Source organism: Enterobacter cloacae complex sp. 394F7, assembly GCF_057320385.1.
On record NZ_JBXWCS010000003.1, the window covers coordinates 227103 to 341685 of the forward strand.

The following is a 114583-nucleotide window of genomic DNA, read 5'->3' on the forward strand; positions in this document are numbered from 1 at the left end:
TCGGCGTCGAAGAACCGGCGCAGGGTCTGGATGTTGTTATCCGCTATAATCGACTCACGCGCCTGCGCGAGTTTCTCTTCATAAATGGCCTGGCGCCACTCCAGTGGCGTTCGCACCGCCGGATTATCATCTTCAATGATAGTCAATTCAACCGGTACACCCTGCAATGTGGCCAGCGCCTCCGCCAGTGCTTTTTGTGCGCCGGGGGAGTTCAGGTGCCGTTGACCGGGACGCAGATGCAGACGCACCTGATTACCGTCCTGCTCTTTCCAGGCATTCAGCGCGACCTGCTCGACCAGCTTAGGCAGCTGCAGTTTACTGACCTCAGCGGCCCAGGCGTCACGCGCGATAGACTCTTCCGCGAGCTTCGCGGAAAGCTCCGGTGTTTTTTCATGCTCCAGCGCTTTCTTCAGCGCTTTTGGCGTGGCGACCTCTTTCTTCACCTCTTCGACGATGGTCGTCGACTTCCAGCGGTAAGCCTCTTCTTTCACCGGGGCTTTTTGCTCGAGCGCGGACGGTGCCGGGCGCGCCTGTACGCGCTCCGTTACCGAGGCCAGTCGTTCAAGCGCGGCGTTGTTAACCGGCCGCGCTCTTCCTGGCGCTGCCGGTTCACTCTTTTTTGGTTTGGTTGCTCCCTGCGCTCGCTGCAACTGGCTGCGGGCGGCAAGCACCGAACTGGTGGCATCCGACAGCGGTACATTTTGCGGCGGCGCTGCCGGCTGTGCTGGCACCTGCTGCGGGGACATCACTGCCGTTGGAGCGGTCGGGGCGAATGACTGCCGGGGCACTTCAGGCTCTGGCAGCGGCATACGCGGGTGGAACGCCAGCGCACGCAGCAGCGTCATTTCAACGCCCATTCTAGGATCCGGCGCAAACGGCAGCTCTTTACGGCCAATCAGCAAGGTCTGGTAATAAAGCTGTACGTCAGCAGGCGGCACGGTTCGCGCAAGTTCACGCATCCGCTGTTCAATGGCCGCCATATCCGCCCCCATTGCTGACGGAGAGAGCTGAAGCATCGCTACACGGTGCAGCAGGCTAAGCATCTCGACCAGCAGGGCTTCCCATTCGACGCCGCGGGCGGCGGCGGCGTTGACGAGCGACATCACCCGCTCACCGTTGGCGGCAATCATCGCTTCGATAAGCGAGAGCGCCTGATCGTCGTCCAGCGTGCCGAGCATGGTGCTGACCGCCTCCGTCGACAGTTTACCGTCACCGCTGGCAATAGCTTGATCCGTCAGGCTGAGCGCATCGCGCAGGCTGCCGTCCGCTGCACGGGCCAGCAGTTGCAGGGCGCGCGGCTCGTGGACAATGTTCTCTTCGTCGAGAATGTGTTCCAGCTGAGTACGGATCTGTTCAACGTCCAGCGCCTTCAGATGGAACTGCAAACAGCGCGACAGAATCGTCACCGGCAGCTTTTGCGGATCGGTGGTCGCCAGCAGGAATTTCACATGCGCAGGCGGCTCTTCCAGCGTTTTCAGCAGGGCGTTGAAGCTGTGACGTGACAGCATGTGCACTTCATCGATCAGATAGACCTTGAAGCGGCCACGCGCCGGGGCGTACTGCACGTTATCCAGCAGGTCACGGGTATCTTCAACTTTGGTGCGCGAGGCGGCGTCGATCTCGATCAGATCGACAAAGCGCCCCTGCTCGATCTCACGGCAGTTGTCACACACGCCACACGGCGTGGCGGTGATCCCGGTTTCGCAGTTCAGACCTTTTGCCAGCAAACGGGCAATAGAGGTTTTACCGACGCCGCGGGTACCGGAGAAGAGATAGGCGTGATGGATACGACCTAGCGACAAGCCGTTCGCCAGGGCCGTCAGCACATGTTCCTGACCGACAACGTCGGCAAAGGTTTGTGGTCGCCATTTACGGGCTAACACCTGATAACTCATGGGCAGGCTCTGCAACGCTGGAAGGTGAATTAATGGAGGGGAATGCTATCACAACCTCACCCATTGAGCGAGGTTGTGAGAAACGGGATTAATGACCCGGGAAAGGCACCAGGCTGTAGCTGGTAATACCCTGTTTTTCCAGGCGCTGTTCGCCGCCCAGATCGAACAGATTGATGATGAAGGCCGCGTCGGTCACTTCACCACCCAGGCGACGAATCAGCTTCACGGTCGCTTCGATAGTGCCACCGGTTGCCAGCAGATCGTCCACCACCAGCACTTTGTCGCCAGGCTTAATGGCATCGACGTGGATTTCCAGCTGATCGGTGCCGTATTCCAGCTCATAGCTCTCCGCGATGGTTTCACGCGGCAGTTTGCGCGGCTTACGCACTGGCACAAAACCTACGCCCATTGCCAGCGCCACCGGTGCGCCAAACAGGAAGCCACGGGCTTCGGTACCTACTACTTTGGTGATCCCGGCGTTTTTATAACGCTCTACCAGCAGTTCAATGCTGAGCGCGTACGCTTTCGGGTCTTCCAGCAAGCTGGTGACATCACGGAAAAGAATGCCAGGTTTTGGATAGTCCTGGATGCTTTTGATGCTGTTTTTCAGATATTCAAGCTGCTGTGCAGTTGCGGTCATCGGTTTGTGCCTAAATGAAACAGTGTTACTCACAGCGCGCAAAGAGGCGGTAAAGGTAACAATTGTTTAACCTTTAACCAGGCGCGCCTGTGCTCGAAAACGGTCGAATTTACTGGCTGCGCGCAATAATTGCAACAGCCATTATAAGGCTTCAGTGCTTTTGTTGCTTTTCATCAACCACGGGGATCCGCCACATGAAGATAAGCAGGCAGGTCAGGATAACCAGCAGCAGGATCCGCACCCACATCATTTTCACCAGCCATAATGAAATGGCGAAGGTGATGAGGATGACTGCAATCGCACGCGGCTTTGCGCCAGGCGGCATGGCCCGGTGTTTCTGCCAGTGGCGCAGATAGCCGCCAAACCACGAGCGATACAGCAGCCAGTGATGAAAACGCGGGGATGAGCGGGCAAAACACCAGGCTGCCAGCAGAATAAACGGCGTCGTGGGCAAAAGTGGCAAAACCACGCCCAGGGTGCCTAACACTACCGCCAGCCAGCCAATGATGATTAAAATAGTACGCTGCATAATGCGAATCGTTATCAAACTGAACGGCTACTTTACCACTGGAGCGCGCCTTGAAAATAGCCCTGCTTTTAGAGACGCTGCAAAATCAGCTCGTTGCCCTGCGCACGCAGGCGTCACCGCTGATGCAGCATGCGACGCTCAAACCGCGCTTTGACCGGCAGTTATTTCATACCCGAAGTACACTGATGAAAGACTATCTTGACGAAGCGCAGACCAACCTCGATGAACTGCGTCAGGCCGTGAATGACGGTAAACATGAGCAGGTGGCCTGGCTTGCGGAGCACCTCACCAGCCAGATCACCGCCCTGCACCGGGAGATCGCAGCCTGGCCCCTGCGCAGCTGGGACAGCGCGTCACCGGGCCTCGGAAAATGGCAGCGCAAACGGCTGGAGCACCAGGAGTTTGAACGCCGTCTGTTTGAGATGAAGCGCGAGCGGGAAGCGCGTCTGAACAACAGTGAAACGCTGGAAGAACAGCAGATACTAATGCGCGAGATTGACGCGCTGGAAGGACGTCTTGTCCGTTGCCGTCAGGCGCTGGAGGAGATAGAACGCGTGATTGAACGCCTGACCCGTTAAAAGGAGCCACACATGTCGCTGGAAAATGCCCCGGATGAGGTCAAACTGGCCGTCGATTTGATTATGCTGCTGGAGAATCATGAGATCCCGGCTGAGACGGTGCTGAAGGCGCTGGAGATTGTGCGGCGGGATTTTGAGGGAAAGGTGAAGGCCGGTTGCCCTCACCCTAACCCTCTCCCACCGGGCTGAGGAATCCCCAGAAAATTAGATATGGATAAATGGTTGTTTATTGTTCAAAAATGGAGCTAAAAACAACCGATAACTCGACAGAAGATGCACATTTATGAGCGTTTTCTGTCTGTCTACGAGCTGAGTGAATCTAACTGCTCGCAAAATATTCATTCTAATCCTCTGAAACCACTAATAAAAAATTAGTGGGGATTCCTCAGCCCACCGGGAGAGGGAAAATAGTTCAGGCGGGAGTCGGATCGTCACCCTTAATCTCACGCTTCACTTCCGTATGCTCGTCACCTTTCTCGTTATGCAGGTGAACCTCAAGCTGGTTGAAAGCAATATTGATATTGTTTTCACGGCACAGACGGTCGATGGAGCGGTTCAGTTCATCCACGGTGTAGCTGCGATCGCGAAGCTCACGCACGTATAAACGCAGCTCGTGATCCAGCGTGCTCGCCCCGAAGGTGGTGAAGAAGACGTCTGGCGCCGGCTCGTGCATAACCTTTGGATGCTCTTTTGCGGCCTTCAGCAATACCTCTTTCACCTTATCCAGATCCGAACCGTAGGCTACGCCGAGGCGGATCACCACACGCGTAGTCGTATCCGAGAGCGACCAGTTGATCAAACGCTCGGTCACGAACGCTTTGTTCGGGATGATCACCTCTTTGCGATCGAAGTCGGTAATAGTGGTCGCACGAATGCGGATCTTGCTGACGGTACCGGAGAAGGTCCCGATGGTCACCGTATCGCCAATTCGCACCGGACGTTCGAACAGGATGATCAGGCCGGAAACGAAGTTACCGAAAATCTCCTGCAGGCCAAAACCGAGACCCACAGAGAGCGCTGCCGCCAGCCACTGCAGTTTGTCCCATGACACGCCCAGCGAGCCGAAGACCGTCATCGCCCCGACAATAATGATGACGTAGTTAAGGATGGTGGTAATGGCATAGGACGCCCCCTGACGCAGGTTCAGGCGCGACAGCACCAGCACCTCCAGCAGACCCGGCAGGTTTCGAATCAGCGCCCAGGCCACCATCGACGACACCACCGCAAACAGCAGGCTGCCCATGGTGACGCTCTTCATCACCGCAGCGCCTGCTTCGGTCCCGCTGTACTGCCAGAGAGTGATACTGTCGAGATAGGCAAAGACGGTAATCAAATCAGACCAGATGGCCCAGAACATCACCGCGAACAGGGCGATCATCACCAGCATGGTGATACGCAGCGTCTGCTGGTTAACCTGCTCCAGCGCGATGGTCGGCTCTTCCTGCGGCTCTGCGCCTTCAGCGCCCTCTTTCACCTGATGCTGACGACGCGCAATGGCGCGGCGATAAGCGATACGGCGAGCCGCCACGCTCAGGCCGCGCAGCACGGTCTGGTAGAGCAGGTTCCAGACAATCACCAGATAGACGGTTTCTATCCAGCGGCCGGACAGGCGCAGCGTGGTGTAGAAGTAGCCCGTCGCCGTGAGCACCATCAGCGCCAGCGGAATGATTGCCAGCACCGTGACGGTGGCGAGGCGCAGGTTGTGGGACTCTTTATCACGCCAGCTATCGCGGCACATCGGCCACATCAGGATGGCAATCAACAGCAGGTTCAGCAGAATGACCAGCTGACCCAGAACGTCATCCATCAGATGCAGCGGAGAAAGCTCGGAAACCACCGACCAGAAGTGCAGCGGCAGGAGCGCCAGGCTGATGCGGACAATCTGACGACGCCAGTGGCTGGTCAGTTGCTGTGGCATATTGAAGTGACGCACCGCCACGCCGTCTTTTTCCAGCACCTTCCAGCACAGACCAAACACCAGCCAGAACAGGGCCAGCTTTTTACTGAAAGCCCACAGCAAATCGCTGACGTTGAGCTGCATGGTGAGCAGGATCAGGCCAACAGCCAGGATGATCAGGCACACCGGCAGCGCGCGAATGAGATCGATCAGAATCGCTTTTGGCGTATGCAGCTGGCTGTCATTTCGCAGTTGCCCCACTTCTGAGGCCAGCTTCGCCTGATAGTTCTTCAGCCATCCCAGACGCCAGCGGATCACGCCCGCAATCAGCAGCAGCGGTAATCCCGCCAGGAAGGCAATCATCACCGCGGGCCAGGCTTTCTCCCAGTTCCCGGTGATTTTCATGCTTTTAATCTGCGTTTTCAGCGTTTCGGGGAAGGATTTAACCCAGTCCCAGTCCATCGGTTTGTTGCTGTTAACCCAGAAAATCTGCTGGGTTAAAATCTCCTGCAGACTTTTAGAAACGCTCACCAGCTGCTGCTGGTTGATCTGCAGGTTAATCGCCATCATCAGCTGGTTACCCAGCTGTTTATTGAGCTGGTCAAGCAGCTCGCGGCGCATATCCACCACCTGCAACAGTGCGTCGTGCACTTCCGGGTTCACTTCACTGGAGTGGCCCTCTTCTATTTTAGCGACAAAGGTATCGCTCTGGAAAAGGGCATCACGCTGCTGGTTGACGTCAAACTGTTCCAGACGTAAATCCGCAATGCGGTTGGTCATGTCCTCCAGCTCGTCGGCAGAGGGCAGCGTCTGCTGTTGCTGATAAAGAATGCGTGACAGCAGAAGGCTGCCTTTCAGCACCGCAATTTGCTCTTTGATGTTACGTTCCGCCTGGAGCGCGCGGTCCAGCCAGTTTTTAACTTTAATGTTCTGTTGAACCAGCGAGTTACCGTTTTCGGTCGCCTGAATCAGGCGCTCGCTCAGCTGATGGTTCGCGTCGAGCTCCTGCTTCACCAGCGGATTGGCCTGGATGCGGGCGGTTTCGTCCGGCGATACCGCCTCCTGGGCGGTTTTTTCCGTCAGCGTCAGGCGCTTGCTGTTCACCGCCTCCTGCAACAGCTGAAGCTGATGTTCCAGACGGTTAATGTTGGCGGTCACGTAATCACGCTGTTTTTGTAGCGTGTCCTGCAGCACCGTATTCCCTTCCAGGCTTTTACGCTGCTGTTCAATTTGCGCATTCAGTAACGACTGCTGAACCAGCAGCAGCGTTTGCTGCGTCGGGCGCAGCGTGCCTTCACCCACCGTGGTGCCGTTCAGGCGATTGCGGATTTGCTGCAGCTGCTGAGACGCGGCGTACATCGCGTTTTGCACGCGCTCGGGCTGAGTCTGCAAAGAGACAAGCTGACTGTTGTAGGTGGCGAGATCCGACTGTGCGGTTTGCAGGTCGTCGAGCAGTTGTGCGACGCGCGACTCCAGCTGACGCAGCGACAGCGTTGCCAGCGTTTTGCGCGTTTCGTCGTCGTTATCCACGTCGCTCAGGGCATTTAGCGAATCCGTTGCCTTACGCATGTTTTCCGGCGCCTGCGCCACCTTCTGACGAAGCTGGGTGGTTTCCGCTTTGACGCGCTCAATTTTATCCAGTGATTCCAGCGTTTCCGTCAGATCCTGCTGAACGAGTTTGTCCTGAGGCGTAAGATCTTTTTGTTTATTCAGGGCGTCGAGCTGCGACTGGACATCAGCACGGGATGGAATGTCATTGCCGTTATCGGCGCGGGCCCAGGAAAGCGGTGCCGTTGCGAAGAAAAACAGCGTCGCGAAGAGTAGTGCAAGAACAGGATGTTGCGAGCGATTGGTGTGCAGCATAGTCGTGAGTGATGTCAGAAGATGACCGAAAATAGTCCGGCGTGCAGAATATCACGCTCGCCTGAAGCAGAATAGCGCGAACGTGAGCCTCTGAGATAAATCCTGGAAATGGCTCAGGCAGTGAGCGAAGGCGCGTCGCTGCGCAGCGTCGGGCAGAGCTGTAGCATTTCCAGTAAAATCGCCACGTAGCTGCGGGCCTCCGCTTTTAAGTCAAAGGATTGCGGGGCAAAAAGCCAGTTTTCCATCAGGCCCGAAATGTAGCTGCGCATCAGAATAGCCGCCCGGCGGGTCAGGAGATTGGCCGGTAGCAGTTTAGCCTGCATGCACTGGTTCAGGTTCTGTTCAATGCGGTCATAGCTTTCCAGGCTAAGGCTGCGTTGCGCCTGCTGCACAACAGCCATCTCTCCCACAAACTCACATTTATGGAAAATAATTTCCATCATTAACCGACGGCGCTCTTCAACTACCGTCGCTTCAAGGATATATACTAATATTTCTCTTAATACTGAGAGTGGATCGTCAGGGAATTTTGCCCGATACTCACTCTCGAGATCGCTAATGCTGGACTCTGAAAGCTCCCAGATTTCACTGAACAGATCTGACTTGTCTTTAAAATGCCAGTAAATCGCTCCCCGCGTAACGCCAGCGGCCTGAGCAATCTGTGCCAGCGAGGTTGACGAAACACCCTGCTGAGAAAACAAACGGATTGCCACATCCAGAATGTGTTGTCGGGTTTCAAGTGCTTGTTGTTTGGTTTTTCGTGCCATAAGTGGGTGAATTTACAGGCGTCAGATTTACATACATTTGTGAATGTATGTACCATAGCATGACGATAATATAAACGCAGCAATGGGTTTTTGGACTCAGGACCATTGATCAATTTGAAATCGGACACTCGAGGTTTACATATGAACAAAAACAGAGGGTTAACGCCTCTGGCGGTCGTTCTGATGCTCTCAGGCAGCTTAGCGCTTACAGGATGTGACGACAAACAGGCTCAACAAGGAGCGCAGCAGATGCCAGAAGTTGGCGTTGTGACGCTCAAATCCGAACCTCTTCAGATCACCACCGAATTGCCTGGCCGCACAAGTGCTTATCGCATTGCAGAAGTTCGTCCTCAGGTGAGCGGCATTATCCTGAAACGTAACTTTACCGAAGGCGGCGATGTGCAAGCCGGTGAGTCTCTTTATCAGATTGATCCCGCAACGTATCAGGCGTCGTATGAAAGCGCGAAAGGCGACCTGGCGAAAGCGGAAGCGGCGGCCAAAATCTCTCAGCTGACGTTGAATCGTTACAAAAAACTGCTCGGTACGCAGTACATCAGCCAACAGGACTACGACACAGCCCTGGCGGATGCACAGCAGGCTAACGCGGCCGTTGTGGCAGCAAAAGCAGCTGTCGAAACCGCGCGCATCAACCTGGCCTATACCAAAGTGACCTCCCCTATCAGCGGTCGTATTGGTAAGTCCTCCGTGACCGAAGGGGCACTGGTGCAAAACGGTCAGGCCACAGCGATGGCAACCGTGCAGCAGCTTGATCCGATCTACGTTGACGTGACGCAGTCCAGCAACGATTTCCTGCGACTGAAACAAGAGCTGGCAAACGGCACCCTGAAGCAGGAGAACGGTAAAGCCAAAGTGGAGCTGGTCACTAACGACGGCATCAAATATCCACAGGCGGGTACGCTGGAATTCTCCGATGTGACGGTCGACCAGACCACCGGTTCCATCACCTTACGTGCGATCTTCCCGAACCCTGACCACACCCTGTTGCCAGGTATGTTCGTTCGCGCACGTCTGGAAGAAGGCACTAACCCAACCGCACTTCTGGTTCCACAGCAGGGTGTGACCCGTACGCCACGCGGCGATGCGAGCGCACTGGTTGTTGGTGCTGGTGACAAAGTCGAAATGCGCAATATCACTGCTACGCAGGCGATTGGCGATAAATGGCTGGTGACGGAAGGTCTGAAAGATGGCGATCGCGTGATTGTTACTGGTTTGCAAAAAGTTCGTCCTGGCGCTCAGGTAAAAGCACAGGAAGTGAAGTCTGACGATAAACAACAAGCTTCGGCCGCTGGCCAGTCAGAACAAACCAAGTCTTAACTTAAACAGGAGCCGTTAAGACATGCCTAATTTCTTTATCGATCGCCCCATATTCGCATGGGTGATCGCCATTATTATCATGCTGGCCGGGGGACTTGCGATCCTGAAGCTGCCTGTTGCGCAATATCCGACCATTGCGCCACCGGCGGTGACGATCTCCGCAACCTACCCGGGGGCTGATGCGAAAACGGTGCAGGATACCGTTACGCAGGTTATCGAACAGAACATGAACGGTATCGATAACCTGATGTACATGTCCTCAAACAGTGACTCCACCGGTACGGTCCAGATCACCCTGACCTTCGAGTCAGGTACCGATGCGGACATCGCGCAGGTGCAGGTGCAGAACAAACTGCAGCTGGCGATGCCACTGCTGCCGCAGGAAGTACAACAGCAGGGTGTGAGCGTCGAGAAATCGTCCAGTAGCTTCCTGATGGTTGTTGGCGTTATCAATACCAACGGCACCATGACGCAGGAGGATATTTCCGACTACGTGGGCGCCAACATGAAGGACGCCATCAGCCGTACTTCCGGTGTGGGTGACGTTCAGCTGTTCGGTTCCCAGTACGCGATGCGTATCTGGATGGATCCGAACAAACTGAACAACTTCCAGCTGACGCCGGTTGACGTCATCAACGCCATTAAAGCGCAGAACGCCCAGGTGGCAGCCGGTCAGTTAGGCGGTACACCGCCGGTGAAAGGCCAGCAGCTTAACGCGTCTATCATCGCGCAGACCCGTCTGACCTCCGCCGATGAGTTCAGCAAAATTCTGTTGAAAGTGAATCAGGACGGTTCGCAGGTTCGCCTGCGTGACGTGGCTAAAGTGGAACTGGGTGGCGAAAACTACGACATCATTGCGAAGTTTAACGGCAAACCGGCTTCCGGTCTGGGTATCAAACTGGCGACCGGTGCTAACGCCCTGGACACCGCAACGGCTATCCGTGCAGAGCTGAAGAAGATGGAACCGTTCTTCCCGTCAGGTCTGAAGATCGTTTATCCCTATGACACCACGCCGTTCGTTAAAATTTCGATTCACGAAGTGGTTAAAACCCTGGTAGAAGCGATCATCCTCGTCTTCCTGGTGATGTATCTGTTCCTGCAGAACTTCCGCGCGACGTTGATCCCAACCATCGCCGTACCGGTCGTCCTGCTCGGAACCTTCGCCATACTGGCGATATTTGGCTACTCGATAAACACCCTGACGATGTTCGGGATGGTGCTCGCCATCGGCTTGCTCGTGGATGACGCCATCGTGGTCGTAGAAAACGTCGAGCGTGTTATGGCGGAAGAAGGTCTGCCGCCGAAGGAAGCAACCCGTAAATCCATGGGTCAGATCCAGGGCGCGCTGGTCGGTATCGCGATGGTGCTGTCCGCGGTATTTATTCCGATGGCCTTCTTCGGGGGCTCTACCGGTGCGATTTACCGTCAGTTCTCCATCACCATTGTTTCTGCGATGGCGCTGTCGGTACTGGTGGCGTTGATCCTGACGCCAGCGCTGTGTGCCACCATGCTGAAACCGGTTCAGAAAGGCGGTCACGGCGAGCATAAAGGGTTCTTCGGCTGGTTTAACCGCATGTTTGATAAGAGCACGCACCACTACACCGACAGCGTAGGCAACATTCTGCGCAGCACCGGTCGTTATCTGCTGCTCTATATCATCATCGTGGTCGGCATGGCCTATCTGTTCGTGCGTCTGCCAAGTTCGTTCCTGCCTGATGAAGACCAGGGCGTGTTCCTGACAATGGCGCAGCTTCCGGCGGGTGCATCGCAAGAGCGTACCCAGAAAGTGCTGGATGAAGTGACGGACTACTACCTCACCAAAGAAAAAGCGAACGTTGAATCGGTGTTTGCGGTTAACGGCTTTGGCTTTGCGGGTCGCGGTCAGAACACCGGTATTGCCTTCGTCTCTCTGAAAGACTGGTCTGAACGTCCGGGCGAAGAGAATAAGGTGGAGGCTATCACCGGCCGTGCAATGGGCACCTTCTCGCAGATAAAAGATGCGATGGTCTTCGCCTTTAACCTGCCAGCGATTGTTGAACTGGGTACCGCGACCGGTTTCGACTTCCAGCTGATTGACCAGGGCGGTCTGGGCCACGAGAAACTGACTCAGGCGCGTAACCAGCTGTTTGGCGAAGTGGCTAAACACCCTGACCTGCTGGTCGGCGTGCGTCCTAACGGCCTGGAAGATACGCCGCAGTACAAGATCGACATCGACCAGGAGAAAGCGCAGGCGCTGGGTGTATCCATCAGCGACATCAATACCACACTGGGCGCAGCCTGGGGCGGTAGCTACGTTAACGACTTCATCGACCGCGGTCGTGTGAAGAAAGTGTACGTGATGTCTGAAGCGCAATACCGTATGTTGCCGAACGATATCAACAACTGGTACGTTCGCGGCAGCGATGGCCAGATGGTGCCGTTCTCAGCCTTCTCGACGTCGCGTTGGGAATACGGTTCACCGCGTCTGGAACGTTATAACGGGCTACCATCCATGGAAATTCTGGGTCAGGCCGCGCCGGGTCGAAGCACCGGTGAAGCCATGAACCTGATGGAAGAGTTAGCCAGCAAGCTGCCTGCGGGTATTGGCTATGACTGGACCGGTATGTCCTATCAGGAACGTCTGTCCGGTAACCAGGCCCCTGCCCTGTACGCCATTTCACTGATTGTGGTGTTCCTGTGTCTGGCGGCACTGTATGAGAGCTGGTCAATTCCGTTCTCCGTTATGCTGGTGGTGCCATTGGGGGTTATCGGTGCGCTGCTGGCTGCAACGTTCCGTGGGCTGACCAACGACGTGTACTTCCAGGTAGGCCTGCTGACAACCATTGGCTTGTCGGCGAAGAACGCGATACTTATCGTTGAATTCGCCAAAGATCTGATGGAGAAAGAAGGTAAAGGCCTGATCGAAGCCACGCTTGAAGCTGTTCGTATGCGTCTGCGCCCTATTCTGATGACCTCACTGGCATTTATCCTCGGGGTACTGCCGCTGGTTATCAGCTCTGGTGCGGGTTCCGGCGCACAGAACGCGGTAGGTACCGGGGTAATGGGCGGTATGATCACCGCGACCGTACTGGCTATCTTCTTCGTACCGGTGTTCTTCGTGGTGGTTCGCCGCCGCTTCAGCCGGAAGAATGAAGATATTGAACACAGTCATTCGGTAGAACCTCACTGATACCGGTTTCACATGATAAAAAGGCCGCATTAGCGGCCTTTTTCATTTCTGAAAAAAATCATAAAATACGCTTATTGTCGTTTTATTTATTTTATGCCATGTTTAAAAGGCATATCATAATTAGCAGAAAACTTAATGGGCGAACTCAGGATTGTTTTAATTCCATTTCGCCGCTTAACTTATTAGGAATATTCCTAATAACAAGTCCATACAAAGAAAATTCTGAATCCGGACTTTTTCCGCGTGTTTACGCTAAATCAATGAAACGTAAGGAAGCGAAAAAAAACCAGCGTTAATTTGGATAAAAGTGTTCACCTTAGGATGTACTATTGCGTAAACGCTCGCAGACTCTGATTTTAATTGTAATTTTTCGTAATAGCGCGGTGAAATCCTGATCAGAGTGGCTTATAGTTAGAGTGAACAGGAGCACAGCACCCGTAGAGCTAAGTAGGTTGTATCCATCCCGACAATGATGTTCGGTGAGTAAGAAATCACTCAGAAGGGGATGCGCTATGGACGAGTACTCGCCAAAAAGGCATGATATCGCGCAGTTGAAATTTCTCTGCGAATCCTTGTACCATGACTGCCTTGCCAATCTTGATGAAAGTAATCATGGCTGGGTGAACGATCCAACATCGGCCATCAATTTGCAATTGAATGAGTTGATAGAGCATATCGCGACCTTCGCACTTAATTATAAAATTAAGTACAATGAAGATAATAAACTGATTGAGCAAATTGACGAATACCTGGATGACACCTTTATGTTGTTCAGCAGCTACGGCATTAACGCGCAGGATTTGCAGAAATGGCGTAAATCTGGAAACCGGCTATTCCGCTGTTTCGTCAACGTGAGCAGAGCTAACCCTGTTAGCCTTTCCTGTTAAAATTATTACAATGACTAAGGTGAATTTATGTCTGATAAACCACTCACAAAAACCGATTATTTGATGCGCTTACGACGTTGTCAGTCAATTGACACTCTCGAACGCGTGATTGAAAAAAATAAATACGAGCTTTCTGATAATGAACTGACCGTATTTTATTCAGCCGCTGACCATCGTCTTGCCGAGCTGACCATGAATAAACTGTATGACAAAATCCCTCCTTCCGTGTGGAAATTTGTCCGTTAGTTGTTGCAGTGTGTCTGTAGAGGTTCTACGCCACTCTCTTAGTTGTTTATACCTTTCGAATTACGATCCCGGTGTTAAAGCCAGGTCTCCGTGTAAAACGTGATCATTAGCAACAATGTTGTGACTTTAGTCACACGCGCTTTTCGGGAACGTTCCCTTCCTGGCTTATCCCGATTACCCTGCGGTAATCGAACCCAGAGAGGCATCCTATGAGCGTAGAAAAACAGAAAATGATTGCGGGTGAACATTACCGTCCTGGTGATGAAACATTACGGGCCGACCGACTGCGCGCCCGCCATCTGGTTCACCGCTATAACCACTCCGCCCCCGATGAGAAAACAGAACGCCAGAAGATTCTGGCGGAACTGCTGGGGCAAAGTGAAGGGGCTTATATTGAGCCAGCTTTCCGTTGTGACTATGGCTATAACATTTTCCTGGGCAAAGAATTTTACGCTAACTTCGACTGCGTGATGCTCGATGTCTGCCCTATTCATATTGGTGATAACTGTATGCTCGCGCCAGGCGTGCATATTTATACGGCCACCCACCCGCTGGATGCCGAAGAACGCAACAGCGGAGTGGAATACGGTAAACCCGTGCGCATTGGCAATAATGTCTGGATCGGCGGACGAGCGGTGATTAACCCGGGCGTCACGGTGGGGGATAATGTGGTGATTGCCTCCGGCGCTGTGGTGACAAAAGATGTCCCGGCCAATGCCGTCGTCGGGGGTAATCCGGCGAAAATTATCAAAATGCTGTGAGGGTATGGGGAGTCAACTGTTATGGTCTTTCAGCGCGTAACTGTTACTTTTTTCAGTCAAATGGCTCCCCTAAAATAGGCAGATCCCCTGTATTCAACAATCATGAAGGCAAAAAATGACCGAAATACAGCGCCTGCTTACCGCCACCATCGACGATCTCAACATCCGCGAAAAGCGCGATAATCGCCCGCGCTTTAGCATTAGCTTTATTCGCAAACATCCAGGCCTGTTTGTCGCAATGTATGCCGCCTGGCTGGCAACGCTGATTGTCATGCTGAAATCCGAAACGCTGGTGGACTCCGTCTGGCTGCTTGTGGTGCTGTTTGTGGTATTTAACGCGTTTTTCTTTTTTGACGTGCATCCGCGCTATCGTTATGAAGATATCGACGTGCTCGATTTCCGGGTCTGCTACAACGGCGAGTGGTACAACACCCGTTTTGTCCCGCCGGAGCTGATCGACAGCATTCTGCACTCCCCTGCGGTAGAAACCGAACAAAAAGAGAAACTGCAAAAAATGGTCTCAACCAAAGGCCAGCTCTCTTTCTATGATGTCTTTACCCTTTCCCGCCCTGCTGTTGCGTGATCAGTATCTGTATGCGTCGGATAGCCGACGCATACAGTGAAGCCGATGTGTTCCCGTAGCCTAATACCAGACCGCTCTGCCCCTGTTTTGTATCAAGGTAATACCCGCTCAATGCCGCTGGAGCCAGCTGATACGCCCTGGCCTGTTCCACCAGTTGCCTGTCGTCGATTCCGTCAATCGCCACCGTCAGATGCATGCCCCCTTCCCCCGCCAGAACCCGGTGTGGTACATGAAGCTCCGCATTCAGAGCCTCACGCAGCTGTCGGTAGCGTTTACGATAGAGACGACGCATGGCTGCCAAATGGCGCGCATAGTGGCCCTCTTCAATGAACAGCGCCAGGGTACGCTGCTCGGCGCGATGCCCGCCGCGCAATAACGAACCGATGGCCGGGCGTGCCGCTTTCGCCAGCGCCGGGGGGAAAACCATAAACCCCATTCTGAGCGACGGGAATAACGTTTTGCTGAATGTTCCCAGATAAACAACGGGCGCATGGTTAATCATTCCCAGCATCGCCGGTACCGGCTCACCGCTATAACGAAACTCGCTGTCGTAATCATCCTCGATAATCCAGGCGTTATGTTGTCGCGCCACATCCAGTAACGCCAGACGCCGCCGCGCGCTGAGGACACTTCCGTACGGAAACTGATGTGAAGGTGAAGTAAAAATAAGCGAAGGGGACGGCGCATCTGTTCCTTCCCAGCACATGCCCTCTCCATCAACCGGTATTCCCGTTATGGCTAAACCCGCTTTCACAAAGGCGCTTTTTGCGCCGGCATAGCCGGGATCTTCCACCCAGGCAACATCGCCCGGCTCACTCAACAGCAGGGTGCAGAGGTTCACACCTTCCAGTGCGCCTTCGGTGATCACAATCTGGCTGGCGTCGCAGTCAATCCCGCGGGAAAGCGCAAGGTGGCGGGCAATGGCCGCCCGCAAAGCAGGTTCCCCGGCGGGATCGCCGTAGCCCAACAGGGCACTTCCCTCCTCCCGCAACACGCGATCGTACAGGCGCCGCCAGAGCGGCAAGGGAAAATAGTTGATGGCCGGTGTCCCCGGCGTAAAGGCCAGAACCGGCGTGCTACGCGGTACAGGGGCAGGCAGTGCGCTAACCCGTCCGGCAAGCGCAACCGCAGGTGCCGGTAAATCCTGCGCGAGCTGACGGGCCGCCAGCGGTGCCACCCGCGTTCCCTGGCGGCTACGCAACAGATACCCTTCGAGGGTGAGCTGTTCCAGTGCCCCATTAACGGTGTTTCGGGAAAGGGAGAGGTGCCCGGCCAGCGTCCTGGAACCAGACAGGCGACTACCGGACTGTAACCTGCCGGACAATATGTACTCCCGCAATGAAAGATAAAGCGTGCGCTGCAGCGTCTCTTGTCCGCGGTTTTTCAGCGCCGTATTCAGCAAGGTATACAGTTCATCGCCTGGAATATTCATCGCCCCTCCTCGTGGTACCACCAAAACATAGCCTGTTGGTCCTTTTTAAGGAACCACTTCTTCACTAGTCTGGAACTCTTTACAACGTCACGGAGATGAAGATGAATACTTTCAATCAGTTTGGGCAGCCGGTGGGCGAAGCGCTAATCGACTGGCAGCCCCGTCAGCACCCTTCCCGGGTGGTCCTTCAGGGCCGCTACTGCTGGCTTGAGCCGCTGCAGGTGGAGCATGCCGGTGCGCTGTTTGCCGCTTATTCGCTCGCCGGGGATACCCGAAGCTGGACATGGCTTCTGCGTGAACCCGATGCCACCGCCGGTGAATTTGCCGCATGGGTGGCAAGCGTGAGTGAATTATCAGACCCGATACACTTTACCGTCTTCGATAATCAGACCCGCTCCCCGGTGGGAACCCTGGCCCTGATGCGTATCGACCCTAAAAATGGCGTTGTGGAGGTGGGACATGTTCATTTTTCCCCGCTGTTGAGCCGCACGCCGATGTCTACCGAAGCGCAGTTTCTGCTGATGCAATACGTGTTCGATACCCTGGGCTACCGGCGTTATGAGTGGAAGTGCAACAGCCTGAATGAGCCTTCCCGCAAGGCTGCGCTGCGTCTGGGCTTTTTGTTTGAGGGGCGTTTTCGCCAGGCGCTGGTCACCAAAGGCCATAACCGGGATACGGACTGGTTTTCGATTATCGACAAAGAGTGGCCAGCGCTGGCGAGCGCCTTTGAAAGCTGGCTTGCCACCGACAATTTTACTGCCGATGGCAAACAGAAAAGATCCCTGGAAAGCTGGCGTGAAACGGGCGTCTAGCGTCTTTTTTTACGTCCCTGCACCGCTTTAAAGCGCGGGTTTGATTTGCAAATCACATACAGGCGTCCCTTACGTTTGACTATCTGGCAATCCGGGTGACGCTGTTTCGCACTCCGCAACGAGTTAAGTACTTGCATGATCACCCCCGCTTCGCATTAAGAAAGCCGCCAAAACGTTTACGGAAGCGCGCCGCGCTGCCATCCGTCGAGAAGGTTTTCTGTTTGCCGGTATAAAACGGATGCGATTTTGAAGAGACCTCGATGGTGATGTAAGGATAGGTTTCACCGTCGAGTTCAATTTCGCGGTCAGTCTTGATGGTTGAACCAACTTTAAAGTATTCATTGGCGCTGGTGTCGTGAAACACCACGGTGCGATAGGCTGGATGGATATTGGGTTTCATCGTGAATTACTCATGTTTTGTTATAACATAACAAAATAATATCCGGGCTCTGCGGTAAAAACAACCCCCGAGAGTGCATCACATTTCCGACGATATTTTTTGATTTCGCTGCTGCGGAACGAAAACCATGACGCTCACGTGCTATAACTATATCATTTCGCGGTAAAAACTTTCTCCTCTGGCAAGCGTCTCAGTGCCCTGGAGTGGGCATATGAGGAAGGACACGGCAGCATGAAAACCCGACATCTGGTCAGCCTGGTGACTGGCATACTGATCTTTTCTGTGCTGATACCGATTTGCCTCAGTATCTGGCTGGCGCATCGCCAGGCGGAAGAAAAATTTGTCGATGCGCTGGACAGCTATGCCTCACGCGTGCTGTTGCGTACGGACAGGGTTGTTGGGCAGGCCAAGGAAGCGCTCACGCAACTGCAGACCTTTAAAGGCCCTCCCTGTAGCCATCTGCATTTACGGGAAATGCGCCGGATCGCCTTCTCGTGGCTCTATGTTCAGGAAGTGATCTACACCGATAACCTTAAACCGCTGTGCTCGTCGCTGGAACAGGTCAGCAAAGCGACTGCGTTCCCGCCGCCCATGCGCATTACGGAAGATGGCTATAGCGCGTGGCTTACGAGGCCAAATGAACTCGGTTTCAACCGCAACATGGCCGTGCTGGGGCAAGGACATTATCTGGTACTGGTCGATCCCGCCTCGCTGGTGGATGTGATCCCCTTCGCCGATATTTCTATCGATGCCGCCCTGGTAGCGAACGCAACGCATCTCGTGTTCTCCAGCAGCAGCAAACTGGATCCGCACATCCGTGACATGATTAAAGATCAGGAGATGGTCAGTGTTGAGTACAACGGTGCAATGTACGTCATGAAGCCCGTACCGGAGCTGGGAATAAACGTTGTTGCATGGGCTGCGCTGAAACCGCTGGCGGAAACCTGGCACCGGCAGCTCCTTTTCTGGCTGCCGTTTGGCATGCTGATAAGCCTGCTTGCCGCCCTGTTTGTTCTGCGGATATTGCGTCGCATCCAGTCGCCGCGTAACCGCCTGCTTGATGCCATCAATAACCGCGAATTCGAGGTTTACTACCAGCCTATTGTGGCGCTCTGTAGCGGGAAAATAGTGGGCGCAGAGGCGCTAACGCGTTGGCCTCAGCCTGACGGGAGTAGCCTGTCGCCTGACAGTTTCGTCCCGCTGGCGGAACAAACGGGGCTTATCTCGCGCCTCACGCATCTGGTGATCGAAAAAGTGTTCGAGGATATGGGCAGCTGGCTGCATCTCCATGCAGATCAGCATATCTCCGTCAACCTCGCGCCTGCAGATTTAACCTCCGGCAAACTGCCGCCGCTTCTGAGCCAGCTACTCAATAAATGGCAAGTCCGCCCGGAACAGATAGCGCTTGAATTAACCGAACGCGGCTTTGCCGATCCCAAAATCAGCGCACCGGCCATCGCCGCTTTTCGCCGTTCGGGCCACGCCATTTACATCGATGATTTTGGCACGGGCTATTCCAGCCTGAGCTATCTGCAGGATCTGGACGTCGACACGCTGAAAATTGATAAGTCGTTCGTGGATGCGCTGGAGTACAAAAACGTAACGCCACACATTATAGAAATGGCGAAATCACTGAAGCTGGCGATGGTTGCTGAGGGAGTGGAAACCGCAGGGCAGCTCGCCTGGCTGCACCGTCACGGCGTGCAATACGGGCAAGGCTGGTACTACAGTAAGGCGCTGCCAAAAGCGGAATTTATGGCATGGGCAGAAAATAACCTTAACGCCCCTTCTACTTCAGATAAGATTTGATCACCTGTAAAACCACGCCAAGATCGGCCTCACGCTGATCTTCCTCAGGCTCTTTGACGACGTGATCGGTTAAATGGCCTTCGATCACCTGCAGCATCATGCCATTCACCGCACCGCGGATCGCGGCCAGCTGCTGTAATACCTCGGCACACTCATGCTCGTCGTTACTGAGCATTTTTTCCAGCGCGGTGCTCTGCCCCTGAATTTTCTTCAGGCGAGTCAATAACATCTTCTTGTGACGAACCGTATGTGACATCTCTGCATCCTTCTTCTTCTGGCGGGTAAAGCATAACACGCCCTACTCCCCCTGAGTATTTTTCTACTGGGGGGTAGTATTCAACTACTGGGGGGGAGTACTATCTGCGCACCTTTTCCAGTGCGGATTTTGTAATGAACGATTTTGCTTCTCTTCTGCAACAGGGCAACGCATGGCTATTCATTCCCAGCGCGATCCTGCTCGGTGCCCTGCATGGTCTTGAGCCGGGCCACTCTAAAACAATGATGGCGGCCTTTATTGTGGCGATCCGCGGCACGCTGAAACAGGCGGTATTGTTGGGGCTGGCGGCCACGCTTTCCCATACCGCGGTGGTCTGGATCATTGCCATGGCGGGATTATGGTTTGGTCGCGGCTGGGATGCGCAAACCTCTGAACCCTGGTTCCAGCTTATCTCTGGGGTATTGATCGTTTTGATCGCGCTGTGGATGGCGTGGCGTACCTGGAAGGAGAATCAGCCGCACGATCATCATCACCACCATGACCATGACCATGACCATGACCATGACCATGACCATGACCATGACCATGACCACCATCATGATCATCACCACCATGAACATCAACTGGTTGCAGAGGAGTGGCAAGACGCCCACCAGCGCGCCCATGCGCAGGATATCAATCGTCGTTTTAACGGACAAAACGTCACCACCGGGCAAATTGCGATGTTTGGGCTGACCGGCGGGTTGATCCCCTGCCCGGCGTCAATCACCGTCCTGCTGATCTGTCTGCAGCTCAAGCACTTTGCCCTGGGCGCCACGCTGGTATTTAGCTTCAGTATTGGTCTGGCGTTAACGCTGGTGGCATCGGGCGCGATTGCCGCGTTAAGCCTTAAACATGCCACAAAACGCTGGCCGGGGTTCAGCGAGTTTTCTCGCAAAGCACCGTGGTTCTCTGCGGCACTGATTATCCTGGTGGGGGGTTACATGATCCTGCACGGGTTAGGCGGTATCCTGGCCTGAACCAGGCGGCCAACGCGTGGCCGCCACCGAAGGTCAGTTGAGGTTCTGACGCCAGCTAAAGCGATAGCGAAGCTGACGATTTTGCAGGATGAATTCCGGCGAGACGCTGGGGCTCCAGGAGTCATCTCCACCCACGCCCATATGGAACGCATCAAGATTGAGCCAATACCCCGGCTCGTCACGCAGCAGATGGTGATGGGTTGTCTCACGCAGCTGTTGCTGGCTGTAGCGGCTCACAGAGAAATGGAACTGCCCGTTCAACTGATGCGTCCCCAGCACCAGTTCACGGGTATCGCACCGCAAGCCGTTTTCCGTCGGGAAGATGTACGGCGTATGCATTGCCTGCAGCGGCAACGTCCAGCGTCCCTGCTGTGCTGCCAGCTTTCTGTCCGGGTAGTTTTCATGCGGCCCCAGCCCCAGCCAGTGAACGGCTTCCGGCGGCCGGGCAAGATGCATGCTCAGGCCAATACGCGCAGGCTCCGGAATATCAGACGCAACCTCTACTTCAACCTCACCGTGCAGCACACCCTGATCGTCCACCCGCCAGACTTTACGGCTCAGGAACAGCGCTTTGCCGAGATGTTCCCAGGCATGCAGCGTCGTGACTACCGCCTCGCGGGCATGCTGCTCTCCTTCACAACGCAGCAACCGCGGGGTGATGTCGTACATCCCCGCTGCCTTCCAGCGCTCCACCCATGCATTTGGATCGATACGCGTGGCCTCGCTGACCCCGATATCATTGTCCAGCGGCGCGCGGGTAAAGTTATCCGTCAGCGGCGAGAGCAGCGTTTCAACGCCATTGTTCAGCCACTGCGTCAGGTGTCCTGAGGTACGGTCAACTATCCATCGCTGCTGCTGGTGCGTCAGGGTCAGCATCTCATCGGTTTGCGTCAGTACCGGGGGCACACCCACCGGTGCGGGCGGGGCGATAAACAACGGTGCCGGGAGTGGCCATTGATCCCACGCGCAGCGATGGTTTTCCGGTGACCACGGCGTTGCCTTCAGCTGGTACACCTCTACATTCAGCCAGACCTCGCCCGGCTCTGCCGTCAGCGCGGGCAGCGAGATGTCCAGACGCTGAGTCTTCTGAGGCGCGATGGAGAGCGTAACCTCCCCCTTAGCCAGCACCGTTCCGTCACGGGTCACCGACCATCTGAGCACCTCGTTATCCGTATGACGGAACAGGTAATCGCTTTGCACGTCCACCACCAGCGGAGAAGTGCTTACCCGCGTAAAGGTAAAGAACTGCTGGGCGCGCTGAGCCTCATACAGTGCCGGGTGCGGCGTGCGATCGGGGAATACCAGCCCGTTAAGGCAGAACTGTCGGTCATTGGGTGTATCACCAAAATCGCCGCCGTAGGCCCAGAACGGGGTGCCATTTTCATCTTTCTTCGTCAGCGCCTGGTCGACCCAGTCCCAGACAAATCCTCCCTGCAGACGCGGATGGCTACGAAACGCCTGCCAGTATCTGGCGAAGCCGCCAAAGCTGTTGCCCATTGCGTGGGCGTATTCGCAGAGGATCAGCGGTCGGGTTTCATCCGGCAACCCGATCCATTTTTTAATGGACCATTTCGGCACCGCCGGGAACGGCTGATCCTGATCAACACGGGCATACATCGGACAAATGATATCGGTCGCCGCCGTATTCGCCCCACCGCCTTCATATTGAACCGGGCGCGTCGGATCGGTGGTTTTTAGCCAGCGATACAGCGCGTCGTGGTTTGCACCGTGGCCAGACTCATTGCCCAGCGACCAGATGATAATGGACGGATGATTACGATCGCGTTGCACCATGCGGGTCACGCGCTCACTCATGGCGGGCAGCCAGCGGGGATCGTCAGCGAGACGACTCATCGGCACCATGCCGTGGGTTTCGATATTGGCCTCGTCAACCACATACAGGCCGTAGCGATCGCAAAGCCGGTACCACAGAGGATGGTTTGGGTAGTGCGAGCAGCGCACGGCGTTGAAGTTGTGTTGCTTCATGATTTCGATATCGCGACGCATCGTCGCTTCGTCCATCACCTGGCCGTTTTCCGGGTGATGTTCATGCCGGTTGACCCCGCGGATGAGCAGTGGCTTGCCGTTGAGCTTCAGCAGGCCATTGCTGATTTCAACGCGGCGGAAACCCACGTCACAGGCTTCAATCTCCAGCACCTCACCCTGCGGGTCCAGCAGCGCGATCGTCAGCCGATAAATCGCTGGGGTCTCAGCACTCCATAAAGCGGGTGACGCAACCGGGATCGCCACCGTCAACCGCTCGGCCCAGTTGCCGCGTTCATCCACAATGGCCGAGCCTGGCCGCCGCGTGGCGCTGGCACAGCGTTCACCGTTGCGCCAGAGCGTTATTGCCACCTCGCACTCCGCAAAGTGAGCGCCCGCCAGGGCGACATCCACCTTCAGCACGGCGCGATCCAGCTCCGCATTGAGGTCGGTGACAACCTGATAATCCGCGATGTACGTCTCCGGCTTATGCAGCAGCGACACATCGCGGAAAATCCCGCTCATGCGCCACATGTCCTGATCTTCCAGATAGCTTCCGTCGCACCAGCGCAAAACCATCACGGCCAGGCGGTTCTGGCCAGCACGCAATACGCCCGAGAGATCGAATTCGGCCGGCAGACGGCTGTCCTGGGAATACCCCACCCACTGACCGTTGCACCAGAGATGAAACGCCGAGTTCACGCCATCAAAGATAATGCGGGTTTGCCCGCCCTCGAGCCACGCGTCCTCCACTTCAAATGTGAGCGAGTAACAACCGACCGGATTCTCTGCCGGAACAAAGGGCGGATTGACGGGAATGGGATAGGTGACGTTGGTGTAAACAGGTGTATCAAACCCCTGCATCTGCCAGTTTGACGGCACCGGCATCGCAACGGCATCCGGGCAATCTTCGCCTGTCCATGCCTGCGGAACCTGCTCAGGTGCAGAAAAGAAGCTAAATCGCCACTCCCCATTCAGGGAACGTCGGCTGATGGATGCCGCGTCCTCTCTGGCGGCGTGTTCATTACGCCAGCTGTGAAATGGCGCATGCGCCGCCAGCCGGTTCCACTGGGTGACGCCGGGATTTTCCCAGTCCCGACGGGCCAGAAGTGCGCTGAGAGTCAGCGAGACAGTATTGGACATGTTTTCCTCTTTGCGAAGCGCTCACAACTCGACTCAACATGCCCTGGCAAACTGCCGCGGTAAAGCGCGGGATCGCCGTGTAGCGAGTCAGATCACAAAAGGGTTACTGGCGGGCAAGTTGCTCTGCCAGCAGGGCCAGGCTTTTGAGCTGCTGCGCAAGATTCTCACGATCGGCCTGCTGAGGGGTGCGACGGGCACTGGATTGTCGGCTAATCAACGTGACGGGCAACTGAACCTGCCAGCAGGCTTCATGGCGGGCGGGAGTCAGCAGCCACTCCACACTTTGTTCACCTGCCTCGCGAAATGCCTGACGGATGGTGGTAAGCGGAGGTGAAAACCAGGCGCTGTCGGCGGTATCGTCAAACCCCACTATCGATATCTGGCCCGGGATCGTCACCCCTTTTTCCGCGCAGGCCCGCATCACCCCCAGCGCCATTTGATCGTTAGCCACCAGAATGGCGTCCGGTAACGTTGCAGCAGACAACAGCGCATGCCCCTTCTCATAACCGCAGGCTGCGCTCCAGTCGCCGTAGGCCACCGCCGCCGCCTCAAGGCCAGCTTCCGCCAGCGCGGCTTTCCATGCCGCCAGACGGGCACGAGCGGAAACAGAGCTTTCCGGCCCGCTCAGCAATGCAATACGCTGATGCCCGAGCGACAGCAAATGTTCAACGCCCAGACGAGCGCCCTGTTCAGCATTGAACACCAGGCTGTTGACCGCTGCCGACGGAGAGACATCCAGAAACAGCACCGGCACGGGCGACGCCAGTGCCTTGAGTTGTTCGGCATGGGGATCGTCAAGCGGCACGTTCACCAGCAGGGCTTCCACGCGCTGCGCCAGCAGCTCCTGAAGCGCGGCCTGGCACTGTTGCGGATGTTCCACCATTGAGATCAGTACGCTCGCCCCCTTTTCTACCGCCCGGGATTTGACCGCAGAGACAATTTGCGAAGGCGCGTGCAGCGCCAGATCGGTAGTGATCAGTCCCAGCGTACGGGTGCGCTTGCCCGCCAGCTGCTGCGCGCCACGGTTAGGAACATAGTGCAGCTCCGCCATGGCCTGCTGCACCTTTTCCCGTGTCCGGGCAGAAACATGCTCCGCGTCGTTAATCACACGGGAAACGGTTTGATAAGACACCCCCGCAAGGAGGGCAACATCATAGAGGGTAATGGCTTTCATGCGTTCCGGCCTGGTGTTAACAGAGCCGTCTATTGTGGCACAGCGCGGCCATTAATACCTGTGAGCGCTTCGCAAAATTAAACAACCCGCTCTGGCTGAGGAACGTTATCCGTACGCGGCTTCTGACGGAACCACGGCAAACAGAGCTGGATAAGCGGGCCGATGGTCAGGGCATACAGTACCGTCCCGACGCCAAACGTTCCGCCAAGGACGCAGCCAATCAGCAGAACACTCACTTCAATTGAGGTTCGAACGCTGCGGATTGACCACCCCAGCCGGGCGTGAATGCCGGTCATCAGTCCATCGCGTGGGCCCGCCCCGAACCCGGCACCGATATACATACCGGTTGCTATCGCGTTCAGCACAATGCCCCCAACCAGCAGAGCAATCCGAATGGGGAGAAGATCCAGCTCGGGGATAAGGGCCATCGAGGCATCCGCCGCCAGGCCAATACAGACTACGTTACTGAGCGTTCCCAGCCCAGGCATCTGACGCAGCGGGATCCACAGCAGCAGCACCGCGGCACCGGTCAAAATAATCACCGTACCGATGGTCATCCCCAGCTGTAATCCCACCCCAAGGTGAAACACATCCCACGGGTCAACCCCCAGATCCGAACGAATAAACATCGCGGTTGAAAGCCCGTACAGGCCTAAACCAACGTACAGTTGCAGCAGACGACGTACCATTTTAGCTTCTCCAGTGAACCAGGCTTTCATCTTGTTCGAAAATGGCACTATGATTAATGTCCAGTTTTCAAATAGTGGACTGCATATGTCATCACGCCGTTTCGGAAGTCAGTCGCTGGTTCGCCTTTTGGGCCACTGGCAACAAACCCCGTCCCGAACCCCACTCTGGCGACAGCTGGCCGACGCGTTGCGCCTGCTGATCCTCGACGGCAGGCTGGCGTTGAGCACGCGCCTGCCCGGTGAACGTGAACTGGCCACGGCGTTAGATGTAAGCCGGACGACCATCAGCAGCGCGCTGGCCCATCTGCGAGAAGAAGGGTATCTGGAGAGCCGCCACGGCAGCGGTTCACGCGTGATCCTGCCCGATACCCGTGCCATACCGACGCTTTCAGCGGCAAGCGCAGCGCTGGATCTCTCCACTGCCGCCCTGAATGCCGGGCCAGAGATCCACCAGGCTTACACCTGGGCGCTCACCGCGATCACCCAGCATCTTACGCTGACCGGTTACGATCAGCTCGGCCTGGCGGCTCTGCGCGACGCCATTGCCGCTCGCTATACCGCACGCGGGCTGCCGACCCGCGCAGACGAAGTGATGGTGGTCAATGGTGCCGTCAGCGGGTTTGCGCTGGTACTGCGGATGATGGCCGGCCCGGGCGATCGCGTCGTGGTCGATCATCCCACCTATCCGCTGGCGATTGCAGCCATCCAGGGGGCATCGTGTCGGCCGGTGGGCGTGTCGCTGCCGGAAAGCGGTTGGGATACGGATGGCTTTGCAGCCACGCTGGCACAGACGGCACCGCGCCTGGCGTACCTGATGCCGGATTTTCACAACCCAACAGGGCGATGCATGGATATCGCCACCCGTCAGGCAATAACCGACATTGCCACTCGCACCCGTACCACGCTGGTGGTCGATGAAACGATGGTCGATCTCTGGTTTGAAGCACCGCCCCCGCCGCCGCTGGCGTCGTTTAATTCGCAGGCTACGGTGATCACCCTGGGTTCGGCGGGAAAAAGTTTCTGGGGTGGGCTGCGCCTCGGCTGGATCCGCGCCTCGTCGCGCACCATTGCCACACTTGCCCAGACGCGGGATACGCTGGATTTAGGCTCGCCGCTGCTGGAACAGCTGGCCACGCTGTGGCTTATCAACAATAGCGAGACATTTCTGCCTGCGCGCCGGAAAATACTGAAGGAGCGACGCGACCGCTGCGGTGAACTGCTGCGCGAACATTTTCCCCAGTGGCGGTTTCAGGAGGCGGAAGGCGGGCTATCCTACTGGATCGAGTTACCGGGCATGCTGGCGACACAGCTCGCCGCACGTGCAGAGATGTTGGGGATTAATCTGGGAACCGGCACACGCTTTGGGTTATCGGGTGCGTTTGACCGCTACTTACGCGTGCCCTTCTCGCTCGAGTCGGCAGAGCTTGAGCAGGCGTTGCTACGAATCAAACCGGTTTGGCTCGCATTAAATAAAACCGCGCCGTCGGTAAAACGCAGTCTTGTTTAATATAAAAGTTTGAAGTAGATCATAAAATAAAAACTGCTGACTGTCATACGGCAGTCAGCAGTTTTCACCAGTCAGGAATCAGTGCTGAGGAGGAATAGGAAAACCTTTCAGTGAAATAACAAAACTTTCACCGTCTTTCTTTATTTTTGCGCCGGTATCACACCAGTCAGACGCAATACGAAAGAACTCATCACTTCCTACATTCCAGCCAAGACGGACATGCTTTACGTAGCCTGAACGCAACAGATCGCAGGCTTCTTTGTAGTCACTGGCGGTCGATAGTTGTTGTTTCATTTTCTCTTCTTCAGAAGTTTACGTAGAGCTTTGATTTCTTTAGGAGTAAAAGGCGTTACACTCTCTTCTTCCGTATGCTGATTATCAATATCCTCTTCCGATACTCCCACCTCGTCTGCGGCTTCAAATGCCAGCAGCAGCAACTTCTCTGTGGTCACGCTTAAGTTTTCGTTATTCACTTCCGCATAGTGGCGAAGTCTTTCTTTTAGCGCTTCGTCAATCTTAACGTTTAATACCGCAGTAGCCATGATTGTCACTTCCCTTCGGAATAAGTGCTTTATTTAATACACGATGTTAACAATGTAATCCAGATATATATTTTTAACTTATGACAGAAAAAAGACGCCCAGAAATAAAATGACAGTCTATTATTACAAGTTTATGACAGTAATATTTCAGCGCGATGAAATATATATTACACCACGAATTAAACCCTGTTAATTCTGTGGAATAGCCATGCCGGAAGGAAGTAAAAAACGGGGAGATGTTGCCAGAAGCACAAATGGGTGGGGGCCCTGCCAGCTACATCCCGGCACACACGTCGTCTGCCCTGGCTGCTTCCTTCCGGACCTGACCTGGTGAACAGAGTAGCGTTGCGGGAGAACCAACAGAGCCCCCATTGTGAGCGTTGTTACCCAACGCGCTGGCGCATTATCCCTGTGCTAACGGTCAATTGCAAGCTGCCAGCAACCGGATGGTGGTTTCTTGCGCAAACAGGCACAGCAATCGGCGCAATCTTCGTTTAACATGGCACTTCACTCATCCCCACAGGTGTACTGATGGACGAACACGACTCCTTTCCACAGCGAGTGTGGCAAATTGTGGCCTCCATTCCGGAGGGCTACGTGACAACCTATGGTGACGTCGCACGTCTTGCTGGCTCCCCCCGCGCGGCGCGTCAGGTGGGTGGCGTGCTAAAACGGCTTCCTGAAGGCAGTACATTGCCCTGGCATCGGGTTGTGAATCGTCATGGTGCCATCTCGCTCACCGGGCCGGATTTGCAGCGCCAGAGGCAGGCATTACTTTCAGAAGGGATACAGGTGTCCGGGTCAGGGCAGATTGATTTGCAGAAGTATCGCTGGGTGTATTGACCCCCTCCCCCGAAGGAGAGGGGAACACATTACAGCTGAGTCGGTGGAGTAGGTACAGACGGTTGGTTCGTCTGTGGCGCAATTGGCACTTCGGTTTGCTGCACCGGCACCAGGTTCAGGTCGATTTTCGTCCCACCGTTGTTGATGGCTTCCTGAACCGTATCGGTAATAAACACCAGCTTACCGTTGATGGTTACCGCAGCGCTCAGAAGGATACGGGCGTTCGGCTGTACGTCTGCCGGGTTATACGGCAGCACGAAGCTAAACGGTGCCTGCTTACCTTCGGTACGAACAGCACGCTGGGCCACCACTTTCGACGGCGCGTCGGCCAGAGAAGCATCAGACAGCGTGACCGTTAATACCGCATCCGGTGGTAAAGCGACTCGCTGTTTGATCCAGATAGTACCGGAAACATTAGGTTGCTGAATGGATTGCTGTGAGAGTGTATTAATCCCATTTGGATCTGCTGCTGGCACCGGCACCTGGGCGCTCTTACCTGCACAGGCGGACAACGCCACCGCAATAGCTACACCACTTAGCATGGGCACGAGTTTCATTGAAGTCTCCTTATCATCAATGCACCAGCGGGATCGATCCCATCCGATGTCGTTTCAAACACATATCGTATTCAAGTGTGGCACAGATCACTGATTAATGCCTAAATTCTCCCTGATATTCAGATAATTCTACCCGTCGGACCACTTTCATTTCTGCGTTATACTCTGCCTATCTTTCGCCACGGCGTTTATTGAGGACAACTATGAGTCAGGCACTGAGCAATCTGCTGACATTACTGAATCTGGAAAAAATTGAGGAAGGACTCTTTCGCGGACAGAGCGAAGATTTGGGCTTGCGTCAGGTCTTCGGCGGGCAGGTCGTCGGACAGGCACTGTACGCTGCCAAGGAGACCGTCCCGGCAGACCGTCTGGTGCACTCCTTTCACAGCTATTTTCTGCGTCCTGGCGATAGCGCAAAACCCATTGTGTACGACGTGGAAGTGCTGCGTGACGGCAACAGCTTTAGCGCGCGCCGCGTGGCAGCCATTCAGAATGGCAAGCCCATCTTTTACATGACCGCCTCTTTCCAGGCACCGGAACCGGGTTATGAGCACCAGAAAACGATGCCAGCGGCACCGTCGCCGGACGATCTTAAATCGGAGACCGATATCGCCCGCGCGCTGGCCCACTTGCTGCCACCGCAGGTCAAAGAGAAATTCCTTTGTGATAAACCTCTGGAGATCCGTCCGGTCGAATTCCATAACCCGATGAAAGGCCATACGGCCGAGCCGAAACGCCAGGTCTGGATCCGCGCCAACGGCACCGTACCAGAGGATTTCCGCGTGCATCAGTATCTGCTGGGCTATGCGTCAGATTTTAACTTCCTGCCGGTTGCACTGCAGCCGCACGGCGTGGGGTTCCTTGAAAAAGGGATGCAGGTTGCGACGATCGATCACTCGATGTGGTTCCATCGTCCATTTAACATGAATGACTGGCTGCTCTACAGCGTGGAAAGCACCTCGGCGTCCAGCGCTCGCGGGTTTGTACGTGGAGAGTTTTATACGCAGGACGGCGTGCTGGTCGCCTCGACGGTGCAGGAAGGGGTGATGCGTAATCGCGGGTGATGATGCCCTCACCCTGGCCCTCTCCCACTGGGAGAGGGAATAAACACTAAAAACGGCAATCGGAGATTGCCGTTTTGCTGTTTATTATGCGTTATACGCATTCTCGCCGTGGCTGTTGACGTCGAGACCTTCGCGCTCCTGCTCTTCCGGTACGCGCAGACCCACAGTCATGTCCGCCAGTTTGTAGCCAATGAAGGCCACCACAGCAGACCACACAACGGTAATGGCGATACTTTCCAGCTGCACCAGCACCTGGTGAACCATGTCAACGCCCTCAGCGTAACCCACTCCGCCCAGCGATTTCGCGGCGAAGATACCGGTCATGATACAACCGACGATACCGCACACGCCGTGCACGCCAAAGACATCGCAAGGGTCATCCACGCGCAGAAGACGTTTCAGCGCCGTCACACCCCACAGACCCGCCAGACCTGACACCAGGCCGACAAGCAGCGCACCACCGACACCGACGTAACCACATGCTGGGGTGATACCCACCAGACCGGCAATGGCACCCGAGCACGCGCCCAGCAGAGAAGGTTTACCGCGAACCGCCCACTCACCAAACACCCAGGAGAGGATTGCACCCGCCGTGGCCACCACGGTATTCACGAAGGCCAGCGCAGCGATTTCGTTAGCAGCGCTCGCAGAGCCGGCGTTGAAGCCGAACCAGCCAAAATAGAGGATTGCTGTACCGGTAAAGACCATCGGCAGATTGTGTGGTTTGAACGCTTCTTTGCCAAAGCCCACGCGTTTGCCAATCAGGTATGCACCCACCAGACCCGCTACCGCGGCGTTGATGTGAACAACGGTACCGCCTGCGAAATCCAGCGCGCCGTGCGACGCCAGCAGACCGCCACCCCAGACCATGTGTGCAATCGGCACATAGGAGAGTGTCAGCCAGACCACCACAAAGATCAGAACGGCGGAGAAGCGAATACGCTCAGCCAGCGCCCCCACAATCAGTCCCACGGTGATACAGGCGAACGATCCCTGGAACGCAACGTGGATGTACTGATAGAAACTGCCCATTACCGCGGTCAGTTCAATATTTTTTAACATGGCCCAGTTGAAGTTGCCGAAGAAAGCGTTACCTTCACCGAAGGCCAGAGAGTAGCCGTAGACCACCCACAGCACGCAAACCAGCGCGAACGTCACGGCAACCTGCGTCAGCATGGAGAGAACGTTTTTGCCACGGATCAGGCCGCCGTAAAACAGCGCGATGCCCGGAATAGACATGAACAGCACCAGCGCGGTGCTGATCATCATAAAGGCGTTATCGGCTTTGTCTGCCACCGCAGGAGCAGCCATTGCCAGGCCCGGCAGCAGTGCCAGCGAACCCAGACCCGTTTTGATTGTTGCTATCTTCATTTTCTCGATCCCTATCACTGTGTGCCAGGAGTTACTTACAGTGCCGCTTCGTCAGATTCGCCGGTACGGATGCGAATGACGCGCTGCAGTTCGGCAACGAAAATTTTGCCGTCGCCAATTTTGCCGGTATAGGCCGCTTTGCTGATCACATCGATGACTTCATCAAGCTGGTCATCAGCAATCGCGACATCAATTTTTACTTTTGGCAGGAAGTTAACGCTGTATTCCGCCCCGCGATAAAGCTCGGCATGACCCTTCTGACGACCGAAGCCTTTCACTTCGGTGACAGTCAGTCCCTGAATACCCATTGAAGACAACGCTTCACGCACGTCTTCGAGTTTGAATGGTTTGATTACCACCGTAACCAGCTTCATAGATCCCCTCCAGTCAGAATTCGGTAATGGCCGCAGCTAACACGCAGGAGACATTGCAAGGGGTGTGCCAGAAATGAAAACGGAAGGGAAAAGCGGCGCAATGCGCGTTAAAAGACCATTCATGGTCAACAGGTGAAAAAAAACGCACCATGGCAGTGCATGGCGCGTTTCGGTTTTGCACCAACAGCGGTGACTGTTAGCACGTTGCCTGTTTTTGGTGCATCAGGCGCTAAGCGACTCTTCCTCACGGACGCTGGCCGCCAGCTCTTCACCCGCCAGTTGCAGCTGATACATCTGCCAGTAGCGGCCTTTCGCCTCCAGGAGCGCCCGGTGCGTACCGCGTTCAACGGCCTGTCCGCGATGCAGCACCAGAATGGTATCTGCGTCGACAATCGTTGAAAGACGGTGCGCGATAACCACCAGCGTCGTGTGGTCGCGCACGGCGGCCAGTGCCTGCTGGATAGCCTGTTCAGTACCGGAGTCGATGCTGGCCGTCGCTTCATCCAGAATCAGCACCTGTGGCGTTTCAATCAGCACACGCGCCAGCGCCAGAAGCTGTTTTTGCCCGACAGAAAGATTATTCCCCTGCTCGCCCAGCCGGGTGTTGATTCCGTCGCTGAATCCGCGTGCCAGCTCCGCGAGCTGCACTTTTTCCAGCACGGCCCAGACCTGCTCCTCGGTATAATCACGCCCCAGGGTCACGTTGGCGTAAAAGGTATCGGCCAGCACAACCGGATCTTGCTGCACCATCGCTACACCTTTACGCAATACGCTGTGGCTGAGCGACGCCAGCGGACGTCCATCCAGACGAATTTCGCCTTTCGTTAACGGGTAGTAGCCCATCAACAGGCTTGCAAGCGTACTCTTGCCGCTGCCGGTATGCCCCACCAGCGCCACAAAGCCGCGCGACGGCACATCAAGATTGATGTCCTGCAACACCAGCCTGTCTTCACGGTAGGCAAACGAGACATGGTCAAACGTAATCGCCCCGCTTTGCAGCGGTGCTGTATCCTCACCATAGGTCTGACGCGGTCTGTCCATCAGTTCAAAGACGCGCTCGCCGGCAACCACCGCCTGCTGCAACATGGATTGTTGGGTTGTGAGTTCAATCAGCGGCTCGTTCAGGCGTCCCAGATAGCTGATAAAAGCATACAGAACCCCCACTTCAATCGTTCCGCCCGGACTCAGGCCAAAGAGCATCAGCAGGCCGCAAAGCACCAGTGCCGAGAAGAGGCTCAGCAGCGGACGCAGCAGGAAACCATCAAGGCGCAGCGTCTGCATACGCGCCATATAGTGCGAACGGCTGGCTTCGCCCATGCGCTCGCCAAAGCGAGCCTGCTGGCGGAACTGCTGGATGACGCTCATGCCGTTGATCACTTCGTTGAAGCCATCGTTAATATCGGCCAGGTAGGTCCGCACCCGACGTACAATAGGTGTGCTGTAGCGCTGATAGATCACCATCACAATCAGCACCGCCGGGAAAATCGCGATCGCCACCAGCGCCATGCGCCAGTCAAGGCTGAACATCGCTACCAGCATGGCGCCAATCAGCGCGGCACTGCGCAGCACGGTCGCCACGACCGTCACGTACAGATCGCGGATCACCTCGGTATCGTTGGTCACCCGCGAAATCACCTGCCCGACCGGCTGGATATCAAACTCGCTCAGCGGCTGGCGCAGCGCAGCATCCATAACGTCGGTACGCAGCTTCTGAACCACACCCACCGCCGCCCGGTTAAAGAGCAGCGACTGCGCATAGTGCAGGCCAGCCGCTGCCAGCTGTAGCCCCACATAGGCCACGCCTAACCCCGCCACCAGCCCCAGCGGCAAATAGCTTTTCGCAACCATATTGTCGATGAAATAACTGATGAGCAGCGGACCGCTCACTTCTGCAATCGCCGCAATCCACAGCAGCACGACAGCAAGAGCAAGGGGTTTTCGCCATGGTGAACCGTAGGCCAGCAGGCGTTTTAGCGTCGGCCACTGCGTTTTTGATTTACGCATTAGCGTCCTCCTCTTCCTGTTCCGGGGCATCGTCGAGTGCCGCTTCAAGCTGCTGATAGCGATACATATCGCGATACCAGCCCGGTTGCTCCGCAAGCTGGTCATGCTGCCCGCGCTGGGCAATGTGCCCGTGCTGCAACACCAGAATTTCACTGGCTTCCGTCAGCGCTGACAAACGGTGGGCACTGATGATCACCGTCCGTCCGTCGCTCCACTGGCGAAGGTTATGCAGGATCTGGTGCTCGGTTCGACCATCCACAGCAGAAAGCGCATCATCCAGGATCAGGATTTCAGCATTGAGCAGCAGCGCACGGGCAATGGAAATTCGCTGTTTTTGCCCGCCAGAGAGCATAACGCCACGTTCACCCACCTCCGTTTCATACCCCTGCGGCAGACGCAAAATATCGTCATGTACGCTGGCTAAGCGCGCCACATGCTCAATCTCTTCCTGCGTGGCCGACGGACAGCCAAGGGCTATGTTGTTCGCCACAGTGTCAGAAAAGAGAAACGGCGTCTGGCTGACCACGGCCAAACGGCGACGCCAGTCGTCTAGTTGCAGTGTCGTGAGAGGAAGATTGTGGAAACGAATGTCCCCCAGCGTGACATCAAAGTGACGCTGGAGCAGCGAAAGAACGGTACTTTTACCGGATCCCGTCGGGCCACAGATCCCGAGCATTTGCCCCGGTTGCAGCGTAAAGCTGACGTTTTCCAGCACCGGATGTTCCGTCTGCGGATAAACAAACGTACGGATGTCGACGTTCATCACCCCACGCCCTTCCGGTACCGGTTCGGTACCGTCGTTGACCACTGGCGCTTCAGACAGCATGGCGCGAATGCGGCTATAGGCGGCACTGCCGCGCTCCACGATGTTAAACATCCAGGCCAGCGCCAGCATCGGCCAAATCATCAGCCCCAGGTACATGGCAAAACTGGTTAACTGCCCCAGGGTCAAGGTGCCCTGCACCACCATCCAGCTCCCGCCACCGACGGCCAACAGGTTGGCCATGCCAATAGCGATATAGATGGTCGGATCAAAGCGCGCATCAATACGCGCAACGCGCATGTTTTTTGCGCCGGTGTCTGCGGCATCGGCCGCAAACAGGGCAGATTGCCGATCCTCCAGACCAAAGGCTTTGATCATGCGGATACTGGTCATACTCTCCTGCGTGCGATCGTTTAGCGACGAAAACGCCGCCTGCGCCAGCTTGAAACGCTCGTGCAGTTGTTCGCCATAACGGTTGATCGCCAGCGCCATCAGCGGCATCGGCAGCAATGCCAGCAGGGTAAGTTGCCAGCTAATCTGAGTGGACATCACAATCAGAACCGCGCAGCCCATCACCAGCGAATCCACCAGCGTTAACACCCCTTCCCCGGCGGCGAACACCACGCGATCGACGTCGTTGGTGGCGCGGGCGATGAGATCCCCGGTACGATGGCGCAGGTAAAACTCGGGGTGCTGGCGGCTCAGCTGACGGTAAAAATCCTCGCGCAGCTCAACGGCCAGCTGATAGGACGCGCCAAATAGCAGCACGCGCCAGACGTAACGCAGCAAATAGACGATGACGGCCGTCAGCACCAGCGTGCCAACCCACATCAACACCCGTGCGGTGGTGTAATGCTGTTCCGTAACGCCATCCACGACGTAGCCCACCACCTTCGGCGGGATCAGCTGCAAAATGGCAATGATGATAAGCAGGAGAACTGCGCCGAGGTAGCGCTGCCACTCCCGACGAAAGTACCAGCTTAGTTGGGCAAATAATCGCACGCGGTTTGTTCCTGAAGGTATTTTATGGAGTTATTCAATGGGTAACGCTGTGGTGTATTTAATCTGTTCCATGGCGAAGCTTGAGGTGACGTCCGACAAGCCCGGTACGCTATTCACCAGCCGCTTGTAGAAATCATCATAGCGCTTCATGTCTGCCACCTGGACACGCATCAGATAATCGTACTCCCCGGCCATACGCCAGAAGCCGAGGACCTCCGGCATGTCAGAGACCTGGTTTACGAAGCGGCAATACCATTCGCTGCTGTGGTGCTGCGTTTTTATCAGGACAAAGGCCGTCAGGCCCAGCCCCAGTTTTTCGGGATCTAATAACGCGACACGCCCCAGCAGAATGCCGTCATCTTCCAGCTTCTTGAGGCGCTTCCAGCACGGTGTGGTGGTCAGATTAACGGCATCTGCCAGCGCCTGCAAAGAGAGGGTGCAGTCACTTTGCAGCAATGAAAGCAGCTTGCGGTCAATTTTATCTAGCATACCCACCTCACAGAGAAAATTTTTCTCCCTTCATTCTATTTTAAAGGCCAGATAGCAACAATTTTTTCTGTGCTTTTCGCTATGCTGGGCACAAAATGACAAACGGATAATTACGATGAATAGCAACTGGGTTAAACATGCCATCAGCGAAATCAATGCCGACTACCAGCGCTCGGCCGACACCCATTTAATCCGCCTCGCCCTGCCGGGGTTTGCGGGGATTCAGCTGTATCTGAAAGATGAAAGCACCCATCCTACGGGCAGCCTGAAGCATCGTCTGGCGCGTTCGCTGTTCCTGTATGGCTTGTGTAACGGCTGGATTAAAGAAGGCACGACAATTATTGAATCGTCATCCGGTTCAACCGCCGTCTCCGAAGCCTATTTCGCCCGTCTGCTGGGCCTGCCGTTTATCGCTGTCATGCCCTCCTGCACCGCGAAACGCAAAATCGAACAGATCGAATTTTATGGCGGACGCTGCCACTTTGTAGAAAGCGCCTGCGAAATTTACGCCGCCTCGGAAATGCTGGCCCGTGAGCTGAACGGCCACTATATGGACCAGTTCACCTTCGCCGAGCGTGCAACCGACTGGCGTGGCAATAACAATATAGCGGACAGTATTTTCCGCCAGATGACTCATGAGCCTCATCCGGTTCCGTCATATATCGTCATGAGCGCCGGTACGGGCGGAACCTCGGCCACCATTGGCCGCTATATCCGCTGTCAGGGCTACGATACGCAACTGATGGTGGTTGATCCGCAAAACTCGGTATTCCTCGACTACTGGCAAAGCCGCAATGCCGAGCTGCGCAGCCCGGTGGGCAGTAAAATTGAAGGGATTGGCCGCCCGCGCGTTGAGCCGTCGTTCATTCCTGATGTGGTGGATGAAATGCTCCGCGTACCGGATGCCGCCAGCGTCGCGACGGCCCACTGGCTGGAGACGCAGTTGGGCCGCAAGGTGGGTGCCTCTACCGGTACCAATATGTGGGGTGCGCTGCAGCTGGCAGCACGCATGCGTGAAGAGGGCCGCACGGGCTCTATCGTCACGCTGTTGTGCGACAGCGGAGAGCGCTACCTGGAAACCTATTACAACGCGGAGTGGGTGCAGGCAAACATCGGCGATATTGCGCCGTGGCAAGCGCAAATTGCACAACTGGTGAAATAAAAAAAAGCCAGACCGAAGTCTGGCTTGCTGGAAGGGTCTCACTATTCGGGGGAATATGGGAGGGTGTTGTTGTCCAGCCAATGTGTTAAAAAATGGGACACCGCTTCATTACGGCAGTGTCCGATAACTGGCAGATGAGGAAGCGCAGAGATCAGCTGCGGCATAGCATTCCCCATAATCAAACCGCGCCCGACGCTGCCCAGCATCTCGCGGTCGTTCATGGCGTCACCAAACGCCATACACTCCTGCAACGTCAAGCCCAGGTGGTCGCTCAAAACCGCCAGGGCAGAACCTTTATTACACCCCACCGGCAACACTTCCAGACAATCCACCGCCGAAAAGGTCAGATGGGCCCGGTCGCCTAACGCCTCATTCAACTGAATACGTAAGCGGCAGAGATCGTCGTGATCGCCACAAAAACAGATCTTGGTCACCGCGTGGGCAGGGATGCGGCGCAGATCCATCAGCTGATAGCGAAAACCGCTGTAGACATGCGCATGGAGAAGTTGAGGGATTTCACGACCGGTAAACCAGCCGTTATCGTTAAAGACATGAACGCTGGCCTGGGTATCCCAGGTACTGTGCAGCACAATATCCGCCACTTCCGGGTTGAGATCCTGACGGTGCAGCACCTCCCCTTCGACCGAATGAATTCGTGTTCCGTTGCCGGTAATCAGAAATGCATCCAGGGAAAATGCGCCCAGCAGATGGCGCATCTCCAGCACATGACGGCCAGTGGCAAACGTCAGGGTTACATCACGCTCACGCAGGCGCTTAAGGGTGTTCAGGGTTTTCTCCCCTAAACGGTGATCCGGCATTAACAACGTGCCGTCCATATCAAATGCAGCGAGCCGAGCCATCATAACTCCCGAAATGTGATGCGATTAACTTGTGCATCAGTATTGCGTGAGATATACGGAAGTAATAGTGAATAGATGAGAATTATTGTTCCGGGTTTATTATGCGCCAGCTCAACCGCCTCAAACAGTATCAGCGCCTGTGGCAGCCTTCCGAAGGGGCACCGCAGCAGGTCACCATTGCGGAGCTCGCCAGCCGCTGTTTTTGCAGCGAGCGGCATGTTCGCACCCTGCTGCGTCAGGCGCAGGAGGCTGGCTGGCTGAACTGGCATGCACAGTCTGGTCGTGGCAAGCGCGGCGAGCTCAGGTTTTATGTCAGCCCGGAATCACTGCGCAATACGATGATGGAAGAAGCGCTGAAGCATGGCCAGCAGCATAACGCCCTGGAGCTGGCCCAGCTTGCGCCAGAAGAGTTGCGGGAGTTGCTGCATCCCTTTTTGGGCGGACAGTGGCAAAACGATACGCCGACGCTGCGCATTCCCTATTACCGCTCACTGGATGCGCTGCTGCCTGGCTTTTTACCCGGCCGGGCGGAGCAGCACCTGGCAGGCCAGGTTTTCTCCGGGCTGACGCGCTTTAACGGCAACAGCAGCGAACCGACGGGCGATCTTGCCCATCACTGGGAAGTCACGGATGGCGGCCTGCGCTGGCATTTTTATATCCGCTCGACCCTGCACTGGCATAATGGCGACAAAATCGAGACAGCGCAGTTACAGCGGAGCCTGAAGGCCCTGCTTATGCTGCCAGCCCTGCGCAAACTGTTCCAGAGCGTATTAGATATCGAGGTCACTCACCCGCAGTGCCTGACGTTTACCCTGCATCAACCGGACTACTGGTTGCCCCATCGTCTGGCGACCTACTGTAGCCGTCTGGCCCACCCTGACCAGCCCATGACGGGCAGCGGCCCTTTCAGGCTGAGCGTGTTTGATTCCGAGCTGGTGCGTCTGGAAAGCCACGAGCAGTACCATCTTAGCCACCCGCTGATCAAGGCGATTGAATACTGGATCACGCCGACGCTATTTGATTACGGACTGGGGACCAGCTGTCGTCATCCGGTGCAGATTGCCATTGGCGAGCCTGATGAACTGGAGAGCCTGCGGCTGGTAAGTAACAGCACCAGCCTGGGCTTCTGTTATCTCACCCTGAAACAGAGCGACCGGATGAATGCACTGCAGGCACGACGGCTTATCAATATCATCCATCTCTCAACGCTGCTGCATACGCTCCCGCTGAACGAAGGGTTGATTACACCAACAGAAGAGCTGCTTCCAGGCCTGCCTATTCCCCAGTGGCCGGATTTAACGCACGTTCCTTTACCGGCAGCGTTAACCCTCGTCTACCATTTGCCCGTTGAGTTACACACCATGGCAAACCAGCTAAAACAGTATCTTGCGCAGCAGGGCTGCGAACTGACCGTTATCTTTCACGATGCGAAGACGTGGGACGGATGTCCGCAGCTTGCCGATGCGGACATGATGATGGGAGACAGGCTGATTGGCGAAGCGCCGGAGTATACACTTGAACAGTGGCTTCGGTGCGATACCCTCTGGCCGCATCTGCTAAGCGCGCCGCAAGTTGCGCATCTGCAAGCCACGCTGGATGCCGTTCAGACTCAGGCCGATGAGCAGGCAAGACACGCTGGCCTGAGAGCCATCTTTACCCGGCTGATGGATAATGCGGTGCTGACGCCCCTGTTTAACTACCAGTATCAAATTAGCGCGCCACCGGGAGTAAACGGAATACGACTGAATACCCGTGGCTGGTTTGATTTCACTGAAGCCTGGCTTCCAGCCCCCCGGTCGTGAAGAAGCTGGTCGTCGCCGAAGTCAGACGGTAACATAATGTTTTTACCGTAACTGTCGAGATGATTTATGAAACGTGCCGTCGTCGTGTTCAGCGGAGGACAAGATTCCACTACCTGCCTGGTTCAGGCGCTTCACCAGTACGATGAAGTGCATTGTGTCACTTTCGATTATGGCCAGCGCCATCGCGCTGAAATCGACGTTGCCCGCGAACTGGCACTGAAACTGGGCGCACGCGCGCATAAGGTGCTGGACGTCACGCTGTTAAACGAACTGGCCGTCAGCAGCCTCACTCGCGACAGTATTCCTGTTCCTGATTACACACCTGACGCCAGCGGTATTCCCAATACCTTTGTGCCGGGCCGTAATATTCTTTTTCTGACCCTGACGGCCATCTACGCCTACCAGGTGCAAGCCGAAGCGGTGATCACCGGCGTTTGCGAAACCGACTTCTCCGGTTACCCGGACTGCCGCGACGAGTTTGTGAAAGCGCTCAATCACGCGGTAAATCTGGGGATGGCCAAGGAGACGCGCTTTGAAACGCCGCTCATGTGGCTTGATAAAACGGAAACCTGGGCACTGGCGGACTACTGGGGCAAGTTGGATTTGGTTCGCAGCGAAACCCTGACCTGCTACAACGGCATTAAGGGCGACGGATGCGGCCAATGCGCCGCCTGTAACCTGCGTGCCAATGGCTTGAATCACTACCTGGCAGATAAAGCCAGTGTGATGGCCGCAATGCAGAAAAAAACCGGGCTGAAATAGGGTTATTTGACCGTGCTGTCGAACAGTTTTACACCGGCAGCACGCGTGACTTTCATTAGCGTCGTCAGTGTTGGGTTGCCATTATCAGACAAGGTTCGGTATAGCTGCTGACGGGAAAGACCTGCTTTGGCAGCAATTTCACCTATGCCGCCGCGGGATTCGATGACCTGGCGGAGTGCAATGAGATAGGCAGGGATCCCCTGATCCTCATAAATTTCTTCCAGTGCTATTTGCAGGTAAAGTTGAGCGTAGGAAGGGTTTTCACGAAGCATTTTTACAACCGCATCGTGATGGTTAACAGAACTTGAATAGTGTCGTTTAGAAGTGCTCATCTGTTTTTCCTTTAGATAGATGATCTTTCAAGAAATCTACCGCCTGTTTAACATCTTGTTTTTGACTCTTCTTGTCACCACCGATGAGTAACAACAAGACCCTCTGATGCTCTACGGCAAAATAGATCCTGTAACCGGGACCACTATCAATTCGCATCTCCCAAACACCTTCTCTAAGGTATTTGTAATCACCAAAATTATGCTTTATTGCACGGTTAATACGCATAAGGATCCGTAAAACGGTCTCCGGATCCTTTCTACGCATCCTGGTTATCCACTCCTCAAGCGGCACTTTGCCGTCACGGGTCCGATAACGCTCAACAACATAGTCCCTGTCCATTATTCTATCCCTGGAAAAACACTTTGTCTTTTATAAAAGACAAAAAATCACACGATCATCAACTCCAGCTTTTCCCGCAACTCCCCTTCCAGCGGCAGTGCTTTCTGCGTTTTCAGATCGATACAAACGAAGGTGATCTGCGCATCGGCTACCACCTGCCCTTCCGGATCCAGCGTCACGACCTGACTGAGCACGCCGCTCTTCCCGTTTAGCTGTTGCACCTGGCTGGTCACTGTAAGCACATCCCCCAGCACGGCCGGGCGACGGTAGTTGATATTGATGTTGACGACCACGAACGCAATGTTGTGCGCGGTCAGCCATTGGAAGCTTTCGCTGTTTTCCAGCCCGTCCCAGCGCGCCTCTTCCAGAAATTCGAGATAGCGGGCATTATTCACGTGCTGGTAAACATCAAGATGAAAACCGCGTACTTTGATTTTTGTCTGCATAGCGCAATAGCCTTTACTGTTGTTATAGGATAAGAGGTCAAGACTGGTATGACCTCTTTATCCTGGCAAACTTTTGCTGCTGTGCAAGTAAAACTGAAATTACAACGTCAGGTGTGAGAGGTTGCGCTCAACCAGTGAACTGCCCATCCCCGGAACCTGCCTGAGGTCGTCAACCGTTTTAAACGGGCCGTACTCTTCACGGTAGCTGACGATAGCCTGCGCTTTTTTGAGCCCTACGCCGTTCATCACGCGGGCGAGATCTTCAGCCGAGGCCGTATTGATGCTGACGCGTGTACCGTCGTCCTCTGTGCTTTTGCCAGGTTCAGCGGCTTTAGTTTGGGCAGATGCCTGTGCAGCGGGGTCAGTTTTGCTCTGTACAGACTGCGTTTTGGCTGCGGGGGACGCCGCCAGTGCGCCTGCGCTCATTCCGGTAGTGGCAATAGCCAGTGTGATTAGCAGTGCTTTGATTCCACATTTCATGCTGTTATCTCCTTGTTTGTTGACAGCCATGTCACCATAGCCGTCAGCCAAAGGAGGCTCAAATATGCATTTACAGAAATGGAAAAGGCCGCGAAAGCGGCCTTCAGGGTTTGCAGAGCGTTACGAAAATCTGCGAGCAGATACGTAATTATTGCTGCTGAGTGATGGCATCGCCCAGCTTGATTTTGGCTTCTTTACGCAGGTTGCTCATCATCGCTTCGAAAGCAATCTGGGCATTGTTCTGGGTGATACCCTGAACCATTGCTTTCTTTTGCGCTTCTGGCATGGTGCCGGCTTTCACTTCATCCAGCGCCAGCAGAACAACGTTCCCCTGCATGTCGGTTGTTGTCCCGAAGCTCGGTTTGTCTTTCGCTGGCAGGCTCAGACCAAACACAGCCTGGCTGATTGGGTCCTGACCGGTACGGCTCAGCGTTTTCGCGTCACCGAAGCTCAGACCCGCCGCTTTCAGGGCGTCTTCTTTACCGGCTTTCAGGTCAGCCAGGATCTTCTCAGCATCCAGTTTTGCCTGCTGTTCCGCTTTGCTATGTTTAACCTGCGCCACAACCTGATCTTTCACTTCCGCCAGCGGTTTTACCGCTTCAGGCTTGTGCTCGCTCACGCGCAGAACAAACGCACGGTCACCGTCAACGGTAATGATATCGGAGTTGCTGCCCGGCGTACCGTTCTCGCCCACCAGACCACCGTTGAAGATGGCATCCGAAACCGGTTTGAAGTTCAGCTCTTCCGGCAGGTTGTCTCGGCCAAACCAGCCGGTCTCAACCGCTTTCACGCCAGCAGCCTGCTCTGCACCGGCCAGAGATTCGTTGTCGTTGCTCGCCGCATCGCTCACTTTCTGCTGCAGAGCATAGTACGCATCAAGCGCTTTTTCCTGCTTCACTTTGGCGGCGATATCATCACGCACCTCAGCCAGAGGTTTGGTTTTAGCGGCTTCGATATCATCCAGACGCGCAACCAGGAAACCAACGGACGATTTAATCACACCCGACAGCTGACCCTTGTCTTTCAGACCGGCATTTTTCAGCTCATCCGGCGTAGTCGCCGCTTCCAGCCAGCCCATATCGCCGCCATTTTTGGCAGAGATGATGTCGGTGGATTTTGCTTTCGCAACGGTGGCGAAATCTGCGCCTTTGTTCAGCTCATCCAGCACCGCTTTGGCATCGGCTTCGGTTTTGGTCTGAATCACGCTGTAGCGGTTACGCTGCGGCTGAGTGAACTGATCCTGATGCTGATCGTAGTAAGACTGGATTTCTGCATCAGTCGCGGTTTCCTGCAACGCAGCAGCATCCAGTTTGATATAGCTCACGCGGAACTGCTCAGGTGCAACAAAGCTGTTTTTATTCTGCTCGTACCAGGCGTTAACCTCTGCGTCGCTCACCTGCTGCTTCGCCGCGAGCGCATTCACATCGATGGTCGCCTGACGCACAACACGCTGCTGTGCCACCAGGGCTGCCAGTTCGTCAGTTTCACCTTTAAGCATGAAATCAGTACCAACCACCGCGTTGATGAGCTGTTGCGTCGTCAGCTGGTTACGCAGCGCCTGCGCGTATTGATCGGCCGTCATGCCCATCTGATTCACAATGCTGTTATAGCGAGCGTTGTCGAACTTGCCGTTAGACTGGAAAGCCTGAGTCGAGAAGATGGCTTTTTTAACCTGCTCGTCGCTGATACCCAGACCCAGTTTTTTGGCATATTGATCGAGGAGCGCTTCGTCAATCAGGCGGTTCAGCGTCTGCTGGCGCAGGGTTTTCATGTATCCTTCGTTCGCAGCCAGCTCAGAGAATTGGTCGCCCAGCTGTTGCTGCATACGGTTACGTTCACCGGCAAACGCGTTCTCGAACTGACCGCGGCTGATTTCCTGGCCGTTCACTTTTGCGGCATAGTTTGCGCCACCGCCGATAAGGTAACTGCTCACGCCGGTCAATATGAACGACACGATAATGATACCGAAAATAATCTTGAGCACGAGACTGTTAGCAGCCGTGCGTAAGCTGTCCATCATGGTGTAACAACACTCCGCTGTAGGTGACTGGTTACCTGACGCTAACGGAAAATCCTGACCGTCGCGCGTAAAGGCGTATTGTGACAAGAAAACGGGGCGATTGTCAGCCCACAACTCGCATAAACTCGCACAAATCAGGTCTGGACAAATAAAAAAGGCACATCAAATGATGCGCCCTTGTACTTTTCAGCTTCCCTGAAACGGGAAAGCAATCAGTTTACTGCGTCTTTCAGCGCTTTACCTGCACGGAAACCCGGCACTTTAGCGGCAGCAATGGTGATCTCTTTACCGGTCTGAGGGTTGCGGCCAGTACGGGCAGCACGCTCTTTAACAGCAAAAGTACCGAAGCCTACCAGTGCAACGTCGTCCCCAGCCTGCAGAGATTCAGTAACAGAAGCAATTAATGCATCTAACGCACGTCCAGCTGCAGCTTTAGAAATATCAGCACCAGCAGCAATTTTGTCAATCAGTTGAGATTTATTCACTGTTCTCTTCCTCTCTTTATAATTTATATCGCGCCTGAATCCTTCACAACGCGACCGCGCAGCAGTTATATCAGGCCTGCCATGACCTTACAACACCCGTTGTTGATGGCTGACCTAATCAGCAATCTAAATTAGCTATACAAAAAAAGGCTGGCAAGTGCGAAATGACTTACCAGCCTTGTTTTTATTGACGCTCTTTGCGCGAGGTCACTATTTTGCGGTCACAACCTGCATTCCGGAGGGTTCATTCTGCAATGCGAGAGTAAGAACCTCCTCAATTCGCTTAACAGGATGGATCTGCAGATCGGCAATCACGTTGTCCGGAATCTCTTCCAGATCGCGTTTATTTTCGTAAGGAATCAATACGGTTTTGATCCCACCACGATGTGCCGCCAGCAGTTTTTCTTTTAACCCACCAATTGGCAGAACCTGACCACGCAGGGTAATTTCACCGGTCATTGCGACATCAGCACGCACCGGGTTCCCTGTGAGACAGGAGACCAGCGCGGTACACATCGCGATACCGGCGCTTGGGCCATCTTTCGGCGTTGCCCCTTCCGGGACGTGAACGTGAATGTCGCGTTTTTCGTAGAAATCCGGGTTGATCCCCAGTTTCTCCGCACGTGCGCGAACCACGGTCAAGGCCGCCTGGATGGACTCCTGCATGACTTCACCCAAAGAACCGGTGTAGGTCAGCTTACCTTTACCTGGCACACAGGCGGTTTCGATGGTCAGCAGATCGCCGCCCACTTCCGTCCATGCCAGACCGGTGACCTGACCCACGCGGTTTTCGTTGTCCGCACGACCATAGTCGAAACGCTGAACGCCCAGATAGGCATGCAGATTGTCGCCGTTAATGGTGATGTGCTTCAGGCTCTTATCCAGCAGCAGCTGTTTCACCGCCTTACGGCACAGTTTCGAGATTTCACGCTCAAGGCTACGCACGCCCGCTTCGCGAGTGTAGTAGCGAATGATGCCGATAATCGCGCTGTCTTCTACGGTCAGTTCGTTGGCTTTCAGTGCATTACGCTCAATCTGTTTTGGCAGCAGATGCTGCTTCGCAATATTTAGCTTCTCGTCTTCGGTATAACCAGACAGACGGATCACTTCCATACGATCCAGCAGCGGAGCCGGAATGTTCATGGAGTTGGAGGTTGCCACGAACATCACATCGCTCAGATCGTAGTCCACTTCCAGGTAGTGATCGCTGAACGCCACGTTCTGTTCTGGATCAAGCACTTCCAGCAGAGCCGAGGCCGGATCGCCACGCATATCCGACGACATTTTGTCGATCTCATCGAGCAGGAACAGTGGGTTTTTAACCCCAACTTTCGCCATCTTCTGGATCAATTTACCCGGCATAGAACCGATGTAGGTACGACGGTGGCCGCGGATTTCCGCTTCGTCGCGTACGCCACCCAGCGCCATACGGATATATTTACGTCCGGTCGCTTTCGCAATGGACTGACCCAGAGAGGTTTTACCTACCCCTGGCGGTCCAACCAGACAGAGGATTGGGCCTTTCAGTTTGTTTACACGGCTTTGTACCGCGAGGTACTCAAGGATGCGGTCTTTAACACGCTCCAGGCCGTAGTGGTCGGTATCCAGGATCTCCTGCGCCTGACGCAGGTCTTTTTTGACCTTGCTGCGGGCGTTCCACGGCACCTGAACCATCCACTCGATGTAGCCACGCACCACCGTCGCTTCAGCCGACATCGGAGACATCATTTTCAGCTTCTGCAGTTCAGCTTCCGCTTTCTCTTTGGCCTCTTTCGGCATTTTTGCCGCGTCGATCTTACGCTTCAGCGCTTCGTTTTCGTCCGGCGCGTCGTCCATCTCGCCGAGTTCTTTCTGAATGGCTTTCATTTGCTCATTCAGATAGTACTCACGCTGCGATTTTTCCATCTGCTTTTTCACGCGGTTGCGAATACGCTTCTCAACCTGCAGCAGATCGATTTCAGACTCCATCATCGCCATCAGATATTCCAGACGTTCATTAACGTCGGACATCTCCAGCACGGACTGTTTGTCCGCCAGCTTCAGCGGCATATGCGCTGCGATGGTGTCCGCCAGACGTGCGGGATCGTCGATGCTGTTCAGCGACGTCAGCACTTCTGGTGGGATTTTCTTGTTCAGCTTGATATAGCCTTCAAACTGGCTAATCGCGGTGCGCACCAGCACTTCCTGCTCACGCTCATCAAGCTGAGGCGAATCAAGGTACTCTGCCTTGGCAGAGAAATGTTCGCCATTGTCAGACAGGGTGGTAATACGCGCACGCTGCAGGCCTTCTACCAGCACCTTAACGGTGCCGTCAGGCAGCTTCAGCATCTGCAAAATAGAGGCCACGGTCCCGACGGTGAAAAGATCGTTTACACCCGGCTCATCCGTCGAAGCTTCCTTCTGCGCAACCAACATGATTTTTTTATCATGATCCATGGCGGCTTCGAGGCAACGGATAGATTTTTCCCGCCCTACAAATAAGGGTATGACCATGTGCGGATAAACCACCACATCGCGCAACGGCAATACGGGGATTTCAATGCGTTCAGAACGCTCAGGATTCATAGAGCTCTCTCTTAGTTTAGTGTCCGCCAGGTAAACTGGTCATGTAACTGTGCTTCACACAACCATTAACATGTAATCCAGTATATGGGGATGTTTCCCACACATTCAACGCCATGAATACGGAAAAAGTAAAGGGGAGATAAAATCCCCCCTTTTTGATTAACTGCTTGTATGATTTGGTGAATTATTCGCCAGATGCCTGCTGCGCTTCCGGTTTCCCGTAAATCAGCAGCGGCTTGCTTTGACCACCGATAACGGACTCGTCGATAACCACTTTTTCGACATCTTCCATGGAAGGCAGGTCGTACATGGTATCAAGCAGCGCCGCTTCAACGATGGAACGCAGACCACGGGCACCGGTTTTACGGATCATCGCTTTCTTCGCAATCGCATCCAGCGCTTCATCACGGAATTCCAGCTCAACACCTTCCAGGTTAAACAGCGCCTGATACTGCTTGGTCAGCGCGTTTTTCGGCTCTTTCAGGATCTGGATCAGGGCTTCTTCACTCAGTTCATTCAGCGTAGCCACAACCGGCAGACGCCCGATGAATTCTGGGATCAGACCAAACTTGATCAGATCTTCTGGTTCAACCTGAGACAGCAGTTCGCCTTCGTTCGCTTTCTCGGATTTGGCCTTCACCGTTGCGCCAAAACCAATGCCGGAGCCGGTTTCAACACGGTGGGAGATAACTTTATCCAGACCGGCGAAAGCACCGCCACAGATGAACAGGATCTTGGAGGTATCAACCTGCAGGAACTCCTGCTGCGGATGTTTACGGCCACCCTGCGGGGGCACTGCGGCAACGGTCCCTTCGATCAGCTTCAGTAATGCCTGCTGTACACCTTCCCCTGATACGTCACGGGTGATAGACGGGTTGTCTGATTTACGGGAGATCTTGTCGATCTCATCGATATAGACGATCCCGCGCTGGGCTTTCTGTACGTCGTAATCGCACTTCTGCAGCAGTTTCTGGATGATGTTTTCCACATCTTCACCCACGTAACCGGCTTCGGTCAGGGTGGTGGCATCCGCCATGGTGAACGGCACATCCAGCAGGCGTGCGAGCGTTTCAGCCAGCAGCGTTTTACCGGAACCGGTTGGGCCGATCAGCAGAATGTTACTTTTACCCAGCTCTACGCCATTGCTGGTATCACCGTTACGCAGGCGTTTGTAGTGGTTATATACCGCTACCGCCAGCACTTTCTTAGCCTGCTCCTGACCGATGACATAGTCGTCCAGATGATGACGAATTTCATGCGGTGTCGGCAGCGCGCTACGCTCGCGGTGAGGCGCTACTTCTTTAATCTCTTCGCGAATGATGTCATTACATAAATCAACACATTCGTCGCAGATATACACGGACGGCCCGGCAATCAGTTTACGCACTTCATGCTGGCTTTTGCCGCAAAAAGAGCAGTACAGCAGTTTGCCCGAACCATCTTTGCGTTTATCTGTCATGAGTCCAAACCTCTTTTTAAGTTCTTTGTGCCGCACATGACGACGCAAATGCCATTTTCAGACGCAAGCTGCTCTCAAGCAGAGTGCCGCTTTACCTTAGTATAGCGGCACACTCGCGTCGCGGGCATCAATTACGATGGGTCAAAATGGAGTCGACTAAGCCGTACTCAACTGCCTCTGAAGCAGAGAGGAAGCGATCGCGCTCGGTATCGCGCTCGATCTGCTCAAGAGATTGACCCGTATGCTGCGCCATAAGTTCATTCATGCGCGCTTTTACTTTCAGAATTTCGCGGGCGTGGATTTCGATATCCGTCGCCTGCCCCTGGTAACCACCCAGCGGCTGGTGAATCATCACACGGGAATTCGGCAGGCAGAAACGTTTGCCTTTTGCCCCTGCGGTTAACAGGAAGGCACCCATAGATGCTGCCTGACCCATACAGATAGTGCTCACATCAGGCTTGATGAATTGCATGGTGTCATAAATGGACATACCTGCCGTAATCACGCCGCCTGGGGAGTTAATGTACAGGTAAATGTCTTTTTCCGGGTTTTCCGCTTCCAGAAACAGCATCTGCGCCACGATCAGGTTCGCCATGTGGTCTTCCACCTGGCCGGTCAGAAAGATAACGCGTTCCTTGAGCAGACGGGAATAGATATCAAAAGAACGCTCACCACGTGAGGTCTGTTCAATAACCATTGGCACCAGAGCCATATGGGGTGCAAAGTTATCTCGTTCGCCACTGTATGACATTTCCGTCTCCTGGATCAAAATTGAAAACACCTGCTGTACTGATTGTAACCTTACGGACGGATTATCAGCCAGTCTCATTCATCTGATTACACACTTATGGGGTTTACATTGCCCTATTTCAAGCATAACAACCTTTTGTTGTTACGCTAACACCGAAAGGGCGTTTTAGCACCCTTCCTGGGCTATTGGTGCGATAAAAAAAACCCGTTGCCGGAAGGCAACGGGTTTTTGTTCAAACTTTAAACCTTCGGGGCGAAATTACGCCTGCTGGTTCATCAGTTCGTTGAAAGAGGTCGCTTTTTCGGTCACTTTCGCTTTCGCCAGTACCGCTTCAACAGCCTGCTCTTCCAGGGCAACATTGCGCATGTTGTCCATCAGCTCTTTGTTCTTACCGTAGAACTCGATAACTTCTGATGGATCTTCGTATGCAGAAGCCATCTCTTCGATCAGACCTTTCACACGCTCTTCGTCAGCTTTCAGCTCGTGGGTACGAATCACTTCGCCCAGCAGCAGACCAACAACAACGCGGCGTTTTGCCTGCTCTTCGAACAGCTCGCGTGGCAGTTCCATCGCTTGCTGCTGGTTGCCACCGAAACGCTGTGCAGCCTGACGACGCAGTACGTCGATTTCGCTGTCGATCAGCGCAGCTGGAACGTCAATTTCGTTCGCCTTCACCAGGCCTTCGATAGCCTGAGATTTCACACGGTTACGCACAGCGCCGTTCAGCTCGCGTTCCATGTTTTTACGTACTTCAGTACGCAGACCGGCAACAGAACCATCTTCCACGCCGAAACGCTTGATGAATTCTTCAGTCAGTTCTGGCAGTTCGCGCTCTTCCACTTTCTTCAGGTTGATGACGAACTTCGCTGCTTTACCTTTCAGGTTTTCAGCGTGGTACTCTTCAGGGAAGGTCACATCGATGGTGAACTCTTCGCCCGCTTTGTGGCCTTTGATACCGTCTTCGAAGCCCGGGATCATACGACCCTGACCCATTGCCAGTACGAAGTCAGTCGCTTTGCCGCCCTCGAACTCTTCGCCGTCTACAGAACCGGTGAAGTCGATGGTGACGCGGTCTTCAGCGTCAACAGCGCCTTCTTTCTCTTTCCAGTTAGCCTGCTGCTTACGCAGGGTATCCAGCATGCCGTCAACATCTTCGTCGGTCACGGAAACAATCGGTTTTTCAACTTCGATAGATTCCAGACCTTTCAGTTCTACTTCCGGATACACTTCGAACTCTACAGAGTAGGTGAAGTCTTCGCCCAGTTTGTATTCGCCTGGAACGTAGTTCGGCGCACCGGCCGGATTGATCTTTTCTTTGATGATCGCATCGATAAAGTTGCGGCTCATCAGTTCACCCAGCACATCCTGACGCACGGAAGCGCCATAACGCTGAGCAACAACATTCATTGGTACTTTGCCCTTACGGAAGCCGTCAATACGTACTTTTTTTGCTACGTTGACCAGCTCGCTTTTCACAGCAGTTTCGATGCTGTCAGCAGCGATAGTAATCGTTACACGGCGGCCAAGGCCTTGAGTGGTTTCAACTGAAACTTGCATCTTGTTACCTCAAAAAAATCACAGTGCTCGGTCAACTCTGAATCTGTCTGTTTTACCGGGATGCTCTCTTAGTGCAGATTCACATTCCCTGTCGCCAGAATCATCCCGAAGACATTCAATAAGACGCGGCATTATAGCGGCATCACTTAGGTGAGTCGAGAACGGTTGGGGCATGTTGCTGCGGCTTTTTTCACACTTTAAGGCTATTTTTAGCCTTAAAATCGCACCATCCGCTCAAAACTCAGACAAAACAAAACGGCCCGAAGGCCGTTTTGAGGAAATCTGTAAGCAACATACTGGAAAAACTCCAGCGGTTGCAAATCCGATTTATCAGGCGATGGTGCCTGCACCGCGACAAGGCGGGGATGCAAAAACCGTATCCTGCAAGCCTTCCCACTCCTTAATGGTGTAGGTATGCAATGCCAGCGCATGTACGGTTGTGGAGAGTTCTTCCGTCAAGGTGCTGTAGATCAAGCGGTGTCGGTTCAGGAAACGTTCTCCCGTGAAGCGATCGCTAACCAGAACCACTTTGAAGTGGCTTTCAGAACCTGCCGGCACGTTATGACGATAGCTTTCGTCGACGACTTCGAGGAACACAGGGTTGAACGCTGCCCTTAATTTATCTTCTATCTGCTCACGTATCATCATGAAATTACTCCTCCGACAACGCCAGGATGTCACCCATCCCTTTAAATGTTAGCCGCTTTTACCGGTTCCATTACAACAAGACAACAAATATTTAGCTTTCGTCTTATTTTCTCATTCAAACGAATGAAGTTCACTGTGAGGCTCATACGTTTTGTCACACACAGGTTGAGAAAAAGGGCGAACTGGTCAGTTTTCAGACAAGGCGATGAATTTACATGCGTTGACCACTTCCCCTGGCCGTTAGCGATGTTATGATGGCGGCAATTTTTCTCTCTATATGCTTACGATTCGTTGAGAACCCGAAAATGTTAAAAAAACTCTTCTTTCCGTTGGTAGCCCTCTTTATGCTGGCAGGCTGCGCTACCCCGCCAACAACCATTGATGTCTCACCAAAAATCACGCTGCCTCAGCAAGATCCAAGCCTGATGGGCGTGACCGTGAGCATTAACGGTGCCGATCAGCGTCAGGATCAGGCCCTGGCGAAAGTGACCCGCGACAACCAGCTGGTGACGTTGACCGCTTCCCGTGACCTGCGTTTCCTGCTGCAGGAAGTGCTGGAGAAACAGATGACCTCTCGAGGTTACATGATTGGCCCAAGCGGCGCGGTTGATCTGCAGATCATCGTTAACAACCTGTACGCTGACGTTTCCCAGGGTAACGTGCGCTACAACATCTCCACCAAAGCGGACATCGCCATCATCGCTACCGCGAAGAACGGCAACAAGATGACCAAAAACTATCGTGCCAGCTACTCCGTAGAAGGTGCTTTCCAGGCCTCTAACCAAAACATTGCGAACGCCGTAAACAGCGTGCTGACCGATACCATCGCCGATATGGCGCAGGACACCAGCATTCACGACTTTATCAAGCAAAACGCGCGTTAATCCTGCTGACTGACCCGGTGTTTTACCGGGTCAGTTTTTAAGAACATGTCCAGTCATTACTTACGCATTTTCCAGCAACCCAAATCAGCCATTCTGCTGATCCTTGGCTTTGCCTCCGGTTTACCCCTCGCGCTCACTTCCGGCACGTTGCAGGCCTGGATGACGGTTGAGAATATCGATCTCAAAACCATTGGCTTCTTCTCCCTCGTCGGCCAGGCGTATGTCTTTAAGTTCCTGTGGTCACCGGTGATGGATCGCTACACCCCGCCGTTCCTGGGCCGTCGTCGTGGCTGGCTGGTGATGACGCAGGTCCTGCTGTTGCTGGCCATTGCCGCCATGGGATTCCTTGAGCCGTCGACACAGCTTCGCTGGATGGCGGCGCTTGCGGTGGTGATCGCCTTCTGTTCCGCGTCACAGGATATCGTGTTTGATGCCTGGAAAACGGACGTGTTACCCGCAGAAGAGCGTGGAGCCGGTGCGGCCATCAGCGTGCTGGGCTATCGCCTCGGCATGCTGGTATCTGGTGGGCTGGCGCTGTGGCTGGCTGACCGCTATCTGGGCTGGCAGGGCATGTACTGGCTGATGGCCGCCCTGCTGATCCCGTGCATTATTGCCACCCTCCTCGCCCCTGAACCGAGCGACGTGATCCCGGTCCCCCGTTCTCTGGAGCAGGCCGTTGCCGAACCGCTGCGTGATTTCTTTGGCCGCAACAATGCCTGGCTGATCCTGCTGCTCATCGTCCTTTATAAGCTGGGTGATGCCTTCGCGATGAGCCTGACCACCACGTTCCTGATCCGCGGCGTCGGGTTTGATGCCGGTGAAGTGGGAGTGGTTAACAAAACCCTCGGGCTCTTTGCCACTATCGTCGGCGCACTTTACGGCGGGGTGTTGATGCAGCGCCTGACCTTGTTCCGGGCGTTGCTGATCTTCGGCATTCTGCAGGGGGCGTCTAACGCGGGTTACTGGCTGCTGTCGATTACCGATAAACATATGATTAGCATGGCGGCAGCAGTGTTCTTTGAGAACCTGTGTGGCGGAATGGGTACCGCGGCGTTTGTCGCCCTGCTGATGACGCTCTGCAACAAGTCGTTTTCTGCAACGCAGTTCGCCCTGCTCTCGGCGCTTTCTGCCGTGGGCCGCGTATATGTGGGGCCGATTGCCGGTTGGTTTGTTGAAGCGCATGGTTGGCCAACGTTTTATCTCTTCTCCGTGGTTGCAGCCGTGCCAGGCATTTTATTGTTGCTGGTCTGCCGCCAGACGCTGGAATATACCCAGCGAACAGAACACTTTATGCCGCGAACGGAATATCAGCGCGCCTACCAGTTTGCGCTACGCCTGTTAATGGTGGGATGTCTGGCGCTGGGGTTATGGCTCGTGGTGCTCATCATCAATGCCACTACCCCCCTGGCGCTTCCTCTTGAAGCCCTTCTCCTTGATGTCGGCGCCCTGCTGGCGGTCGTCGGGATCCTGCTCGGTGGGTTGCTCGATTTTATGGCTCTGCGTAAAACGCAGACAACCTGAAGATAAAAGCGAAAGGTTATTTCCCGTTGTAATCACCGGCCGAAATTATAACGGTGAAATAACCGACAAACGCTAAAAAAAATATTTGTTGTTTTGTGCGGGATAGGATTCGGAAATTATTGGAGCCATTTCTTTCAGGCTATTTTTCATTAAACGATTCAGCTTGGGAAAGATTGAATTTTCGTTTTTTAATTGTCTTTTTATTGATAATTAATTGTTAATTTTTTGTTTATTTTTAACAATGGTTATACCAATTGCCCCTTTTAGGGTATGCTTGGGGGTCCTTTCGTTATAAAGCCCATGCCATGCGGCTTCGGTCATAAAAACCGACATAATTTGCAACACTTGTGACATGTGCGGCAGAACCCGGTAACACCTTCCTGACACAGGCCTAATGATGTTTACAGTAATGTAACCTTCCCGTAAAATGCCCCCACACTTTAAACGCCACCAGACTCCCGTGGAATTGAGGTCGTTAAATGAGACTCAGGAAATACAATAAAAGTTTGGGATGGTTGTCATTATTCGCAGGCACTGTATTACTCAGTGGCTGCGATTCTGCACTACTTGACCCCAAAGGACAGATTGGACTGGAACAACGTTCACTGATACTGACGGCATTTGGCCTGATGTTGATTGTGGTTATTCCAGCCATTTTGATGGCTGTTGGTTTCGCCTGGAAGTATCGTGCGAGCAATAAAGATGCGAAGTATAGCCCTAACTGGTCACACTCCAATAAAGTGGAAGCTGTGGTCTGGACGGTTCCTATTCTGATCATCCTGTTCCTCGCTGTGCTGACCTGGAAAACCACTCACGCACTTGAGCCAAGCAAACCGCTGGTTCACGATGAAAAACCAATTACCATCGAAGTGGTCTCCATGGACTGGAAATGGTTCTTCATCTATCCAGAGCAGGGCATTGCTACCGTGAATGAAATCGCCTTCCCGGCGAACACTCCGGTTCAGTTCAAAGTGACCTCCAACTCCGTAATGAACTCCTTCTTCATCCCACGTCTGGGTAGCCAGATTTACGCGATGGCCGGTATGCAGACCAACCTGCACCTGATTGCGAATGAAGCAGGCACCTATGATGGTATCTCCGCCAGCTATAGCGGCCCGGGCTTCTCAGGTATGAAGTTCAAAGCTACTGCGACGCCGGACCGTGCCGCTTTCGACCAGTGGGTTGCAAAAGCGAAGCAGTCTCCAAACACCATGTCTGACATGGCGGCGTTCGAAAAAGTGGCTGCACCTAGCGAATACAACAAGGTGGAGTACTTCTCTAACGTGAAACCTGATTTGTTCAAAGACGTTATTGGCAAATTTATGGATCACGGCAAGAGCATGGACATGACCCAGCCTGAAGGCGAGCATAGCGCGCACGAAGGTATGGAAGGCATGGACATGAGCCACGCGGAAACCGCTCACTAAGGGGCCGAGGAAGAAAATGTTCGGAAAATTGACACTGGATGCAGTGCCCTACCATGAACCGATTATCATGGTTACGGTGGCTGCCATTATCATCGGTGGCGCGGCCTTACTGGCCTTGATCACTTACTTCGGTAAGTGGAGCTACCTGTGGAACGAGTGGCTGACTTCGGTTGACCACAAAAAACTCGGTATCATGTACTGCATCGTCGGTATCGTCATGTTAATTCGTGGCTTTGCGGATGCGATCATGATGCGTAGCCAGCAGGCACTCGCGTCTGCGGGTGAAGCCGGCTTCCTGCCACCGCACCACTACGACCAGATCTTTACCGCTCACGGCGTTATCATGATCTTCTTCGTGGCGATGCCGCTGGTTATCGGTCTGATGAACGTTGTCGTTCCGCTGCAAATTGGCGCGCGCGACGTTGCGTTCCCGTTCCTGAACAACCTGAGCTTCTGGTTTACGGTTGTCGGCGTTATCCTGGTTAACCTGTCACTGGGCGTGGGCGAATTTGCTCAGACCGGCTGGCTGGCTTACCCACCGCTGTCAGGAATTGAGTACAGTCCGGGCGTTGGCGTTGACTACTGGATTTGGGCGCTTCAGCTCTCCGGTGTCGGTACCACCCTGACCGGTATCAACTTCTTCGTGACCATCCTGAAGATGCGTGCGCCTGGTATGACCATGTTCAAGATGCCGGTATTTACCTGGGCATCTCTGTGCGCCAACGTACTGATTATCGCATCCTTCCCAATTCTGACCGTCACCATCGCGCTGCTGACCCTGGACCGCTACCTGGGCACCCATTTCTTCACGAATGACATGGGTGGCAACATGATGATGTACATCAACCTGATTTGGGCCTGGGGTCACCCGGAAGTGTACATTCTGGTTCTGCCTGTCTTCGGTGTGTTCTCCGAAATCGCAGCAACCTTCTCGCGTAAACGTCTGTTTGGTTACACCTCTCTGGTGTGGGCAACCGTCTGTATTACCGTTCTGTCGTTCATCGTTTGGCTGCACCACTTCTTTACTATGGGTGCGGGCGCGAACGTAAACGCCTTCTTCGGTATTACCACCATGATTATCGCCATCCCTACCGGGGTGAAGATCTTCAACTGGCTGTTCACCATGTACCAGGGCCGTATCGTGTTCCACTCAGCGATGCTGTGGACCATCGGCTTCATCGTCACCTTCTCCGTAGGTGGGATGACCGGCGTACTGCTGGCGGTACCGGGTGCTGACTTCGTACTGCACAACAGTCTGTTCCTGATTGCGCACTTCCATAACGTTATCATCGGTGGCGTGGTCTTCGGCTGCTTCGCTGGCGTAACCTACTGGTGGCCAAAAGCGTTCGGCTTCACGCTGAACGAGAAATGGGGTAAACGCGCGTTCTGGTTCTGGATCATTGGCTTCTTCGTGGCATTTATGCCGCTGTACGTGCTGGGCTTCATGGGTATGACCCGTCGTCTGAGCCAGCAGATCGATCCGCAGTTCCACCCAATGCTGATGGTTGCAGCGGGCGGTGCCGCGCTGATTGCCTGCGGTATCCTGTGCCAGCTGATTCAGTACTACGTGTCCATCCGTGACCGTAACCTGAACCGCGACCTGACCGGTGACCCATGGGGTGGCCGTACGCTGGAGTGGGCGACCTCTTCTCCACCTCCGTTCTATAACTTTGCCGTAGTGCCGCACATTCACGAACGTGATGCATTCTGGGAAATGAAAGAAAAAGGTGAAGCGTACAAGCAACCTGACCATTACGAAGAGATCCATATGCCGAAAAACAGCGCAGCGGGCATCGTGATTGCCGCTTTCGCAACGGTATTTGGTTTCGCAATGATCTGGCACATCTGGTGGATGGCGATTGTTGGCTTCGCTGGCATCGTAATCAGCTGGATTGTGAAGAGCTTTGACGAGGACGTGGACTACTACGTACCAGTCCGTGAAGTTGAAAAGCTGGAAAATCAGCATTTCGACGAGATTTCTAAAGCGGGGCTGAAAAATGGCAACTGATACTCTGGCGCACTCGACTGCCCACGCGCATGAACATGCGCACCACGATACAGGACCGACGAAAGTCTTCGGTTTCTGGATCTACCTGATGAGCGACTGCATTCTGTTCTGCTGTCTGTTCGCAACCTATGCCGTTCTGGTGAACGGCACAGCGGGCGGCCCGACCGGCAAGGACATTTTTGAACTGCCGTTCGTTCTGGTTGAAACCGCACTGCTGTTATTCAGCTCCATCACCTACGGCATGGCGGCTATCGCCATGTACAAAAACAACAAGAGCCAGGTTGTCTCCTGGCTGGCGTTGACCTGGTTGTTTGGTGCTGGATTCATCGGGATGGAAATCTATGAATTCCATCACCTGATTATGGAAGGCTTCGGGCCGGATCGCAGTGGCTTCCTGTCTGCGTTCTTCGCACTGGTCGGTACCCACGGTCTGCACGTGACCTCCGGTCTGATCTGGATGGCGGTTCTGATGTTCCAGATCTCCCGTCGCGGCCTGACCAGCACTAACCGTACCCGTATCATGTGCCTGAGCCTGTTCTGGCACTTCCTGGACGTGGTGTGGATCTGTGTGTTCTCTGTTGTCTATCTGATGGGGGCGATGTAATGAGTCATTCAAACGATCATGGCGCTTCCCACGGTAGCGTAAAAACCTACATGACAGGTTTTATCCTGTCGATCATCCTGACGGTGATCCCGTTCTGGATGGTGATGAGCGGTTCTGCGTCTAAGCCGGTTATTCTGGGTGCAATCCTGGTGACCGCAGTGATTCAGATTCTGGTGCATCTGGTTTGCTTCCTGCACATGAACACCAAGTCCGATGAAGGCTGGAACATGACGGCTTTCATCTTTACCGTGATTATCATCGCTATCCTGGTAGTCGGTTCCATCTGGATTATGTGGAACCTTAACTACAACATGATGGTTCACTAAGAGCGGCGAGTATGTTTAAGCAATACCTGCAAGTAACGAAACCAGGCATCATCTTTGGCAACCTGATCTCCGTGATCGGAGGGTTCCTGCTGGCCTCCAAAGGCAGCATTGATTACACCCTCTTTATCTACACGCTGGTCGGTGTGTCACTGGTTGTTGCGTCCGGTTGTGTATTTAACAACTACATCGACATGGATATCGACAAGAAGATGGAAAGGACCAAAAATCGGGTGCTGGTGAAAGGCCTGATCGCCCCTTCCGTCTCGCTGGTGTACGCCACCTTGCTGGGTATTGCTGGCTTTATGCTGCTGTGGTTTGGTGCTAACCCGCTGGCCTGCTGGCTGGGGGTGATGGGGTTCGTGGTGTATGTAGGCGTCTACAGCCTGTATATGAAGCGTCACTCCGTCTACGGCACGCTGATTGGTTCTCTCTCCGGCGCTGCGCCGCCGGTGATTGGCTACTGTGCCGTCACGAACGAGTTCGACAGCGGTGCGCTGATCCTGCTGGCTATCTTTAGCCTGTGGCAGATGCCGCACTCCTATGCCATCGCGATTTTCCGCTTTAAGGATTATCAGGCAGCGAACATTCCGGTTCTGCCGGTCGTGAAAGGTATTTCCGTTGCCAAGAACCACATCACGCTGTACATCATCGCCTTTGCCGTGGCAACGCTGATGCTCTCGCTGGGGGGTTACGCCGGGTATAAATATCTGGCGGTGGCCGCAGCGGTAAGCGTCTGGTGGCTCGGTATGGCCCTGCGCGGTTACAAAGTGGAAGATGACAAAGTCTGGGCGCGCAAACTGTTTGTGTTCTCGATTGTTGCCATCACCTCGCTGTCCGTGATGATGTCCGTGGACTTTATGGTGCCGGATTCGCATAACCTGCTGACTTACGTCTGGTAAGCCACAACAGGTGAATAAAGGGGTGCTTCGGCACCCTTTTTTATTCACTGAATCTATCAATAACGCATGTAATATTTGTTAAATAACCCTTTATTTACCCCGCCCCTTCCCCGCACTACACTATGGCCTGCTTTTGAATTGAGGTGGCAATGAACGATTATAAAATGACACCGGGCGAGCTGCGTGCGACCTGGGGTTTAGGGACTGTTTTCTCGCTACGGATGCTTGGCATGTTTATGGTCCTGCCTGTTCTGACCACGTACGGCATGGCATTGCAGGGCGCCAGCGAAGCGCTGATTGGCCTGGCGATTGGTATTTATGGTCTGGCTCAGGCGGTATTCCAGATCCCGTTTGGTCTGCTCTCTGACCGCGTCGGCCGCAAGCCGCTCATTGTCGGTGGTTTGCTGGTTTTTGTGCTCGGTAGCATCATTGCCGCCCTCTCCCACTCCATCTGGGGAATTATTCTTGGCCGCGCCCTGCAGGGCTCCGGCGCGATTGCCGCCGCCGTGATGGCGCTGCTGTCGGATTTAACCCGTGAACAGAACCGTACCAAAGCGATGGCATTTATTGGCGTGAGCTTTGGCGTCACGTTTGCGATTGCGATGGTGCTCGGCCCCATTATTACCCACACGCTTGGCCTGCACGCCCTGTTCTGGATGATTGCCGTGCTGGCGACCATCGGTATTGCCTTAACGCTGTGGGTGGTACCGGACAGCAAAAACCACGTCCTCAACCGTGAATCTGGGATGGTCAAAGGCTGCTTTAGCAAGGTACTGGTTGAGCCGCGCCTGTTGAAGCTTAACTTCGGCATTATGTGTCTACACATTCTGCTGATGTCGACCTTTGTCGCCCTGCCCGGTCAACTGGCTGCCGCAGGTTTCCCGGCGGCAGAACACTGGAAAATCTATCTGGTGACGATGGTGATTTCGTTCGTCTCGGTAGTACCGTTTATTATCTATGCCGAAGTGAAGCGCAAAATGAAGCGCGTTTTCATTGGCTGTGTGGCGGTATTGCTGATTGCCGAGATCGTGCTCTGGGGCGCTGGCCCCCACTTCTGGGAACTGGTTGCCGGTGTGCAGCTCTTCTTCCTGGCGTTTAACCTGATGGAAGCCCTGCTGCCGTCACTGATCAGCAAAGAATCCCCTGCCGGTTATAAAGGCACGGCGATGGGGATTTACTCCACCAGCCAGTTCATCGGCGTGGCCATTGGCGGTGCCCTCGGCGGCTGGGTCGACGGCCTGTTTGATTCCCAAACCGTCTTCCTCGCAGGCGCACTGCTGGCGACGGTCTGGCTGCTGGTTGCCGGTACCATGAAAGAGCCGCGCTACGTCAGTAGCCTGCGGGTAGAAATTCCTGACGACGTTGAGATTAACGATGCGCTGAAACAGCGTCTTGCATCGACAGAGGGCGTGAGTGAAGTGCTTCTCGCGGCAGAAGAGCGCAGCGCGTATGTCAAAATAGACAGTAAGGTGACAAACCGCTTTGAAGTTGAACAGGCGCTGAAAGCCTGAAAAAAAGCCCGGTTAAACCGGGCTTTTTCGTTTTAATCGCGGAAGTTTTTAAACTGGAACGGTTGTCCCAGATCGCCGCCGCGCACCAGCGCCATGACGGACTGCAGATCATCACGGGATTTTCCGGTAACACGAATTTCTTCGCCCTGGATCTGCGCCTGAACCTTCAGCTTGCTGTCTTTGATGAGCTTAACGATTTTCTTCTGAACCGCGCTCTCAATGCCCTGCTTCAGTTTGGCTTCAACAAACCAGGTTTTACCGCTGTGCACGAACTCTTCCGGTACATCCAGCGAGGTCCCTTCAATGCCGCGTTTTAACAGCTTGGCACGCAGAATATCGAGCAGCTGGTTGACCTGGAAATCAGATTCGCTCAGCACCTTAATGGTCTTATTGGCATCGTTCAGCTCAAACGAGGCTTCAACGCCACGAAAATCGAAACGTGACTCAACTTCGCGGGTTGCGTTTTCTACGCCGTTGCGAACTTCCTGGATATCAACTTCGGAAACAATATCGAAAGATGGCATCTTTTCTTCTCCCTTCATTTTTGTTGCGTTGCATAATACCCGCTACGAGGCATAACTCAACAGAAGCTTAGCTGACGGCGCTATACTTAGGCCGTAACACCTGGCGCAGTTGCAGGTGAGGAGGAACAATGAAAATTACAGTGCTCGGATGCGGAGCCCTTGGTCAACTCTGGCTGACCGCACTATGCAAGCACGGACACGAAGTTCAGGGCTGGCTGCGCGTACCTCAGCCCTATTGCAGTGTAAACCTGATTGGTGAAGACGGAAGTATCTTTAACGAATCCCTCACCGCGAACGATCCTGATTTCCTGGCGCATAGCGACCTGCTGCTGGTGACGCTCAAAGCGTGGCAAGTTTCAGATGCAGTAAAAGCGCTGGCCGCCCAGCTTCCCCCCACGTCGCCCGTTTTATTACTGCATAACGGCATGGGGACGATTGATGAACTGAAAAGCATTGTGCAGCCGCTGCTGATGGCCACCACCACGCATGCCGCGCGCCGCGACGGCAATATCATTGTGCACGTGGCCAGCGGCGTCACGCATATTGGACCTGCCCGGGATCAGGACGGCGACTACAGTTATCTGGCAGACACCCTGCAAACGGTGCTTCCGGACGTGGCCTGGCACAACAACATCCGCCCTCAGCTGTGGCGTAAGCTGGCCGTTAACTGTGTGATCAATCCGCTGACGGCGCTGTGGGACTGCCCGAACGGGGAACTGAAGCACCATCCGCAGGAGGTTGCCACCCTCTGTGCTGAAGTCGCCTCGGTGATCGAGCGTGAAGGCTTACACACATCGGCGGATGATTTACGCTATTATGTTGAGCAGGTTATTGATAGTACGGCAGAAAATATCTCATCCATGTTGCAGGATGTTCGGGCGCTACGCCACACGGAAATCGACTACATCACTGGCTATCTGCTAAAACGCGCCCGCGCACACGGTATCATTGTGCCGGAAAACGCCCGCCTGTATGACCTGGTAAAACGTAAGGAGAGTGAATATGAGCGCGTCGGCACTGGTTTGCCTCGCCCCTGGTAGCGAAGAGACAGAAGCGGTCACCACCATCGATATCATGGTGCGTGGCGGCATTCAGGTCACCACCGCCAGCGTCGCCAGCGATGGCAACCTGGCTATTACCTGTTCCCGAGGAGTGAAACTCCTCGCGGATGCGCCACTGGTACAGGTGGCCGACGGGGACTATGACATCATCGTGCTGCCCGGCGGCCTGAAAGGGGCGGAGTATTTTCGCGACAGCACTCTGTTAGTCGAAACCGTCAGACAGTTTCATCTGTCGGGACGTATCGTTGCTGCCATTTGTGCCGCCGCCGGTACCGTGCTGGTTCCGCATAATATCTTTCCCATCGGTAACATGACCGGTTTCCCGGGGCTGAAAGAGACCATCCCGGAAGAGCAGTGGGTGGATAAACGCGTCGTCTGGGATCCGCGCGTCAACCTGCTCACCAGCCAGGGGCCAGGTACCGCGATAGACTTTGGCTTAAAGATTGTTGACCTGCTGGTCGGGCGAGAGAAAGCCTACGAAGTCGCCTCAACGCTGGTGATGGCGGCGGGGATTTATAACTACTATGAAGAGTAGTGCAAAGAAAAGCCGGGTGGCGGTAGGTAAAAGCAAAACGGCAACCTCAGGTTGCCGTTTTTAATGTTTGCGCCCTCTCCCCTTGGGAGAGGGTCGGGGTGAGGGCATCAAGCCACACACCCCCGCAAAAAACTACGGACGATACACCTTCACATTCGCAAAGCCCTGCTCACGCAGGTACAGCGCCTGCAGGCGACTCATCACCCCACGCTCACACCACAGCAGGTATGTTTTGCTCTGGTCGAGGTCGCCAAATTTGGTGCTCAGCTTATAGAACGGCAGAGAAACCACTTCCACCCCTTCCACCTGTAGCGGCTTGTCGTCCTGCTCATCAACGGAGCGGATATCCAGAATCGCGTCGTTGGCACCGAAACCGCTCACGGTTTCAACTTCAACCACTTCCTGCTCGGTCTGCTGGGCAATCTCACGGATGTCGATGTTGGAGGCTTCTTCCACCACTTTATCAAGAATGCTGAAATCGAAGTGCTCTTCTTCCGCTTCGATCTTCGCTTTTACCGCTTTGACCGTCGGGCTCTTCGAAATCACGCCGCAGTACTCTGGCATGGTACGGGCAAAATCTTCAGTGCCGATTTCGCGCGCCAGATCGATGATGTGCTCTTTGTCGTGAGAGATCAGCGGACGCAGGATCAGGGTGTCAGAGACATTGTCGATGAGACGCAGGTTGGTCAGCGTCTGGCTGGAAACCTGACCCAGCGCTTCACCGGTGACCAGCGCCTGCACACCATAGCGTTCCGCTACTTTAGAGGCCGCACGCACCATCATACGCTTGAGGACCACGCCCATCTGGCCGTCATCCACTTTCTCCAGGATTTCGCCAACCACTGGCTCGAAGTTGATCGCCACAAAGCGCACGCGGTGCGAGCTGCCAAAGCGATTCCACAGATAGTGTGCCACCTGACGCACGCCGATTTCATGCGCCGCGCCGCCCAGATTAAAGAAGCAGTAATGCACACGGCAGCCGCGACGCATCAGCATGTAGCTGGAGACGCCAGAGTCGAAACCACCGGAGATCAGGGACAGGACATCTTCCTGGGTACCGATTGGGAAGCCGCCGATACCTTCGTAACGCCCTTTCACCAGCAGCAGGCGATCGTTTTCGATCTCCAGGTTCACGGTGACATCCGGGTTGGTCAGACGCACGCGCGCCGTTTCAACATGCTGGTTCAGACCGCCGCCAACGTAACGTTCCACCTCGATAGAGCTGAATTCGTGCTTGCCGCGACGCTTCACGCGCACGCAGAAGGTTTTGCCTTCGATCTGGTCGCGATACTGCACCAGCGCTTTTTCGAAGATGTCATGCAGGGAAGTGAACGGAACATCTTCCACTTCCAGAATATGGTGAATACCCGGAATACGGGTCAGCGCGTCGCGAATGTCCTGACGTTTGTTTTCATCTTTCGCGCGAACTTCAACGTGATCCCAGTGGCGCACCACGGCGAGGGTTTCGTCGTAGTGTTTTAAAACGTTACGAATGTTCCCGGTGAGAATTTTAATAAAGCGCAAACGCACAGATTGGCTTTTGATGGTGATTTCAGGGAACAATTTAATGATAAACTTCATGGCGGCAATGTTTCTTAGGCAAGCGTATTAAGGCTTGTAATGGAAAATAATATTACAGCCCACACCCGTGGCTGCATCCAGGCGCGCAAGTATACCACCATCGCGCCGTTCCTGTGCACATTGCGCGTTATTTGATAATTGCCCCGAGTCCGTTACCATGTCGGGGCTGAGAATATAAGAGTCAATTCACTATGCCGAAGAAGAACGACGCACCGGCCAGTTTTGAAACTGCGCTGAGTGAACTGGAGCAGATCGTCACCCGCCTTGAGAGCGGTGATTTACCGTTGGAAGAGGCGCTCAATGAATTCGAGCGTGGCGTGCAGCTGGCGCGCCAGGGGCAGGTTAAACTGCAGCAGGCCGAGCAGCGTGTGCAGATCCTGCTTTCCGATAGCGAAGACGCTAAGACAACGCCTTTCACACCGGACGCCGAGTAAATGGATTTTGCTAACGAGCTTCAGGCGCGAGTCATACGCGCCAACGACGCCCTGCGCCGTTTTATTGCGCCACAACCTTTTCAGAACACTCCACTGGTTGAGGCCATGCACTATGGCGCACTCTTGGGTGGAAAGCGCCTGCGCCCGTTCCTCGTCTACGCCACAGGCAATATGTTTGGTATCAGCGATACTACGCTGGACGCCCCGGCTGCCGCCGTTGAGTGCATCCATGCCTACTCGCTGATCCACGATGATTTACCGGCGATGGATGATGACGATCTGCGTCGCGGTCAGCCAACCTGCCATATTAAGTTTGGCGAAGCGAATGCCATCCTGGCGGGGGATGCTCTGCAAACGCTGGCATTCTCTATTCTGAGCGATGCGCCGATGGCAGAAGTCAGCGATCGCGACCGTCTGGCAATGGTTTCCGAGCTGGCGATGGCCAGCGGCGTTGCCGGCATGTGCGGCGGGCAAGCGCTGGATCTGGAGGCAGAAGGACGTCAGGTTAATCTGGAACAGCTGGAGCGTATTCACCGGCATAAAACGGGCGCACTCATCCGTGCCGCCGTACGCCTGGGCGCACTGAGCGCGGGTGAACAGGGGCGCAAAGCCCTGCCGATTCTGGACAGATACTCAGAAAGTATCGGTCTGGCGTTCCAGGTTCAGGATGACATTCTGGATGTGGTGGGCGATACTGCAACATTGGGTAAACGTCAGGGTGCGGATCAGCAGCTTGGCAAAAGTACCTACCCCGCCCTGCTGGGTCTTGAGCAAGCCCAGCGTAAAGCCCGGGATCTGATAGAGGAAGCCCGCCAGTCGCTGAATGAACTGGCCGCGCAGTCTCTCGATACCTCGGCACTGGAAGCGCTAGCGGACTATATAATCCAGCGTGATAAATAAACACACTATCTCGATGAGCCTTTGATGAGTTTTGATATTGCCAAATACCCGACACTGGCGTTAGTTGACTCCACCCAGGAGTTGCGTCTGTTGCCGAAAGAGAACCTGCCGAAGCTGTGCGACGAGCTACGTCGCTATCTGCTCGACAGCGTAAGCCGCTCCAGCGGACATTTCGCCTCCGGGCTTGGCACGGTCGAGCTGACCGTTGCGCTGCACTACGTCTACAACACCCCGTTCGATCAGCTCATCTGGGACGTGGGCCATCAGGCCTATCCACATAAAATTCTGACGGGTCGTCGCGATCAAATTGGCACGATCCGCCAGAAAGGCGGCCTGCATCCGTTCCCGTGGCGCGGTGAGAGTGAGTACGATGTTTTAAGCGTCGGCCACTCCTCCACCTCCATCTCTGCGGGTATCGGTATTGCCGTGGCCGCCGAAAAAGAGAACAAGCAGCGCCGCACCGTCTGCGTGATCGGCGACGGCGCCATCACCGCCGGGATGGCCTTTGAGGCCATGAACCACGCGGGCGATATCAAGCCGGACATGCTGGTTATCCTGAACGATAACGAAATGTCGATTTCCGAGAACGTCGGCGCGCTGAACAACCATCTGGCACAGCTGCTCTCCGGCAAGCTTTACTCCACGCTGCGCGAAGGCGGCAAGAAAGTCTTCTCTGGCGTACCGCCAATCAAAGAGCTGCTCAAGCGCACCGAAGAACACATCAAAGGCATGGTCGTGCCGGGCACACTCTTTGAAGAGCTGGGCTTTAACTATATTGGCCCGGTTGATGGGCACGACGTGCTGGGGCTGGTCACCACGCTCAAGAACATGCGCGACCTGAAAGGCCCGCAGTTCCTGCATATCATGACGAAGAAAGGCCGTGGTTACGAACCGGCGGAAAAAGATCCGATCACTTTCCACGCGGTACCTAAATTCGATCCGACCAGCGGTTGTTTGCCAAAAAGCAGCGGCGGTATGCCGAGCTATTCCAAAATCTTCGGTGACTGGTTATGTGAAACCGCGGCGAAAGACAACAAGCTGATGGCGATCACCCCGGCCATGCGTGAAGGTTCCGGCATGGTCGAGTTCTCCAAAAAATACCCTGACCAGTATTTTGACGTGGCGATTGCCGAGCAGCACGCAGTCACCTTCGCGGCGGGTCTGGCGATTGGTGGATACAAACCGGTGGTGGCGATCTACTCCACCTTCCTGCAACGTGCCTACGATCAAGTGATCCATGACGTTGCCATCCAGAAGCTGCCGGTGCTGTTTGCTATCGACCGCGCAGGCATCGTGGGTGCTGACGGCCAGACGCACCAGGGTGCATTCGATCTTTCGTTCCTGCGCTGCATCCCGGACATGGTGATCATGACGCCAAGTGACGAAAACGAATGTCGTCAGATGCTGTATACCGGCTATCACTATCAGGATGGTCCAAGCGCGGTTCGCTATCCACGCGGTAACGCGGTAGGCGTTGAGCTGCAGCCGCTGGAAAAACTGGCGATAGGTAAAGGTCTGGTGAAACGTCGCGGTGAGAAAGTGGCAATTCTGAACTTTGGTACCCTGATGCCAGAGGCCGCTAAGGTCGCTGAAGCGCTGAATGCCACTCTGGTGGATATGCGCTTCGTGAAACCGCTCGATGAATCCCTGATCCTGGAAATGGCAGAAACCCATGAGGTGCTGGTGACGCTGGAAGAAAACGCCATCATGGGCGGCGCAGGTAGCGGCGTAAACGAGGTGCTGATGGCGAACCGTAAAGCCGTTCCGGTACTGAACCTTGGTCTGCCGGATCACTTCATTCCGCAAGGTACTCAGGACGAAGCCCGCGCGGCAATTGGCCTGGACGCCGCGGGTATTGAAGCCAAAATTCGTAGCTGGCTTGCCTGATCCTTCCCCTTTTCCGCTCCTGCTATGCTTAAACGTATTGTTTAAAAAAGCAGGAGTGGAACCATGCAATACACGACATTAGGAAAAACGGATCTTAACGTTTCCCGACTTTGCCTGGGCTGTATGACCTTTGGCGAGCCTGACCGGGGTAATCACGCCTGGACGCTGCCGGAAGAGAGCAGCCGCCCTATCATCAAACGCGCCATTGAAGGTGGCATTAACTTCTTTGACACCGCCAACAGCTACTCCGACGGCAGCAGTGAAGAGATCGTTGGCCGTGCCCTGCGCGATTTTGCGCGTCGTGATGAAATCGTCGTCGCCACCAAGGTCTATTACCCGGTGGGCGATCTGGCTGAGGGGCTCTCTCGCGCCCAGATCCTGCGTTCCATTGATGACAGCCTTCGACGCCTGAACATGGACTATGTCGACCTGCTGCAAATTCACCGCTGGGATTACAACACGCCCATTGAAGAGACGCTTGAAGCGCTCAACGATGTGGTGAAAGCCGGTAAAGCGCGCTACATCGGCGCATCGTCTATGCACGCGTCGCAGTTTGCTCAGGCGCTGGCTCTGCAGGCGCAACATGGCTGGGCGCGCTTCGTCACCATGCAGGATCACTACAACCTGATCTATCGCGAAGAAGAACGCGAGATGCTACCGCTCTGCTATCAGGAAGGCGTGGCGGTGATCCCGTGGAGCCCGCTGGCACGTGGTCGCCTGACCCGTCCGTGGGGGGAAACCACGGCCCGCCTGGTATCGGATGAAGTAGGAAAAAATCTTTATTCCAGTACAGAAGCCAGCGATGCGTTAATTGCCGAACGGTTAGCCGGGATCGCCGACGATACCGGAGCAACCCGCGCCCAGGTCGCGCTGGCATGGCTGCTGGGTAAACGCGGCGTCGCGGCACCGATTATTGGCACTTCGCGGGAAGAGCAGCTTGATGAACTGCTGAATGCGGTGGATATCACGCTGACGCCGGAGCAGATTGCCGAGCTGGAGACACCGTATCAGCAGCATCCGGTGGTAGGGTTTAAGTAATCCCTCTCCCTAACCCTCAAATACGTAAGCCGGGTAAGGCGAAGCCGCCACCCGGCAGTACAGATCGCACAACATCACCCGAAGTGATCGTACCCTTTCCAGTCCAGCGTAACGGGCGCACCATCTTTCACAAACTTCAGCCCTTCACTCTCCGGCATGATCTGGCCGATACAGGTAAACTTCGCGCCGAGATGCGCTAACGCCACGTCCAGCGTCCCACGGTTGAGCTCAGGCACGGTAAAGCACAGCTCATAATCTTCTCCACCGGAGAGCGCCCAGCGCAGCGCCTGCTCAGGCTCGACGTGTCGAAGCAGCTGCTCTGATAGCGGGAACAGATCCAGGTCAACGCGCGCGCCGACACCGCTGGCCTTCAGAATATGACCGAGGTCTGAGATTAACCCATCCGAGAGATCGATAGCCGAGCTTGCCCGTTCGCGTAGCGCCTGGCCGTGAAGAATACGCGGCGTTGGCCGCAGATGGCGTTTGACCAGATACGCCGCGTCGTCAGTATCGTTCACGGTTAAGCGATCCTGAAGGATTGCCAGTCCCGCTGCGCTGTCGCCCGGCGTACCGGTGACGTAGATCCAGTCGCCAGGTTTCGCCCCGGAGCGTTTCAGCGCGCGTCCAGCCGGCACATAACCGTGGATCGCGAGCGTCATCGATAGCGGCCCCGCCGTGGTATCGCCGCCAATCAATTGCATGTCGTAGTAGTTAAGCTGCTCAAACAGAGCGTCACTGAAGGCTTCAAGCCAGGGTTCATCGACCTCTGGCAGCGTCAGGGCCAGCGTTAACCACGCCGGATCGGCCCCCATCGCAGCCAGATCGCTCACGTTGACCGCCAGCGCTTTATACGCCAGATCGGCAGGATCGATATCAGGTAAGAAATGGCGCCCGCACACTAAGGTGTCGGTGCTGATTGCCAGCGTCTGTTTTTCGGGAATATTGAGAAGTGCACAGTCATCGCCAATGCCGGTTTCAACATCAAGACGAGATGTTCTGACACGGTCGAAATAACGGGCAATCAGGGAGAATTCGCCGCATGCCATACGTTATGCCTCAGCAAATAAAAGAAAAAACCGGAGCCGCACTGCCCGTCAGGCAATGCAGAGCTCCGGTTTGCGGATCACTTTTTGTGGGGACGGATCGCAGGTGCTGCTTTATCAAGAACGCCGTTTACAAACTTGTGGCTGTCTTCCGCGCCGAAGGTTTTCGCCAGTTCGATCGCTTCGTTGATGGCCACTTTGTACGGCACATCATCACGTTTAGACAGCTCAAACAGCGCAATGCGCAGCACTGCTTTTTCTACCTGACCCAGCTCTTCGAGCAGACGGGAGAGGTAGGGTTTCATCAGACCATCGAGATACGCGCTATTAGTCGCCACTCCCGACAGCAGTTCACGGAAGTACAGAACGTCAACATCTTTCACGTCCTGTTCTGACAGGAACTGGTATTCAACATCAGCGATGTCGTTCTGGGACAACTGCCAGGAGTAAAGTGCCTGAACGGCACATTCACGGGCGCGGCGACGAGCAGCAGGTTTCACGGAATTCCCCTTACAAAAAAATCAGGCCTTGATGGCTTTCAATACATTGATCATTTCAAGCGCGGTCAGTGCAGCTTCTGCACCTTTGTTACCGGCTTTAGTGCCAGCACGTTCGATGGCTTGTTCAATACTTTCGGTGGTCAGCACGCCGAACGCGACAGGAATTTCAGCGTCCTGTGCAACGTGCGCCAGACCATTGCTTGCACCGCCCGCAACGTATTCGAAGTGCGCAGTGCCGCCACGAATAACGGTACCCAGCGCAATCACCGCGTCGTATTTACCGGTTTTCGCCAGCGCGCCCGCTGCCAGTGGCAGTTCGTAAGCACCTGGAACCCACACAACGGTAATGTTGTCATCTTTAACCTGGCCGATACGTTTCAGGGCGTCAACCGCACCTTCCAGCAGGCTATCGTTGATGAAGTTGTTGAAACGCGCAATGGTGATGGCGACGCGAGCGTCCGGGGTAGCTACAGCAGCTTCAATAATGTTCATACTCTTCCTTTACGGGTTCATTTGGCCCCGCAGGGGGGCGGATTTTATCATAATACTTTGCGCACTGCTTCCCTATTTCAGGAGCAATTACGCTGTCGTTAAATGGAGGCAAACATCCGGACCCACCGGACGAATCTCGCTAAATTTGAGTTGTGGTGCATCGGCCAGTTTTTCAAGGCCGGGCAGCACAAACAGGCCACGCGCGTCGCTACCCAGCAGTTTAGGCGCAACGTAGACAATCAGTTCATCGACCAGACCTGCCTGGAGCAGTGCGCCTGCCAGCGTCGGGCCGGCTTCCACCCAGATGCTGTTCACCTGCTGCTTACCCAGCAGCATCATCAGCACCACGAGATCCAGATGACCGTTGTGCTCCGGCACCATAATGCTGCGCACGCTTTCCGGCCAGTCGCGTGAATCTTCCTTTGTGCGGGCAATCCAGGTTTCACCGGGCTGCTGCACAATGCGGTGTTCAGGCGTGACGCGGTTCTGGCTATCAATGACAATACGCAGCGGCTGACGCAGGTTTTCCTGCGGATACAGCACCTGGGTATCGGCATTCAGTTCGTTCCAGCGCACGGTCATGGCCGGATCGTCCGCGAGAACCGTTTCACTGCTGGTGAGGATAGCATGGCTTTGCGCACGCAGATGTTGCACATCGCGCCTTGCCTGCGGCGAGGTGATCCACTGACTTTCGCCATTCGCCATCGCCGTGCGGCCATCCAGTGAGGCGCCCAGCTTGAGCTGAATATACGGGAACCCGGTACGCATACGCTTCAGGAAGCCTTTGTTAATCGCTTCCGCGTCCTGCATCATCAGGCCGTGGCTAACATCGATCCCTTCCTGCTGCAGACGGTACAGACCACGTCCGGCCACCTGGGGATTAGGATCCTGCATCGCAGCGACAACGCGCGACACTCCCGCCGCAATCAGCGCTTCACAGCATGGCGGCGTGCGCCCGTGATGGCTGCACGGCTCAAGCGTCACGTAGGCCGTAGCCCCACGCGCTTTTTCACCCGCCATACGCAGGGCATTCACCTCAGCATGGGGCTCGCCCGCGCGGTAGTGGAAACCTTCGCCCACGATCTCGCCATCTTTAACAATGACGCACCCGACGTTGGGGTTAGGATGGGTGGTAAATCGACCGCGCTGCGCCAGCTTCATGGCGCGCGCCATGTACATCTCATCCTGCATGGACTCAATCCTGTAAGCGGGCGATCTCTTCGCCAAACTCTTTGATATCTTCGAAACTGCGGTAGACAGAGGCGAAGCGGATATAGGCAACCTTATCGAGCTTTTTCAACTGCTCCATCACCAGATTGCCGATCATCTTGCTGGGCACTTCACGTTCACCCAGACCACGAAGGTAAGATTTAATGTGGTTTAACGCCATTTCGACGTCATCCGCGCTGACGGGGCGTTTTTCCAGCGCTTTGAGCATTCCGCTGCGCAGCTTCTCTTCGTTAAACGGCTCGCGCACATCGTTACTTTTTACCACGCGCGGCATGACCAGCTCTGCCACCTCAAAGGTCGTGAAACGCTCGTTACATACCAGACACTGCCGACGGCGGCGTACGGAAGACCCTTCGCCCACAAGACGAGAATCGATGACTTTGGTATCCACAGCGGAGCAGAATGGGCAATGCATACGGTATCCCTGTTATCTGGTTAACTGACTTTCATTTTACCCTGAACTGGCCTGACAACAAAGGAAGAGCTTTTTGAGACAAAGGATCTATGTCTGTCGGGATGATGCTGGCTACCATTACGGTGATCCGTTATTTCAAGGAATTAAACGCAATGACAAGACGTTACCTGAAAATTCTGCTGGTGGGGAGCCTCTTCACCCTTAGTGCCTGTGCACAGCAAACCGAAGTCCGCCAGATGAAACAGAGCGTGAATACGCTCAATACGGCAATGGACAAACTGAACAAAGAGACCGTGAAGATCACCCAGCAAAACGCGCTGAATGCAAAATCCACCAGCGGAGTGTATTTGCTGCCGGGGGCCAACACCCCTGCCCGTCTCAACAGCCAGGTTGGCACGTTAAAAATGTCGCTGGTGAATGTGGCGGCAAATGCGGATGGTACTCGCGCAACATTACGCATTCAGGGTGAGTCCAACGATCCGCTGCCAGCCTTTAGCGGCACCGTCGAGTGGGGCCAGATCCAGGGCACCACCGAGAATTACCAGGAGGTGAACGTGAAGAATCAGCTCTTCACCGCCCCGGCCAGTGTTTTAGCGCCGAGTGATGTGGATATTCCGCTTCAGTTAAGCGGCCTTACGCCCGATCAGTTAGGCTTTATCCGCATTCACGACATCCAACCCGCCGCGCAGTAACCCCCCTCCTTTTGAGCGGAGTGAAATGTCACTCCGCTAACATTTACATTTCGTATGGATTGGCAACATAAATGATTGCCGCTACAATCCCGGCCGTTTAAAGTACGCAAACGTGAACGCAATCGATTACGCGTGTGAGAGATATGTGAAACAACACATATTTTTGTGAGCAAGGATTCCTATAATAGGCTCCGCAGAAACACGAAATATTTAGAAACGCAATTCGCGCATTTTTCACTCCCGGAAGGGAATTTCAATCAGTGGCATGATTATGAAAAAAACATTACTCGCAGCCGGCGCCGTGCTGGCATTGTCCTCCTCTTTCACTGTTAACGCAGCGGAAAACGATAAACCACAATACCTCTCCGACTGGTGGCACCAGAGCGTTAACGTGGTCGGCAGCTACCACACCCGTTTCGGACCTCAGATCCGTAACGATACCTACCTGGAGTACGAAGCGTTCGCCAAGAAAGACTGGTTTGATTTCTACGGCTATATGGATGCACCGGTCTTCTTCGGTGGTAACACCGACGCAAAAGGTATCTGGAACCACGGTTCCCCACTGTTCATGGAGATCGAGCCGCGCTTCTCTATTGATAAACTGACTGGTACCAGCCTGGCGTTTGGTCCGTTCAAAGAGTGGTATTTCGCGAACAACTATATCTACGACATGGGCCGTAACAAGTCCGGTCGCCAGAGCACCTGGTATATGGGTCTGGGTACCGACATCGACACGGGCCTGCCAATGAGCCTGTCTCTGAACGTGTACGCTAAGTATCAATGGCAGAACTACGGTGCCGCGAACGAAAACGAGTGGGATGGTTACCGTTTCAAAGTGAAATACTTTGTGCCAATCACCCAGCTGTGGGGCGGCAACCTGAGCTATATCGGCTTCACCAACTTTGACTGGGGTTCCGATCTGGGCGACAACGACTTCCGCGATCTGAACGGTAAGAAAGCGCGCACCAACGACTCCATCGCCTCCAGCCACATCCTGGCGCTGAACTACGATCACTGGCACTACTCTGTTGTTGCGCGTTACTGGCACAACGGTGGACAGTGGAACGACGACGCCAGCCTGAACTTCGGCAACGGCGACTTCAGCGTCCGTTCTACCGGTTGGGGTGGTTACCTGGTAGTGGGTTACAACTTCTAATCGTGTGATTGTTGCCGGGTGGCGCTGACGCTTACCCGGCTACAAAACCTGTGCGGGCTGCCTCTCCCCGTGGCTTGTTACTGCTTCACCTTGCGCAAAAAATCCGCCAGCGATCGGTCTGCACTCTCACTAAAGCGCCTTTCCGTAAGGACAATTTTGAGGCATCTGTCGAGACGGAAACAGCGATAGTCATCGCGCAGTTCACACCATGACGCCAGTAGCCAGCGTTCTCCCCAGAAAAACAGCCCCAGCGGCTGAACCTCACGCGTTGAAAATTGCCCCGCTTCGTCACGATAATGCAGCACGAGCACGCGCTGGGCCGAGATCGCCTGATGTATGACATCAAAATCACTGCGGGAGTGGCTTTTCATGCCAAAATCCGGGGCGTAGATCCGCGTCTGCTCTGCCTTTCGGCGGCTCTCTTCGGGCAGGATCGCGAGCACTTTCTCCTGTGCCGACTCCAGTTCGCGCGACAGCGACTCCCCGCCCCAGGTGGTAAGCAGACGAATAGCCACGATCAGCGCCTCAGACTCCTTGTTTGTCAGCATCAGCGGCGGCAGGTCAAACCCCGACATTAGCCGGTAACCGCTCCCCGCTTCGCCCTCCACCGGCACGCCGGAAAGCGACAGGTCGCGGATATCGCGGTACACCGTGCGCTCAGAAACGCCCAGCCTGTCCGCAAGATGCGCTGCCGTTGTCAGACGTCGGCCCCGCAGGATCTGTACTATCTGAAACAAACGGTCAGCGCGTCGGGTCATTTTTGCATACGCTCTCAGGCAGGTTGATGAAGGCCGACGCGATTACCTTCGCTGTCGGTAAATAAAGCAATAGTACCAATACCGCGCGGTAACTCCAGCGGGCCAAACACGCACTCGCCGCCCGCAGAGGCAATGCGATCGAGCGTTGCTGTCAGATTGTCAGTATGCAGGTAGATAATGGCCCCCTGCACCGAGGGAATAATCCCCTCAAATTTTGCCAGCGCGCCGCCGGTGGCCGGATCCTCATGCGGGAATACCGCCAGCTCGGCGCTGTCCATTTTCTCGCGCCTCAGTGAAACCTGCATCACCGGCTCATAAAATTTGATGGCGCGATCCATATCCGCGACCGGAATCTCAAACCAGTTAATCACACTTTTCATACATCCTCCTGCCTCTTGTTTGGGTTCAACAGGAGTCTACGACAGGGCTCCTGACAGCATACTGTCAGGAGTGTTTGTCAGGAGCAGATAAAAAAAATCCCGGTCAACAGACCGGGATTTCGATAACGCGATAAACGTCTTACGGCAGAATAGACGGCTGATCCGCCCCTTCTTTCTCGACTTTCTGCTGGAGCAGGTGCTCGCGCTTCATGCCAAGTTTCAGTGCCAGAGCGGACGCCACGTAGATTGACGACGCAGTACCGATAGAGACACCGATCAGCATGGTCAGCGAGAAGCCTTCCAGCACCGGACCACCGAAGAGATACAGCATCAGGATCACCATCAAGGTGGTACCGGATGTGATCAAGGTACGGTGCAGCGTCTGGGTCAACGACACGTTAAAGATTTCGTACGGCGTACCGCGACGGATCTTACGGAAGTTTTCACGAATACGGTCAGATACCACGATACTGTCGTTCAGGGAGTAACCGATAACGGACATCAGGGATGCCACAATTGTCAGGTCAATCTCAATATGGAACAGAGACAGTACGCCCATGGTGATCACCACGTCGTGCGCCAGTGCGATAACCACACCCGCCGCCAGTCGCCACTCAAAGCGGAAACCGACGTACACCAGGATGGAGATCAGCGCCACCAGCAGCGCCATCGCACCGGTTTGCGCCAGGTCCGCACCCACGCTCGGGCCGACGAACTCAATACGCTTAACCGTGGCGTTCTGGCTGGTTGTTTCGTTAATCACGCTAACAACCTTGCTGCCCAGTTCCTGGCTGCCGTTGGCATCGTGTACCGGCGGCATACGCACCATGATGTCGCGGCTGCTGCCGAAGTTCTGCAGCAGCGGCTCTTCAAAGCCCGCTTTCTGCAGTGACTGACGCATCTGGTCCATATCGACCGGTTTTTCCAGGGTGATTTCAATCACCGTACCACCGGTGAAATCCAGACCCCAGTTAAAGCCTTTTACGCCCATAACGACGATGGACAGAATCAGCAGTAAACCTGAAATGCCGAAGGCCCAGTAGTCCCAGCGCATAAAGTCCCAGACTTTACGGCCGTGGTTCAATTGTTCAACAGTATATTCCTGTGCCACAACGCACTCCTCAGATAGACAGCTTTTTAACGCGCTTGCCGCCGTACAGCAGGTTCACGATGGCACGGGTGCCGACAATAGCAGTAAACATTGACGTTGCAACACCGATACCGGTGGTAATCGCAAAGCCTTTGATTGCGCCAGTCCCCACTGCATACAGGATAAGAACCTTGATCAGTGTTGTTACGTTCGCATCGAAGATGGAGCTGAACGCGCCTTTATAGCCTTCATCAATCGCCTGCTGAACAGAGCGACCGTTGCTCAACTCTTCTTTGATACGTTCGTTAATCAGTACGTTGGCGTCGACCGCCACCGCAAGGGTCAGAACGATACCCGCAATCCCCGGCATGGTCAGCGTCGCCCCTGGCAGCAGGGACATAATGCCGATGATCAGCACCAGGTTCGCGATCAGCGCGGAGGTGGCAATCAGACCAAACTTCTTATAGAAGAAGATCATGAAGAGGATAGAGACCGCCAGACCGGCCAGACACGCTTCCAGCCCCTGCTGGATGTTTTGCATACCCAGAGTTGGACCAATGGTGCGTTCTTCAACAATCTGAATTGGCGCAATCAGCGCACCGGCACGCAGCAGCAGAGAGAGCTGACGCGCTTCGTTCGGGTTGTTGATACCAGTGATACGGAAGCTGTTACCCAGACGAGACTGGATATTGGCGATGTTAATCACCTCTTCCTCTTTCACCAGCACCGCACGGCCGTTAGCGTCTTTCTTACCGCTGTCTTTGTACTCCACGAACAGGGTCGCCATCGGTTTACCGATGTTGTCCTTGGTGAAGTTAGACATGATGTTACCACCCGCGCTGTCCAGCGAGATGTTAACCTGCGGCTGGTTGTACTCGTCCTGGCTGGAGGTGGAGTCGGTGATATGGTCACCGGTCAGGATCACGCGTTTGTACAGCACAACGGGCTGACCTTCGCGGGTCTCTTTCACTTCCGAGTCACCCGGAATACGGCCAGAAGCGGCAGCAGACTGGTCAACGTTGGTGTTCACCAGACGGAATTCCAGCGTTGCAGTGGCGCCCAGAATCTCTTTCGCGCGCGCGGTGTCCTGAATACCCGGCAGTTCTACAACGATACGGTCAGCACCCTGACGCTGCACCAGCGGTTCAGCCACGCCCAGTTGGTTTACACGGTTGCGCAGAATGTTGATGTTCTGCTGAACGGCATATTCACGCGCTTCTTTCAGACGGGCGTCGGTCATTACCGCGCGCAGCTGGTTGCTGCCCTGAGCGGTGATCACCAGGTCACGGTGACGTTGGGTCAGGTAATCTACAGCCTGATCGCGCGCCGCACTGTCGCGGAACGTGATGCTCATACCGTAGTTATCTTCTTTACGAACGGTGGTATACGCGATGCCTTTTTCACGCAGATCGCTGCGCAGGCTATCGATATTCTGTTCCTGCAGTTTGCCCAGCGCGGTATCCATATCCACTTCCATCAGGAAGTGTACGCCGCCACGGAGGTCAAGACCGAGTTTCATTGGCTCTGCGCTCAGCGCAGCCAGCCAACGTGGGGTAGCAGGAGCAAGGTTAAGCGCCACGACGTATTTATCACCCAGCACGCCCATCAGCGCTTCACGAGCGCGGAGCTGCGTGTCGGTGGTGTCGAAGCGAGCAAGAATTGCGCCCTCTTCCAGAGCCACAGACTTAGCGGTAATTTTTTCTTCTTGTAACGTTTTCTGGACCTGGATCAGCGTTTGCTCACTGGCGGCGACACCGCGCGCGCCAGTGATTTGAACAGCCGGATCCTCACCATACAGGTTGGGAAGCGCGTACAGCAGGCCGACGAGAATCACGACGACCAGCATGATGTACTTCCACAAAGGATAACGGTTTAACACGGCAGTTCCCTTTGGGAAAAGTTGGGATTACAGCGCCTTCATGGTGCCTTTCGGCAGAACGGCAGCTACGAAGTCACGTTTGATAACCACTTCAGTGGTGTCGTTCAGGGCGATAGCAATGTAGCCACTTTCAGCCACTTTGGTTACGCGACCGACCAGGCCACCGTTAGTCAGGACTTCATCACCTTTCGCGATGGAGTCCATCAGCTTTTTGTGCTCTTTGGTACGCTTCTGCTGTGGGCGCAGGATCATGAAGTAGAAGATCAGACCGAACACAACCAGCATCAGAATCAGAGACATCGGGCTGCCCTGCGCTGGAGCACCTGTTGCCGCTACCGCATCAGAAATAAAAAAGCTCATTCAAATTCCCTCATTATTAATATTAATCAACGTTCAAAGGTGGAACGGTTCGACCCTGACGTTGGTAAAAATCGGTCACGAAGCTCTCTAATTTACCCTCTTCGATAGCCTTGCGTAAACCAGCCATTAAGCGCTGATAATAGCGAAGGTTATGAATGGTATTGAGACGCGCGCCCAAAATCTCATTGCAACGATCGAGATGATGCAAATACGCGCGAGAATAATTGCGACAGGTGTAGCAATCGCACTCGGCATCGAGCGGACTGGTGTCACTCTTATGCTTCGCGTTACGGATTTTCACCACGCCATCGGTAACAAACAGATGACCGTTACGTGCGTTACGGGTTGGCATGACGCAGTCGAACATATCGATGCCGCGGCGCACACCTTCAACCAGATCTTCTGGCTTACCCACACCCATCAGGTAACGGGGTTTATCCGCCGGGATTTGCGGGCAGACATGTTCCAGAATACGGTGCATGTCTTCCTTCGGCTCACCCACAGCTAAACCGCCGACAGCGTAGCCATCAAAACCTATCTCTACCAGACCTTTAACAGAGATATCGCGTAAATCTTCGTAAACACTGCCCTGGATAATGCCGAACAGCGCATTTTTGTTCTGCAGGGAGTCAAAACGGTCGCGGCTACGCTTCGCCCAGCGCAGCGACATCTCCATGGAACGTTTAGCGTAATCCCAGTCCGCCGGGTATGGCGTACATTCGTCGAAGATCATCACGATGTCAGAGCCGAGATCGTACTGAATCTCCATAGACTTTTCAGGATCGAGGAAAATCGGATCGCCGTTGATCGGGTTACGGAAGTGGACGCCCTCCTCGGTGATCTTGCGAATATCACCCAAGCTGAAGACCTGGAAACCGCCAGAATCGGTCAGGATCGGGCCTTTCCACTGCATGAAGTCATGCAGATCGCCGTGAAGCTTCATGATCTCCTGACCAGGACGCAGCCACAGGTGGAAGGTATTACCGAGGATAATCTGGGCGCCAGTGGCTTCTACTTCTTCCGGCGTCATCCCTTTTACGGTGCCGTAAGTCCCCACAGGCATAAACGCGGGGGTTTCCACCACGCCGCGATCAAACACCAGGCGACCGCGACGCGCGCGGCCATCGGTGGTATCGAGTTCAAATTTCATTTTTATTCCTCTGTGCCAGAAAAACAGTCCAACACATTATTCCGGTGCCGCGGACTTATTCCCCGACACGCTCATTCAAAGCCAGCGGATTGTACGTGATAAACATCGCGTCCCCGTAGCTAAAAAAGCGATATTTTTGTTCTACCGCAGACTTGTATGCCGCCATGGTGTGCTGATACCCCGCAAAGGCGGAGACCAGCATAATCAGCGTTGATTCAGGCAGATGGAAATTGGTCACCAGTGCATCGATGACTTTGTACTGATAGCCCGGATAGATAAAGATCTGCGTATCGCCAAAGAATGGCTCGATCAGATTTTTTTGAGCCGCCTGGGCAGCGCTCTCCAGTGAACGTACGGAGGTGGTGCCTACCGCAACAACGCGGCTGCCGCGCGCTTTTGCCGCCAGAACCGCATCAACAACCTCCTGCGGCACTTCAGCATACTCAGAGTGCATGATGTGATCTTCAATGCTGTCTACCCGCACCGGCTGGAAGGTGCCCGCGCCGACGTGCAGCGTCACAAACGCCATCTCCACGCCTTTTGCGCGTAATTTTTCCAGCAGCGGTTCGTCAAAGTGCAGACCCGCCGTCGGCGCCGCTACCGCGCCAGGCTTCTGGCTGTAGACGGTCTGGTAGAGCTCACGATCGGCCTCTTCATCCGGGCGCTCAATGTACGGCGGCAAAGGCATGTGGCCGATGGCATTGAGAATATCCAGCACCGTGCGCTCATCGTTGAACTCCACTTCAAACAGCGCGTCGTGGCGCGCGGTCATGGTTGCTTTGATGCTCTCGTCATCGCCCAGCAGCAGTTCGGCACCCGGTTTAGGTGCTTTAGAGGCGCGAATATGTGCCAGAATACGTTTATCATCGAGCATACGTTCGACCAGCACTTCAATCTTGCCGCCGCTGGCCTTGCGGCCAAACAGACGCGCCGGGATCACGCGGGTATTGTTAAAGACCAGCAGATCGCCAGGGTTGAGCTTGTCGAGCAGATCGGTGAAAGTACCGTGCGTCAGCTCGCCCGTTGGCCCGTCCAGTGACAGCAAGCGACAGCTACTGCGCTCAGGCATTGGATAGTGAGCAATCAGGGATTCAGGTAGTTCAAAGGAGAAATCGGCGACGCGCATGACGTATACTCGTGACTTAAAAACAGGCGGCATAGTCTAGTGCTCACACCCTTTTGCTGCAACAACTAGCCGCCCCCGGACAAATAAAACGCATGAATTTTCTCGCTCACCTGCACCTCGCTCACCTCGCTGACAGCTCCCTTTCCGGCAATTTGCTGGCCGATTTCGTCCGCGGCAACCCCGCCGAGACCTGGCCCGCTGAGGTTGTCGACGGGATTTTTATGCATCGTCGTATCGATGTCATGACGGATAACCTGCCAGAAGTGACCGAGGCCAAAGCGTGGTTTCGCCCCGAAACGCGCCGCGTTGCGCCAATCTCGCTTGATGTCATGTGGGACCATTTCCTGTCGCGCCACTGGGCGCAGCTGTCGCCGGAAATGCCATTGCCGGATTTTGTGCGTTATGCCCACCAGCAGGTGTCGATCATCCTGCCTGACTCGCCGCCGCGCTTTGTGAATCTGAATAATTACCTGTGGTCGGAACGCTGGCTGGAGCGCTATCGCGAGATGGACTTCATCCAGAATGTGTTAAATGGGATGGCGAGCCGCCGACCGCGGCTGGATGCACTACGCGACTCCTGGCATGACCTGGACGAACATTACGATGCGCTGGAAACGCGTTTCTGGCAGTTTTACCCGCGAATGATGGCGCAGGCGAAAAACAAACAGCTCTGACAGAATTCGCATTGATAGGTAAAAGCTGGCGGAACGATTGTCACCACCTCTTTGTCTTATCCATGAACACTCTCTATACTGGCTCGCGTTGCGTTCCAAATAACCTTAGTATCTACAGGAGAATCATATGGTTCTGGTAACTCGTCCGGCTCCGGATTTTACAGCTGCAGCAGTTCTGGGCAACGGTGAAATCGTTGAAAACTTCAACTTCAAACAGCACACCAACGGTAAAGCGACCGTTCTGTTCTTCTGGCCAATGGACTTCACTTTCGTTTGCCCGTCTGAGCTGATCGCGTTCGACAAACGTTATGAAGAATTCCAGAAGCGTGGCGTAGAAGTGGTTGGCGTCTCCTTCGACTCTGAGTTTGTACACAACGCATGGCGTAACACCCCTGTCGACAAAGGCGGCATCGGTGCGGTGAAATACGCAATGGTTGCGGACATCAAACGCGAAATCCAGCAGGCTTACGGTATCGAACATCCGGACGCTGGCGTTGCGCTGCGTGGCTCCTTCCTGATCGACGCGAACGGCATCGTGCGTCACCAGGTTGTGAACGATCTGCCGCTGGGTCGTAACATCGACGAAATGCTGCGTATGGTTGACGCGCTGCAGTTCCACGAAGAGCACGGTGAAGTGTGCCCGGCTCAGTGGGAAAAAGGTAAAGAAGGTATGTCTGCGTCCCCAGACGGCGTTGCGAAATACCTGTCCGAGAACGTATCCAGCCTGTAATCGGCACGGTTTACGAAAAAGGCCCGCTTATGCGGGCCTTTTTGTTATCACGCCGTCAGCCAAACCAGACGGAAGCAGAAATCGCCGGCAGGGAGAGGATCCCCTCCTGCACGCTCCCTTTCCCCTCTTTTAGCTGCCACGCGCTCACGTTAAGCAGCGGAGAGTCATCCAGCACCACTTCGCACGCCTCGCCCCGGTTGATGGCTACCAGCACGCGCTGCTGGTTATAGACGCGGACAAACACCACCACGTTGTCGTGGGCATAAACCACCTGACAACCACCGTAGCGCAGCGCCTGGCTCTGCTTACGCAGTTTCGCCAGCCGCTGATACAGGCTGAACAGCACGTTGTCCTGCTTCGCCGGATCCCATGGGAAGGTTTTGCGGCAGAATGGATCGTTGTTCCCGTCCAGCCCCACCTCATCGCCGTAATAGATGCACGGCACGCCCGGCCAGGTAAAGAGCCAGGTCACCGCCAGCGGCAGGCGCGCGACATCCTTACCGAGCAGGGATTTAAATCGCGCGGTGTCATGGCTGTCCAGCTGGTTAAACATCCGTAACTGCTGCTGATGCGAAAGACTGGCGCGGTAGTTATCCATCCACGCCATGCAGGTTTCCGCATCAATATGCTGCGGATCGTAGGAAATATCGGTGTTAGCAAGGAATCCCCACAGCGGGAAGGTAAAACCGCGATAGTTCATTGCCGCATCTTCCGCGTCCGCCTGCAGCCACTGGCGCGCGTCGCCAAAATGTTCGCCAAAAACGAACGCCTCGGGCTGCGCGGCTTTTGCTGCACGGGTGATCCCGGCGACGTGCTGAAGGTTATTACGCGCCCCGCCCGCTTCACCGAGCATATGCACCACGTCAAGACGCCAGCCATCCATATTCCATGGCTCACTCAACCAGTGGCGCACAATGCTGTTTTCACCGCCGTAAATCTCGTTCACTAGCGTTTGCGACTGGAAATCCAGTTTTGGCAGGCTCGGATAGCCCAGCCAGTCCAGCGCGCGACCCTCCTCGTTGAAGCTGTACCAGTCGCGCTGGGGTGAATCCGGGTTATGGCACGCCCCGCCCATCGACTGGTTATGACGGTCAAACCACGCGTGTGAGTCGCCGCTGTGGTTAAACACGCCGTCCAGAATCAGACGCATGCTTTCTTTTTGCGTATTTTTACGCAGACGAAGCAGCGCGTCATCACCGCCAAACTGCGGGTCAACGTGGCGATAATCGGCGGTATCGTATTTATGCACGCTCGGTGCTTTAAACACCGGGTTAAGGTACAGCGCCGTCACGCCCAGCTTCTTCAGATACGGTAGCTTTTCGCTGATGCCGTCAAGATCGCCGCCGTAGAACGTCGAGCCGCCCGCCTGCGCGGTTAACGGCTCATCCCATTCTTTCAGGATAATGTCGTGTCCTGCAGCGTGGTGGTAATAAACTTTATCCTGCCCGGCGGTGCGCGTTTCGCTGCGCGCAAAGCGATCCGGGAAGATCTGATAGAAGACCTGATCGTTAACCCACTGCGGGCCAGCGTCCGGGTAATCGACGGCAAACTGCTCCAGCCGCGCCGGAGGAAAACGGCTAAATCCCTGCGGGGTAAACCACAGCTGGCGGTTATTCCAGAGCAGCTTAAAGCTATAGCGTCGGCGCGGCTGGCCGCTGCGCAAGTCGATGTTTGCCCGCCATGCCGTTACGCCAGGCTGCGGCTGGCTGCGCTGCTTGTGCATTTTCAGCGTGGTTTCTTCATTATCGACTTCAGCGCGTAGCGTCACGCGTTCAGGCTGATTTTCCCCCGCCAGCCAGAGCGTAATCACAAGGTTGTCTTTGTTTTGCTTAACAAATGGGGCAACCGGAAGGTGCCAGGCGTTTAACATCACGAATCCCCTTTGATGAAATTGACGTCACCTTGCCACAGGGTGATTAAGGATAGCTCATCACGTTCGCGATTATTGAGGGAGGAGAAAGGAGGAGGAGACAAAATTCCCTCTCCCACAGGGAGAGGGCATAAAATATTATTGCGCCTGCGCCAGCTGACGGTCGCGGCGGCATTTAAACACCCAACCCACCAGCAGCAGTACGATCCACGCACAGCCCACGTAGAGGGAAATACGGGTATCAGGATGGTAGCCAATCAGGCCGATGATAAACACCAGGAAGATCAGCCCAACGACGGTCGTCGCTACCCCGCCTGGCACTTTAAACTTCAGCGCTTTTGCCTCCTCAGGGGACAGACGGCGGCGGAACGCAATCTGTGACAGCAGGATCATGATCCACACCCACACGGTCGCGAAGGTCGCCAGAGAAGCGATCACCAGGAAGACGTTTTCCGGCATGATGTAATTCAGGTAGACCGACAGCAGCAGCGCAACGGTCATCACCATAACCGTCACCCATGGCGTGCCGCGACGGGAGGTTTTGGCAAAGACTTTCGGCGCACTGCCCTGCTCTGCCATGCCGTGCAGCATGCGGCCCACGCCAAAGACGTCACTGTTGATCGCTGACAGCGACGCGGTCAGGACCACAAAGTTCAGGATGCTGGCCGCAAAGGCGATGCCCATATGCTGGAAGGTCAGCACAAACGGGCTACCGTTGGTCCCCACCTGGTTCCACGGATAGATAGACATAATGACGAACAGCGTACCCACATAGAACACCAGAATACGCATCGGCACCGAGTTGATGGCGCGCGGAATGGACTTCTCCGGGTCTTTGGCTTCCCCGGCGGTGATCCCGATAATCTCAATCCCGCCGTAGGCAAACATCACCATCTGGAGCGACATCACCATGCCGAGCCAGCCGTTGCTGAAGAAACCACCGTTGCTCCAGAGGTTATGAATACCGGTTGGCTGGCCGCCGTTACCGATCCCCCAGATGATGATGCCGAAACCGGCCACAATCATGATGATGATGGTGGCAACCTTGAAGAAGGAGAACCAGAACTCCAGCTCACCGAAGACCTTCACGCTCATCAGGTTGACGGCACAGATAATCAGCACCACGCTCAACACCCAAATCCAGTGCGGAACCGCCGGGAACCAGACGCCCATGTAGATGCCAAAGGCGGTGACGTCGGCAATGGCCACAATCAGAATTTCGAAGCAGTAGGTCCAGCCGGTGATAAACCCGGCCAGCGGGCCTAAATTCTCCTGCGCATAGCGCGAGAATGAACTGGCTGAAGGGTTATGAACCGACATCTCTCCCAGCGCACGCATGATGATATACGCCGCCACGCCGCCGATGATGTAGGCCAGCAGAACGCTTGGACCGGCCATTTTGATGGCATCTGCCGAGCCATAAAAAAGACCGGTACCGATAGCGGAGCCGAGCGCCATAAAGCGAATGTGGCGCGTGCTCAGCCCACGTTTGAGTTTGTTAGTGCTTTCCATTTAAATCTTGCCATTCAACACGAAAAAAACAAAAAACCACGGGGCCTTAAGCCCCGTGGTTAAACAGTTTGTTGCCGTTGATTAATGGGCGTTCGATGTAACCTGACGCCCTGCAGCACGGTCCCAGATAATGGCCAGAACCAGTGCAACAACGGTAGGCATCAGCCAGGCCAGACCTTGCTCAGACAGCGGCAGACGCTGTGTCCAGGCTGGCAGGATGTGAGCAAACGCTGATGCTTTAATCCCGTCAAGGATACCAAAAATCAGGCTGATAAACATGGCTGGCGCAATAATTCGCGAGGAGTTGTTCCACCACGGGCGCGTAAAGCTCAACACCACCAGCACGATACACGGCGGATAGATGGCCGTCAGCACCGGAATGGAGACCTGAATCAGGTGGCTCAGACCGAGGTTAGACACCGCCATGGAGAAGATGCCGAGGATGAATACCAGCGTGCGGTAAGAGAGTGGCAGATACTGCGCAAAGAACTCCGCACAGGCACAGGTCAGACCAACCGCCGTCACCAGACAGGCCAGGAAGATCAGGGCCGCCAGCAGCATGCTGCCCGCACCGCCAAAGGTGTGCTGGACGTAAGCGTGCAGAATTGCCGCACCATTCGCGTTCTGATCGACCAGCGTGGCGCTATCGGAACCCAGGCGGAACAGCGCCAGATAGAGCAGCGTCAGGCCCACACCGGCCATCAGACCAGCCCATATGGTATAGCGGGTCAGCAGACGCGCTTCGGTCACACCACGGGAACGAGCGGCGTTCACGATAACGATACCAAACACCATCGCGCCCAGCGTATCCATGGTCAGATAGCCGTTCACAAATCCGTTAGAGAAGGCCGCGTTTTGGTAGGCATCCATCGCGCTGCTGATAGGACCCGCAGGCCAGATAATGGCCGCAACCGCCAGCACGATCAGCGCGATAATTTTGAGTGGAGCCAGGAAGTTACCCACGGTATCCAGCAGTTTGCCCGGATAGAGGGAGACCAGAATCACAATAGCGAAGTAAACCATGCTGTAGATAAACAGCGGCATCGCACCGTCACCGGTCAGTGGCGCAATCCCCACTTCGAAGGAGACTGTCGCAGTACGCGGGGTCGCAAACAGCGGGCCAACGGCCAGATAACACACCGTTGCCAGCAGAACGCCAGCCACTTTACCAATTGGGGTGCTGAGGCTATCAACGCCGCCGCCAACTTTCGCCAGCGCAACCACGGTCAACACCGGCAGGCCCACGGCAGTAATCAGGAAACCAAATGCTGCTGTCCAGACGTGTTCACCCGCCTGTAAGCCAACCATTGGAGGAAAAATGATGTTGCCTGCGCCAACGAACAGCGCAAATGTCATAAAGCCCAGCGCGATGATGTCACGCGATTTTAAGTGATGGGTCATAAAACCTTACTGCCTGTGGATGTGGTGTTGAATATATTGAGATTTTCGCCATCCCCAATGGGACGATACAGCGGAAATTTTGCTCAATTTCAGCGGGATATGCTCCCGTCCTGGCGTGGAGAAGAATAGTTTTTCGATTTACCACGCAAATACAGTCGGTCTGACAGTATCTGGGGGGCAATTTAAACGCTTATAACGTTTAAAGGCAAGGAGGGATCGTAAAACCAGAACAATATGCCAGCATGAAAATACCAACCAGAATAATTCGCTAATATCATGAAAAAGCCATGGCTAATCATGCGAACAAAAAAGCACCAGCCGTATAAAATTCATTCGCGTTTCGCTTTACTGCAAAGCAAACGGGCCAGCAATAACTGGCCCGTGGAAAGGTAAAATGACACACCCGCCGTCAGGCGATCTTTTTGGCAATTAATCGTTCCGGTATAACGAAACTGAAACGGGTTCCTTTGCCCAGCGTGCTTTGAATATCGAGGCGGCTTTCATGGTGATTCACCGCGTGCTTCACAATGGCCAGCCCCAGCCCGCTTCCCCCCGTTTGCCGGGAACGGGCTTTATCTACCCGGTAAAACCGCTCGGTCAGACGTGGAAGATGCTCAGGCGCAATGCCCGGCCCGTTATCCTCGACGCTAAACTCGGCCCCCGTTGGTGTCTGCTGCCAGCGCACCATAATATCCGTTCCTTCCGGGGTATGATTAACCGCGTTATAGACCAGATTAGAGATAGCACTCCGCAGTTCATCCTCGCTCCCGAGCACCTTCAGACTGTTATCGACGTCAAAGGTCAGATGATGTTTTTTATGGCTTAAGGTTTGCGCTTCGCGCTCCACTACCCGCAGCATCATCGGTACGTCGATAGTGTCATTTAAGGCAAGCGTCGGAGCCGCCTCAATCTTCGACAGCGTCAGCAGCTGTTTCACCAGCCCTTCCATACGGTGCGTCTGCTCGCGCATGGTATGCAGCGCCTTCTCACGCGGCGCACCTTCAAGCGTCTGCTCCTGCATCATCTCCAGATAGCCCTGCAGCACCGTCAGCGGCGTGCGCAGCTCGTGGCTCACGTTGGCGAAGAAGTTGCGTCGTGCCCCTTCCAGCTGGTGCATCTGGGTGACGTCACGCGCTACCATCAGCCATTGCCGATCGCTGTAGGGCATCACACGTATTTCAAGATGGCGGCCATTGTTGAGCTTCAGATTATGCGGACGCGTGAAATCACGTTTTTTCAGATACTGCGTAAACTCCGGATAACGCAAAAGGTTGAGGATGTTCTGGCCATTATCGTCCGGCCAGCGCAGGCCCAGCAGCTGTTGGGCGAGACCGTTACACCAGAAGATTGTCCCCTCTTCCGTGGTCAGAATCACCGCATCCGGCAGCGATTCCGCACCGCTGCGAAAGCGTTTAATCAGGCTTCCCAGCTCGCGACGGCGCTTTTTATTACGCATCTGCATCTGGTGCAGGCCGTAAAGCAGCGGCTCCCAGCTCCCGCTTCCCGGGGGAGGCGTCATACTTCTGTCAACCCACAACCACCAGGAGAGGCGCAGTAAGTTCCAGAAATGCCAGATCAGCAGCCCGGTCACAGACGCCAGCAGAAACCACGGCAGGTATCCAAGAAAGGCCCCCAAAATGAAGGCCGGAATACAACATAAGATCAGTTCAAAGACGAGCCTTTTCCATGACAGACGTTCCAGCACGCGTCACACTCCTGTCATTGTTCAGAAACGGGTAGAAAAACGATAACCCGTGCCGCGGACCGTCTGTACCATGCGATCGTGGCCGCTCAGTTCCAGCGCTTTACGCAGGCGGCGGATATGTACGTCAACCGTCCGGTCTTCGACATACACGTTAGTTCCCCAGACGTTATTCAGCAACTGTTCGCGGCTGTAAACACGCTCCGGGTGAGTCATAAAGAAATGCAGGAGTTTGAATTCGGTAGGCCCCATGTCGAGGGGATTTTCGCCCGTCATAACACGGTGCGAGGTAGGATCAAGGCTCAGGCCCTGCATTTCAATGACCTCTTCCACCGCCATCGGTGAAATACGGCGCATCACAGCTTTAATACGGGCAACCAGCTCTTTCGGTGAGAAGGGTTTAGTAATGTAATCATCCGCGCCGGTCTCAAGGCCGCGCACACGATCTTCCTCTTCACCGCGCGCGGTAAGCATGACAACGGGGATATCGCGGGTCATCGCTTCACGCTTGAGGTGTTTGATAAACTGCAGTCCGGAGCCGCCAGGCAACATCCAGTCAAGCAGGATCAGATCGGGCCAGGGTTCATTCAGCTGGTTCACCGCGCTGTCATAATCTTCCGCTTCAACCGGCTGGAAGCCATTTTGTTCGAGCACGAAGCACACCATTTCACGAATTGGAGCTTCATCTTCTACGACCAGAATACGTCTCGCCATACTTTGCCCTGTCTTATCTTATTTAAGTTACAAGTTTGTAATGCGGCGTCATTATGCGTCAGTTTTATGACAGATTTATGAAAAACAGTACCACGTAAAATGGCAAACTGTTGTTTTATTACAGCGGTTATTTTCCAGCTTCTGAAAGTTTATAATCCCCATTCCCTTTTTTTGCCACGGATTCGCTATGCGCATATTACACACCTCGGACTGGCATCTGGGTCAAAACTTTTACAGCAAAAGCCGGGCAGCGGAGCATGAAGCGTTCCTGAACTGGCTGCTGGACACGGCCCGATCGCACGAGGTGGACGCGATTATTGTTGCGGGTGACATTTTTGATACCGGTTCGCCGCCAAGCTATGCGCGTGAGCTCTACAACCGCTTCGTGGTAAATCTGCAACAAACCGGCTGTCATCTGGTGATTGTCGCCGGTAACCACGACTCCGTCGCAACGCTGAATGAATCCCGCGATATCCTGGCCTTCCTTAACACGACCGTGGTAGCCAGCGCCGGTCATGCGCCGCAGATCCTGAAAAAACGTGACGGTACACCGGGAGCGGTGCTGTGTCCGGTGCCCTTCCTGCGCCCACGCGATATCGTTCAGAGTCAGGCGGGGATGTCCGGCGGGGAAAAGCAGCAGCATCTGTTGCAGAGCATCACGGACTATTATCACCAGCAATATACGGATGCCTGCGCCCTGCGCGGCGAACAGGCCATTCCGGTGATTGCCACCGGGCATCTTACTACCGTCGGCGCCAGTAAAAGTGACGCGGTGCGTGACATCTATATTGGTACGCTGGACGCCTTCCCGGCGCAAAATTTCCCGCCAGCGGATTATATCGCGCTCGGGCATATTCACCGGGCGCAGGTCATCGGCGGCTGCGAGCACATTCGCTACTGCGGCTCGCCCATTGCGCTCAGTTTTGATGAGACCGGCAAAGCCAAATGTGTGCACCTGGTGAGCTTTAATGAGGGCAAACTCAGTGCCGTGGAGTCGCTGGAGGTCCCCGTCACCCAACCGCTGGCGGTGCTGAAGGGTGATCTGGCGGCGATTACCACTCAGCTGGAGCAGTGGCGCGGTGTCGAGCAAAATCCGCCCATCTGGCTGGATATTGAAATCACGACCGACGACTACCTGCATGATATGCAGCGTAAAATTCAGGCGTTGACGGAAGATCTGCCCGTCGAGGTCTTACTGGTTCGCCGCAGCCGCGAACAGCGCGAGAAAATTCTGCTGGGTGCACAGCGTGAAACGCTCAGCGAACTGAGGGTGGAAGAGGTATTTGAACGCCGACTGTCGCAGGAAGAGATTGACGACACCACGCGCGCAAGGCTGAACGAGCTGTTCCTTCATACCCTGCACGCGCTCAGCGATGAGGAAGAAAACGCATGAAAATTCTGAGCCTGCGTCTGAAAAACCTCAACTCCCTTAAGGGCGAGTGGAAAATTGACTTTACCGCCGAGCCGTTTGCCAGCAACGGGCTGTTCGCCATTACCGGCGCGACCGGTGCCGGGAAAACGACCCTGCTCGACGCCATCTGTCTGGCCCTTTACCACGAAACGCCGCGTCTGCAAAAAGTCTCCCAGGCACAAAACGACCTGATGACCCGCGATACCGCCGAGTGCCTGGCCGAGGTGGAGTTTGAGGTAAAAGGCATAGCGTATCGTGCGTTCTGGAGCCAGAACCGCGCGCGCAATCAGCCAGACGGAAACCTGCAGGCACCGCGCGTTGAACTGGCGCGTTGTGAAGACGGTAAAATTCTGGCCGATAAAGTGACGGACAAACTGGAGCAAACCGCCGCGCTCACCGGGCTGGATTATAGCCGTTTTACCCGTTCAATGTTGCTCTCCCAGGGGCAGTTTGCTGCCTTCCTCAACGCTAAACCGGGCGATCGCGCCGAACTGCTGGAAGAGCTGACCGGCACCGAGATCTACGGTCAGATCTCAGCGATGGTGTTCGAGAAACACAAGGCCGCCCGTAACGCGCTTGAGATGTGCGAGGCGCAGGCCGCAGGCGTGGTGCTACTGAGTGAAGCGCAACAGCAGCAGTTACAGGAGAGTTTGCAGGCACTTACTGACGAAGAGAAAACCCTGCTGACTCAGCAGCAGAACCAACAGCGCGATTTTCAGTGGCTGAGGCGCAACGACGAGCTTATTCGCGAGCAGCAGCGGGTTATGCTCCTGCAACAGCAGGCGCAGCAGGCTCTGACCGACGCCGCGCCTGAGCTGGCCAAACTCCAGCTTGCGCAGCCCGCCGCCCAGCTTCGCCCCCTGTGGGATAGCCAGCAAGAACAAACCACGCGCCTCGCGCAGACAAAGCAGCGCATTGTCGAAGTAAATACTCGCTTACAGGCCAAAGCCGCGCAGCGCTCACGCATCCGTCATACGGCGCTGCGTACCCATGCGCAACTGCAGAGTGACCTTACGACACAGGCAACATGGCTGGCGGAGCATGAACGTTACCGCGTGTGGGGCCAGGAGATTGCTGGCTGGCGCGCCCATTTTGCGCAGTTGAACCGCGATAAACATCAGATTGCCACGCTTGCAGCCCGTATTGCTGAATTACGTCAGAAGCTCGCCGGGATGCCGGAAAACCCCCTGACGCTGACGGCGGATGACGTGGCAGCGGCAATGGAGCAACAGTCCCGGTCACGCCCTTTACGCCAGCGCCTGACCTCGCTTCATGCCCGCTATCAGCCGCTGCAAAAACGGCTGCAAGAGAACGCAGATACCCGGCAAAAAGCGCAGTCCGAGCAGGTAAAACTCAATGAAACGCTGACGCTGCGCCGCCAGCAGTACAAAGAAAAAAACCAGCATTATGTCGATTTGAAAGCATTGTGTGAAAGCGAAGCGACGATCAAAAAGCTGGAAAGCTACCGCTCGCAGCTTGAGGCCGGAAAACCCTGCCCACTGTGCGGCTCCAGTGAACATCCCGCCATTGAGACGTATCAGGCGCTTGAGCTCACCGATAACCAGCGGCGCCGGGACGCGCTGGAAAAAGAGGTCGCCGCGCTTAAAGAGGAAGGTCTGCTGGTGCTGGGACAGGTCAATGCCCTGACGCAGCAGATCCAGCGAGAAACAGACGAAGCACAGACGCTCTCTCAGGAAGAGCAAGCACTCACTAAAGAGTGGCAGGAGGTCTGCGCCGACCTGAATATCTCATTGAATATTCAGGAAGATATCGCCCCATGGATGAACGAACAGGAACAGTACGAACGTCAGCTCTATCAGCTCAGCCAGCGCCTGACGCTGCAAAACCAGCTTAACGAACAGCAAGCGCAGGAGCGTCAGTACCAGCAGCAGCTGTCGGCTACGCGTCAGGCACTGGAAAACGCCCTGCTCGCGCTGTCGCTGCATGTTCCTGAAGAGGGGGAAGAGACCGCCTGGCTGTACGCCCGGGAAACGGAATTCAACCTGTGGCAGGAAAAACAGACGCAGCATGCTGCGATTCAGGAGCGCATTAATACCCTGAAACCGCTGCTCGACACGCTTCCGGCAGGCGATGACACCGAGGCAGAACCGGCCATTCCTGAGAACTGGCGCGAGATCCATGACGAATGCCTGTCCCTGCAAAGCCAGCTTGCCACCCTGCAGCAGCAGGAGAGTCTGGAAAGCGAGCGGCTACAGCACGCCACAGCGCAATTTGCCACCGCGCTGGCGGCAAGCTGCTTCGCCGATCGCGAGGCCTTTCTCGCCGCGCTGCTGGATGAGGAGACCATCCGCCATCTTGAACAACGCAAGCAGACGCTGGAGAGCCAGCTTCAGCAGGCAATTGCGCTTAGCGGGCAGGCTGAACAGCTGCTACAGGCCCACCAGCATCAGCGACCGGAAGGGCTGGACACCGACGCGCAAACCCTGCATGCGCAGCTACAGCAGCTGGCGCAGCAGCTTCGCGAGAACACCACTCATCAGGGGGAGATCCGCCAGCAGCTTAAGCAGGACAGCGATAACCGCCAGCACCAGCTGGCGCTGATGCAGCAAATTGACGAGGCCTCACGTCTGGCCGAGGACTGGGGTTATCTGAATGCGCTGATAGGCTCCAGCACTGGCGACAAGTTCCGTAAATTCGCCCAGGGTCTGACGCTGGATAATCTGGTCTGGCTCGCTAACCAGCAGCTTAACCGCCTGCACGGGCGCTATCTGCTGCAGCGTAAAGTCAGCGACGCACTGGAGCTGGAGGTGGTTGATACCTGGCAGGCCGATGCCGTACGCGATACCCGCACGCTTTCTGGCGGCGAAAGCTTCCTCGTCAGTCTGGCGCTGGCGCTGGCACTTTCCGACCTGGTGAGTCACAAAACGCGAATCGATTCGCTGTTCCTGGATGAAGGTTTCGGCACGCTCGACAGCGAGACGCTGGACACCGCGCTGGATGCGCTCGACGCGCTGAATGCCACCGGGAAAACCATCGGCGTGATAAGCCACGTCGAGGCTATGAAGGAGCGTATTCCGGTGCAAATCAAAGTGAAGAAGATTAATGGACTGGGGTATAGCAGGCTGGATAAGGAGTTTGCGGTGCAGTGAAAGGCGGATCGGCGCGGTCTGGTGCCCTCACCCTGGCCCTCTCCCACAGGGCTGAGGAATCCCCAGAAAATTAGATATGGATAAATGGTTGTTTATTGTTCAAGAATGGAGCTAAAAACAACCGATAACTCGACAGAAGATGCACATTTATGAGCGTTTTCTGTCTGTCTACGAGCTGAGTGAATCTAACTGCTCGCAAAATATTCATTCTAATCCTCTGAAACCACTAATAAAAAATTAGTGGGGATTCCTCAGCCCACAGGGAGAGGGTACAAACATAAAAAACCGCAACGTGCGTTGCCGTTTTGCTTTTATTCCGGCCATAACCACGCTGCGCCACGCACGCCGCTGGAGTCACCGTGGACGGCTTTGCGGATTGGGGTTTCGCATTCCCCGCCGAAGACCCACTGTTTGACGAGAGCAGGCACCGTCGCGTACAGCCGGTCGACGTTGCTCATCCCACCGCCCAGCACAATCACATCAGGATCGAGAATGTTCACCACATGCGCCAGCGATTTCGCCAGGCGCATTTCGTAGCGGCTCAACGCCAGTTCCGCCACGGGATCCTGCTCCTCAACCAGACGCATGATCTCGTTACCCTTAAGCGGCTGACCGCTCAGCCGGTGGTAATCGGTGGCAAAACCGGTGCCGGAGATAAACGTCTCAATACAGCCCTGCTTTCCACAGTAGCACGGTACTTCAGTACGGTATTTAAGTTCGTCTTCATCCATCCATGGCAATGGGTTATGTCCCCACTCGCCTGCCGTACCGTTACCGCCAATATGCGCACGCCCGCCGAACGCCACACCGGCCCCGCAGCCGGTACCGATGATGACAGCAAAAACGGTCTGGGCACCCGCCGCCGCACCGTCAATCGCCTCTGAGACCGCCAGACAGTTCGCATCATTTGCCAGACGCACCTCGCGCTGCAGACGCGCGCTCAAATCTTTATCAAAAGGCTGGCCATTGAGCCAGGTGGAGTTGGCGTTTTTCACCACCCCGGTATAAGGCGAAATGGACCCGGGAATGCCCATCCCGACGGAGCCGGTCTGTCCTGTCGCCTGCTCTGCCATCTCAACCAGCCGGGCAATCGTCTCGATAGTCTGGTGATAATCGTCGCGCGGCGTGGGCAGGCGGTGACGGAAAAGCTGCTCCCCCTGCTCGCTCAGTGCGATAACTTCAGTTTTGGTGCCGCCCAAATCAATCCCAATACGCACAAGACTCTCCTCATTATTTTGATTATCAACAGAGTAGAAGCACGCTTCCCGATTAGCAATGCAAGCGATGCGACAATTCGTTATCATGCCCGCTGATTTAACGACAAGGCCGTGGAAATTATCATGCTGTGGTTCAAAAATTTGATGGTTTACCGTCTCAGCCGCGACGTTTCGCTGCGTGCAGAAGAGATGGAAAAACAGTTAGCCGCTTATACCTTTTCCCCTTGCGGAAGCCAGGATATGGCAAAAACCGGTTGGGTTCCGCCAATGGGTTCACAAAGCGATGCCCTGACCCACGCCAGCAGCACGGGGCAAATCATCGTTTGCGCCCGTAAAGAAGAGAAAATCCTGCCCACGCCGGTGGTGAAGCAGGCGCTGGAAGCGAAAATTTTTAAGCTTGAAGCCGAACAGGGCCGCAAGCTGAAAAAGACCGAAAAAGATTCCCTGAAAGACGAAGTGTTGCACTCCCTGCTGCCGCGCGCGTTTAGCCGCTTCAGCCAGACCATGATGTGGATCGATACCGTCAACGGGCTGATCATGGTGGACTGCGCCAGCGCCAAAAAAGCGGAAGATACGCTGGCCCTGCTGCGTAAGAGCATCGGCTCTTTGCCGGTGGTTCCACTGGCGCTGGAAACGCCTATCGAGTTAACCCTGACCGAATGGGTTCGCAGCGGCACGGCGGCGCAAGGGTTCCAGATCCTCGATGAAGCCGAACTGAAAGCCCTGCTTGAGGATGGCGGTGTCATTCGTGCGAAAAAGCAGGATCTGGTGAGCGATGAGATCGCCGTCCACATTGAAGCAGGCAAAGTGGTCACTAAACTGGCGCTCGACTGGCAGCAGCGTATTCAGTTTGTGATGTGTGACGATGGCTCTGTTAAGCGCCTGAAGTTCTGCGATGAACTGCGCGATCAGAACGAAGATATCGATCGTGAAGATTACGCCCAGCGCTTTGATGCGGACTTTATCCTGATGACCGGCGAGCTGGCCGCGTTGATTCAAAATCTGGTAGAAGGCCTCGGCGGCGAAGCGCAGAGATAATTTCGTCTCAACCTGACCCTCTCCCCAACGGGGAGAGGGAAGAAGATTATTTCAGATAGCGGCACAGATAAGAGGTCGGTTCAGCAACCTGCAGATGGAACTCACTGTGGCCAGGGACGTTGAAAACTTCGCCGGCAGAGTAAACTTTCCATTCCGTTTCACCCGGCAGTAAGACGTTAAGCGCACCACTTACCACCGTCATCTCTTCAGCTTCGGCTGTACCAAAGGTGTACTCCCCTTCAGCCATCACGCCGACACTGGCGCGGCCAGTGCTGCTGCTGGTAAAACCAATGGATTTCACTTTACCGGAAAAGTATTCGTTACTTTGAAGCATGAACTGGCCCTTATATTTTTAGATAAAAATTCACTATAGGGGCCATGCTCATGACCTGTCACGCAAAATCATCAGGTAAGGAGTTCTGAGGCCAGACGCGCCATCAGAACGTTCGACAACAGTACCGGCACATCCAGCGCTTTTTGCAGTAGATCGCGGTGATGCTGGTGGAACCCCAGGCAGTCGAGGATCAATACATCAGCCCCGCGCTCCAGTAGCTCCTTGCCGGCCGCAATGAGTTTGGCCTCACTGTCCCAGAAGGGATTGGCCAGCGCATACAGGGGCGTTTTTTCAAGCACGTGCCATTTTGCTTCCTGGTTGTCCATGAGTTCTTCAATGGGCACAATCACCCCCACCTGGTGTCCGTCCACAATGGATGCCACCAGCGGCGGAATGATTCGCATCGGCTCGAGTAAAATCGCATTACGCGCCATGAGCCCCTTAATGGGAGCAGTACTCATCAGCAAAATAACGTCATACTCTTGATTATCGAGCACTTCTATTACTGCCTGCAGCGAGCGCTCAATTTTCTGTCGTGAAACATGCGCCAGTTTACCGTCGCTTAATAACGTCGCCAGGGGATCCTCCCCCGCCTCTACAGCGTAGTCCTCCATGACCTCTTCCCGGCTCATCTTCCCCAGCAGGCTGAGATGCGTGATCTGTTGTTCAGATACATGCTCGGTTAAGAGCGGTAACACTTCGCTTACAGGGACCACACCAATAGTGATGATCGCCAACGTTGCCTTCATCGTCTTCGCCTTCCATTACTACAAAAACTTATTACACAGGTACAGGCTCACTACGCTGCACAGTTCGTTTTTTCAACAAAACAGCACCAAGCGTAGCAGGTGATCTCCATCCCGAAATGTAAAGATCACCTGCCGGTAACGGAGCTACCTGTAATAACTAAATATTAACTCCTGCTTAACATTAGCGATGAGTAAAAAGTGTGATTCAGGCACGGTATTGGAGCGTTTAGGAAAACATTTATGACTTATCGGGATCTTCGTAGCGCCGTTTCGCATCCAGCGCTTCCTGTTCAGTCTCATGTTCACTGATGAGAGAGTCGGGTTTGGGGTGATCGGCACGCAGTTGATACCAGGTCACGGTTTGGTCGCCATTGCCTTTTTCAACGGTAACAATACGTGCTTCACGCGGATAGGGAGGTCTGGTTGGCATAGCTCATCCTTTTTTTATGTCAGAGCTATAAGTATAGACGGCGGTTAGCTGGCACAAGCCAAACGCAGGGCGGTAATAATCTGAATCACAACCTCTTCGGGCGACGCGGAAGCATCCACCACGTGATGTGCCGCTTCGCGGTATAACACATCGCGCTCCGCCAGCACTTCGCTCACCTCTTCGCTGAGCGGTCTGGAGGTCAGCGCAGGACGTTGCCCCTCTTCCGGAAACGCTTCCAGACGCCCCACCAGCGCAGCCACGGGTGCACAGAGATAAATCACAATCCCTTTTTCACGCATAAAGCGGCGGTTATATTCCGCCAGAATAATTCCGCCGCCTGTGGCAATTACCGCATCGGGTGCCGTTACCGCTTCCAGCGCGGCCGTTTCACGGCTGCGAAAGCTCTCCCAGCCCTCTTTTTCGACGATATCCGCGATGGTTTGTCCGGCCTGAGTCTGCAGCCAGTGGTCGGTATCAACAAAATGACGTTGACAGGCACGCGCCAGCTCCAGGCCAACGGTGGTTTTCCCACAGCCGCGGGGGCCAACTAAAAAGATGGGTTGGGTCATAACCAGGTGTTTCCCCTTGATGCCGGATGGCTGAAGAGTGTAAAGAAATAATTGCAGAAGATGTTGCGTTTACTTTACTGCAAAGCGGTACGGAATGACAACCCTGTCACTGCCATACTGTACCACATATTGACAATGATTATCATTTAGCAGTGCGACGTTTCACTTCCAGCAGCCACTTATCCAACTCTGCGGCAAACTGCTGGCGGTCACGTTGAGATAAACTGTCTGGCCCACCGGTCTGCACACCGCTGGCGCGAAGCGTATCCATGAAATCACGCATGGTCAGTTTTTCCCGGATGGTTGCTGGTGAGTAACGCTCCCCGCGCGGGTTCAGCGCTGCGGCGCCCTTTTCCAGTACCTCTGCGGCCAAAGGAATATCCGCCGTGATCACCAGATCTTCCGCGCTGCACAGCCGTACGATCTCGTTATCCGCCACATCAAAACCGGCAGGAACCCGCAACGCACGAATGAATCGGGAAGGCGGTACGCGGATATTCTGGTTTGCCACCAGCGTAAGCGGCATCTGAACACGCTCGGCAGCGCGGAACAAAATCTCTTTAATCACATTCGGACATGCGTCCGCATCAACCCAAATCGCCATAATGTCTCCCTATTGATACTGGCGACTATTGTCGCCTGCATTTCGTTGTTAAGCTATCAATCAGAGAAAACAACGCATAACGACGGAGAAACGTGATGGATAAGAAAATCGGGTTTATTGGCTGCGGTAACATGGGCAAAGCCATCCTGGGTGGCCTGATCGCCAGCGGGCAGGTCCTGCCGGGTCAGATTTGGGTCTATACACCATCACCGGATAAAGTCGCGGCGTTGCGTGATGAGTATGGTATTAACGCAGCCGAAAGCGCGCAGGAAGTGGCCCAGGTCGCCGATATCGTCTTTGGGGCGGTTAAACCGAATATCATGATCAAAGTCCTGAGCGAGATCACCTCCAGCCTGAATAAAGACACGCTGGTAGTGTCGATTGCCGCAGGCGTGACGCTCGATCAACTGGCCCGTGCACTGGGTCATGACCGTAAAATTGTTCGCGCAATGCCCAATACCCCTTCGCTGGTCAACGCCGGGATGACCTCCATCACCCCTAATGCGCTGGTGACCACGGAAGATGTGGCCGATGTGCTGAACATTTTCCGCTGCTTCGGCGAAGCGGAAGTGATTGCCGAGTCGATGATCCATCCGGTTGTGGGCGTGAGTGGTTCTGCTCCTGCGTATGTCTTCATGTTCCTGGAAGCGATGGCGGATGCTGCGGTGCTTGGCGGTATGCCACGTGCGCAGGCCTATAAATTTGCCGCACAGGCGGTGATGGGCTCAGCCAAAATGGTGCTGGAAACCGGTAAGCATCCAGGGGAACTGAAAGATATGGTCTGCTCGCCTGGCGGTACCACCATTGAAGCGGTGCGGGTGCTGGAAGAGCGCGGATTCCGTGCGGCGGTCATTGAAGCGATGGCGAAATGCATGGAAAAGTCAGAGAAGCTGAGTAAGTCCTGACCAAACTAAGCCGGATGTCAGGCGGCCACCTCGGTACGTCCGCGTCCGGCATTTTTGGCTTTATAAAGCGCGATATCTGCCGCTTTTAACCATTCGCGGTAGTGGGCAAACTGTGTTCCCCATGGCGCAACCCCCACGCTGATGCGAAGCCGTTCGTTCGGGGCACAGGGTAACGACAGTTTTTTTAGCCGCTCGTGGACGCGGGACATCGCCGCAATTGCACTTTCTGCCGGGGTGCTGGACATGATGATCGCGAACTCATCGCCACCGAAACGGCCAATATAATCCCCGGCCCGCAGCGTCATCTGCAGTTGACGAGTGATAGCAATGATCGCTTCATCGCCCACATCATGTCCCCAGGTATCATTGATGCTCTTGAAGTGATCGATATCGATAAGCAGGATCGTGGTTTGACAATGATCCCGTCGGCACTTTTCATACTCCATCCGCAGCAACGTTTCCCAGTGGCGCCGGTTATAAACGCCCGTCATGCCATCGCGGGTACTCATCAGCTCAAGTCTTCGCTTATTTTCCGCCAGGCTAATGGCCGTCTGATGGCTCACCCAGGCAAAGAGTATTGGGTAGACCATAAAGACCGGCAGCGTCAGCCACCACTCCAGCGCTCCGGAAGAGAGCACCACAACATTTCCGGTTAGCTTCAGCGTCACGACAGCGGATAACGTGGTTATGGCAATGCCTGCGAGAAACAGGCGACAGCCGCCGGATCCCATCATATTCATGCCCATCATCATAACCAGCGCAGCCGATGGCAGAGCGTTCACGCCCATCAGGCCGATCCAGATGCCGGTAAAAATAGCGTCGATCTTCAGATTGAAGATTTCACATTGATAAGGTTGAGATGAACGGCAGGTGAACTGCCAGGCAAGATGCGGCCAGATAAAAACCCAGCTCACCAGTAATAACCACCAGCCGCCGGGCAGAAAATGCGTGACCAGCACACCGGCAACAGGAAAAAACATCGCCGCCAGACCCACAATCCGCCCCAGCCGGACGCGCCGGGCAAAGCGTATGCCGGTACGGTGCGCGTCATCCTGAGAAAGGTTTTGAAGCCACTCTTCCCCGATACGCTCTTTATTGTAAAAGTTTTCGTCGTTCATCATATTTTGGGAATATTCTGAAACATTTTCCCAAATTATAGAGAGGGGGGATGCGGAGAAAGTATGAAATTTCGGGTGAGTCACCGTAAGGACTCACCCGATAGGACTATGCCTGTTTCTTCAGACAACCACTCATAAACTTGCTGCGATCGTCGCCTTTCAGCATTTGTTGCGTGGCCTGAGCGTTACATTCACGCATTTTTTGCTGTTGCGGCGTCAGGCTTTTTTCATCTGGTTTGGATGCACCATTTTTGAGGCAATCGCTCATATATGTCTTACGGGCATCCCCTTTCAGCGCTTTTGCTGTCGCCTGTTGGTTGCAGGTTGTCATACGCTGCTGTTGAGGTGTTAAGGTTTTCTCTTCCGCATGCGCTGAGGCGATCAGGCACAGGCCGGAAAACAGGGTAACCAGTATTGTTGTTTTCATTGCACCATCCTTTATGTGAAGTTCCACATTAAGTCTGGTTCGTTGCGGGAAAAAAACCACCCTGCGACAATGATTTTCTTCGGGTTTATGGATTATTTCATCTCTGGCGCGGCACGCTGTTCATTACCCGGTTTCGCCTGACGCGTTAGGGTATTTAATAGCGAGAGGCATGAGATGAAATAGAGACTCTGTTTAAATTCTTTTCTCCCAGTGCGAAGGCCAAAAATAAAAACAGAGCGACGACAGGCATCCTGCATGACCATTCTATGACAGGCCATTCTCTTTCAGCAGGCTAGCTGCGAGGATGCCTTAATAGCTTCTTTACGTATTGCTGAAGCATCTCCGCGTCTTCAGCGGGGACCAGCGAATCGGGGCGAGCCTTGTCCAGCGCGCTTTCTACATTATCGATTAACGCCTGTTGCTGCGGTTGTGTCATTTGTCGGAGCAACGCCGTAACGACAATTTCCAGCGCCTCCACCTGGGCGACCAGTTCTTTTGACTCTTCTTCCTTTTGTGCAAGCTTGACCAGCAACTCAGCAATGAGATTTTTCATCGTGCTATTTCCTTATGCGTTTTTTCTGAACTTAGCATTCAGAATGAATAATGCAAAGAGGAGAAAAGTATTATCTTATGCAAAAGTGATACTGCTGCCAAAATAAAGATGAATGGCAAGCAGCGAAACGTTTTTCTCTTTAGAAAAAGCCGCATTTAGTTATATAAAAATGCGGCAACCATAAGAATATATAATACATTACGGCAAATGATTAACGCGCCGCTCTCGCCTGCTCTAATTGGCGACGGCGTCTCAGCGCAATCGCCAGCTGGATAATATTGATCAACACCACAATTGCCGTGGCCGCAAATACCCAACGAAAACCGGCCATCGCCGAAACGGATGCGCCAATAAGCGGACCGGCAACATTACCTAAATACATAAATGACTGGTTATAGCCAAAAATACGGCCTGTCACCTGGTCACTTGAATATTTCACCAGTAAGGTCTGCACCGCAGGTAACATGGCGCCATCGGCAAAGCCGAGCAGGAATCGCAGCACGCCGAGCTGAAGCGGTGAGGTGACGAACGACATCGCAAAAAAGAGCACCACGGCAAAAATCAGCGTGGCCATCAGGATACGCGCCGTACCGATCCTGTCGCCCAGTTTTCCCAGCCGCGGCGCAGAGATTAACGCCGATACGCCCGGCACGGCAGCAATCATCCCGCTGAGAAACGCAATATTGCTGCTGTCTGGCTCCATTGATTTTATAAACAGCGCCAGAATCGGGCCTACCGAACCGTTACAGAGCTGGATCACCATGGTGGTTACGAACAGGCTTATCATCAGCCCGGGATACGGCAGCGAGGCGAAGACCGCTTTGCCGCTCAGGCGTTCGGATTTACTGACAACCGGGCGCCCCCCCTCCTTGATCAGAAACAGCGTCACCAGAAAACTGATCACCAGCAGGATAGCGGTAATGAAGAAGACGGCGCGCAACCCTACGTGGTCGGCCAGAAAGCCGCCTAACAACGGGCCGCCGATAACGCCACTGATCTGTGCGGTGGAGAGCGTACTCAACGCCCAGCCGCTACGTTCACGCGGCACCTGTGAAGCGACCAGCGCCATGGCGTTCGGAATATAGCCGGATGTCAGCCCCATGATCGCCCGCAGGATAAACAACTGCCAGACGTTAGTGGCAAAGGCCTGCAGCAGGATGGCTATTGCCATTCCCAGCGAAGCGCGCAGCAGCATCAGTTTGCGCCCTTTTCGATCCGCCAGGCTCCCCCACATGGGTGACACAATGGCGGAAACCAGAAACGTCACGCTGAACGTTAGCCCCGACCACATGGAGAGGGCTTCATGCGAGGTCACGCCCAGCTGCGAGACGTACAGCGGCAGAAAGGGCAAAATCTGGCTGATGGCCAGCCCGGTGAAGAAACACCCGAACCAGACCGAGATGAGGTTAACTTTCCAGGATTCCATAAAAGAAATAGTCTTCATTTTTAGGCAAATGCGCCGACAGATTAGCAAGTTACCGGCATCCACGCCGTGCCAGAGATGCGGCCTTGCTGACTTTGGTGTTTTATCTTCCCAGTCATCATATTTGTGAAATATGTCACAAATCATCCAATTTCTGGCGGAAGATTATGCTTTAGCGGCAGAGTCCAAAGCCGCGCATTCCCAGATGGAAATGGTTGGCGTGCGCCGCGTTATACTCCGGCCCCAGGCCGTTCCCGTAGTAGCCGCAGCTCGCCGTCAGCAGCGCCTGTAGCCACGGCTGCGTTTTGGTCGATCTCCAGCCGTGCAGAATGGTGACCCGTTCACCGTTCGCCAGCCGAAACGCGCTGATATCCAGCGCCTCTGCCGTGGCATGTTCGCTGCGTCTTGCATCAGGGCGGTGGTAAATATTGCGACAGGCGTAGCTGCCCAGGTGCTCAATGCGCACCAGCTCGCTTCCGGTCCAGGTTCTGGTGAGTGGCCGGGCCTGCTGGCTGACAAACAGTGCAGAACTCAGCGCCAGCGGGCAGCTGGCAAGAAAGCTGCTGTTCAGGCTGACCGGCCCGAAGTCACGCACGCGCACCACGTTGTGAAGGGGGCATGCTCCGGCGCTGTCGGCGACAGGCTGTGTGCGAATAAGGGCCTTCTGATTGGCCTGCGATAACAGGCTGGCACACGCCTCGGGGGTAAGGCGCCGCAGTTTGTACTGAGTGATTGGGCCTGGCGGGTCGTCAAGCGAGAGCGGCGTAAAAGGGTTGTAGTGAGACGGCAACCAGCGGTAACCCACCGTTGCGACTGCCACCAGAATGAAAACGATCAGCAACGTTTTGCCTTTCACACTCCCCCCTCTTTACTCCCAAAACATTATGGCAGAAGGTCGCGAAACCCGCAGGGCATCGTGGTATGTTATTGGCTTTTCGTCAGACTGGAAGAGAGTGAGATGGCAAAGCAGCGCGTAGGTATTGTCTTTGGGGGAAAATCAGCGGAGCACGAGGTTTCATTGCAGTCGGCAAAAAATATTGTCGATGCGATTGATAAAAACCGTTTCGACGTAGTGCTGCTGGGCATTGATAAACAGGGCCAGTGGCATGTGAACGATGCGAGCCAGTATCTGTTAAACGCCAACGATCCGGCACATATCGCCCTTAATCCTTCTGAAATCAGCGTCGCCACCGTCCCTGGCGTAGTGAAGGGGCAACTTATCGACGCCGGTAATGCACAGGCTCTTGCTCAGATTGACGTCGTGTTCCCAATCGTCCACGGCACGCTGGGCGAAGATGGTTCGCTGCAGGGTATGCTGCGCATGGCTAACCTGCCGTTTGTCGGTTCCGATGTACTGGGCTCCGCCGCCTGTATGGATAAAGACGTCACCAAACGCCTGCTGCGCGATGCCGGGCTGAACGTTGCCCCGTTCGTGACGCTCACCCGCGCCAACCGCGATAAATACACCTTCAGCCAGATTTCCGCCCAGTTGGGTCTGCCGCTGTTCGTGAAGCCTGCGAACCAGGGCTCCTCCGTTGGCGTCAGCAAAGTGACAAGCGAAGCGCAGTTCACCGAAGCCGTTCGTCTGGCTTTTGAGTTTGACCACAAAGTCGTGGTTGAGCAGGGTATCAAAGGCCGTGAAATTGAGTGCGCGGTGCTGGGCAATGATTTCCCACAGGCAAGCACCTGCGGTGAAGTGGTGTTAAACAGCGATTTCTACTCTTACGACACCAAATACATTGATGATAAAGGCGCTCAGGTCGTCGTGCCGGCAAATATCGATCCGGCCATCAACGATAAGATCCGGGCGATCGCCATCAACGCCTGGCAGGCTCTTGGCTGCTGCGGCATGGCGCGTGTGGATGTGTTCCTGACGCCAGATAATGAGGTGGTGATTAATGAAATCAACACTCTGCCGGGCTTCACCAACATCAGCATGTATCCAAAACTGTGGCAGGCCAGCGGTCTGGGTTACTCTGAGCTGATCACTCGTCTGATCGAACTGGCGCTGGAGCGTCATGCCGCTGACAGCGCACTCAAAAGTTCCGTAAACGGTTAATCGGTTCTTTTCACCGTCTCCGTCTCATCCGCTGTCGTCTCTTCCGGGCGACGGCGAATAATTAACCCAGCCAGCCAGAAACTGATCACCCAGGTCACCAGCCCGACAGCATAGGTTTGCCATCCTTTGGCTTCAAACCCCAGCAGCCCCACGACACCGTTAAGAATAAAGATCAGCCCGATAGCAAAGGCGTAGTAGTGCCAGTCACGGCGTAGTTTGGACGTGAGCTTCATAACAACTCCGGCAGGAAAAAAATACATCCTCTCACAGTTTTACGATCGGGTCTGTGGCAGATGCGGAAAATCTGAAACACGACGCAATTTCAGTTAAGTAATGAATTTGTGATGTGCTGCAGAAATCGACAATCCAGGAGAATTCCGCAGGGGAAATTACCACGATTCTGATATTGACAAATGCTATGACCTGTCAAACTCACCGTGTGCGAAGCGTATTAACAGAGTGATATTTCCGGAGGTCTTTATGGCTGACTTTACATTGTCGAAACCGATTTTTGGCGGCACACCACCAAAAACCTCCACTGCGGGTAATATTGCGTATGCCCTGTTTGTCCTGTTCTGCTTCTGGGCAGGCTCTCAGCTTCTCAACATGCTGGTTCACGCGCCTGGCGTCTATGAACATCTGATGCAGGTGCAGGATAACGGACGCCCGCGGGTTGAGATTGGTTTGGGTGTGAGCACCTTGTTTGGCCTTGTCCCCTTCCTCGCGGGTTGTCTGATTCTCGGTGTTGTCGCGTTAGTCGTACGCCTGCGTCGTCGCCATTAACGTCCCATGCAACGAGCCCGACGATCGTCGACGCGTTTGGCGAACCATGCCGTTGTCAGGTTACGCGTGATTTTCGGGCTTTCCAGTTGAATACCCGGCAGGATTGCCCGCGGTAACGCTTTTCCACTCTTCTTCTCGGCCAGCGCGAAAACCTTGTTGTAGAGATCCGTCTTCTCGAACGCCAGGCTATCCCCTTTCTCCAGCTGACGGCGAATGTCGCTATCGCTCATGCCAAGCGTTGCTGACAGTTTGCGTACCGCCAGTTCCGTTGTCCCCGCCTTGCTGCTGCCGTAGGCGATGAGATCGCCGTCCAGCGCCAGTTTCACCCCGCTGGCACGGCTGACCGCACTCTGAAACGCCGCGTTTCGGCTGGCATACCAGCCCGCGTTAAAGTCAGCAAAGCGGTACAACGGCTCGCTGTAGCTCGCCGGATAGTTCAGCAGATGGTACGTGCCAAACCACAGTCCGCCACGCAGGGAGAAGACTTCCTGGCGCACCGTCCCGTCGATTTTCCACGGATAACCGTCCGTATGCTGCTCGGCAAACGCAATGCTGACCTGCATAGGGCCGCCGGTATGCACCGGATTAAGCGAGCCGAACAGTTTCTGCCCCATCGGCACCATGTTGATGAAATCATCAAAAATGGCGCTGAGCTGTTTCTCGGTTTTCACCGTGTCCAGCCGATCGCTGTAGCTTTTGCCGTTTGGCGAGGTGATTTTAAGGGCGGTATGCACCAGGAACACCGGGATATGCATCGATTCCGCGCGACGGTCGATCTCTTTCCAGGCAATTTTGTTCAGCCCCGGCACCACCGGATCTGACTGGTACATCGACTCCTGCTGCGCCACTGCCAGCACCGAGCAGATATTCTCCTCGGTAGGGGCAATTTTCTGACTTTCAAAGGTCTTCGCTAACGCCTCGGCCCACGCATTGCGGTCTTTCACCGTAGAGGGCATTTTTTGCCGCACCACGCTCGCCACATCTACAGGTTTCTCACCTTTTTTAAGCGGGGCGGCCCCTTTTTCGGCACACCCCGCCAGCACGAGTGCGGCGAGTAAAGAGAGCGATAATGTACGCGGTACGGCAAAAGACATAGCAATTCCCTGTTTTAGCTAAATGTATTGGTGACTTCCTGCAGATCCCGATCGTCCAGCTCGCGTTCAAAGCTGCGCAGACGTTTGTAGATGGACATCAGTTCCACCAGCGTGGTCCAGGAGCTAATCAGATACTGGAACGACCCGCGAACCTGACCAAATACGTTGGTGATCTGTGTCATCAGACCCAGCGTTATCGTACCCGCAACAATGGACGGGAACAGCAGGAACAAACCGAAAACGTTATCCACCTGCAGATACAAAATGCGCGCAATGTTGAAGTACATATAGTGGAAGTAAAGACGGAAATAGTTGCGACGCACGGCGCCAAACAGTTCACGTACGGTTGGCGGGGAGGCGCGGTTGGCGTCATCTTCACCATACACCAGCTCTTTACGATACGCCGCTTCAACGCGCTGATTTTTAAACTCCAGCCCAGGCAGCTTGATCCCCACCACGGCCAGCAGCCCCGTTCCCATTAATGACCAGACAATAGCGGCAATCACCAGGCCATACGGCAGATGACCAACAATCGGCAGGTCCGGCACGTGCGCCGAGAGCGTCACCAGCACCGGCAGGAAGGCAATCAGGGTCATAATGGCATTGATAAAACTCACGCCCATGTCTTCAAGGGTCGAGGCGAAACGCATGGTGTCTTCCTGCACACGCTGTGCGGCGCCTTCGATATGACGCAGGTGTTGCCAGTGCGCCATATAATGTTCGTTCATCGCGGTACGCCAGCGGAAGACGTAGTGGCTGACAAAGAAATTGTTCATGACGCCAATCACCACCGCAATAAGGGCAATACCGAGGAAGATGCCAACTTCGTGGTAGAACTGATTGATAGTCACCTTATGCGGTGAACTCAGCGCACTCTGGATCAGATCGTAGAACGGGGCATACCAGGCGTTAACCGCCACCCCCACTTCCACCAGAAACCAGGTGACAAAGATGATCAGCGACGTGCCCAGAATCGACCAGTACTGCCAGCGATGTGGCGAATAGACAAACCAGAACAGGGCAAATAGCCCTACGCAGACCATGTAGTAGGCATAAAACAGCAGATAGCTCAGCGACCAGAAACGCGCCGCGCTAATGGGAACCTCGCCCGTCGCGCCCGTGATGCGCGTCAACCACGCTCCGCCGCCGGCCTGCCAGAAAATGACAGCGATCAGTGCCCAAATAAATGCCGACAGGAAAAATGGCCCCGGCTTTGGGAAAAAAGACTTAAACATGATACATCCTTCTTGTTGTTATGGCTGTTGCTGTGCTCAACACATCACCACACGAAAATCTTGCCTGGGCCAGGTGCCTGGCGCAGGCAAAAAGGTCAGACCCGAGGGTTTATTATTAGTTCGCTTTCCAGTTTTCAAGAATTGTTTCGGTGCGTTTCACCGCGGGCGGGTTTGCGGGCGCAATGAAGTTGCGCCAGACGTCGTTGTAGTGGTTAATCAGAATGCGGGCTTCGGCCGCCGGGCGATTCGCGGTGGTATGCGCATCCTCCGCCACGGTGATGTGGTAGCCCCGGCTGACGCCATTCTTGAACGTGGCATCGACACAGTAATCGGTGGCACAGCCGCAGATGACAAACTCCCGGATCCCCTGCTCGCGGAGCAGCGTTTCAAGCGAGGTGTTATAGAACGCATCGCAGGCCGTCTTGGTCACGTAGAGGGCATCTGCAGGCTGATGCAGTTCAGGCAGCAAGGTAAACCCTTCACTGCCCTCTTCCAGACCGCCGGGCTCGGTATGCTGAATAAAAATCACCCGATCGGCTGCCTGCGTAAGCTGATTGATCAATGAAACACATTTTTCACGCTGATGACGAGGCGTTTCGAACACCCCCTGCTGCATATCGACAACCATAACCACACGCTTTCCGGACATACCCTTCTCCGCAAGATTGAGTAACACAGCCCTCTATCATAAGGCCGATGTCACAAAATGGGAGACTGACAGTAAGTAAATTCTTCTGATTTACTCGCAGTTACGTTTTTCTGGTTATCGTTATGGAATTCGGGGCATTGCACCGTACGGTTTAGTAGTATAAATACCCATTACTTTCCTCATTCACACTATGGATGCTTTTCGTTGAAACGTTGTCTGCTCTTTTTCGCCGCGCTGTGTGCGGTGAGCTTCTCAACCGCCCAGGCAGCCCAACCGCTGACGGCGCCCGTTCTGGCATCGGATATTGCCGATCGCTACGCGAATCTGATTTATTACGGCAGCGGCGCGACGGGAATGGCGATGGTCGTCATCGACGGTAATCAGCGCGTGTTTCGCAGTTTCGGTGAAACGCGTCCCGGTAATAACGTTCATCCGCAGCTGGATTCCGTCATCCGCATCGCGTCCCTGACCAAGCTGATGACCAGCGAAATGCTGGTGAAATTGCTGGACCAGGGCGTGGTGAAACTCGACGATCCGCTCAGCAAGTATGCTCCGCCGGGCGCACGTGTCCCGACGTATCAGGGAACGCCGATAAGGCTGGTCAACCTGGCAACGCATACCAGCGCCCTGCCTCGCGAGCAGCCAGGGGGTGCGGCGCATCGCGACGTTTTTGTCTGGCCAACGCGTGAACAGCGCTGGAACTACCTGAGCAAAGCCACGTTGAAGTCCGCGCCCGGTTCTCAGGCCTCTTACTCCAACCTGGCGTTTGACCTGCTGGCCGATGCGCTGTCGACGGCAGCGGGCAAACCGTATACGCAGCTGTTTGAAGAGCAGATCACGCGCCCGCTGGGCATGAAGGACACCACCTTCACCCCATCACCGGATCAGTGCCGCCGTCTGATGGTCGCCGAAAAAGGTGCCAGCCCGTGTAACAACACGCTGGCAGCCATCGGCAGCGGCGGGGTTTATTCCACCCCTGGCGACATGATGCGCTGGATGCAGCAGTTCCTCTCATCAGACTTCTACTCACGCAGCCATCAGGCCGACCGAATGCAGACGCTGATTTACCAGCGCAGCCAGTTGCACCGCGTGATCGGTATGGACGTGCCGGGCAAAGCCGACGCCCTCGGTCTGGGCTGGGTATATATGGCACCTAAAAATGGCCGTCCGGGCATTATTCAGAAAACGGGGGGTGGTGGAGGATTCATTACCTATATGGCAATGATCCCCCAGTCCAACGTGGGCGCTTTTGTGGTGGTCACCCGCTCGCCAAATACCCGTTTCGTCAATATGAGCGATGGGATCAATAACTTAGTGGCTGAGCTCAGCGCCAATAAAGCCCAGGTGCTTACCGCCTCCGTCCAGCCTTAATATTCCGTGGGCAAACGGTTGATGCTAACCAGTTTGCCCCGGCTCATATTGATGTAGTTACCCTGTCGAAGCGCAGCGAGCACCTCTGCCACGACCGAACGCGAAATGCGCGTGCTTTGTTGAATATGATTCATCACACCAATTTTTGAGCGCAGGGTTTCATCCCATTCGGCCATATTCAGCAGCATGGCGCGGATTTGGTGATAGGAGTTATTTCCTACCAGTTGCCTGTCCCGCTTTTCCAGAATGGATTTAATCCAGGACAGCCAGCAGAAAGCTTCTTTCCAGAGAGAACTTTGCTGAATAAGCTGCAGAGAGGTCGAAGCAGGTAAATAAAAGCCTGTGCACGGATTTTTGGCAACGACCCGATATTCCTTGCTGTAATCAAGCATGCCTGCAGTCAGCCCCAGAATAAAGGGCGCAGTAGCAATGCCAATCAGCAACTCGTCTGAACGGCGATAGATTTCAATTACGCCGGTCTGTAATACAAAGGTGCTGGGTTCATCATTATCATCATTTGAAATAATCTGCTGGGGAGCAGATTTAAATGGGGTACTGGCTACTTTCAAACACTGTTCGAGCCGGCTTAATTCAGAAAGTGGTTTCGCATTAACTTTCATGCAGACCTCTGGACATCCGTATTTGTCGGTTCAATATTATTTTTTTTAGATGACAAAGCGGGGGATATATTCCCCCGCTTTTATACTTTACCAGGTATATTTCACACCCAAATTGGCGCCCCAGTTCTGGTCAACGTCACCGCCGCCAAGGTAAGTGGCATCCGTGTATGCACTGAAGTTTTTGGTGAAGCTGAACTGTGTGCCCAGACCCACACGCACCGCAGAGCCTTCAACGCCGTTATCAATGCTGTCGCCATTCACGTTCGCATTGTTATCAGCATCGTCATACACATACGCCAGTTTGACGTATGGCGTCAGAGCCTGATCGCCGCCGTAGTTGAAGGTATACCCTGCGTCGACACCGAGTTCATAGCGCAGGCTGTCGTAAGACTGGCCATCAATTCGCATGTCATTGCTCAAGCGGTAGTCGTCACCCGACTGGAACAGCCCAGACACTGCCGCATAAGGCGTGACGTAGCCGGACAGGTTTGGTTTCCAGTCATAACCCAGTTTCATACCGAAACCTACCGCATCTGTCGTGGTATTACCGTCCACGTACTGACCGTTACTCATGGTCGCGGAGAGATCGTTATTGAAGCGGGTGTAGCTCAGGGAGCTGTCGAGGAAGACATCGTTGGCAAACTTCGCAGAGGCATAGATCATCGCCGTCTGGCTATCCTGATCAACCTGACCGGTACGATCGCTGATATCCCCCTTCGCGAAACCTGCCGCGCCACCCACGATCCACTTCGCGTTGTTACCGTCAATCTGCGTATCCAGACCAACCATAATCCCGCTTACGTCCTGATCGTAGCTGATAACGCCATTGTCAGCGTCAAAGTTGCCGCCGAAGTAGCTCACCCACGCCCCGCCGTTATCGGCCAGACCGTGACGGCTGTTAGTCAGACGGGTTCCAACGGTATCCTGCTGCAGATCCCAGATATTGGTATTCGCTGACGGAATGCTCAGCGCCATATTGGCGTAGTCAGTCAGCGCCTTCTGCTGCAGAACAACCGTGTCACCCTTCTGCTGCGCCTGGTAGGTATAGGCACCTAAATCGGCTTTGTTTGCTGCCGTAAAGCGGGCCGCAGTGTCTGCGTTATTGTCATAAACGCGGATGATCTCTTTGTTTTTATAATCAGCAACAGAACCGGCGCCGGTCGCATCATCGATACGCACAGTGTAGTTACCTGCCACATCACCGTTCACCGCCAGATGACCGTCTGAGTTAAGCGCCACGACGCCATAGTCGTAATCTGCTTTGCTCTTGTCGTTGGTGATAAAGCGGGCGTTGTTCAGATCGCTGTTCAGCACGTAGTCACGGCTGGCAACGTTCAGCACACCGCCATCGGTCAGCACCATGTTGTGCGTGTCCACCTGACCCAGGCCCAGTGCCAGTTCCGCACCGTTGTCGACGGTGATGGTGTTGGCATACAGTTCAGCCGTTTCTTCCGTCAGTGCGGCACGGCTATAGCTGTCCAGATACAGGCTATCTGTCGCCACTGCACCGCTGTCGCCAATATTCAGGGTAGAGGCGTTGGTCAGGGTGATGGAATCCGCCAGCAGGCCAGAGTTTTCAACATTGACCTGCGACTGGTTATTCACTGCCAGCGTGTCGATGTTAGACAGTTTGCGGGTATCCCACTCTGAACCGTTGTTCAGGGTGACGTTGAACAGACCGCTCTGGTAGACCTGCTCACTGATGAGATGACCATTGCTATCCAGAAGTGAATCTGGCCAGATGCTGTTTGGAGTCAGGGTTCTCCAGTCAACGTTGCTATAGCCCAGACCGTACATATCATCTACGTCGATCATAGCAACTTTAGACTGAGCGGCTCCCACCCATTTGCTGCCGTTGGTCAGTGTGACATCCAGCTTATCGGTACCATCCCAGCCGTTGGTGGTTGGGTTATACACACCGTCTTCGGTGGTATCGGTTGCCGGGTCGCCATTCTCGTAGAAGTTATTGTCGAAGGTGCTGGAGAACAGGATATCGCCGGTAACGGTAGAGTGATCGAAGGTGGCGGTGGTTTGCATGGCGTTGTCAGACGCGCTGGCCGCGACGATCAGTGCCGCGTCATCTGCGCCGGTCGCGTTGGTTTCACCGTAGTCGCTCGGCTTCGCGGTTTGACCATAGAACCCGCTGGTACCCAGATCGCTGTATGCGCCGGAGGTCAAAACAGAGTCTTTGACCACCAGGGTGTTAGTAAAGACATTACTGCTATCCGCAACGCCTTCAACGCCGTCATACGGGGTATTGTCCAGCTCATGGTAACCCTGAGTCAGCGTGATGCCCGCAACGTGGGAGTTGTTCTGGATAACAATATCCGATTCCACATCCAGCGTAATCGCATTACCCAGTCCATAGGTATCCAGATAGTGGGTTTCGGTGTTGTCACCATTCAGAACATCATACGCATAATGCTCATAGGTATCGTTAATGGTGGAGTGATCTACTGTCAGGCTAAAACGATCGTACTGTGTATGGGTCGTATCATCGGAGTCTACGCCTCCAGTACATGTAGTAGTCACGCATCTTTCCGAGGTGATCATGCCATTAATGGTGCTGTTAGAAATGCTCAGCGCATTCGCTCTTCCATTGACACCATCGTCAAGGTAGTACGTCGAAATAACACCGTTCACCGTTGACTTATTAATCACCGGATAAATATCACCGTCGTGGGTGGCATCCGAGTAATCCCAGTCAGCGTAGCCATAATACCAGGGTGTTGATGCTGAATTATCATATCCGAAGGTATTATATGTGGCACCAGAAATATCTTTCGCATTGGCCTGAGAAGCGATAGCCAGGGTGCAGGCTAATGCAAGTTGTGATACAACCAGTTTCTTTTTCCAT

General features: G+C 54.7%; 110 protein-coding genes, 1 other RNA gene and 1 other annotated feature (2 of these 112 only partly in view). Of the genes, 42 read left to right on the forward strand and 69 right to left on the reverse strand.

Features of this window, described 5'->3' with window-relative positions:
* From dnaX to AC2FAK_RS05950, 3 genes are all read right to left on the reverse strand, one after another.
* Positions 1–1895, reverse strand: partial view of a DNA polymerase III subunit gamma/tau gene (dnaX, locus tag AC2FAK_RS05940; protein ID WP_095454700.1) — the 5' portion only. 31 nt of this gene lie to the left of the window's left edge; 1895 of the gene's 1926 nt are visible here — the first part of the coding sequence; its start codon is at positions 1893–1895; the stop codon falls past the left edge of the window.
* Positions 576–640 (reverse strand) — a sequence feature (DnaX frameshifting element). It overlaps the preceding gene by 65 nt.
* 88 nt (positions 1896–1983) lie before the next feature.
* Entirely contained in the window at positions 1984–2535 is a 552-nt protein-coding gene (gene apt / locus AC2FAK_RS05945) for an adenine phosphoribosyltransferase (RefSeq protein ID WP_000127359.1), read from the reverse strand.
* A gap of 151 nt (positions 2536–2686) precedes the next feature.
* Positions 2687–3064, reverse strand: coding sequence for a DUF454 family protein (locus AC2FAK_RS05950; RefSeq protein ID WP_013095896.1), 378 nt, complete (start codon positions 3062–3064; stop codon positions 2687–2689).
* 50 nt (positions 3065–3114) lie between these two features.
* Here AC2FAK_RS05950 and priC point away from each other — a divergent pair, with 50 nt between their 5' ends.
* Both priC and rsmS read left to right on the forward strand, forming a co-directional pair.
* The gene (gene priC / locus AC2FAK_RS05955) at positions 3115–3642 is read left to right on the forward strand and encodes a primosomal replication protein N'' (RefSeq protein WP_047360818.1); all 528 of its coding nucleotides are present in this window, start codon (positions 3115–3117) and stop codon (positions 3640–3642) included.
* Positions 3643–3654: 12 nt separating this feature from the next.
* Positions 3655–3831 (forward strand): pleiotropic regulatory protein RsmS, encoded by a 177-nt coding sequence (gene rsmS / locus AC2FAK_RS05960; protein ID WP_058682755.1) that lies wholly within the window; start codon positions 3655–3657, stop codon positions 3829–3831.
* A gap of 223 nt (positions 3832–4054) precedes the next feature.
* Here rsmS and mscK read toward each other — a convergent pair whose 3' ends face one another.
* The gene (mscK, locus tag AC2FAK_RS05965) at positions 4055–7402 is read right to left on the reverse strand and encodes a mechanosensitive channel MscK (protein WP_040021514.1); all 3348 of its coding nucleotides are present in this window, start codon (positions 7400–7402) and stop codon (positions 4055–4057) included.
* A gap of 113 nt (positions 7403–7515) precedes the next feature.
* Positions 7516–8169 carry a multidrug efflux transporter transcriptional repressor AcrR gene (acrR, locus tag AC2FAK_RS05970; RefSeq protein ID WP_013095892.1) on the reverse strand — a complete coding sequence of 218 codons (654 nt, stop codon included), beginning with the start codon at positions 8167–8169 and terminating at the stop codon, positions 7516–7518.
* 141 nt (positions 8170–8310) lie between these two features.
* Between acrR and acrA the strand changes: the two genes are divergently transcribed.
* The 6 genes from acrA (at position 8311) to AC2FAK_RS06000 (ending at position 15150) form a co-directional block, all read left to right on the forward strand.
* Positions 8311–9504 (forward strand): multidrug efflux RND transporter periplasmic adaptor subunit AcrA, encoded by a 1194-nt coding sequence (gene acrA / locus AC2FAK_RS05975; RefSeq protein WP_095454701.1) that lies wholly within the window; start codon positions 8311–8313, stop codon positions 9502–9504.
* 22 nt (positions 9505–9526) lie between these two features.
* Positions 9527–12673 carry a multidrug efflux RND transporter permease subunit AcrB gene (gene acrB, locus AC2FAK_RS05980; protein ID WP_095454702.1) on the forward strand — a complete coding sequence of 1049 codons (3147 nt, stop codon included), beginning with the start codon at positions 9527–9529 and terminating at the stop codon, positions 12671–12673.
* Between the two features lie 512 nt (positions 12674–13185).
* Positions 13186–13560, forward strand: a complete 375-nt coding sequence (gene tomB / locus AC2FAK_RS05985; RefSeq protein ID WP_008499288.1) for an Hha toxicity modulator TomB — start codon at positions 13186–13188, stop codon at positions 13558–13560.
* A 27-nt stretch (positions 13561–13587) separates the two neighbouring features.
* On the forward strand, positions 13588–13806 hold the full coding sequence (locus AC2FAK_RS05990) for an HHA domain-containing protein (protein ID WP_013095889.1): 219 nt from the start codon (positions 13588–13590) through the stop codon (positions 13804–13806).
* A gap of 209 nt (positions 13807–14015) precedes the next feature.
* On the forward strand, positions 14016–14567 hold the full coding sequence (maa, locus tag AC2FAK_RS05995) for a maltose O-acetyltransferase (RefSeq protein WP_013095888.1): 552 nt from the start codon (positions 14016–14018) through the stop codon (positions 14565–14567).
* A gap of 115 nt (positions 14568–14682) precedes the next feature.
* Positions 14683–15150 (forward strand): YlaC family protein, encoded by a 468-nt coding sequence (locus AC2FAK_RS06000; RefSeq protein WP_013095887.1) that lies wholly within the window; start codon positions 14683–14685, stop codon positions 15148–15150.
* Here the strand turns inward: AC2FAK_RS06000 and pdxR are convergent.
* Positions 15122–16582: a MocR-like pyridoxine biosynthesis transcription factor PdxR gene (gene pdxR / locus AC2FAK_RS06005; RefSeq protein WP_058651634.1), complete on the reverse strand. Its 1461-nt coding sequence runs from the start codon at positions 16580–16582 to the stop codon at positions 15122–15124. The genes AC2FAK_RS06000 and pdxR overlap by 29 nt on opposite strands.
* A gap of 101 nt (positions 16583–16683) precedes the next feature.
* Between pdxR and AC2FAK_RS06010 the strand changes: the two genes are divergently transcribed.
* Positions 16684–17394, forward strand: coding sequence for a GNAT family N-acetyltransferase (locus tag AC2FAK_RS06010; protein ID WP_023620096.1), 711 nt, complete (start codon positions 16684–16686; stop codon positions 17392–17394).
* On the opposite strand, the gene ykgO is transcribed toward AC2FAK_RS06010, so the two are convergent.
* The gene (gene ykgO, locus AC2FAK_RS06015; RefSeq protein WP_003859006.1) at positions 17391–17531 is read right to left on the reverse strand and encodes a type B 50S ribosomal protein L36; all 141 of its coding nucleotides are present in this window, start codon (positions 17529–17531) and stop codon (positions 17391–17393) included. The genes AC2FAK_RS06010 and ykgO overlap by 4 nt on opposite strands.
* 2 nt (positions 17532–17533) lie before the next feature.
* Positions 17534–17794: a type B 50S ribosomal protein L31 gene (locus AC2FAK_RS06020; protein WP_006176933.1), complete on the reverse strand. Its 261-nt coding sequence runs from the start codon at positions 17792–17794 to the stop codon at positions 17534–17536.
* A 231-nt stretch (positions 17795–18025) separates the two neighbouring features.
* Here AC2FAK_RS06020 and AC2FAK_RS06025 point away from each other — a divergent pair, with 231 nt between their 5' ends.
* Positions 18026–19603, forward strand: coding sequence for an EAL domain-containing protein (locus tag AC2FAK_RS06025; protein ID WP_095454703.1), 1578 nt, complete (start codon positions 18026–18028; stop codon positions 19601–19603).
* On the opposite strand, the gene AC2FAK_RS06030 is transcribed toward AC2FAK_RS06025, so the two are convergent.
* Positions 19584–19859 carry a metal/formaldehyde-sensitive transcriptional repressor gene (locus tag AC2FAK_RS06030; protein WP_014830896.1) on the reverse strand — a complete coding sequence of 92 codons (276 nt, stop codon included), beginning with the start codon at positions 19857–19859 and terminating at the stop codon, positions 19584–19586. The genes AC2FAK_RS06025 and AC2FAK_RS06030 overlap by 20 nt on opposite strands.
* A gap of 134 nt (positions 19860–19993) precedes the next feature.
* On the opposite strand from AC2FAK_RS06030, the gene AC2FAK_RS06035 reads away from it, so the two are divergent.
* Positions 19994–20839 (forward strand): nickel/cobalt efflux protein RcnA, encoded by an 846-nt coding sequence (locus AC2FAK_RS06035; RefSeq protein WP_058684053.1) that lies wholly within the window; start codon positions 19994–19996, stop codon positions 20837–20839.
* A gap of 33 nt (positions 20840–20872) precedes the next feature.
* Here the strand turns inward: AC2FAK_RS06035 and AC2FAK_RS06040 are convergent, their stop codons facing one another.
* From AC2FAK_RS06040 to yczE, 3 genes are all read right to left on the reverse strand, one after another.
* Complete coding sequence (locus tag AC2FAK_RS06040) at positions 20873–23965, reverse strand: beta-galactosidase (RefSeq protein ID WP_095454705.1); 3093 nt, start codon at positions 23963–23965, stop codon at positions 20873–20875.
* A gap of 103 nt (positions 23966–24068) precedes the next feature.
* Positions 24069–25139, reverse strand: a complete 1071-nt coding sequence (locus tag AC2FAK_RS06045) for a LacI family DNA-binding transcriptional regulator (RefSeq protein ID WP_095454706.1) — start codon at positions 25137–25139, stop codon at positions 24069–24071.
* A 77-nt stretch (positions 25140–25216) separates the two neighbouring features.
* Positions 25217–25828 (reverse strand): membrane protein YczE, encoded by a 612-nt coding sequence (gene yczE, locus AC2FAK_RS06050; RefSeq protein WP_013095879.1) that lies wholly within the window; start codon positions 25826–25828, stop codon positions 25217–25219.
* Positions 25829–25913: 85 nt separating this feature from the next.
* Between yczE and yczR the strand changes: the two genes are divergently transcribed.
* On the forward strand, positions 25914–27335 hold the full coding sequence (yczR, locus tag AC2FAK_RS06055) for a MocR-like transcription factor YczR (protein ID WP_095454707.1): 1422 nt from the start codon (positions 25914–25916) through the stop codon (positions 27333–27335).
* A 78-nt stretch (positions 27336–27413) separates the two neighbouring features.
* Here yczR and AC2FAK_RS06060 read toward each other — a convergent pair whose 3' ends face one another.
* The 3 genes from AC2FAK_RS06060 to ffs form a co-directional block, all read right to left on the reverse strand.
* Positions 27414–27629, reverse strand: a complete 216-nt coding sequence (locus AC2FAK_RS06060; RefSeq protein ID WP_013095877.1) for a hypothetical protein — start codon at positions 27627–27629, stop codon at positions 27414–27416.
* Positions 27626–27877: a hypothetical protein gene (locus tag AC2FAK_RS06065; protein ID WP_020686138.1), complete on the reverse strand. Its 252-nt coding sequence runs from the start codon at positions 27875–27877 to the stop codon at positions 27626–27628. Before AC2FAK_RS06065 ends, AC2FAK_RS06060 begins: the two co-directional genes overlap by 4 nt.
* 265 nt (positions 27878–28142) lie before the next feature.
* Positions 28143–28239, reverse strand: an RNA gene (gene ffs, locus AC2FAK_RS06070) — signal recognition particle sRNA small type.
* Positions 28240–28408: 169 nt separating this feature from the next.
* Here ffs and AC2FAK_RS06075 point away from each other — a divergent pair.
* Positions 28409–28720 (forward strand): MGMT family protein, encoded by a 312-nt coding sequence (locus tag AC2FAK_RS06075; RefSeq protein WP_023620099.1) that lies wholly within the window; start codon positions 28409–28411, stop codon positions 28718–28720.
* A 29-nt stretch (positions 28721–28749) separates the two neighbouring features.
* Here AC2FAK_RS06075 and AC2FAK_RS06080 read toward each other — a convergent pair whose 3' ends face one another.
* The gene (locus AC2FAK_RS06080; protein ID WP_013095874.1) at positions 28750–29277 is read right to left on the reverse strand and encodes a YbaY family lipoprotein; all 528 of its coding nucleotides are present in this window, start codon (positions 29275–29277) and stop codon (positions 28750–28752) included.
* Between the two features lie 203 nt (positions 29278–29480).
* On the opposite strand from AC2FAK_RS06080, the gene tesB reads away from it, so the two are divergent.
* Complete coding sequence (gene tesB, locus AC2FAK_RS06085; RefSeq protein ID WP_040021540.1) at positions 29481–30341, forward strand: acyl-CoA thioesterase II; 861 nt, start codon at positions 29481–29483, stop codon at positions 30339–30341.
* Positions 30342–30425: 84 nt separating this feature from the next.
* Here tesB and amtB read toward each other — a convergent pair whose 3' ends face one another.
* From amtB to AC2FAK_RS06110, 5 genes are all read right to left on the reverse strand, one after another.
* Positions 30426–31712 (reverse strand): ammonium transporter AmtB, encoded by a 1287-nt coding sequence (gene amtB / locus AC2FAK_RS06090; protein ID WP_013095872.1) that lies wholly within the window; start codon positions 31710–31712, stop codon positions 30426–30428.
* A 35-nt stretch (positions 31713–31747) separates the two neighbouring features.
* On the reverse strand, positions 31748–32086 hold the full coding sequence (gene glnK, locus AC2FAK_RS06095; protein ID WP_008503304.1) for a P-II family nitrogen regulator: 339 nt from the start codon (positions 32084–32086) through the stop codon (positions 31748–31750).
* 222 nt (positions 32087–32308) lie between these two features.
* A complete protein-coding gene (locus tag AC2FAK_RS06100; RefSeq protein ID WP_013095870.1) occupies positions 32309–34090 on the reverse strand; it encodes a SmdB family multidrug efflux ABC transporter permease/ATP-binding protein in 1782 nt (593 codons plus the stop codon).
* Positions 34083–35855, reverse strand: coding sequence for a SmdA family multidrug ABC transporter permease/ATP-binding protein (locus tag AC2FAK_RS06105; protein ID WP_095452984.1), 1773 nt, complete (start codon positions 35853–35855; stop codon positions 34083–34085). The genes AC2FAK_RS06100 and AC2FAK_RS06105 overlap by 8 nt, the downstream gene beginning before the upstream one ends.
* 30 nt (positions 35856–35885) lie before the next feature.
* Positions 35886–36344: an Lrp/AsnC family transcriptional regulator gene (locus tag AC2FAK_RS06110; RefSeq protein WP_020686133.1), complete on the reverse strand. Its 459-nt coding sequence runs from the start codon at positions 36342–36344 to the stop codon at positions 35886–35888.
* Positions 36345–36459: 115 nt separating this feature from the next.
* Between AC2FAK_RS06110 and AC2FAK_RS06115 the strand changes: the two genes are divergently transcribed.
* Positions 36460–37506, forward strand: coding sequence for a PLP-dependent cysteine synthase family protein (locus AC2FAK_RS06115; RefSeq protein WP_058678437.1), 1047 nt, complete (start codon positions 36460–36462; stop codon positions 37504–37506).
* 41 nt (positions 37507–37547) lie between these two features.
* On the opposite strand, the gene cof is transcribed toward AC2FAK_RS06115, so the two are convergent.
* On the reverse strand, positions 37548–38366 hold the full coding sequence (cof, locus tag AC2FAK_RS06120) for an HMP-PP phosphatase (RefSeq protein WP_038418803.1): 819 nt from the start codon (positions 38364–38366) through the stop codon (positions 37548–37550).
* 101 nt (positions 38367–38467) lie between these two features.
* On the opposite strand from cof, the gene AC2FAK_RS06125 reads away from it, so the two are divergent.
* Both AC2FAK_RS06125 and queC read left to right on the forward strand, forming a co-directional pair.
* On the forward strand, positions 38468–40168 hold the full coding sequence (locus AC2FAK_RS06125; protein WP_095454708.1) for an SgrR family transcriptional regulator: 1701 nt from the start codon (positions 38468–38470) through the stop codon (positions 40166–40168).
* 66 nt (positions 40169–40234) lie between these two features.
* Positions 40235–40930: a 7-cyano-7-deazaguanine synthase QueC gene (gene queC, locus AC2FAK_RS06130; RefSeq protein ID WP_095454709.1), complete on the forward strand. Its 696-nt coding sequence runs from the start codon at positions 40235–40237 to the stop codon at positions 40928–40930.
* A 2-nt stretch (positions 40931–40932) separates the two neighbouring features.
* Here queC and AC2FAK_RS06135 read toward each other — a convergent pair whose 3' ends face one another.
* The 11 genes from AC2FAK_RS06135 to bolA form a co-directional block, all read right to left on the reverse strand.
* Positions 40933–41262: an addiction module antidote protein gene (locus AC2FAK_RS06135; protein ID WP_013095863.1), complete on the reverse strand. Its 330-nt coding sequence runs from the start codon at positions 41260–41262 to the stop codon at positions 40933–40935.
* Positions 41249–41602: a type II toxin-antitoxin system RelE/ParE family toxin gene (locus AC2FAK_RS06140; RefSeq protein WP_095454710.1), complete on the reverse strand. Its 354-nt coding sequence runs from the start codon at positions 41600–41602 to the stop codon at positions 41249–41251. The genes AC2FAK_RS06135 and AC2FAK_RS06140 overlap by 14 nt, the downstream gene beginning before the upstream one ends.
* A 47-nt stretch (positions 41603–41649) precedes the next feature.
* Positions 41650–42048 (reverse strand): YbgC/FadM family acyl-CoA thioesterase, encoded by a 399-nt coding sequence (locus tag AC2FAK_RS06145; protein WP_095454711.1) that lies wholly within the window; start codon positions 42046–42048, stop codon positions 41650–41652.
* Between the two features lie 99 nt (positions 42049–42147).
* Positions 42148–42528 carry a helix-hairpin-helix domain-containing protein gene (locus tag AC2FAK_RS06150; protein ID WP_028028047.1) on the reverse strand — a complete coding sequence of 127 codons (381 nt, stop codon included), beginning with the start codon at positions 42526–42528 and terminating at the stop codon, positions 42148–42150.
* Between the two features lie 148 nt (positions 42529–42676).
* Entirely contained in the window at positions 42677–44548 is a 1872-nt protein-coding gene (gene ppiD / locus AC2FAK_RS06155) for a peptidylprolyl isomerase (RefSeq protein ID WP_038418799.1), read from the reverse strand.
* 212 nt (positions 44549–44760) lie between these two features.
* Positions 44761–45033: a nucleoid-associated protein HU-beta gene (hupB, locus tag AC2FAK_RS06160; protein ID WP_002444653.1), complete on the reverse strand. Its 273-nt coding sequence runs from the start codon at positions 45031–45033 to the stop codon at positions 44761–44763.
* A gap of 210 nt (positions 45034–45243) precedes the next feature.
* The gene (gene lon, locus AC2FAK_RS06165; RefSeq protein ID WP_013095859.1) at positions 45244–47598 is read right to left on the reverse strand and encodes an endopeptidase La; all 2355 of its coding nucleotides are present in this window, start codon (positions 47596–47598) and stop codon (positions 45244–45246) included.
* A 184-nt stretch (positions 47599–47782) separates the two neighbouring features.
* On the reverse strand, positions 47783–49057 hold the full coding sequence (gene clpX, locus AC2FAK_RS06170) for an ATP-dependent protease ATP-binding subunit ClpX (protein ID WP_013095858.1): 1275 nt from the start codon (positions 49055–49057) through the stop codon (positions 47783–47785).
* A 127-nt stretch (positions 49058–49184) separates the two neighbouring features.
* Positions 49185–49808, reverse strand: coding sequence for an ATP-dependent Clp endopeptidase proteolytic subunit ClpP (gene clpP, locus AC2FAK_RS06175; protein ID WP_013095857.1), 624 nt, complete (start codon positions 49806–49808; stop codon positions 49185–49187).
* A 258-nt stretch (positions 49809–50066) separates the two neighbouring features.
* Positions 50067–51365 carry a trigger factor gene (tig, locus tag AC2FAK_RS06180; RefSeq protein ID WP_013095856.1) on the reverse strand — a complete coding sequence of 433 codons (1299 nt, stop codon included), beginning with the start codon at positions 51363–51365 and terminating at the stop codon, positions 50067–50069.
* A 330-nt stretch (positions 51366–51695) separates the two neighbouring features.
* Positions 51696–52013, reverse strand: a complete 318-nt coding sequence (gene bolA / locus AC2FAK_RS06185) for a transcriptional regulator BolA (RefSeq protein ID WP_013095855.1) — start codon at positions 52011–52013, stop codon at positions 51696–51698.
* Positions 52014–52318: 305 nt separating this feature from the next.
* On the opposite strand from bolA, the gene AC2FAK_RS06190 reads away from it, so the two are divergent.
* From AC2FAK_RS06190 to AC2FAK_RS06225, 8 genes are all read left to right on the forward strand, one after another.
* Entirely contained in the window at positions 52319–52897 is a 579-nt protein-coding gene (locus tag AC2FAK_RS06190; RefSeq protein ID WP_013095854.1) for a lipoprotein, read from the forward strand.
* A gap of 45 nt (positions 52898–52942) precedes the next feature.
* On the forward strand, positions 52943–54418 hold the full coding sequence (ampG, locus tag AC2FAK_RS06195) for a muropeptide MFS transporter AmpG (RefSeq protein WP_047023634.1): 1476 nt from the start codon (positions 52943–52945) through the stop codon (positions 54416–54418).
* A gap of 479 nt (positions 54419–54897) precedes the next feature.
* The gene (cyoA, locus tag AC2FAK_RS06200; RefSeq protein ID WP_095454712.1) at positions 54898–55845 is read left to right on the forward strand and encodes a cytochrome o ubiquinol oxidase subunit II; all 948 of its coding nucleotides are present in this window, start codon (positions 54898–54900) and stop codon (positions 55843–55845) included.
* 16 nt (positions 55846–55861) lie between these two features.
* Positions 55862–57853 (forward strand): cytochrome o ubiquinol oxidase subunit I, encoded by a 1992-nt coding sequence (cyoB, locus tag AC2FAK_RS06205; protein WP_013095850.1) that lies wholly within the window; start codon positions 55862–55864, stop codon positions 57851–57853.
* Positions 57843–58457, forward strand: coding sequence for a cytochrome o ubiquinol oxidase subunit III (locus AC2FAK_RS06210; protein ID WP_003859057.1), 615 nt, complete (start codon positions 57843–57845; stop codon positions 58455–58457). The genes cyoB and AC2FAK_RS06210 overlap by 11 nt, the downstream gene beginning before the upstream one ends.
* Positions 58457–58783, forward strand: coding sequence for a cytochrome o ubiquinol oxidase subunit IV (locus tag AC2FAK_RS06215; protein WP_006176899.1), 327 nt, complete (start codon positions 58457–58459; stop codon positions 58781–58783). Before AC2FAK_RS06210 ends, AC2FAK_RS06215 begins: the two co-directional genes overlap by 1 nt.
* Before the next feature lie 11 nt (positions 58784–58794).
* Positions 58795–59682 (forward strand): heme o synthase, encoded by an 888-nt coding sequence (gene cyoE / locus AC2FAK_RS06220; RefSeq protein WP_013095848.1) that lies wholly within the window; start codon positions 58795–58797, stop codon positions 59680–59682.
* 149 nt (positions 59683–59831) lie between these two features.
* Positions 59832–61193: an MFS transporter gene (locus AC2FAK_RS06225; protein WP_013095847.1), complete on the forward strand. Its 1362-nt coding sequence runs from the start codon at positions 59832–59834 to the stop codon at positions 61191–61193.
* A 32-nt stretch (positions 61194–61225) separates the two neighbouring features.
* On the opposite strand, the gene AC2FAK_RS06230 is transcribed toward AC2FAK_RS06225, so the two are convergent.
* Complete coding sequence (locus AC2FAK_RS06230) at positions 61226–61717, reverse strand: YajQ family cyclic di-GMP-binding protein (protein WP_008503327.1); 492 nt, start codon at positions 61715–61717, stop codon at positions 61226–61228.
* 128 nt (positions 61718–61845) lie between these two features.
* Between AC2FAK_RS06230 and panE the strand changes: the two genes are divergently transcribed.
* Together panE and yajL are read left to right on the forward strand one after the other, a co-directional pair.
* Positions 61846–62757 carry a 2-dehydropantoate 2-reductase gene (gene panE / locus AC2FAK_RS06235; RefSeq protein ID WP_038418797.1) on the forward strand — a complete coding sequence of 304 codons (912 nt, stop codon included), beginning with the start codon at positions 61846–61848 and terminating at the stop codon, positions 62755–62757.
* Positions 62720–63313, forward strand: coding sequence for a protein deglycase YajL (gene yajL / locus AC2FAK_RS06240; protein ID WP_013095845.1), 594 nt, complete (start codon positions 62720–62722; stop codon positions 63311–63313). The genes panE and yajL overlap by 38 nt, the downstream gene beginning before the upstream one ends.
* Positions 63314–63445: 132 nt before the next feature.
* On the opposite strand, the gene thiI is transcribed toward yajL, so the two are convergent.
* Positions 63446–64894: a tRNA uracil 4-sulfurtransferase ThiI gene (gene thiI, locus AC2FAK_RS06245; protein WP_013095844.1), complete on the reverse strand. Its 1449-nt coding sequence runs from the start codon at positions 64892–64894 to the stop codon at positions 63446–63448.
* 191 nt (positions 64895–65085) lie between these two features.
* Here thiI and xseB point away from each other — a divergent pair, with 191 nt between their 5' ends.
* From xseB to AC2FAK_RS06265, 4 genes are all read left to right on the forward strand, one after another.
* Complete coding sequence (gene xseB / locus AC2FAK_RS06250) at positions 65086–65328, forward strand: exodeoxyribonuclease VII small subunit (RefSeq protein WP_008503331.1); 243 nt, start codon at positions 65086–65088, stop codon at positions 65326–65328.
* Positions 65329–66228, forward strand: coding sequence for a (2E,6E)-farnesyl diphosphate synthase (gene ispA / locus AC2FAK_RS06255; protein WP_095454713.1), 900 nt, complete (start codon positions 65329–65331; stop codon positions 66226–66228).
* Positions 66229–66252: 24 nt separating this feature from the next.
* Positions 66253–68115 (forward strand): 1-deoxy-D-xylulose-5-phosphate synthase, encoded by a 1863-nt coding sequence (gene dxs, locus AC2FAK_RS06260; RefSeq protein WP_023622252.1) that lies wholly within the window; start codon positions 66253–66255, stop codon positions 68113–68115.
* A 63-nt stretch (positions 68116–68178) separates the two neighbouring features.
* Complete coding sequence (locus AC2FAK_RS06265; RefSeq protein WP_013095841.1) at positions 68179–69153, forward strand: aldo/keto reductase; 975 nt, start codon at positions 68179–68181, stop codon at positions 69151–69153.
* Positions 69154–69227: 74 nt separating this feature from the next.
* On the opposite strand, the gene thiL is transcribed toward AC2FAK_RS06265, so the two are convergent.
* The 5 genes from thiL to nrdR all read right to left on the reverse strand — a co-directional run bounded on the left by thiL (position 69228) and on the right by nrdR (position 72833).
* The gene (gene thiL / locus AC2FAK_RS06270) at positions 69228–70199 is read right to left on the reverse strand and encodes a thiamine-phosphate kinase (RefSeq protein ID WP_013095840.1); all 972 of its coding nucleotides are present in this window, start codon (positions 70197–70199) and stop codon (positions 69228–69230) included.
* 77 nt (positions 70200–70276) lie between these two features.
* A complete protein-coding gene (nusB, locus tag AC2FAK_RS06275; protein WP_006809908.1) occupies positions 70277–70696 on the reverse strand; it encodes a transcription antitermination factor NusB in 420 nt (139 codons plus the stop codon).
* A 21-nt stretch (positions 70697–70717) separates the two neighbouring features.
* Positions 70718–71188 (reverse strand): 6,7-dimethyl-8-ribityllumazine synthase, encoded by a 471-nt coding sequence (ribH, locus tag AC2FAK_RS06280; protein ID WP_003859098.1) that lies wholly within the window; start codon positions 71186–71188, stop codon positions 70718–70720.
* A gap of 87 nt (positions 71189–71275) precedes the next feature.
* Positions 71276–72379, reverse strand: a complete 1104-nt coding sequence (gene ribD, locus AC2FAK_RS06285) for a bifunctional diaminohydroxyphosphoribosylaminopyrimidine deaminase/5-amino-6-(5-phosphoribosylamino)uracil reductase RibD (protein ID WP_095454714.1) — start codon at positions 72377–72379, stop codon at positions 71276–71278.
* Positions 72380–72383: 4 nt separating this feature from the next.
* The gene (nrdR, locus tag AC2FAK_RS06290; RefSeq protein ID WP_008503337.1) at positions 72384–72833 is read right to left on the reverse strand and encodes a transcriptional regulator NrdR; all 450 of its coding nucleotides are present in this window, start codon (positions 72831–72833) and stop codon (positions 72384–72386) included.
* A 152-nt stretch (positions 72834–72985) separates the two neighbouring features.
* On the opposite strand from nrdR, the gene AC2FAK_RS06295 reads away from it, so the two are divergent.
* Both AC2FAK_RS06295 and AC2FAK_RS06300 read left to right on the forward strand, forming a co-directional pair.
* On the forward strand, positions 72986–73525 hold the full coding sequence (locus AC2FAK_RS06295; RefSeq protein WP_014830864.1) for a SadB/YajI family lipoprotein: 540 nt from the start codon (positions 72986–72988) through the stop codon (positions 73523–73525).
* A 271-nt stretch (positions 73526–73796) separates the two neighbouring features.
* Positions 73797–74681, forward strand: a complete 885-nt coding sequence (locus AC2FAK_RS06300; RefSeq protein ID WP_025756198.1) for a nucleoside-specific channel-forming protein Tsx — start codon at positions 73797–73799, stop codon at positions 74679–74681.
* A 77-nt stretch (positions 74682–74758) separates the two neighbouring features.
* Here the strand turns inward: AC2FAK_RS06300 and AC2FAK_RS06305 are convergent, their stop codons facing one another.
* The 7 genes from AC2FAK_RS06305 to queA all read right to left on the reverse strand — a co-directional run bounded on the left by AC2FAK_RS06305 (position 74759) and on the right by queA (position 81424).
* On the reverse strand, positions 74759–75439 hold the full coding sequence (locus tag AC2FAK_RS06305) for a helix-turn-helix transcriptional regulator (protein ID WP_020686374.1): 681 nt from the start codon (positions 75437–75439) through the stop codon (positions 74759–74761).
* Between the two features lie 14 nt (positions 75440–75453).
* Entirely contained in the window at positions 75454–75819 is a 366-nt protein-coding gene (locus AC2FAK_RS06310; RefSeq protein WP_020686373.1) for a VOC family protein, read from the reverse strand.
* 139 nt (positions 75820–75958) lie between these two features.
* Positions 75959–76930 carry a protein translocase subunit SecF gene (secF, locus tag AC2FAK_RS06315; protein ID WP_013095834.1) on the reverse strand — a complete coding sequence of 324 codons (972 nt, stop codon included), beginning with the start codon at positions 76928–76930 and terminating at the stop codon, positions 75959–75961.
* 10 nt (positions 76931–76940) lie between these two features.
* Positions 76941–78788 (reverse strand): protein translocase subunit SecD, encoded by a 1848-nt coding sequence (gene secD / locus AC2FAK_RS06320; RefSeq protein ID WP_071830016.1) that lies wholly within the window; start codon positions 78786–78788, stop codon positions 76941–76943.
* Positions 78789–78815: 27 nt separating this feature from the next.
* A complete protein-coding gene (gene yajC / locus AC2FAK_RS06325; RefSeq protein ID WP_000007630.1) occupies positions 78816–79148 on the reverse strand; it encodes a preprotein translocase subunit YajC in 333 nt (110 codons plus the stop codon).
* Between the two features lie 22 nt (positions 79149–79170).
* Positions 79171–80298: a tRNA guanosine(34) transglycosylase Tgt gene (gene tgt, locus AC2FAK_RS06330; protein ID WP_013095832.1), complete on the reverse strand. Its 1128-nt coding sequence runs from the start codon at positions 80296–80298 to the stop codon at positions 79171–79173.
* A 55-nt stretch (positions 80299–80353) separates the two neighbouring features.
* A complete protein-coding gene (queA, locus tag AC2FAK_RS06335) occupies positions 80354–81424 on the reverse strand; it encodes a tRNA preQ1(34) S-adenosylmethionine ribosyltransferase-isomerase QueA (protein WP_038418794.1) in 1071 nt (356 codons plus the stop codon).
* A 92-nt stretch (positions 81425–81516) separates the two neighbouring features.
* On the opposite strand from queA, the gene acpH reads away from it, so the two are divergent.
* Together acpH and AC2FAK_RS06345 are read left to right on the forward strand one after the other, a co-directional pair.
* Positions 81517–82098 (forward strand): ACP phosphodiesterase, encoded by a 582-nt coding sequence (acpH, locus tag AC2FAK_RS06340; protein WP_038985392.1) that lies wholly within the window; start codon positions 81517–81519, stop codon positions 82096–82098.
* A gap of 127 nt (positions 82099–82225) precedes the next feature.
* The gene (locus AC2FAK_RS06345) at positions 82226–82828 is read left to right on the forward strand and encodes a peroxiredoxin (RefSeq protein ID WP_013095829.1); all 603 of its coding nucleotides are present in this window, start codon (positions 82226–82228) and stop codon (positions 82826–82828) included.
* A 55-nt stretch (positions 82829–82883) separates the two neighbouring features.
* Here the strand turns inward: AC2FAK_RS06345 and malZ are convergent, their stop codons facing one another.
* From malZ to phoB, 5 genes are all read right to left on the reverse strand, one after another.
* Positions 82884–84698, reverse strand: coding sequence for a maltodextrin glucosidase (gene malZ / locus AC2FAK_RS06350; RefSeq protein ID WP_058681182.1), 1815 nt, complete (start codon positions 84696–84698; stop codon positions 82884–82886).
* A 138-nt stretch (positions 84699–84836) separates the two neighbouring features.
* The gene (proY, locus tag AC2FAK_RS06355) at positions 84837–86210 is read right to left on the reverse strand and encodes a proline-specific permease ProY (RefSeq protein ID WP_020686369.1); all 1374 of its coding nucleotides are present in this window, start codon (positions 86208–86210) and stop codon (positions 84837–84839) included.
* A gap of 81 nt (positions 86211–86291) precedes the next feature.
* Positions 86292–87611 carry a branched-chain amino acid transporter carrier protein BrnQ gene (gene brnQ / locus AC2FAK_RS06360; RefSeq protein WP_058681183.1) on the reverse strand — a complete coding sequence of 440 codons (1320 nt, stop codon included), beginning with the start codon at positions 87609–87611 and terminating at the stop codon, positions 86292–86294.
* Positions 87612–88020: 409 nt separating this feature from the next.
* Positions 88021–89316 carry a phosphate regulon sensor histidine kinase PhoR gene (gene phoR, locus AC2FAK_RS06365; RefSeq protein ID WP_029883416.1) on the reverse strand — a complete coding sequence of 432 codons (1296 nt, stop codon included), beginning with the start codon at positions 89314–89316 and terminating at the stop codon, positions 88021–88023.
* A 21-nt stretch (positions 89317–89337) separates the two neighbouring features.
* On the reverse strand, positions 89338–90027 hold the full coding sequence (gene phoB / locus AC2FAK_RS06370) for a phosphate response regulator transcription factor PhoB (RefSeq protein WP_010428026.1): 690 nt from the start codon (positions 90025–90027) through the stop codon (positions 89338–89340).
* Between the two features lie 187 nt (positions 90028–90214).
* Here phoB and sbcD point away from each other — a divergent pair, with 187 nt between their 5' ends.
* Positions 90215–91420, forward strand: a complete 1206-nt coding sequence (sbcD, locus tag AC2FAK_RS06375; protein ID WP_058681184.1) for an exonuclease subunit SbcD — start codon at positions 90215–90217, stop codon at positions 91418–91420.
* A complete protein-coding gene (gene sbcC, locus AC2FAK_RS06380) occupies positions 91417–94548 on the forward strand; it encodes an exonuclease subunit SbcC (RefSeq protein WP_058681185.1) in 3132 nt (1043 codons plus the stop codon). Before sbcD ends, sbcC begins: the two co-directional genes overlap by 4 nt.
* Positions 94549–94859: 311 nt before the next feature.
* Here the strand turns inward: sbcC and mak are convergent, their stop codons facing one another.
* Positions 94860–95765: a fructokinase gene (mak, locus tag AC2FAK_RS06385; protein WP_032618450.1), complete on the reverse strand. Its 906-nt coding sequence runs from the start codon at positions 95763–95765 to the stop codon at positions 94860–94862.
* A 123-nt stretch (positions 95766–95888) separates the two neighbouring features.
* Between mak and rdgC the strand changes: the two genes are divergently transcribed.
* Positions 95889–96803, forward strand: a complete 915-nt coding sequence (gene rdgC, locus AC2FAK_RS06390; RefSeq protein WP_013095820.1) for a recombination-associated protein RdgC — start codon at positions 95889–95891, stop codon at positions 96801–96803.
* A 46-nt stretch (positions 96804–96849) separates the two neighbouring features.
* Here the strand turns inward: rdgC and ppnP are convergent, their stop codons facing one another.
* From ppnP to AC2FAK_RS06415, 5 genes are all read right to left on the reverse strand, one after another.
* A complete protein-coding gene (ppnP, locus tag AC2FAK_RS06395; protein ID WP_013095819.1) occupies positions 96850–97137 on the reverse strand; it encodes a pyrimidine/purine nucleoside phosphorylase in 288 nt (95 codons plus the stop codon).
* 71 nt (positions 97138–97208) lie between these two features.
* Positions 97209–97886 (reverse strand): AroM family protein, encoded by a 678-nt coding sequence (locus AC2FAK_RS06400; RefSeq protein WP_013095818.1) that lies wholly within the window; start codon positions 97884–97886, stop codon positions 97209–97211.
* A 238-nt stretch (positions 97887–98124) separates the two neighbouring features.
* Positions 98125–98316 carry a protein YaiA gene (gene yaiA, locus AC2FAK_RS06405; RefSeq protein WP_013095817.1) on the reverse strand — a complete coding sequence of 64 codons (192 nt, stop codon included), beginning with the start codon at positions 98314–98316 and terminating at the stop codon, positions 98125–98127.
* A gap of 44 nt (positions 98317–98360) precedes the next feature.
* Positions 98361–98885, reverse strand: coding sequence for a shikimate kinase AroL (gene aroL / locus AC2FAK_RS06410; RefSeq protein WP_029882461.1), 525 nt, complete (start codon positions 98883–98885; stop codon positions 98361–98363).
* A gap of 142 nt (positions 98886–99027) precedes the next feature.
* Complete coding sequence (locus tag AC2FAK_RS06415) at positions 99028–99489, reverse strand: YaiI/YqxD family protein (protein ID WP_013095815.1); 462 nt, start codon at positions 99487–99489, stop codon at positions 99028–99030.
* Positions 99490–99584: 95 nt separating this feature from the next.
* On the opposite strand from AC2FAK_RS06415, the gene proC reads away from it, so the two are divergent.
* The gene (gene proC / locus AC2FAK_RS06420; RefSeq protein ID WP_013095814.1) at positions 99585–100394 is read left to right on the forward strand and encodes a pyrroline-5-carboxylate reductase; all 810 of its coding nucleotides are present in this window, start codon (positions 99585–99587) and stop codon (positions 100392–100394) included.
* 17 nt (positions 100395–100411) lie between these two features.
* On the opposite strand, the gene adrA is transcribed toward proC, so the two are convergent.
* The 5 genes from adrA to AC2FAK_RS06445 form a co-directional block, all read right to left on the reverse strand.
* Complete coding sequence (adrA, locus tag AC2FAK_RS06425) at positions 100412–101515, reverse strand: diguanylate cyclase AdrA (RefSeq protein WP_095454715.1); 1104 nt, start codon at positions 101513–101515, stop codon at positions 100412–100414.
* Positions 101516–101618: 103 nt separating this feature from the next.
* Positions 101619–101939, reverse strand: a complete 321-nt coding sequence (gene psiF / locus AC2FAK_RS06430) for a phosphate starvation-inducible protein PsiF (protein WP_013095812.1) — start codon at positions 101937–101939, stop codon at positions 101619–101621.
* A 292-nt stretch (positions 101940–102231) separates the two neighbouring features.
* Entirely contained in the window at positions 102232–102492 is a 261-nt protein-coding gene (gene iraP, locus AC2FAK_RS06435; protein ID WP_013095810.1) for an anti-adapter protein IraP, read from the reverse strand.
* 211 nt (positions 102493–102703) lie between these two features.
* Positions 102704–103918 (reverse strand): multidrug efflux MFS transporter, encoded by a 1215-nt coding sequence (locus tag AC2FAK_RS06440; protein WP_013095809.1) that lies wholly within the window; start codon positions 103916–103918, stop codon positions 102704–102706.
* A 169-nt stretch (positions 103919–104087) separates the two neighbouring features.
* Positions 104088–104771 carry an extensin-like domain-containing protein gene (locus AC2FAK_RS06445; RefSeq protein WP_058682040.1) on the reverse strand — a complete coding sequence of 228 codons (684 nt, stop codon included), beginning with the start codon at positions 104769–104771 and terminating at the stop codon, positions 104088–104090.
* A 102-nt stretch (positions 104772–104873) separates the two neighbouring features.
* Between AC2FAK_RS06445 and ddlA the strand changes: the two genes are divergently transcribed.
* Complete coding sequence (ddlA, locus tag AC2FAK_RS06450) at positions 104874–105974, forward strand: D-alanine--D-alanine ligase (protein ID WP_047023650.1); 1101 nt, start codon at positions 104874–104876, stop codon at positions 105972–105974.
* Here the strand turns inward: ddlA and AC2FAK_RS06455 are convergent.
* Positions 105971–106207: a DUF2754 family protein gene (locus AC2FAK_RS06455; RefSeq protein WP_020686357.1), complete on the reverse strand. Its 237-nt coding sequence runs from the start codon at positions 106205–106207 to the stop codon at positions 105971–105973. The two genes, ddlA and AC2FAK_RS06455, sit on opposite strands and share 4 nt — an antisense overlap.
* A gap of 247 nt (positions 106208–106454) precedes the next feature.
* Here AC2FAK_RS06455 and AC2FAK_RS06460 point away from each other — a divergent pair, with 247 nt between their 5' ends.
* On the forward strand, positions 106455–106757 hold the full coding sequence (locus tag AC2FAK_RS06460) for a DUF2755 family protein (protein ID WP_013095805.1): 303 nt from the start codon (positions 106455–106457) through the stop codon (positions 106755–106757).
* Here the strand turns inward: AC2FAK_RS06460 and AC2FAK_RS06465 are convergent.
* From AC2FAK_RS06465 to AC2FAK_RS06475, 3 genes are all read right to left on the reverse strand, one after another.
* Positions 106754–107851 carry a DUF1615 domain-containing protein gene (locus AC2FAK_RS06465; RefSeq protein WP_045292978.1) on the reverse strand — a complete coding sequence of 366 codons (1098 nt, stop codon included), beginning with the start codon at positions 107849–107851 and terminating at the stop codon, positions 106754–106756. The two genes, AC2FAK_RS06460 and AC2FAK_RS06465, sit on opposite strands and share 4 nt — an antisense overlap.
* Positions 107852–107865: 14 nt before the next feature.
* The gene (gene sbmA, locus AC2FAK_RS06470) at positions 107866–109086 is read right to left on the reverse strand and encodes a peptide antibiotic transporter SbmA (protein WP_013095803.1); all 1221 of its coding nucleotides are present in this window, start codon (positions 109084–109086) and stop codon (positions 107866–107868) included.
* Between the two features lie 115 nt (positions 109087–109201).
* Entirely contained in the window at positions 109202–109735 is a 534-nt protein-coding gene (locus AC2FAK_RS06475; RefSeq protein ID WP_095454716.1) for an isochorismatase family protein, read from the reverse strand.
* A 204-nt stretch (positions 109736–109939) separates the two neighbouring features.
* Here AC2FAK_RS06475 and ampH point away from each other — a divergent pair, with 204 nt between their 5' ends.
* Positions 109940–111106, forward strand: a complete 1167-nt coding sequence (gene ampH, locus AC2FAK_RS06480) for a D-alanyl-D-alanine-carboxypeptidase/endopeptidase AmpH (RefSeq protein ID WP_013095801.1) — start codon at positions 109940–109942, stop codon at positions 111104–111106.
* On the opposite strand, the gene AC2FAK_RS06485 is transcribed toward ampH, so the two are convergent.
* Positions 111103–111726: a helix-turn-helix domain-containing protein gene (locus tag AC2FAK_RS06485; RefSeq protein WP_013095800.1), complete on the reverse strand. Its 624-nt coding sequence runs from the start codon at positions 111724–111726 to the stop codon at positions 111103–111105. The two genes, ampH and AC2FAK_RS06485, sit on opposite strands and share 4 nt — an antisense overlap.
* 87 nt (positions 111727–111813) lie before the next feature.
* On the reverse strand, positions 111814–114583 hold the 3' portion of the coding sequence (locus tag AC2FAK_RS06490; RefSeq protein ID WP_095454717.1) for an autotransporter outer membrane beta-barrel domain-containing protein. Its footprint extends 8 nt past the window's final position; 2770 of the gene's 2778 nt are visible here — the last part of the coding sequence; the start codon falls outside the window, past its right edge; its stop codon occupies positions 111814–111816.

Excerpts from the sequence above, each read along its gene's own strand:
- AC2FAK_RS06045 (WP_095454706.1), bottom strand. The coding sequence starts at position 25,139 with ATGAAAGCCATTACCCTCTATGATGTTGCCCTCCTTGCGGGGGTGTCT.
- ispA (WP_095454713.1), top strand. The coding sequence starts at position 65,329 with ATGGATTTTGCTAACGAGCTTCAGGCGCGAGTCATACGCGCCAACGAC.
- tesB (WP_040021540.1), top strand. The coding sequence starts at position 29,481 with ATGAGTCAGGCACTGAGCAATCTGCTGACATTACTGAATCTGGAAAAA.
- bolA (WP_013095855.1), bottom strand. The coding sequence starts at position 52,013 with ATGATGATACGTGAGCAGATAGAAGATAAATTAAGGGCAGCGTTCAAC.
- AC2FAK_RS06310 (WP_020686373.1), bottom strand. The coding sequence starts at position 75,819 with ATGAAAAGTGTGATTAACTGGTTTGAGATTCCGGTCGCGGATATGGAT.
- dxs (WP_023622252.1), top strand. The coding sequence starts at position 66,253 with ATGAGTTTTGATATTGCCAAATACCCGACACTGGCGTTAGTTGACTCC.
- aroL (WP_029882461.1), bottom strand. The coding sequence starts at position 98,885 with ATGACCCAACCCATCTTTTTAGTTGGCCCCCGCGGCTGTGGGAAAACC.
- proY (WP_020686369.1), bottom strand. The coding sequence starts at position 86,210 with ATGGAAAGCACTAACAAACTCAAACGTGGGCTGAGCACGCGCCACATT.
- AC2FAK_RS06065 (WP_020686138.1), bottom strand. The coding sequence starts at position 27,877 with ATGGCTACTGCGGTATTAAACGTTAAGATTGACGAAGCGCTAAAAGAA.
- brnQ (WP_058681183.1), bottom strand. The coding sequence starts at position 87,611 with ATGACCCATCACTTAAAATCGCGTGACATCATCGCGCTGGGCTTTATG.
- AC2FAK_RS06295 (WP_014830864.1), top strand. The coding sequence starts at position 72,986 with ATGACAAGACGTTACCTGAAAATTCTGCTGGTGGGGAGCCTCTTCACC.
- mscK (WP_040021514.1), bottom strand. The coding sequence starts at position 7,402 with ATGCTGCACACCAATCGCTCGCAACATCCTGTTCTTGCACTACTCTTC.
- AC2FAK_RS06265 (WP_013095841.1), top strand. The coding sequence starts at position 68,179 with ATGCAATACACGACATTAGGAAAAACGGATCTTAACGTTTCCCGACTT.
- ppiD (WP_038418799.1), bottom strand. The coding sequence starts at position 44,548 with ATGATGGACAGCTTACGCACGGCTGCTAACAGTCTCGTGCTCAAGATT.
- ampG (WP_047023634.1), top strand. The coding sequence starts at position 52,943 with ATGTCCAGTCATTACTTACGCATTTTCCAGCAACCCAAATCAGCCATT.
- thiI (WP_013095844.1), bottom strand. The coding sequence starts at position 64,894 with ATGAAGTTTATCATTAAATTGTTCCCTGAAATCACCATCAAAAGCCAA.
- AC2FAK_RS06345 (WP_013095829.1), top strand. The coding sequence starts at position 82,226 with ATGGTTCTGGTAACTCGTCCGGCTCCGGATTTTACAGCTGCAGCAGTT.
- AC2FAK_RS06020 (WP_006176933.1), bottom strand. The coding sequence starts at position 17,794 with ATGAAACCCAATATCCATCCAGCCTATCGCACCGTGGTGTTTCACGAC.
- maa (WP_013095888.1), top strand. The coding sequence starts at position 14,016 with ATGAGCGTAGAAAAACAGAAAATGATTGCGGGTGAACATTACCGTCCT.
- proC (WP_013095814.1), top strand. The coding sequence starts at position 99,585 with ATGGATAAGAAAATCGGGTTTATTGGCTGCGGTAACATGGGCAAAGCC.
- AC2FAK_RS06455 (WP_020686357.1), bottom strand. The coding sequence starts at position 106,207 with ATGAAGCTCACGTCCAAACTACGCCGTGACTGGCACTACTACGCCTTT.
- AC2FAK_RS05990 (WP_013095889.1), top strand. The coding sequence starts at position 13,588 with ATGTCTGATAAACCACTCACAAAAACCGATTATTTGATGCGCTTACGA.
- apt (WP_000127359.1), bottom strand. The coding sequence starts at position 2,535 with ATGACCGCAACTGCACAGCAGCTTGAATATCTGAAAAACAGCATCAAA.
- AC2FAK_RS06465 (WP_045292978.1), bottom strand. The coding sequence starts at position 107,851 with ATGTCTTTTGCCGTACCGCGTACATTATCGCTCTCTTTACTCGCCGCA.
- AC2FAK_RS06215 (WP_006176899.1), top strand. The coding sequence starts at position 58,457 with ATGAGTCATTCAAACGATCATGGCGCTTCCCACGGTAGCGTAAAAACC.
- malZ (WP_058681182.1), bottom strand. The coding sequence starts at position 84,698 with ATGTTAAACGCCTGGCACCTTCCGGTTGCCCCATTTGTTAAGCAAAAC.
- cyoE (WP_013095848.1), top strand. The coding sequence starts at position 58,795 with ATGTTTAAGCAATACCTGCAAGTAACGAAACCAGGCATCATCTTTGGC.
- sbcC (WP_058681185.1), top strand. The coding sequence starts at position 91,417 with ATGAAAATTCTGAGCCTGCGTCTGAAAAACCTCAACTCCCTTAAGGGC.
- panE (WP_038418797.1), top strand. The coding sequence starts at position 61,846 with ATGAAAATTACAGTGCTCGGATGCGGAGCCCTTGGTCAACTCTGGCTG.
- ribH (WP_003859098.1), bottom strand. The coding sequence starts at position 71,188 with ATGAACATTATTGAAGCTGCTGTAGCTACCCCGGACGCTCGCGTCGCC.
- rdgC (WP_013095820.1), top strand. The coding sequence starts at position 95,889 with ATGCTGTGGTTCAAAAATTTGATGGTTTACCGTCTCAGCCGCGACGTT.
- queC (WP_095454709.1), top strand. The coding sequence starts at position 40,235 with ATGAAACGTGCCGTCGTCGTGTTCAGCGGAGGACAAGATTCCACTACC.
- lon (WP_013095859.1), bottom strand. The coding sequence starts at position 47,598 with ATGAATCCTGAGCGTTCTGAACGCATTGAAATCCCCGTATTGCCGTTG.
- acrR (WP_013095892.1), bottom strand. The coding sequence starts at position 8,169 with ATGGCACGAAAAACCAAACAACAAGCACTTGAAACCCGACAACACATT.
- AC2FAK_RS06035 (WP_058684053.1), top strand. The coding sequence starts at position 19,994 with ATGAACGATTTTGCTTCTCTTCTGCAACAGGGCAACGCATGGCTATTC.
- sbmA (WP_013095803.1), bottom strand. The coding sequence starts at position 109,086 with ATGTTTAAGTCTTTTTTCCCAAAGCCGGGGCCATTTTTCCTGTCGGCA.
- pdxR (WP_058651634.1), bottom strand. The coding sequence starts at position 16,582 with ATGAATATTCCAGGCGATGAACTGTATACCTTGCTGAATACGGCGCTG.
- AC2FAK_RS06440 (WP_013095809.1), bottom strand. The coding sequence starts at position 103,918 with ATGGAATCCTGGAAAGTTAACCTCATCTCGGTCTGGTTCGGGTGTTTC.
- AC2FAK_RS06460 (WP_013095805.1), top strand. The coding sequence starts at position 106,455 with ATGGCTGACTTTACATTGTCGAAACCGATTTTTGGCGGCACACCACCA.
- AC2FAK_RS06000 (WP_013095887.1), top strand. The coding sequence starts at position 14,683 with ATGACCGAAATACAGCGCCTGCTTACCGCCACCATCGACGATCTCAAC.
- AC2FAK_RS06040 (WP_095454705.1), bottom strand. The coding sequence starts at position 23,965 with ATGTCCAATACTGTCTCGCTGACTCTCAGCGCACTTCTGGCCCGTCGG.
- clpX (WP_013095858.1), bottom strand. The coding sequence starts at position 49,057 with ATGACAGATAAACGCAAAGATGGTTCGGGCAAACTGCTGTACTGCTCT.
- AC2FAK_RS06010 (WP_023620096.1), top strand. The coding sequence starts at position 16,684 with ATGAATACTTTCAATCAGTTTGGGCAGCCGGTGGGCGAAGCGCTAATC.
- yajL (WP_013095845.1), top strand. The coding sequence starts at position 62,720 with ATGAGCGCGTCGGCACTGGTTTGCCTCGCCCCTGGTAGCGAAGAGACA.
- cof (WP_038418803.1), bottom strand. The coding sequence starts at position 38,366 with ATGGCTCGGCTCGCTGCATTTGATATGGACGGCACGTTGTTAATGCCG.
- tgt (WP_013095832.1), bottom strand. The coding sequence starts at position 80,298 with ATGAAATTTGAACTCGATACCACCGATGGCCGCGCGCGTCGCGGTCGC.
- AC2FAK_RS06080 (WP_013095874.1), bottom strand. The coding sequence starts at position 29,277 with ATGAAACTCGTGCCCATGCTAAGTGGTGTAGCTATTGCGGTGGCGTTG.
- AC2FAK_RS06145 (WP_095454711.1), bottom strand. The coding sequence starts at position 42,048 with ATGCAGACAAAAATCAAAGTACGCGGTTTTCATCTTGATGTTTACCAG.
- sbcD (WP_058681184.1), top strand. The coding sequence starts at position 90,215 with ATGCGCATATTACACACCTCGGACTGGCATCTGGGTCAAAACTTTTAC.
- ribD (WP_095454714.1), bottom strand. The coding sequence starts at position 72,379 with ATGCAGGATGAGATGTACATGGCGCGCGCCATGAAGCTGGCGCAGCGC.
- queA (WP_038418794.1), bottom strand. The coding sequence starts at position 81,424 with ATGCGCGTCGCCGATTTCTCCTTTGAACTACCTGAATCCCTGATTGCT.
- nrdR (WP_008503337.1), bottom strand. The coding sequence starts at position 72,833 with ATGCATTGCCCATTCTGCTCCGCTGTGGATACCAAAGTCATCGATTCT.
- adrA (WP_095454715.1), bottom strand. The coding sequence starts at position 101,515 with ATGATGAACGACGAAAACTTTTACAATAAAGAGCGTATCGGGGAAGAG.
- AC2FAK_RS06210 (WP_003859057.1), top strand. The coding sequence starts at position 57,843 with ATGGCAACTGATACTCTGGCGCACTCGACTGCCCACGCGCATGAACAT.
- AC2FAK_RS06300 (WP_025756198.1), top strand. The coding sequence starts at position 73,797 with ATGAAAAAAACATTACTCGCAGCCGGCGCCGTGCTGGCATTGTCCTCC.
- phoB (WP_010428026.1), bottom strand. The coding sequence starts at position 90,027 with ATGGCGAGACGTATTCTGGTCGTAGAAGATGAAGCTCCAATTCGTGAA.
- psiF (WP_013095812.1), bottom strand. The coding sequence starts at position 101,939 with ATGAAAACAACAATACTGGTTACCCTGTTTTCCGGCCTGTGCCTGATC.
- AC2FAK_RS06110 (WP_020686133.1), bottom strand. The coding sequence starts at position 36,344 with ATGCTAGATAAAATTGACCGCAAGCTGCTTTCATTGCTGCAAAGTGAC.
- AC2FAK_RS06125 (WP_095454708.1), top strand. The coding sequence starts at position 38,468 with ATGCGCCAGCTCAACCGCCTCAAACAGTATCAGCGCCTGTGGCAGCCT.
- rsmS (WP_058682755.1), top strand. The coding sequence starts at position 3,655 with ATGTCGCTGGAAAATGCCCCGGATGAGGTCAAACTGGCCGTCGATTTG.
- cyoA (WP_095454712.1), top strand. The coding sequence starts at position 54,898 with ATGAGACTCAGGAAATACAATAAAAGTTTGGGATGGTTGTCATTATTC.
- acrA (WP_095454701.1), top strand. The coding sequence starts at position 8,311 with ATGAACAAAAACAGAGGGTTAACGCCTCTGGCGGTCGTTCTGATGCTC.
- yaiA (WP_013095817.1), bottom strand. The coding sequence starts at position 98,316 with ATGCCAACCAGACCTCCCTATCCGCGTGAAGCACGTATTGTTACCGTT.
- AC2FAK_RS06150 (WP_028028047.1), bottom strand. The coding sequence starts at position 42,528 with ATGAAATGTGGAATCAAAGCACTGCTAATCACACTGGCTATTGCCACT.
- AC2FAK_RS06415 (WP_013095815.1), bottom strand. The coding sequence starts at position 99,489 with ATGGCGATTTGGGTTGATGCGGACGCATGTCCGAATGTGATTAAAGAG.
- cyoB (WP_013095850.1), top strand. The coding sequence starts at position 55,862 with ATGTTCGGAAAATTGACACTGGATGCAGTGCCCTACCATGAACCGATT.
- thiL (WP_013095840.1), bottom strand. The coding sequence starts at position 70,199 with ATGGCATGCGGCGAATTCTCCCTGATTGCCCGTTATTTCGACCGTGTC.
- AC2FAK_RS06305 (WP_020686374.1), bottom strand. The coding sequence starts at position 75,439 with ATGACCCGACGCGCTGACCGTTTGTTTCAGATAGTACAGATCCTGCGG.
- glnK (WP_008503304.1), bottom strand. The coding sequence starts at position 32,086 with ATGAAGCTGGTTACGGTGGTAATCAAACCATTCAAACTCGAAGACGTG.
- AC2FAK_RS06230 (WP_008503327.1), bottom strand. The coding sequence starts at position 61,717 with ATGCCATCTTTCGATATTGTTTCCGAAGTTGATATCCAGGAAGTTCGC.
- xseB (WP_008503331.1), top strand. The coding sequence starts at position 65,086 with ATGCCGAAGAAGAACGACGCACCGGCCAGTTTTGAAACTGCGCTGAGT.
- acrB (WP_095454702.1), top strand. The coding sequence starts at position 9,527 with ATGCCTAATTTCTTTATCGATCGCCCCATATTCGCATGGGTGATCGCC.
- AC2FAK_RS06475 (WP_095454716.1), bottom strand. The coding sequence starts at position 109,735 with ATGTCCGGAAAGCGTGTGGTTATGGTTGTCGATATGCAGCAGGGGGTG.
- tomB (WP_008499288.1), top strand. The coding sequence starts at position 13,186 with ATGGACGAGTACTCGCCAAAAAGGCATGATATCGCGCAGTTGAAATTT.
- tig (WP_013095856.1), bottom strand. The coding sequence starts at position 51,365 with ATGCAAGTTTCAGTTGAAACCACTCAAGGCCTTGGCCGCCGTGTAACG.
- yczR (WP_095454707.1), top strand. The coding sequence starts at position 25,914 with ATGTCATCACGCCGTTTCGGAAGTCAGTCGCTGGTTCGCCTTTTGGGC.
- ddlA (WP_047023650.1), top strand. The coding sequence starts at position 104,874 with ATGGCAAAGCAGCGCGTAGGTATTGTCTTTGGGGGAAAATCAGCGGAG.
- AC2FAK_RS06025 (WP_095454703.1), top strand. The coding sequence starts at position 18,026 with ATGAAAACCCGACATCTGGTCAGCCTGGTGACTGGCATACTGATCTTT.
- AC2FAK_RS06100 (WP_013095870.1), bottom strand. The coding sequence starts at position 34,090 with ATGCGTAAATCAAAAACGCAGTGGCCGACGCTAAAACGCCTGCTGGCC.
- AC2FAK_RS06225 (WP_013095847.1), top strand. The coding sequence starts at position 59,832 with ATGAACGATTATAAAATGACACCGGGCGAGCTGCGTGCGACCTGGGGT.
- AC2FAK_RS06060 (WP_013095877.1), bottom strand. The coding sequence starts at position 27,629 with ATGAAACAACAACTATCGACCGCCAGTGACTACAAAGAAGCCTGCGAT.
- AC2FAK_RS05950 (WP_013095896.1), bottom strand. The coding sequence starts at position 3,064 with ATGCAGCGTACTATTTTAATCATCATTGGCTGGCTGGCGGTAGTGTTA.
- clpP (WP_013095857.1), bottom strand. The coding sequence starts at position 49,808 with ATGTCATACAGTGGCGAACGAGATAACTTTGCACCCCATATGGCTCTG.
- iraP (WP_013095810.1), bottom strand. The coding sequence starts at position 102,492 with ATGAAAAATCTCATTGCTGAGTTGCTGGTCAAGCTTGCACAAAAGGAA.
- AC2FAK_RS06115 (WP_058678437.1), top strand. The coding sequence starts at position 36,460 with ATGAATAGCAACTGGGTTAAACATGCCATCAGCGAAATCAATGCCGAC.
- AC2FAK_RS06075 (WP_023620099.1), top strand. The coding sequence starts at position 28,409 with ATGGACGAACACGACTCCTTTCCACAGCGAGTGTGGCAAATTGTGGCC.
- ykgO (WP_003859006.1), bottom strand. The coding sequence starts at position 17,531 with ATGCAAGTACTTAACTCGTTGCGGAGTGCGAAACAGCGTCACCCGGAT.
- ppnP (WP_013095819.1), bottom strand. The coding sequence starts at position 97,137 with ATGCTTCAAAGTAACGAATACTTTTCCGGTAAAGTGAAATCCATTGGT.
- yajC (WP_000007630.1), bottom strand. The coding sequence starts at position 79,148 with ATGAGCTTTTTTATTTCTGATGCGGTAGCGGCAACAGGTGCTCCAGCG.
- AC2FAK_RS06400 (WP_013095818.1), bottom strand. The coding sequence starts at position 97,886 with ATGAAGGCAACGTTGGCGATCATCACTATTGGTGTGGTCCCTGTAAGC.
- AC2FAK_RS06140 (WP_095454710.1), bottom strand. The coding sequence starts at position 41,602 with ATGGACAGGGACTATGTTGTTGAGCGTTATCGGACCCGTGACGGCAAA.
- yczE (WP_013095879.1), bottom strand. The coding sequence starts at position 25,828 with ATGGTACGTCGTCTGCTGCAACTGTACGTTGGTTTAGGCCTGTACGGG.
- AC2FAK_RS06135 (WP_013095863.1), bottom strand. The coding sequence starts at position 41,262 with ATGAGCACTTCTAAACGACACTATTCAAGTTCTGTTAACCATCACGAT.
- AC2FAK_RS06485 (WP_013095800.1), bottom strand. The coding sequence starts at position 111,726 with ATGAAAGTTAATGCGAAACCACTTTCTGAATTAAGCCGGCTCGAACAG.
- acpH (WP_038985392.1), top strand. The coding sequence starts at position 81,517 with ATGAATTTTCTCGCTCACCTGCACCTCGCTCACCTCGCTGACAGCTCC.
- AC2FAK_RS06190 (WP_013095854.1), top strand. The coding sequence starts at position 52,319 with ATGTTAAAAAAACTCTTCTTTCCGTTGGTAGCCCTCTTTATGCTGGCA.
- amtB (WP_013095872.1), bottom strand. The coding sequence starts at position 31,712 with ATGAAGATAGCAACAATCAAAACGGGTCTGGGTTCGCTGGCACTGCTG.
- AC2FAK_RS06030 (WP_014830896.1), bottom strand. The coding sequence starts at position 19,859 with ATGTCACATACGGTTCGTCACAAGAAGATGTTATTGACTCGCCTGAAG.